Origin of the sequence: Pseudoruegeria sp. SK021 (assembly GCF_002119405.1) — a bacterium.
GTDB lineage: Bacteria > Pseudomonadota > Alphaproteobacteria > Rhodobacterales > Rhodobacteraceae > Meridianimarinicoccus.
Map to the genome: position 1 here is coordinate 1 of NZ_MTBG01000004.1, position 114,649 is coordinate 114,649.

101 protein-coding genes and 1 pseudogene (1 of these 102 cut by a window edge) are annotated in these 114,649 nt (G+C 61.2%); 51 read left to right on the forward strand and 51 right to left on the reverse strand.

Annotated elements, in window-relative coordinates; genetic code table 11:
• From BV911_RS04445 to BV911_RS04460, 4 genes and pseudogenes are all read right to left on the reverse strand, one after another.
• Positions 1 to 503, reverse strand: a pseudogene (locus BV911_RS04445) (hypothetical protein); the annotation flags it as partial.
• A gap of 180 nt (positions 504 to 683) precedes the next feature.
• On the reverse strand, positions 684 to 2,303 hold the full coding sequence (locus BV911_RS04450; RefSeq protein ID WP_086052391.1) for a DUF1254 domain-containing protein: 1,620 nt from the start codon (positions 2,301 to 2,303) through the stop codon (positions 684 to 686).
• Positions 2,304 to 2,365: 62 nt separating this feature from the next.
• The gene (locus tag BV911_RS04455; protein ID WP_205963792.1) at positions 2,366 to 2,929 is read right to left on the reverse strand and encodes a hypothetical protein; all 564 of its coding nucleotides are present in this window, start codon (positions 2,927 to 2,929) and stop codon (positions 2,366 to 2,368) included.
• A 54-nt stretch (positions 2,930 to 2,983) separates the two neighbouring features.
• Complete coding sequence (locus BV911_RS04460; protein ID WP_168183973.1) at positions 2,984 to 3,733, reverse strand: outer membrane protein; 750 nt, start codon at positions 3,731 to 3,733, stop codon at positions 2,984 to 2,986.
• 261 nt (positions 3,734 to 3,994) lie between these two features.
• On the opposite strand from BV911_RS04460, the gene BV911_RS04465 reads away from it, so the two are divergent.
• Entirely contained in the window at positions 3,995 to 5,008 is a 1,014-nt protein-coding gene (locus BV911_RS04465) for an AraC family transcriptional regulator (RefSeq protein WP_086052393.1), read from the forward strand.
• Positions 5,009 to 5,106: 98 nt separating this feature from the next.
• Positions 5,107 to 5,553, forward strand: coding sequence for a copper chaperone PCu(A)C (locus BV911_RS04470; RefSeq protein WP_168183974.1), 447 nt, complete (start codon positions 5,107 to 5,109; stop codon positions 5,551 to 5,553).
• Between the two features lie 406 nt (positions 5,554 to 5,959).
• On the opposite strand, the gene BV911_RS04475 is transcribed toward BV911_RS04470, so the two are convergent.
• From BV911_RS04475 to BV911_RS04510, 8 genes are all read right to left on the reverse strand, one after another.
• Positions 5,960 to 6,718, reverse strand: a complete 759-nt coding sequence (locus BV911_RS04475; RefSeq protein ID WP_086052395.1) for a FadR/GntR family transcriptional regulator — start codon at positions 6,716 to 6,718, stop codon at positions 5,960 to 5,962.
• Between the two features lie 458 nt (positions 6,719 to 7,176).
• The gene (locus BV911_RS04480; RefSeq protein ID WP_205963793.1) at positions 7,177 to 8,070 is read right to left on the reverse strand and encodes an SMP-30/gluconolactonase/LRE family protein; all 894 of its coding nucleotides are present in this window, start codon (positions 8,068 to 8,070) and stop codon (positions 7,177 to 7,179) included.
• Between the two features lie 171 nt (positions 8,071 to 8,241).
• The gene (locus BV911_RS04485) at positions 8,242 to 9,963 is read right to left on the reverse strand and encodes an ABC transporter substrate-binding protein (protein ID WP_086052397.1); all 1,722 of its coding nucleotides are present in this window, start codon (positions 9,961 to 9,963) and stop codon (positions 8,242 to 8,244) included.
• 84 nt (positions 9,964 to 10,047) lie between these two features.
• On the reverse strand, positions 10,048 to 10,320 hold the full coding sequence (locus tag BV911_RS04490; RefSeq protein ID WP_086052398.1) for a DUF2160 domain-containing protein: 273 nt from the start codon (positions 10,318 to 10,320) through the stop codon (positions 10,048 to 10,050).
• Positions 10,321 to 10,344: 24 nt separating this feature from the next.
• Complete coding sequence (locus BV911_RS04495) at positions 10,345 to 11,196, reverse strand: carbohydrate ABC transporter permease (protein WP_086052399.1); 852 nt, start codon at positions 11,194 to 11,196, stop codon at positions 10,345 to 10,347.
• Entirely contained in the window at positions 11,197 to 12,069 is an 873-nt protein-coding gene (locus BV911_RS04500; RefSeq protein ID WP_086052400.1) for a carbohydrate ABC transporter permease, read from the reverse strand.
• Complete coding sequence (locus BV911_RS04505; RefSeq protein ID WP_086052401.1) at positions 12,069 to 13,145, reverse strand: ABC transporter ATP-binding protein; 1,077 nt, start codon at positions 13,143 to 13,145, stop codon at positions 12,069 to 12,071. Before BV911_RS04505 ends, BV911_RS04500 begins: the two co-directional genes overlap by 1 nt.
• 12 nt (positions 13,146 to 13,157) lie before the next feature.
• Positions 13,158 to 14,246, reverse strand: a complete 1,089-nt coding sequence (locus BV911_RS04510; RefSeq protein ID WP_086052402.1) for an ABC transporter ATP-binding protein — start codon at positions 14,244 to 14,246, stop codon at positions 13,158 to 13,160.
• A gap of 443 nt (positions 14,247 to 14,689) precedes the next feature.
• On the opposite strand from BV911_RS04510, the gene BV911_RS04515 reads away from it, so the two are divergent.
• Positions 14,690 to 15,454, forward strand: coding sequence for a DeoR/GlpR family DNA-binding transcription regulator (locus BV911_RS04515; protein WP_086052504.1), 765 nt, complete (start codon positions 14,690 to 14,692; stop codon positions 15,452 to 15,454).
• Between the two features lie 12 nt (positions 15,455 to 15,466).
• On the opposite strand, the gene BV911_RS04520 is transcribed toward BV911_RS04515, so the two are convergent.
• Entirely contained in the window at positions 15,467 to 16,489 is a 1,023-nt protein-coding gene (locus tag BV911_RS04520) for a LacI family DNA-binding transcriptional regulator (protein WP_240512142.1), read from the reverse strand.
• A 312-nt stretch (positions 16,490 to 16,801) separates the two neighbouring features.
• On the opposite strand from BV911_RS04520, the gene araD reads away from it, so the two are divergent.
• The 4 genes from araD (at position 16,802) to BV911_RS04540 (ending at position 22,341) form a co-directional block, all read left to right on the forward strand.
• Complete coding sequence (gene araD, locus BV911_RS04525; RefSeq protein WP_086052403.1) at positions 16,802 to 18,541, forward strand: L-arabinonate dehydratase; 1,740 nt, start codon at positions 16,802 to 16,804, stop codon at positions 18,539 to 18,541.
• Between the two features lie 24 nt (positions 18,542 to 18,565).
• A complete protein-coding gene (locus BV911_RS04530; protein WP_086052404.1) occupies positions 18,566 to 19,465 on the forward strand; it encodes a dihydrodipicolinate synthase family protein in 900 nt (299 codons plus the stop codon).
• A 187-nt stretch (positions 19,466 to 19,652) separates the two neighbouring features.
• The gene (locus tag BV911_RS04535; RefSeq protein ID WP_086052405.1) at positions 19,653 to 21,179 is read left to right on the forward strand and encodes an aldehyde dehydrogenase (NADP(+)); all 1,527 of its coding nucleotides are present in this window, start codon (positions 19,653 to 19,655) and stop codon (positions 21,177 to 21,179) included.
• A gap of 187 nt (positions 21,180 to 21,366) precedes the next feature.
• Positions 21,367 to 22,341, forward strand: coding sequence for a 2-hydroxyacid dehydrogenase (locus BV911_RS04540; RefSeq protein ID WP_086052406.1), 975 nt, complete (start codon positions 21,367 to 21,369; stop codon positions 22,339 to 22,341).
• A gap of 40 nt (positions 22,342 to 22,381) precedes the next feature.
• On the opposite strand, the gene BV911_RS04545 is transcribed toward BV911_RS04540, so the two are convergent.
• The 6 genes from BV911_RS04545 to hemP all read right to left on the reverse strand — a co-directional run bounded on the left by BV911_RS04545 (position 22,382) and on the right by hemP (position 28,146).
• On the reverse strand, positions 22,382 to 23,458 hold the full coding sequence (locus tag BV911_RS04545; RefSeq protein ID WP_086052407.1) for a DUF1513 domain-containing protein: 1,077 nt from the start codon (positions 23,456 to 23,458) through the stop codon (positions 22,382 to 22,384).
• 3 nt (positions 23,459 to 23,461) lie between these two features.
• Positions 23,462 to 24,448 carry an imelysin family protein gene (locus BV911_RS04550; protein ID WP_086052408.1) on the reverse strand — a complete coding sequence of 329 codons (987 nt, stop codon included), beginning with the start codon at positions 24,446 to 24,448 and terminating at the stop codon, positions 23,462 to 23,464.
• The gene (locus tag BV911_RS04555) at positions 24,445 to 26,022 is read right to left on the reverse strand and encodes a di-heme oxidoredictase family protein (RefSeq protein ID WP_086052409.1); all 1,578 of its coding nucleotides are present in this window, start codon (positions 26,020 to 26,022) and stop codon (positions 24,445 to 24,447) included. Before BV911_RS04555 ends, BV911_RS04550 begins: the two co-directional genes overlap by 4 nt.
• 189 nt (positions 26,023 to 26,211) lie before the next feature.
• Entirely contained in the window at positions 26,212 to 27,483 is a 1,272-nt protein-coding gene (locus tag BV911_RS04560; protein WP_086052410.1) for an imelysin family protein, read from the reverse strand.
• Positions 27,484 to 27,500: 17 nt separating this feature from the next.
• Positions 27,501 to 27,968: a hypothetical protein gene (locus BV911_RS04565; RefSeq protein ID WP_086052411.1), complete on the reverse strand. Its 468-nt coding sequence runs from the start codon at positions 27,966 to 27,968 to the stop codon at positions 27,501 to 27,503.
• Between the two features lie 10 nt (positions 27,969 to 27,978).
• Positions 27,979 to 28,146, reverse strand: coding sequence for a hemin uptake protein HemP (gene hemP, locus BV911_RS04570; RefSeq protein ID WP_086052506.1), 168 nt, complete (start codon positions 28,144 to 28,146; stop codon positions 27,979 to 27,981).
• Between the two features lie 391 nt (positions 28,147 to 28,537).
• Here hemP and phnC point away from each other — a divergent pair, with 391 nt between their 5' ends.
• The 4 genes from phnC (at position 28,538) to phnE (BV911_RS04590) (ending at position 32,577) form a co-directional block, all read left to right on the forward strand.
• Positions 28,538 to 29,359, forward strand: a complete 822-nt coding sequence (phnC, locus tag BV911_RS04575; protein WP_086052412.1) for a phosphonate ABC transporter ATP-binding protein — start codon at positions 28,538 to 28,540, stop codon at positions 29,357 to 29,359.
• Between the two features lie 64 nt (positions 29,360 to 29,423).
• A complete protein-coding gene (phnD, locus tag BV911_RS04580) occupies positions 29,424 to 30,323 on the forward strand; it encodes a phosphonate ABC transporter substrate-binding protein (protein ID WP_086052413.1) in 900 nt (299 codons plus the stop codon).
• A gap of 74 nt (positions 30,324 to 30,397) precedes the next feature.
• Positions 30,398 to 31,270: a phosphonate ABC transporter, permease protein PhnE gene (phnE, locus tag BV911_RS04585; RefSeq protein WP_086052414.1), complete on the forward strand. Its 873-nt coding sequence runs from the start codon at positions 30,398 to 30,400 to the stop codon at positions 31,268 to 31,270.
• The gene (gene phnE, locus BV911_RS04590; protein ID WP_086052415.1) at positions 31,267 to 32,577 is read left to right on the forward strand and encodes a phosphonate ABC transporter, permease protein PhnE; all 1,311 of its coding nucleotides are present in this window, start codon (positions 31,267 to 31,269) and stop codon (positions 32,575 to 32,577) included. Before phnE (BV911_RS04585) ends, phnE (BV911_RS04590) begins: the two co-directional genes overlap by 4 nt.
• 96 nt (positions 32,578 to 32,673) lie before the next feature.
• On the opposite strand, the gene BV911_RS04595 is transcribed toward phnE (BV911_RS04590), so the two are convergent.
• Both BV911_RS04595 and phnF read right to left on the reverse strand, forming a co-directional pair.
• Positions 32,674 to 33,867 (reverse strand): alpha-D-ribose 1-methylphosphonate 5-triphosphate diphosphatase, encoded by a 1,194-nt coding sequence (locus BV911_RS04595; protein ID WP_086052416.1) that lies wholly within the window; start codon positions 33,865 to 33,867, stop codon positions 32,674 to 32,676.
• A 55-nt stretch (positions 33,868 to 33,922) separates the two neighbouring features.
• Positions 33,923 to 34,657: a phosphonate metabolism transcriptional regulator PhnF gene (gene phnF / locus BV911_RS04600; protein ID WP_086052417.1), complete on the reverse strand. Its 735-nt coding sequence runs from the start codon at positions 34,655 to 34,657 to the stop codon at positions 33,923 to 33,925.
• A 96-nt stretch (positions 34,658 to 34,753) separates the two neighbouring features.
• On the opposite strand from phnF, the gene phnG reads away from it, so the two are divergent.
• From phnG to BV911_RS04640, 8 genes are read left to right on the forward strand one after another with little or no spacing between them, the layout of a single operon-like run.
• Positions 34,754 to 35,209: a phosphonate C-P lyase system protein PhnG gene (gene phnG, locus BV911_RS04605; RefSeq protein ID WP_086052418.1), complete on the forward strand. Its 456-nt coding sequence runs from the start codon at positions 34,754 to 34,756 to the stop codon at positions 35,207 to 35,209.
• Positions 35,209 to 35,769, forward strand: coding sequence for a phosphonate C-P lyase system protein PhnH (gene phnH, locus BV911_RS04610; protein WP_086052419.1), 561 nt, complete (start codon positions 35,209 to 35,211; stop codon positions 35,767 to 35,769). The genes phnG and phnH overlap by 1 nt, the downstream gene beginning before the upstream one ends.
• The gene (locus BV911_RS04615) at positions 35,769 to 36,884 is read left to right on the forward strand and encodes a carbon-phosphorus lyase complex subunit PhnI (protein WP_086052420.1); all 1,116 of its coding nucleotides are present in this window, start codon (positions 35,769 to 35,771) and stop codon (positions 36,882 to 36,884) included. Before phnH ends, BV911_RS04615 begins: the two co-directional genes overlap by 1 nt.
• Positions 36,881 to 37,750: an alpha-D-ribose 1-methylphosphonate 5-phosphate C-P-lyase PhnJ gene (locus tag BV911_RS04620; protein ID WP_086052421.1), complete on the forward strand. Its 870-nt coding sequence runs from the start codon at positions 36,881 to 36,883 to the stop codon at positions 37,748 to 37,750. Before BV911_RS04615 ends, BV911_RS04620 begins: the two co-directional genes overlap by 4 nt.
• The gene (gene phnK, locus BV911_RS04625; protein WP_086052422.1) at positions 37,747 to 38,517 is read left to right on the forward strand and encodes a phosphonate C-P lyase system protein PhnK; all 771 of its coding nucleotides are present in this window, start codon (positions 37,747 to 37,749) and stop codon (positions 38,515 to 38,517) included. Before BV911_RS04620 ends, phnK begins: the two co-directional genes overlap by 4 nt.
• Before the next feature lie 4 nt (positions 38,518 to 38,521).
• The gene (gene phnL, locus BV911_RS04630; RefSeq protein ID WP_086052423.1) at positions 38,522 to 39,205 is read left to right on the forward strand and encodes a phosphonate C-P lyase system protein PhnL; all 684 of its coding nucleotides are present in this window, start codon (positions 38,522 to 38,524) and stop codon (positions 39,203 to 39,205) included.
• The gene (gene phnN, locus BV911_RS04635; RefSeq protein WP_086052424.1) at positions 39,202 to 39,744 is read left to right on the forward strand and encodes a phosphonate metabolism protein/1,5-bisphosphokinase (PRPP-forming) PhnN; all 543 of its coding nucleotides are present in this window, start codon (positions 39,202 to 39,204) and stop codon (positions 39,742 to 39,744) included. Before phnL ends, phnN begins: the two co-directional genes overlap by 4 nt.
• Before the next feature lie 50 nt (positions 39,745 to 39,794).
• Complete coding sequence (locus BV911_RS04640; protein WP_086052425.1) at positions 39,795 to 40,940, forward strand: alpha-D-ribose 1-methylphosphonate 5-triphosphate diphosphatase; 1,146 nt, start codon at positions 39,795 to 39,797, stop codon at positions 40,938 to 40,940.
• A 52-nt stretch (positions 40,941 to 40,992) separates the two neighbouring features.
• Here the strand turns inward: BV911_RS04640 and gghA are convergent, their stop codons facing one another.
• The 3 genes from gghA to BV911_RS04660 all read right to left on the reverse strand — a co-directional run bounded on the left by gghA (position 40,993) and on the right by BV911_RS04660 (position 47,154).
• Positions 40,993 to 43,362 carry a glucosylglycerol hydrolase gene (gghA, locus tag BV911_RS04645; protein ID WP_086052426.1) on the reverse strand — a complete coding sequence of 790 codons (2,370 nt, stop codon included), beginning with the start codon at positions 43,360 to 43,362 and terminating at the stop codon, positions 40,993 to 40,995.
• Positions 43,363 to 43,570: 208 nt separating this feature from the next.
• Positions 43,571 to 45,379 carry a glucans biosynthesis glucosyltransferase MdoH gene (gene mdoH, locus BV911_RS04650; protein WP_086052427.1) on the reverse strand — a complete coding sequence of 603 codons (1,809 nt, stop codon included), beginning with the start codon at positions 45,377 to 45,379 and terminating at the stop codon, positions 43,571 to 43,573.
• A 182-nt stretch (positions 45,380 to 45,561) separates the two neighbouring features.
• Positions 45,562 to 47,154: a glucan biosynthesis protein gene (locus BV911_RS04660; RefSeq protein ID WP_086052429.1), complete on the reverse strand. Its 1,593-nt coding sequence runs from the start codon at positions 47,152 to 47,154 to the stop codon at positions 45,562 to 45,564.
• A gap of 512 nt (positions 47,155 to 47,666) precedes the next feature.
• Between BV911_RS04660 and BV911_RS04665 the strand changes: the two genes are divergently transcribed.
• The 8 genes from BV911_RS04665 to BV911_RS04700 all read left to right on the forward strand — a co-directional run bounded on the left by BV911_RS04665 (position 47,667) and on the right by BV911_RS04700 (position 58,732).
• A complete protein-coding gene (locus tag BV911_RS04665) occupies positions 47,667 to 48,710 on the forward strand; it encodes a lysylphosphatidylglycerol synthase transmembrane domain-containing protein (RefSeq protein ID WP_240512145.1) in 1,044 nt (347 codons plus the stop codon).
• Positions 48,711 to 48,820: 110 nt separating this feature from the next.
• A complete protein-coding gene (locus BV911_RS04670) occupies positions 48,821 to 49,459 on the forward strand; it encodes a glutathione S-transferase family protein (RefSeq protein WP_086052430.1) in 639 nt (212 codons plus the stop codon).
• Positions 49,460 to 49,664: 205 nt separating this feature from the next.
• A complete protein-coding gene (locus BV911_RS04675; protein WP_240512146.1) occupies positions 49,665 to 50,048 on the forward strand; it encodes a DUF3302 domain-containing protein in 384 nt (127 codons plus the stop codon).
• Between the two features lie 59 nt (positions 50,049 to 50,107).
• On the forward strand, positions 50,108 to 51,253 hold the full coding sequence (locus BV911_RS04680; RefSeq protein ID WP_086052431.1) for an HlyD family secretion protein: 1,146 nt from the start codon (positions 50,108 to 50,110) through the stop codon (positions 51,251 to 51,253).
• 72 nt (positions 51,254 to 51,325) lie between these two features.
• Positions 51,326 to 52,858 (forward strand): efflux transporter outer membrane subunit, encoded by a 1,533-nt coding sequence (locus BV911_RS04685; protein ID WP_086052432.1) that lies wholly within the window; start codon positions 51,326 to 51,328, stop codon positions 52,856 to 52,858.
• Positions 52,859 to 53,289: 431 nt separating this feature from the next.
• The gene (locus BV911_RS04690) at positions 53,290 to 55,206 is read left to right on the forward strand and encodes an ABC transporter ATP-binding protein/permease (RefSeq protein ID WP_168183975.1); all 1,917 of its coding nucleotides are present in this window, start codon (positions 53,290 to 53,292) and stop codon (positions 55,204 to 55,206) included.
• Between the two features lie 32 nt (positions 55,207 to 55,238).
• Positions 55,239 to 57,482, forward strand: coding sequence for a glycoside hydrolase family 3 N-terminal domain-containing protein (locus BV911_RS04695; protein WP_086052434.1), 2,244 nt, complete (start codon positions 55,239 to 55,241; stop codon positions 57,480 to 57,482).
• The gene (locus BV911_RS04700) at positions 57,470 to 58,732 is read left to right on the forward strand and encodes a glucoamylase family protein (protein ID WP_086052435.1); all 1,263 of its coding nucleotides are present in this window, start codon (positions 57,470 to 57,472) and stop codon (positions 58,730 to 58,732) included. The genes BV911_RS04695 and BV911_RS04700 overlap by 13 nt, the downstream gene beginning before the upstream one ends.
• Here BV911_RS04700 and BV911_RS04705 read toward each other — a convergent pair.
• Positions 58,696 to 60,030: a glycoside hydrolase family 15 protein gene (locus BV911_RS04705; protein WP_168183976.1), complete on the reverse strand. Its 1,335-nt coding sequence runs from the start codon at positions 60,028 to 60,030 to the stop codon at positions 58,696 to 58,698. The two genes, BV911_RS04700 and BV911_RS04705, sit on opposite strands and share 37 nt — an antisense overlap.
• Before the next feature lie 259 nt (positions 60,031 to 60,289).
• Between BV911_RS04705 and BV911_RS04710 the strand changes: the two genes are divergently transcribed.
• From BV911_RS04710 to aroQ, 4 genes are all read left to right on the forward strand, one after another.
• On the forward strand, positions 60,290 to 60,724 hold the full coding sequence (locus BV911_RS04710; RefSeq protein ID WP_086052437.1) for a universal stress protein: 435 nt from the start codon (positions 60,290 to 60,292) through the stop codon (positions 60,722 to 60,724).
• 22 nt (positions 60,725 to 60,746) lie between these two features.
• Entirely contained in the window at positions 60,747 to 62,291 is a 1,545-nt protein-coding gene (locus BV911_RS04715; RefSeq protein WP_168183977.1) for a sodium:alanine symporter family protein, read from the forward strand.
• A 335-nt stretch (positions 62,292 to 62,626) separates the two neighbouring features.
• On the forward strand, positions 62,627 to 64,027 hold the full coding sequence (locus BV911_RS04720; RefSeq protein ID WP_086052439.1) for an amidase: 1,401 nt from the start codon (positions 62,627 to 62,629) through the stop codon (positions 64,025 to 64,027).
• A 51-nt stretch (positions 64,028 to 64,078) separates the two neighbouring features.
• The gene (gene aroQ, locus BV911_RS04725; protein ID WP_086052440.1) at positions 64,079 to 64,519 is read left to right on the forward strand and encodes a type II 3-dehydroquinate dehydratase; all 441 of its coding nucleotides are present in this window, start codon (positions 64,079 to 64,081) and stop codon (positions 64,517 to 64,519) included.
• A gap of 152 nt (positions 64,520 to 64,671) precedes the next feature.
• On the opposite strand, the gene BV911_RS04730 is transcribed toward aroQ, so the two are convergent.
• The 5 genes from BV911_RS04730 to BV911_RS19115 form a co-directional block, all read right to left on the reverse strand.
• Complete coding sequence (locus BV911_RS04730) at positions 64,672 to 66,048, reverse strand: TRAP transporter large permease (protein WP_086052441.1); 1,377 nt, start codon at positions 66,046 to 66,048, stop codon at positions 64,672 to 64,674.
• 3 nt (positions 66,049 to 66,051) lie between these two features.
• On the reverse strand, positions 66,052 to 66,675 hold the full coding sequence (locus BV911_RS04735; RefSeq protein ID WP_086052442.1) for a TRAP transporter small permease: 624 nt from the start codon (positions 66,673 to 66,675) through the stop codon (positions 66,052 to 66,054).
• A gap of 151 nt (positions 66,676 to 66,826) precedes the next feature.
• Positions 66,827 to 67,834, reverse strand: a complete 1,008-nt coding sequence (locus BV911_RS04740) for a DctP family TRAP transporter solute-binding subunit (RefSeq protein WP_086052443.1) — start codon at positions 67,832 to 67,834, stop codon at positions 66,827 to 66,829.
• Between the two features lie 221 nt (positions 67,835 to 68,055).
• On the reverse strand, positions 68,056 to 69,387 hold the full coding sequence (locus tag BV911_RS04745) for a sigma-54 dependent transcriptional regulator (RefSeq protein WP_086052444.1): 1,332 nt from the start codon (positions 69,385 to 69,387) through the stop codon (positions 68,056 to 68,058).
• Positions 69,384 to 71,264: an ATP-binding protein gene (locus BV911_RS19115; protein ID WP_168183978.1), complete on the reverse strand. Its 1,881-nt coding sequence runs from the start codon at positions 71,262 to 71,264 to the stop codon at positions 69,384 to 69,386. Before BV911_RS19115 ends, BV911_RS04745 begins: the two co-directional genes overlap by 4 nt.
• A gap of 318 nt (positions 71,265 to 71,582) precedes the next feature.
• On the opposite strand from BV911_RS19115, the gene BV911_RS19120 reads away from it, so the two are divergent.
• Together BV911_RS19120 and BV911_RS04755 are read left to right on the forward strand one after the other, a co-directional pair.
• Positions 71,583 to 73,007 (forward strand): FAD-binding oxidoreductase, encoded by a 1,425-nt coding sequence (locus BV911_RS19120; RefSeq protein ID WP_139840032.1) that lies wholly within the window; start codon positions 71,583 to 71,585, stop codon positions 73,005 to 73,007.
• A gap of 186 nt (positions 73,008 to 73,193) precedes the next feature.
• Positions 73,194 to 73,400, forward strand: coding sequence for a cold-shock protein (locus tag BV911_RS04755; protein ID WP_086052446.1), 207 nt, complete (start codon positions 73,194 to 73,196; stop codon positions 73,398 to 73,400).
• An 88-nt stretch (positions 73,401 to 73,488) separates the two neighbouring features.
• Here BV911_RS04755 and BV911_RS04760 read toward each other — a convergent pair whose 3' ends face one another.
• Positions 73,489 to 74,388 (reverse strand): SMP-30/gluconolactonase/LRE family protein, encoded by a 900-nt coding sequence (locus BV911_RS04760; protein WP_086052447.1) that lies wholly within the window; start codon positions 74,386 to 74,388, stop codon positions 73,489 to 73,491.
• A 223-nt stretch (positions 74,389 to 74,611) separates the two neighbouring features.
• On the opposite strand from BV911_RS04760, the gene BV911_RS04765 reads away from it, so the two are divergent.
• Complete coding sequence (locus tag BV911_RS04765; RefSeq protein ID WP_086052448.1) at positions 74,612 to 75,385, forward strand: SDR family oxidoreductase; 774 nt, start codon at positions 74,612 to 74,614, stop codon at positions 75,383 to 75,385.
• 7 nt (positions 75,386 to 75,392) lie between these two features.
• Here BV911_RS04765 and BV911_RS04770 read toward each other — a convergent pair whose 3' ends face one another.
• The 10 genes from BV911_RS04770 to BV911_RS04815 all read right to left on the reverse strand — a co-directional run bounded on the left by BV911_RS04770 (position 75,393) and on the right by BV911_RS04815 (position 85,683).
• On the reverse strand, positions 75,393 to 75,800 hold the full coding sequence (locus BV911_RS04770; protein ID WP_086052449.1) for an ACT domain-containing protein: 408 nt from the start codon (positions 75,798 to 75,800) through the stop codon (positions 75,393 to 75,395).
• Positions 75,797 to 76,147: a four-carbon acid sugar kinase family protein gene (locus tag BV911_RS04775; RefSeq protein WP_086052450.1), complete on the reverse strand. Its 351-nt coding sequence runs from the start codon at positions 76,145 to 76,147 to the stop codon at positions 75,797 to 75,799. The genes BV911_RS04770 and BV911_RS04775 overlap by 4 nt, the downstream gene beginning before the upstream one ends.
• A 203-nt stretch (positions 76,148 to 76,350) precedes the next feature.
• Positions 76,351 to 78,150, reverse strand: coding sequence for a BatD family protein (locus tag BV911_RS04780; protein WP_086052451.1), 1,800 nt, complete (start codon positions 78,148 to 78,150; stop codon positions 76,351 to 76,353).
• Between the two features lie 11 nt (positions 78,151 to 78,161).
• Positions 78,162 to 80,054 (reverse strand): VWA domain-containing protein, encoded by a 1,893-nt coding sequence (locus BV911_RS04785; protein ID WP_086052452.1) that lies wholly within the window; start codon positions 80,052 to 80,054, stop codon positions 78,162 to 78,164.
• Positions 80,051 to 81,064, reverse strand: coding sequence for a VWA domain-containing protein (locus BV911_RS04790; protein WP_086052453.1), 1,014 nt, complete (start codon positions 81,062 to 81,064; stop codon positions 80,051 to 80,053). Before BV911_RS04790 ends, BV911_RS04785 begins: the two co-directional genes overlap by 4 nt.
• On the reverse strand, positions 81,061 to 81,552 hold the full coding sequence (locus BV911_RS04795; protein WP_086052454.1) for a DUF4381 domain-containing protein: 492 nt from the start codon (positions 81,550 to 81,552) through the stop codon (positions 81,061 to 81,063). The genes BV911_RS04790 and BV911_RS04795 overlap by 4 nt, the downstream gene beginning before the upstream one ends.
• Positions 81,549 to 82,508, reverse strand: coding sequence for a DUF58 domain-containing protein (locus BV911_RS04800; protein ID WP_086052455.1), 960 nt, complete (start codon positions 82,506 to 82,508; stop codon positions 81,549 to 81,551). Before BV911_RS04800 ends, BV911_RS04795 begins: the two co-directional genes overlap by 4 nt.
• A 26-nt stretch (positions 82,509 to 82,534) precedes the next feature.
• On the reverse strand, positions 82,535 to 83,518 hold the full coding sequence (locus BV911_RS04805; RefSeq protein ID WP_086052509.1) for a MoxR family ATPase: 984 nt from the start codon (positions 83,516 to 83,518) through the stop codon (positions 82,535 to 82,537).
• A gap of 78 nt (positions 83,519 to 83,596) precedes the next feature.
• Complete coding sequence (locus BV911_RS04810) at positions 83,597 to 85,015, reverse strand: HAMP domain-containing sensor histidine kinase (protein WP_086052456.1); 1,419 nt, start codon at positions 85,013 to 85,015, stop codon at positions 83,597 to 83,599.
• Complete coding sequence (locus BV911_RS04815) at positions 85,012 to 85,683, reverse strand: response regulator transcription factor (protein WP_086052457.1); 672 nt, start codon at positions 85,681 to 85,683, stop codon at positions 85,012 to 85,014. The genes BV911_RS04810 and BV911_RS04815 overlap by 4 nt, the downstream gene beginning before the upstream one ends.
• A 242-nt stretch (positions 85,684 to 85,925) precedes the next feature.
• Between BV911_RS04815 and BV911_RS04820 the strand changes: the two genes are divergently transcribed.
• A complete protein-coding gene (locus tag BV911_RS04820; protein WP_086052458.1) occupies positions 85,926 to 86,582 on the forward strand; it encodes a YfdX family protein in 657 nt (218 codons plus the stop codon).
• Positions 86,583 to 86,737: 155 nt separating this feature from the next.
• Here BV911_RS04820 and BV911_RS04825 read toward each other — a convergent pair whose 3' ends face one another.
• A complete protein-coding gene (locus tag BV911_RS04825) occupies positions 86,738 to 87,883 on the reverse strand; it encodes an alpha-D-ribose 1-methylphosphonate 5-triphosphate diphosphatase (RefSeq protein WP_086052510.1) in 1,146 nt (381 codons plus the stop codon).
• Positions 87,884 to 87,935: 52 nt separating this feature from the next.
• Here BV911_RS04825 and BV911_RS04830 point away from each other — a divergent pair, with 52 nt between their 5' ends.
• The 3 genes from BV911_RS04830 to BV911_RS04840 all read left to right on the forward strand — a co-directional run bounded on the left by BV911_RS04830 (position 87,936) and on the right by BV911_RS04840 (position 90,943).
• Positions 87,936 to 88,619: a DUF1045 domain-containing protein gene (locus tag BV911_RS04830; RefSeq protein WP_086052459.1), complete on the forward strand. Its 684-nt coding sequence runs from the start codon at positions 87,936 to 87,938 to the stop codon at positions 88,617 to 88,619.
• 87 nt (positions 88,620 to 88,706) lie between these two features.
• Complete coding sequence (locus BV911_RS04835) at positions 88,707 to 89,666, forward strand: magnesium transporter CorA family protein (protein ID WP_086052460.1); 960 nt, start codon at positions 88,707 to 88,709, stop codon at positions 89,664 to 89,666.
• 113 nt (positions 89,667 to 89,779) lie between these two features.
• On the forward strand, positions 89,780 to 90,943 hold the full coding sequence (locus BV911_RS04840) for a pyridoxal phosphate-dependent aminotransferase (RefSeq protein WP_086052461.1): 1,164 nt from the start codon (positions 89,780 to 89,782) through the stop codon (positions 90,941 to 90,943).
• On the opposite strand, the gene BV911_RS04845 is transcribed toward BV911_RS04840, so the two are convergent.
• Entirely contained in the window at positions 90,927 to 91,670 is a 744-nt protein-coding gene (locus BV911_RS04845) for a GntR family transcriptional regulator (RefSeq protein WP_086052462.1), read from the reverse strand. The two genes, BV911_RS04840 and BV911_RS04845, sit on opposite strands and share 17 nt — an antisense overlap.
• Before the next feature lie 184 nt (positions 91,671 to 91,854).
• Here BV911_RS04845 and BV911_RS04850 point away from each other — a divergent pair, with 184 nt between their 5' ends.
• The 6 genes from BV911_RS04850 (at position 91,855) to BV911_RS04875 (ending at position 98,769) form a co-directional block, all read left to right on the forward strand.
• A complete protein-coding gene (locus BV911_RS04850) occupies positions 91,855 to 92,877 on the forward strand; it encodes a TRAP transporter substrate-binding protein (RefSeq protein ID WP_086052463.1) in 1,023 nt (340 codons plus the stop codon).
• Between the two features lie 73 nt (positions 92,878 to 92,950).
• Positions 92,951 to 93,730 (forward strand): TRAP transporter small permease subunit, encoded by a 780-nt coding sequence (locus tag BV911_RS04855; RefSeq protein WP_086052464.1) that lies wholly within the window; start codon positions 92,951 to 92,953, stop codon positions 93,728 to 93,730.
• A 4-nt stretch (positions 93,731 to 93,734) separates the two neighbouring features.
• The gene (locus tag BV911_RS04860; protein ID WP_086052465.1) at positions 93,735 to 95,330 is read left to right on the forward strand and encodes a TRAP transporter large permease subunit; all 1,596 of its coding nucleotides are present in this window, start codon (positions 93,735 to 93,737) and stop codon (positions 95,328 to 95,330) included.
• Between the two features lie 30 nt (positions 95,331 to 95,360).
• Entirely contained in the window at positions 95,361 to 96,851 is a 1,491-nt protein-coding gene (locus BV911_RS04865; RefSeq protein WP_086052466.1) for a UxaA family hydrolase, read from the forward strand.
• An 81-nt stretch (positions 96,852 to 96,932) separates the two neighbouring features.
• Positions 96,933 to 97,820, forward strand: a complete 888-nt coding sequence (locus BV911_RS04870) for an NAD(P)-dependent oxidoreductase (RefSeq protein WP_086052467.1) — start codon at positions 96,933 to 96,935, stop codon at positions 97,818 to 97,820.
• Positions 97,821 to 97,854: 34 nt separating this feature from the next.
• Positions 97,855 to 98,769, forward strand: a complete 915-nt coding sequence (locus BV911_RS04875) for a DMT family transporter (RefSeq protein WP_086052468.1) — start codon at positions 97,855 to 97,857, stop codon at positions 98,767 to 98,769.
• 44 nt (positions 98,770 to 98,813) lie between these two features.
• On the opposite strand, the gene BV911_RS04880 is transcribed toward BV911_RS04875, so the two are convergent.
• The 4 genes from BV911_RS04880 to BV911_RS04895 form a co-directional block, all read right to left on the reverse strand.
• Positions 98,814 to 99,560 (reverse strand): SDR family oxidoreductase, encoded by a 747-nt coding sequence (locus BV911_RS04880; RefSeq protein ID WP_086052469.1) that lies wholly within the window; start codon positions 99,558 to 99,560, stop codon positions 98,814 to 98,816.
• Between the two features lie 110 nt (positions 99,561 to 99,670).
• On the reverse strand, positions 99,671 to 101,452 hold the full coding sequence (locus tag BV911_RS04885; protein ID WP_086052470.1) for an IlvD/Edd family dehydratase: 1,782 nt from the start codon (positions 101,450 to 101,452) through the stop codon (positions 99,671 to 99,673).
• 114 nt (positions 101,453 to 101,566) lie between these two features.
• Positions 101,567 to 102,379 carry an SDR family oxidoreductase gene (locus BV911_RS04890; RefSeq protein WP_240512148.1) on the reverse strand — a complete coding sequence of 271 codons (813 nt, stop codon included), beginning with the start codon at positions 102,377 to 102,379 and terminating at the stop codon, positions 101,567 to 101,569.
• Between the two features lie 82 nt (positions 102,380 to 102,461).
• Positions 102,462 to 103,406 (reverse strand): NAD(P)-dependent oxidoreductase, encoded by a 945-nt coding sequence (locus BV911_RS04895; RefSeq protein ID WP_086052471.1) that lies wholly within the window; start codon positions 103,404 to 103,406, stop codon positions 102,462 to 102,464.
• Between the two features lie 157 nt (positions 103,407 to 103,563).
• Here BV911_RS04895 and BV911_RS04900 point away from each other — a divergent pair, with 157 nt between their 5' ends.
• Both BV911_RS04900 and BV911_RS04905 read left to right on the forward strand, forming a co-directional pair.
• The gene (locus BV911_RS04900; protein WP_086052472.1) at positions 103,564 to 104,472 is read left to right on the forward strand and encodes a sugar kinase; all 909 of its coding nucleotides are present in this window, start codon (positions 103,564 to 103,566) and stop codon (positions 104,470 to 104,472) included.
• Positions 104,473 to 104,596: 124 nt separating this feature from the next.
• Positions 104,597 to 105,637 (forward strand): substrate-binding domain-containing protein, encoded by a 1,041-nt coding sequence (locus BV911_RS04905; RefSeq protein ID WP_240512150.1) that lies wholly within the window; start codon positions 104,597 to 104,599, stop codon positions 105,635 to 105,637.
• Here the strand turns inward: BV911_RS04905 and BV911_RS04910 are convergent.
• Positions 105,616 to 106,194, reverse strand: coding sequence for an NTP transferase domain-containing protein (locus BV911_RS04910; RefSeq protein WP_168183979.1), 579 nt, complete (start codon positions 106,192 to 106,194; stop codon positions 105,616 to 105,618). The genes BV911_RS04905 and BV911_RS04910 overlap by 22 nt on opposite strands.
• Entirely contained in the window at positions 106,191 to 107,108 is a 918-nt protein-coding gene (locus BV911_RS04915) for an XdhC family protein (protein WP_168183980.1), read from the reverse strand. Before BV911_RS04915 ends, BV911_RS04910 begins: the two co-directional genes overlap by 4 nt.
• 214 nt (positions 107,109 to 107,322) lie before the next feature.
• Between BV911_RS04915 and BV911_RS04920 the strand changes: the two genes are divergently transcribed.
• Genes BV911_RS04920 through BV911_RS04940 form a run of 5 tightly spaced genes read left to right on the forward strand, consistent with a single transcriptional unit; the run spans position 107,323 to position 113,140 of the window.
• Positions 107,323 to 108,612 carry an amidohydrolase family protein gene (locus tag BV911_RS04920; RefSeq protein WP_086052476.1) on the forward strand — a complete coding sequence of 430 codons (1,290 nt, stop codon included), beginning with the start codon at positions 107,323 to 107,325 and terminating at the stop codon, positions 108,610 to 108,612.
• A 19-nt stretch (positions 108,613 to 108,631) separates the two neighbouring features.
• A complete protein-coding gene (locus BV911_RS04925) occupies positions 108,632 to 109,618 on the forward strand; it encodes a BMP family protein (protein ID WP_086052477.1) in 987 nt (328 codons plus the stop codon).
• Positions 109,619 to 109,639: 21 nt separating this feature from the next.
• Positions 109,640 to 111,160, forward strand: a complete 1,521-nt coding sequence (locus tag BV911_RS04930) for an ABC transporter ATP-binding protein (protein WP_086052478.1) — start codon at positions 109,640 to 109,642, stop codon at positions 111,158 to 111,160.
• Positions 111,150 to 112,199, forward strand: coding sequence for an ABC transporter permease (locus BV911_RS04935; protein ID WP_086052479.1), 1,050 nt, complete (start codon positions 111,150 to 111,152; stop codon positions 112,197 to 112,199). Before BV911_RS04930 ends, BV911_RS04935 begins: the two co-directional genes overlap by 11 nt.
• Complete coding sequence (locus BV911_RS04940; RefSeq protein WP_086052480.1) at positions 112,196 to 113,140, forward strand: ABC transporter permease; 945 nt, start codon at positions 112,196 to 112,198, stop codon at positions 113,138 to 113,140. The genes BV911_RS04935 and BV911_RS04940 overlap by 4 nt, the downstream gene beginning before the upstream one ends.
• Before the next feature lie 56 nt (positions 113,141 to 113,196).
• On the opposite strand, the gene glcF is transcribed toward BV911_RS04940, so the two are convergent.
• Complete coding sequence (gene glcF / locus BV911_RS04945) at positions 113,197 to 114,489, reverse strand: glycolate oxidase subunit GlcF (protein WP_086052481.1); 1,293 nt, start codon at positions 114,487 to 114,489, stop codon at positions 113,197 to 113,199.
• A gap of 13 nt (positions 114,490 to 114,502) precedes the next feature.
• Positions 114,503 to 114,649, reverse strand: partial view of a glycolate oxidase subunit GlcE gene (glcE, locus tag BV911_RS04950; protein ID WP_205963794.1) — the 3' portion only. The gene runs 1,014 nt beyond the window's last position; only the last 147 of its 1,161 coding nucleotides appear in the window; the start codon falls outside the window, past its right edge; it ends in the stop codon at positions 114,503 to 114,505.

Genomic DNA, 114,649 nt, shown 5'->3' on the forward strand with positions numbered 1-114,649 from the left:
GTGATCCCAGCGGCCCATTGCGGGTTGGTGATGTTATCGGTGGTGGTGGGCAACTGGATGACGGGGCCAACCCCCCAGATCAGGCCGGCACTGGTGGGTGCTTTGGGCGAGAAGAAAAAGCTTTGAACCGTGTTGCCGAAACCGAATTGATCGCCCTCGCCTGGGACGATGCCGTTTTGGCTGACCACAGGCAGGATGGTCCGCGAGATCACGTTCCAGTCTTCGCTGATCGAAAACGGAATGACGGGCTGGATGTTGACGTAGCTTTGTTCGCCGTCGCCATCGGCGCCGTACCCACTGTTGTAGTTGTACTGGAACGGGACCGAGATCAGGTTGGCAATCGGGTTGGACAGCTTTTTGGCCAACTCGACGCTGTCGTCGCCAGAACTTGCTTGAACTTCGGCGGCGTCGGCCGCTTGGGTCTCCCCCGATGTTGCCTGCGCCAGCGCACCTGAGGCGATCAGGCAGAGACCGGTGGCAAGGCTCAGGACTGGATTTTTCATAGGGGAACTCTTGTGGTTTTGGGATCGGATCAATGGAATGAGTATTGGGCCAAGCCGGAGAGAATCGAAAGTTGTTTTCTGGGATCGTGCCGCATTCGCAACCAACCGTTGCTGAGACACTGCGGTGGAAGGAGGCACGCGCGCGCCGAAGCCGCACGCGTGCCTTAGATGTTGCGACGTTTACTCGACGACGGCGATTTCGCTAGGCTGCCAGCTTTTGTCGAAGAATGACGGCATCGGGCTGTAGAGGCGCAGGATCGTCCACCAGCCCTTGGCCGGGTCGGTCTGGACCCAGTTGCCGCGCGCGACGCCCTCGGGTTGTTCTGGCGCGAAATAGACCGTGGTCGATCCATCCTCGGCGGCCTCTGCGGCCGGTGATGGGAAGCTTTGCGATCCGGCGCGGGGGTATTTCTGCGGCGTCTTCAACATCGACCGGGTCTGGTTGTCATAGACGGTGAAGGACCAGAACGCCTCGGCAGGGATGTCCTTGGGCAGGGTCACCTTATAGGTTTTCGCGCCGTCATAGGGGGTGCCGTCCGCGTCGAGGAAGTTCATCAGATACTGCGATCCGACGCCGGGGATGCGCATGATCATGCCCGGGCTATCCAGCGTATAGCCGTAGTAGAACGCGGTCCGCGAATCCAGCGTGCGGGCGCCGGTCGCCGGATAAGGCTTGAACGCGCCTTTTTCGAATGCGGGCGGCGGTGTTTCGAAGAACGCGCCGCCCTCGAACAACATGTTGCCCCAGTTGCTGCCCTCGTAATACGCCCATTCGGGGTGCTGTTGGGCAAAGCGCCAGTTTAGCGACCGTCCGGTGGCTTGACCCACGACTGCGGCATCGGTGAGGGTTTTCTTCATCTTCTCGTCGGGGGCGAACTCTTTGCCTTTGACGATGCCGATGGCGGCCAGTTGACCGGCCAATTCCACGTCATAGCTGGTGGCGGGCTCGGACTGGACGTTCTCGTTGATCAACTCGAAGAAGCCGTAATCGCTGGGCGGGATGGTGTTAAAGCTGGCATCGGTGCCTTCGATGAACTTCATCTCAGGGACCTTAGGCTCACCGGCCAGATCGACTTCGCCAGTCAGAGCGTGGGCAATGCTGGTCCCATAACTGCCCGGCACATAGGGGTAGATCTTCATGGTGTCTTTGATGTTCTGGACCGCTGGCTTGGGGTCCTTGCCATCGGAGAGATACGCGCGCGAGGCATAAAGTGCCGCGTTGGTCTTGGAATGCGCCACGAAGTAGCCACCCTCGGGCAGCGGGCCGTCATAGTCCGGGCCAACGATCAGGTACTTGCCACCCATGCCACGATCCGGGCCGGGTTTGCCGATGTCGATGATCCATGAAAACCACATGTCGTTGATCGTACCCACGGCGTCGGTCGGCTGCTCGATAACGATTGGGCCGTTCGACAGGTCGAGGGCCGCCAGATAATAGACGGTGTCGGCATTGCCGGTCAGGAAGACGCCTGCCGAGTCCATCAGCTCGGAAAAGATCACCACGTCGCCGGGGGCGGCACCGAGGCTTTCAAAGCCTTTCTTGATCGCAAGCGCCGAGGCCCCGCGGAAGCTGTTGTTATAGACGTTCAGCGCGCGGGTGAAGTCGAGCGCGTCATAGACGGTCTCGGCTGTCTCGGCGGTTGGAACGCCGTCCTTGAATTCTAGGGTGCCGATGCGGGTCTCGATGCGGTCGGGCGCGGCCAGCGCGTCCAACGTCGCTTGGGAAACATCGGCCTGCGCGCCGCTGGCCATCGCCATGCATAGGCTCAGAAATGCGGTTTGTTTAAGTGCTTGGCTCATAAGGAAGCCCTCCTGGTTTAGACGGGTGGACGGCAGGGGCCGCAGGGGCCCCTGTCATCAGCTTAGCGATAGACGGCGCGGCGGAATTCGCGACGGCGGACCCCTGCGATTGAGACCGGGGTCAGGGGCATGCCGATGATGTCGATAAAGATTGACACTTCTTCGCCCATGACCGGCATGTCACCGTCGATGATCTTGACGGTGTAATGTAGGTCGCCGTTGTCGAGAACGGGATCGGACAGCACCACAACCGTCTGGCGCAAGACGCCATCTTCCATGATTGACAGATCGGCATTTGGCGGGTCCATCAGGAAGCTGTTCTTGCCTTCGGACCAGAACGGAATGAACTTGGACGTCGACATATTGCCGGCGATGCGTTCCGGGCGATCCGAGAAGAACAATGTGACCGGGCTGATGTCATGCAGGGTCAGGCGGTTGGCATCGGCGGCATAGGCCATCGAGTCGGCGGTCTGCACGAACAGGAAATCAGCGGTTTCGCTGTCTTGCGCCGCAGCAAGGGGCCGGGCAAGGCTGGATGCAGCCGCGAAGGCCAAGGGGGCGGCCAGCAGGCTGCGGCGGCTGGGACGGTGCAGGCCCGACGGGGCGGAAGATTTTGGCTGGGTCATGAAGGCTTGGAAATCCTTGTGTGAGAGGGCGAAGCGATGTCGCCCCCGAGAAGTTCAGAACCGATAGGCGAGGCCGATGACGGGACCGTTCAATTCGACGGTGACGTCTTGGCCATCGATGGATTTCTCGATGTCGAGATAGCGCCAGCCGCCGCGTGCGGACCAGTGCTCGTTGATCTCGTAGCCTAAGGTGGCCAAGGCTTGCCACGTAAAGTTGCTGTCGCGATCGGTGCCACCGACATCAAACCCGGCCTCAACTGACCACCGATCATTGAAGGCATAGGCACCGCGCGCGCCAACCAATGGATCGACCCAGTTGTCAGTCAGGCTGGTTTTGCGTCCCGGACGTGTGCCCGGGCTCAGTGACAAGGTCATATCCAGATCATAGGCCCGGAACCCGCCCAGTAGGTCAATGGACCCTTGCGATGCTTCGAGAACGCGGTAGCCGACATAGCCGCTGAACGCCGACAGTTGGACTTCGACTTTGGCCTCTTCAAACAGGCGGCCAAACGGGGTGTCCTTGCTGGTCGACAGGTCGGCATAGATCAGGTCGGCCAGCACGCTCCAGCGGCCGTTCTGGGCGTTGATGGTGCCCATGAAGGCGAAGTCGAGGCTGTCCAGCGTGTCGCGGCTGCTGCTATCGGCGGTGATCTCGCCGACCGCGGTGCCGATATTGGTGTTCAACGACGGCACCCAGACATAGGGGGTGACGGTGTAGACCCAGTCAGAATCCTGCGCGCTGGCCGGGCCACAGATCAGGGCGCAGGCGCTGGCCGCCGCAACACCGACAGATCGACTAATCATTGATGAAATTCTCCGTAACAGGGCGCATCCGCTTGCGGAGTATAGTGTCAGAACGGCCATGATTGTAAAACGCCCAATTCTCTTTTCGTGCCAAAATCGGCGTGCATCTTGGCCGGCAGCTAAGGGGGCGCGGCCGGGTCTGTGCGGGCGCGTCGGGGCGGTCTCTGGGAATTTGGCCGCGATCATGCGAAAGAGAGAGATCGGGGGCGCTTTGGTCATGTTGCCAGAGCGGGACGAGGCTGAACCAGAGGTGCGACAGAGATGAGTTTTGCGTTTCCACTGGTGCGGGCGGCGGATATTTTTCCAGTCGTGAACTGGCTGCAAAGGTCGGGACGGCCGGTGTCAGAGATACTTGGACAGGCGCAGCTTCATGGTGCGATCTGCGAGACGCCCAACCGGCTGATCGCGCTGCAACATGCCTTGGATTTGCTGCGCATTCTGGGTGACCGGGAAGGTGCGGATATCGGTTGGCGCATGGTTTCTGGGTCCGGGGCGACTGAACTGGGGCCGGTCAGCGATATTCTGCTGGGCGCGCCGACGCTGCGGGCGGCGTTGACCCGGCTTTCGGTCGAGATGGCGCGCCACGTCACCCATGAACAATTCGCGCTGGTGCCGCGGCCGGGCGGGGCAGAGTTCACCGAGCAGATGCTGCTCAATATCGACCCCCGGGCGCGGCACCTGTGCCAGCAATATGTGCTGGCGCTGTTGCGGTCGCTGTGCCGGTTGACCGGCTATGCCGAGGATCCGTTTGGCCGGGTTGAGATTGCGCCGCACCCGGAATTGGGCGTTGCGCCCTTGGCGGGTTGGCTGGGGCCGGATGTGCGGGCCAGCGCAAGCCGGAAACTTCGGGTGTTTCTGCCCGATCACGTGTTGGACCGCAGGGTGCCGCCGCATTTGTCTGGGGCGGATACGTCAGAGCATGACCGGTTTCCCGCGCTGCGCGGTCCGGCCGGCTATGCCGGAACGGTCGAAACTTATCTTGAGCATTTGCTGGCCCAAGGCCGCGAGGTCCCCAGTGTGCAATGGGTCGCGGCGGCGGGGGGCACAAGTTTGCGCACCATGCAGCGGCGCTTGGCCGAAGAGGGCACCAACTTTTCCGATGTGCTGGACCGGGTGCGCCGGGATTTGGCCATGCAGGCCCTGGTTTCGGGCCAGCGGCCGATCGGGGCAATCGGGGCTGGCTTGGGCTATGCTAGGGCCCCGTCGTTTACCCGCGCGGTTCGGCGCTGGTCGGCGCAACCGCCTCGGACCCTGCGCGACAAGGCAGCCCGCTGAACTGACATCAGGATGACGGGTTGCCGCCGCGTCGCCGGTGTTGCTAGGACGGTCTGCACATCCCGTCCACGATGCGGGCGACAACAAGGCCTCGGATCATGAACCTTTTTCCAGCGTTTCGCCTCTTGTTGATTGCGGCGTTGACCGTTGGACTGCCGCGTCCTGCGGCGGCGCAGGTGTCTGTCACTGCGGCTTGGGTGCCGGTTGCGCCCCCGGTGGTGCGGGCGCATGCGGCCTATTTGACGTTGCACAATGCGGGCGCAGATGCCGTGGTGTTGACCGGTATCTCCGCCCCAGACTACGCCAAGGCGCAGGTGCATGACAGCGTCGACGTCGATGGTATTGCCTCGATGGTTGCGATTCCAGCGCTGGACATCCCGGCGGGCGGTACGGTCGCGCTGCGCCCCGGCGGCACCCATATCATGTTGATGGGCCCGGCAGCTTCCATCGCTGAAGGGGGCCGGGTTCCCCTTGTTCTAACCTTCTCAGATGGCACCGTGCTGGCGGTCGAGGCAGAGGTCGCCCGCCGTGGCCGTGGCAACTGATCGCCGGTTCCGGCGCTCCGCCCGGGCTTGCGGGGTGGGCGTCAGCGTTGGCGTGCCCCGCAGGTCACTCGGCGTGCAGTCGGCGGTTTTCTTGAATCCGCGGGTCCTATGAGCGCGCATCGCTTACCTCGAACACCTGTTGGGAATGCTAACTTGACCATATGTTCCTGTTGCTGCCGGCAACGGAACAAGTCGTCGATTTTCGCGTCACATTCGACGAATTCCCGCGCGCCAGACAACCGGCAGCTTCACCCTCGGTGATGCAGAGGACATGATCCCGCAAGGGGAATGTCGTGTCCGTGCGTTAAGCGACCACCTTAAAAACTGTCGCTCTCCGGCTTCGCACCAGAGAGCTGTTTGGTAGTGTGTGGGGGGGGCGGTGACTGCCCCCAGATGGGGCAGGGTCTCAGCGCAGGTCCGGCACATTTCCCATGCCTTTGAACATGCGGTTCTGCGCGGCCCGGATATGAGCATCCATCAACTTGAAGGCCGAATGATCGTCGCGGTTCCGGATCGCCCGAACGACGGCCACATGTTCGTCCTGCACCAGTTGCAACCACATCAGACTGTGCTCCAGCGTCAGCGCGCGGGTAATGTTCATCCCGGTCGACACGTGCGGCCGCATTTGGGCCTGAACACCGATGTGATAGGGGTTGTGCGTTGCGCGGGCGATAGCATCGTGCAGATCGGCGTCTTCGGTTGTCCCCAGCTTGCCTGCGAGGATCGACATTTCCAGTGTGGCAAGCGCGGTGTCGATCCGGTCGATATCCGCCGGGGTCCATTGGCGCGCTGCCAGCGCTGCGGCTGCGGGTTCGATCCCGATGCGGAATTCGAAGCAGCGTTGAACATCGGCAATGGACGACACCGGCGCAAGGGTGCTGACACCCGTCACGGGCGGTTGGGTGACATACGAGCCCGATCCCTTGCGGGACACGATCATGCCGTCGTTGCGCAATTGCGCCAAGGCTTGCCGCACCACCGGGCGCGACGCGCCGCAAAGCTCGGCCAGTCGGGCTTCCGAGGGTAGGCGCCGATTCACCACCAGATTGCTGTCCGTGATGATCTCACGAAGTTGGTCATAGACGGTGCTCGCAAGGCGGGGTGCCGACCCGTCGGCTAAGGTTGCCGATGGGTTGGCCTCTGGTCGGCCGATCTTCGAACTCATCTCGTGCCCATATTTTTGGCACGGGCAGGGGGTGTCATCTCTAGGCGGGGGGGGGACTGTGTTTCGTAACGACTAATACCAGAATCAAAATACATGTTATCCTGCCAGCAATGGTTGGGTCAGATTGAGTTGGTTATATTTAAATTTTGAAACAATTAGACAAGGGCGACCGCAATTAAATTCAAAAAAAGAAAAGTATTCGCATAAAATCTGTAAATAGCTGTATTTTAATTTGTCATATTCCTTCATTTGATTGGATTGAATTAAAAGGAATCTGGTCCTGCCTTATTATCAGGCAGACTGGTCCAGCGTAATTCGCGCGGCGCGCGCTGTTTTTGGGCGGGGTCCAATCGCCCTGTGGCCCTAATCTGGCCAGCCCCCACATCCCGTCTAGACTCGGTGTGGCGGGGGCGCGGGCGTTGCGAAAAGTCCGACGAACGTCCGATAGATGTCCGATGTTAGTCCGACGAGGGTTTTGCGCCAAACCGGTGGACCGGCACGCCTGCCACGCCGACACCGCCCTCAAGCCGGTAAAGCCCTCCCGGGACCACGACGCCGTCTTGCTCTGTGCGAAGGGATGTCAGGTAAAGCGTGCGCAGATCGTCGCCGGCAAAGCAGGGCATGGTCGGCGCAGGAATGCCCAGATCGACCCGGCGTAGAAGCGTGCCATTGGCTGCGATCCGGTTCAGGCGGCTGCCGAACACACCAGCGGACCAATAGCCGCCCTCAACATCGACAGCGCCGCCATCTGGCCGCCCGGACTCGCCGGAAAATTGCTTGATGGCCCGTCTGTTGGTTGCCGATCCGGTACTGATGTCGAAATCATAGGCCCACAGGATCGCGGCGCGGCTGTCGGAATGGTACATGGTTGTTCCGTCCGGAGACCACGCCAGCCCATTTGAGATGATCAAGCCATCGGTGATTTGGGTGACGGTTCCGTCCATCGTCACCCGGTACAGTGCCGCCGTTGCGGTCTTGTCCGCAGTATCATTCATGCTGCCGATCCAGAACGCGCCATCCGGACCAATTTTGCCATCATTCAGGCGGTTTTCTGGGCGGTCCGGTTCGGGCTGGGCCAGCAACTCCAAGACCTCGGTCTCTAGATCGAACAGGTAGACCCCGCTGCGCAAGGCCGCCACGATACGGCCATCGTCGCACAGCCCGAAACTGCCGATCGTTTCCGGCATATCCCAGCGCTGCACGTCTCCGCTGTCCGGATGGTATCGGTATAACGCAGGTGCCAGAATATCGACGAAAAACAGTGTGTTGGTTCGATCATCCCAGACCGGGGATTCCCCAAGGCCAAGGTCAAGATCGAGACAACGCTGCAGAGATGCTAAATTAGATGTCACGCGTAGGTTCCCTTCCCGTTCCGCGGAAACGGCTGTTTGAACCGTCGCTAATGCCAAGGATATCAGCCAAACTCGCGTCTGCCAATGCAGGGAAGGCAACGCCAAAAGGGGCGGTGCCAGCGGGACAAACGACATCGGCCGAGGCAGGGTGCCTCGGCCGAGATCAGTGGCTTACTGCCAGGATTTGATCAGCTCGTCATAGCTGATCGTGATCGGGTCTTCGTCTTCGTTCTCAAGCTTGGGCTTGGGGGCGCCGGGCTGGCTGAGCCAGTATTCCGGGTCTTCTTTTTCGTTCAGTTTCGGACCAATGTCCCCCTGAATCCCGGCCCGTTCCAGACGTTCCATCACCTTTTCCATGTCCGAGCACAGCGAATCCAGCGAGGCTTGCGTGGTTTTCGCACCGGACATGGCATCGCCAATGTTCTGCCACCAAAGCTGTGCCAGCTTCGGATAGTCAGGCACGTTGGTGCCGGTCGGCGACCATTGGACCCGGGCAGGCGAGCGATAGAATTCGACCAGTCCACCCAGTTTGGGGGCGCGGTCGGTGAAGTGCTGGCTGTCGATGGTCGATTGACGGATGAACGTCAGGCCGACATCAGCTTTCTTCACATCCACAGTCTTGGACGTGACGAACTGGGCATACAGCCACGCCGCATTGGCACGGTCGACGGGGGTGGATTTCATCAGCGTCCAAGACCCCACGTCCTGATAGCCAACTTTCATGCCCTCTTCCCAATAGGCGCCGTGCGGGCTGGGGGCCATCCGCCATTTTGGCGTGCCGTCTTCGTTCATCACCGGCAGGTCGGGCAACACAGAGGCGGCCGTGAATGCGGTGTACCAGAACATCTGCTGTGCGATATTGCCCTGTGCCGGGATGGGACCCGCCTCAGAGAACGTCATGCCCATTGCGGCAGGCGGCGTATAGTTTTGCAGCCAGTCGATGGATTTGTTGACAGCATAGACTGCCGCCGGTGCGTTGGTCGCGCCGCCCCGGTCCACACAAGCGCCGACAGGTTGGCTGGCGTCGTTGACGCGGATGCCCCATTCGTCAACCGGCAGGCCGTTCGGTTCGCCCTTGTCGCCCATTCCAGCCATGGACATCCACGCGTCGGTGTACCGCCAACCCAGAGAGGGGTCTTTCTTGCCGTAATCCATGTTGCCGAAGACTTCGCCTTCGACGCCGAGACGCGACAGGTCGCGACCAGTGAAGAATTCCGCGATGTCCTCATAGGCCGACCAATTGACCGGAACGCCAAGGTCATAGCCGTATTTGGCTTTGAAATCGGCTTGGTTCTGTTCGTCGTTGAACCAATCGTACCGGAACCAGTACAAGTTCGCGAATTGCTGGTCTGGCAATTGGTAGAGCTTGCCATCCGGCGCTGTGGTGAACGACGTGCCGATGAAATCGTCCAGATCGAGACCCGGGTTGGTGGCGTCCGCGCCTTCGCCGGCCATCCAGTCCGTCAGATTGCGCACCTGCTGATACCGCCAGTGGGTGCCGATCAGGTCGGAATCGTTGATATAGGCGTCATAGATGTTCTCGCCGGTCTGCATCTGGGTTTGCAGCTTTTCGACCACGTCCCCTTCACCGATCAGGTCATGGGTGACCTTGATGCCGGTAATGGCGCTGAACGCCGGCGCCAAGACTTGCGACTCGTAAATATGGGTGTCGATGGTTTCGGACACGACGTTGATGCTCATGCCTTCAAACGGCTTGGCGGCGTCGATGAACCATTGCAGTTCGGCTTCTTGGCCGGCGCGGTCCAGCACCGACAGATCGCCGATCTCGGTGTCGAGGAACGTCTTGGCCTCGTCCATCCCGGCCAGAACCGGCCCGGATGTCAGGCCGAGCGCAAGCGCCAGTGCCGTGGTTGATCTAAGTGACAAATTCATGGTTTCCTCCCAATAGTCGTCAGTTGGTCGTATCGTCGTCGGCTCGGAACTTAGCATGCGGGCCGGTGTAAAACTTGCTTTCGCTTAGACCCACCGGAACACCGCAGCGGCGTAAATCAGGCACACGATCAGGGCATAGGGTTGGTTTTGCCCGATCACGCCAAGCCAAGCCAGATTGATAAAGGCTGATCCCAGCAAGGAAATGAACAGCCGGTCGCCGCGCGTCGTTTCGATCTGAAGAACCCCCACCCGGGGCGTTTCGGGAAATTTGATCGCAAGGATCGTGAAGGTGACCAGCAACCCCGCGATCACTGCAAAGAAGGCGGCTGTGGGCCAAGTCCATGCCATCCAGGCCATAATGCGTCCTTTCCAGTCTGATGCTTACACACGGCCCAAGGCAAAGCCCTTGGCGATGTAGTTGCGCACGAAATAAATCACCAACGCGCCCGGCAGGATGGTCAGCACCCCGGCAGCGGCCAATACGCCCCAGTCAATGCCTGATGCGCCGACGGTCCGGGTCATTGTGGCCGCGATTGGTTTGGCATCCACCGAGGTCAAGGTCCGGCTGAGCAGCAATTCGACCCATGAGAACATGAAGCAGAAGAACGCCGCGACGCCGACACCGGATGCGATTAGCGGGATGAAAATCTTGATGAAGAACCGCCCGAAGCTATAGCCGTCGATATAGGCGGTTTCGTCGATTTCCTTGGGCACGCCGCGCATGAAGCCTTCCAAAATCCACACCGCCAGCGGTACGTTGAACAGGCAATGGGCCAGCGCCACGGCGATGTGAGTGTCGAACAGCCCGATTGAGCTGTAGAGTTGGAAGAACGGCAAGGCGAACACAGCGGGCGGGGCCATCCGATTGGTCAGCAGCCAGAAGAACAGGTGCTTGTCGCCCATGAAGCTGTACCGCGAAAAGGCATAGGCCGCCGGAAGCGCCACCGCGACCGAAATCGCCGTGTTCATCACCACGTAGATCATCGAATTGACATAGCCCATGTACCAGCTTGGGTCGGTCAGGATGGTGGCGTAGTTGGCGAAGGTCAGATTGCGCGGCCACAAGGTAAAGGTGTTCAGGATTTCGGTGTTGGTCTTCAGGCTCATGTTCAGCAGCCAATAGATCGGCAGCAACAAGAACAGCAGGTACAGCGTCATCACCACGACGCGGCCCTTGATGCGGGGCAGGGCGAAGGACCGGGGGGCGATCTGGCTTGGGCTTTGATCGGCCATTTACGCGCCCTCCCGCTTTTCTAGGTTGGTCATAATCGTATAGAAGACCCATGAAATCAGCATGATGACCAGGAAATACATTAGCGAAAATGCCGCCGCTGGTCCAAGGTCGAACTGTCCCAGTGCCATCTTCACCAAGTCGATCGACAAGAAGGTGGTGGAATTTCCGGGCCCGCCGCCTGTCACCACAAATGGTTCAGTGTAGATCATGAAGCTGTCCATAAAGCGCAGTAGGATCGCGATCATCATCACGCCCATGATCTTGGGCAGCTCAATGAAGCGGAACACTTTCCAGCGCGAGGCCTGATCGATCTTGGCGGCCTGATAATAGGCATCCGGGATCGATTGCAGCCCGGCATAGGCCAGCAACGCCACCAACGAGGTCCAGTGCCAGACATCCATGACAATCACGGTGGCCCAAGCGGCATAGAATTCTTGGGTGTAGTTATAGGGGATGCCAAGCTTGTCCAGCGTATAGCCCAGCAGGCCGATATCCACCCGTCCAAAGATCTGCCAGATCGTGCCGACGACATTCCAAGGGATCAGCAGGGGCAGCGACATGGTCACCAGACAAAACGACGCCCAGAAGCCTTTCTTGGGCATGTTCAGGGCGACAAAAATCCCCAAAGGCACCTCAATGGCCAGAATGATGATCGAAAAGACCATCTGACGGCCCAACGCGCTCCACATTCTGTCGCTGTGCAGAAGATCCGAGAACCAGCTGAGCCCGGCCCAAAAGAACTGGTTGTTGCCGAACGTGTCCTGAAACGCATAGTTGACCACTGTCATCAACGGCAGGACGGCGGAAAAGGCGACAAGGAACAGCACTGGCAGGACGAGAAACCATGCCTTTTGATTGACGGTCTTTTCCATTAGGCGGCCTCCCCCTGGACGCGCCAATCATTGGCGTACACGTTGATCTGCGCGGCGTCGAACGTCACCTTGGTCATATCGGCGCCGATGCTGGCGCCTTCTTCGGCGATGATGTTGATTTCGGTGCCTTGAAAGTCGGCGCGGACGATCTTGTGACGCCCGACATCCTCGATCCGGCGGATCCGGACCGGTAGGCCCTCGGTTGCCGATAACCGGGTGAATTCTGGTCGGACGCCGATTTCGAGTTTGCCAGACAGGGGGCCATAGCCGGATGCCATCGGGATATTGACGCCGTCGATCCGGGCCGTGGTGCCCGCGATCTCGGCGGGCAGCAGGTTCATCCCGGGCGAGCCAATGAAATAGCCGACAAAGGTATGGGCGGGCCGTTCGAACAATTCTTCCGGTGTGCCGATTTGCACCACCCGGCCATCATACATCACCACCACTTTGTCAGCGAAGGTCAGGGCTTCGGTCTGGTCATGGGTGACGTAGATCATCGTATGGCCAAAGCTGTGGTGTAGCGATTTCAACTGGGTGCGCAGTTCCCATTTCATATGCGGGTCGATCACGGTCAGCGGTTCGTCAAACAGCAGCGCGTTCACGTCTTCGCGCACCATGCCGCGACCCAGACTGATCTTTTGCTTCGCGTCGGCGGTCAGGCCCCTTGCCTTGCGGTCCAAGGTGGCTTCCATTCCGATCATTCCGGCAATTTCCTGAACGCGGGCGGCAACATAGGCGGCATCCGCGCCGCGGTTTTTCAGCGGAAAGGCCAGATTTTCGCGGACCGTCATGGTGTCGTAGACCACCGGGAACTGGAACACCTGCGCGATGTTGCGTTCGGTGGTGGGCGCATTGGTGACATCTTTGCCGTCAAACAAAATCCGGCCCTGCGAGGGATGCAGAAGTCCGGAAATGATGTTCAACAAGGTGGACTTGCCGCAACCGGATGATCCCAAAAGGGCATAGGCTTCGCCATCGGCCCAGTCGTGGTTCAGTTCCTTAAGCGCGAAGTCGTCTTCGCTTTTCGGATTGCGCAGATAGGAATGTGCGAGGTTATCAAGTGTGATCTTTGCCATGGTCCCTCCTCCTCAAGCCGCAAGCGCATAGGCGGCAGGGGCCAGCAATTTGCCGTCTTGAGCAAAGATGTAGATATGCGCCGGATCAAGCCAGACGGTCATTTCCCCCCCCAGATCAAGCTTATGAATGCCGTGGATCAATCCGACCCAGCGATCGCCCTGATGGGTCAGGTGGATAAATGTTTCTGATCCGGTCAACTCGGTGACGTTCAACTCGGCGGTGAAAGGCAGCGCATTCGCGGTGTGCTGTTTGATCTCCAGATGGTTGGGGCGGAAACCCGCGAGGTATTGGCCGTCGGCCAGATCGGCCAGCGGGCCGGTTGCCGGCGCGGTTTGGCCTTTGCCGAAGGTCAGGGTTGGCCCGGATTTGGTCACCGACAGGAAATTCATCGGTGGATCGCTGAAGACACGCGCCGTAGTGGCATCGACCGGTTGGCGATAGACCGACGGGGTTGGCCCGAACTGGGTGACGCGGCCTTCCCACAAGGTCGCGGTGTTGCCGCCGAGCAAAAGCGCTTCTTCGGGTTCGGTGGTAGCGTACACGAAAATGCTGCCCGCCTCTTCAAAGATTTTGGGGATCTCGACCCGCATTTCTTCGCGCAGCTTGTAATCCAGATTGGCCAAGGGCTCGTCCAGCAAGACAAGACCGGCATCCTTCACCAAGGCCCGGGCCAAGGCACAGCGTTGTTGCTGCCCGCCTGACAATTCCAAGGGTTTGCGCTGAAGCATCGGGGTCAACTTCATCAGATCGGCGGTTTTCTGAACCGCCGCATCGATCTCGTCCGCCGATTTGCCCAGCAGGCGCATGGGCGAGGCGATGTTGTCGTAGACGGTCATCGAGGGGTAGTTGATGAACTGCTGATAGACCATGGCGATCTTGCGATCCTGAACCCGAACGCCGGTGACGTCGGTGCCGTGCCACAAGACGCGGCCCGTGTTTGGCACATCAAGCCCAGCCATCAGCCGCATCAATGAGGTTTTGCCGGATTGCGTCGGGCCGAGCAGCACGTTCATCGTGCCATTGCGCAGCTCTAAACTGGTGGGATGAATGTGGGTGTCCGCGCCGACAACCTTGGAAACGCCGTCCAGGACCAACGTCATTGCGAACCGTCCTTCGCCGCGACGCGCGTCTGGCGTGCCGCTGGGACGGATGGGTCGGTGCATCTGCCCGCACGGCGCAAGCTGGTTGCGAGGCGCAGGAGCCCGGCTGTTCCGAGTGGTGTCACGCAATTCCTCCCCAAGTTTGCGGTCTCACAGGTGTTGTACTGATCTGCGGCGTAAAAGAAAACGAAATATATTCGCTTTTGTTCGTTTTAGTGCAGGGGTCCAAAATATCACAATAAAAACTGGTTCAAAAAATGTGTTTCCTCCAGCTTGAGGTGGAGACCGTCGTAAAATCACGCCGCTGCGGCGAATCGAGGCACCTCCGTTCCAACTTAGTGTGCCTGAAATTTGCGCCTGTGGAAAAATTTGAGTCGTGCGTTGCGTTTATGTTCGGATTCTTGCTATTTTTTGCGGATGTTCCCAACAGGCGGTTCGTTCCGATGTCGCAAGTGTTTCGCCATCCAGAGATCCTTGAGATCGCGCGCCGCGATGGCAAGGTCACCGTTGAAGGTCTGGCCGAACATTTTGGCGTGACCTTGCAGACCATCCGCCGGGATTTGACCGATCTGGCGGATTCGGGGCGTTTAGAGCGGGTGCATGGCGGCGCGGTCCTGCCGTCCGGTACAATCAATATCGGTTACGAAGAACGGCGCAGCCTGCACCAGCAAGCCAAGCTGCGGATCGCCAAAGCCTGTGCAGCAGAAATCCCCGAAGACGCATCGCTGTTTCTGAACATTGGCACCACGACGGAAGCGGTGGCGCATGAGCTGTTGGCGCATCGCAATTTGATGGTGGTCACCAACAACATGAATGTGGCGAACATTCTGGTGGTGAACCGGGATTGCGACATCATCGTGTCGGGCGGCACGTTGCGCCGGTCGGATGGCGGGCTGGTGGGCAATCTGACGGTGGAAACCATCAATCGCTTTAAGTTCGATCTGGCGGTGATCGGATGTTCTGCGCTGGATCTGGACGGGGATCTGTTGGATTTCGACATTCAAGAGGTCGGCGTCAGTCAGACAATCATCCGACAATCGCGCCAAACTTTTTTGGTGGCCGATCATTCCAAGTTCAGCCGCAGCGCACCGGCGCGCATTGCGTCGTTGGCCGATCTCGACGCCATCTTTACCGACCGGCCGCTGCCGGGGGATTTGGCCGAACGGTGCCGCGAATGGGGCGTCGCTGTCCGGGTCGTCAGCGAGTGAGCGCAGGCGGGGCTATGTGGTCCCGCGCGGTATGATCCGAAATCCAACGTCGAACGCATGGGTGTCGGGCGTGATCCCGGCAATTCGCGCCAGCAGCGCGTCAGCGGCTTTCCGGCCAAGGACGGACCGGTCGACCCGAACGCTGGTTAATGGCGGGACCAAATCGGCGGCATAGTCCTGATCGCCAAAGCCGATCACCCCAAAATCGCCGGGCACTGACAGGCCGCGAGACTGGGTTTCGATCAGCACGCCGTGTGCCAGCAGGTCGGAGCTGCAAAAGATTACCCCGTTCTGCATGCCTTGGTCCAGTAAGGCACGCAACGCGCGGCGTCCGCCGCCGATGCTGGCGGCGCCATCGACACAAACCTCGCGCGGGGAGTCGAAGCCAAGGTCTTGATAGGTCTTACAAAACGCGGCTTTTCGGCGGCGTGCGCGTTCATCATCTGCGGCGATCACTGCCGCGTTTGTATAGCGTAGGCTGCTGGCGAACCGGGCCACGTCTGATCCGGCATCGGCATGGGAAAACCCGACGCAAATATCGATCGGGCTTTGCGTCAGGTCCCAAATCTCAACCACGGGCAATCCCGCGCTGAGCAATAGGCTGCGGCATTGCGCGGTGTGATGAACGCCGGTCAGCAGGATCCCATCCGGGCGACGGGAAATCAGGGCGGTGACCAGCGCCTCTTCCTCGCTGGCGGAAAATCCGCTTTCCACAAGAATGGTCTGGTATCCGGCGTCGCGGACAAGGTCGATGAAATGGTGGATGAGGGCGGAATAGACGATATTGGTGATCGATGGGACGACGACGGCAACCATCCGGCTTTTCGATGAGGCCAGAGCGCCTGCCACCAAATTCGGTACATAGCCAGTGACCTGAATGGCCGCGCGGATCCGGTCCAGTGTGGCTGGCGACACCACTTCTGGGTGGTTCAAAGCGCGCGAAACCGTCGCTTGGGTGACGCCCGCCATAGTGGCGATGGTGGACATGGTCACACCGCCGGATTTTCGTGTCCGTGTATCGCCCTTGCGCGTCATGCGGTGCTCCAGCAGCTTCCAGAGTTAGGACCCGCATTCTACCTGCGCGACGGGCGGAAACCAAGGCGCGATGGGTCCGTGCGGCGATGCGCCAGCGCAGTGGGTTGTATGCGTATTCACCGGGATATTTTTCTGACCATGGCTTGGCCAAATCCGGACCATGTTCAACAGATTTTGGTAGTCAACACGGGCGTCTCACCGAAACTGGGGGAACAAGATTGACCTCTCAAAATGTATGCGAATACATTCAGGCAGATCCCCGCGCAGAACGCTTGGCGACTCGCGGCACTCAAACCCATGAAAGAGGGCGCTATGGCGAGCGAGAGAAAATCACCGGAAAGCTTGCGAAGTGCGCGGTGGTTCGCGCCCGACGATCTGCGCAGTTTTGGCCATCGGTCTCGGATGATGCAGATGGGCTATGCCCCCGAGGACTTCATGGGCAAGCCGATCATCGGCATCTTGAACACGTGGTCCGATCTCAGCCCATGTCACGCGCATTTCAAAACGCGGGTCGATGATGTGAAGCGCGGCGTCCTGCAGGCGGGTGGCTTTCCGGTCGAATTGCCGGCGCTGGCTGTGGATGAATCCTTCACTAAGCCGACCTCGATGCTCTATCGCAACATGCTGGCCATGGAGACGGAAGAGCATATCCGCTCGCATCCGATTGACGGGGTGGTGTTGATGGGCGGCTGTGACAAGACCACCCCGGGACTGGTGATGGGGGCGTTGACCGCAGGGGTGCCGATGATCTTCTTGCCCGCGGGGCCGATGCTGCGGGGCAATTATGCGGGCAAGATCCTTGGGTCCGGGTCGGATGCGTGGAAATTCTGGGACGAGCGCCGGGCCGGCAATATCTCCGATGAGCAATGGCTGGGGATTGAGGGCGGCATCGCGCGCTCGTACGGCACTTGTATGACAATGGGCACTGCCAGCACTATGACGTCGATCGTGGATGCCATGGGGCTGACCCTGCCCGGTGCGTCGTCGATTCCGGCCCCCGATGCGGGACATATCCGGATGTCGTCAGAATGTGGACGGCGCATCGTTGACATGGTTTGGGAAGACCTGACTCCGGACAAGATCGTCACCACTATGGCCATGCGCAATGCTGCCACTGTGGCCATGGCGACGGGATGTTCCACCAACGCCGTGGTGCATCTGTTGGCCATCGCAGGCCGCGCCGGGGTCGATCTGACCCTCGATGATCTGGACGCACTTGGCCGGACCAGCCCGTTGATCGCCAATGTGCGCCCCTCGGGCAAAGACTACCTGATGGAGGATTTCTTCTACGCGGGCGGCCTGCGTGCTTTGATGGTGCAACTGGGCGATAAGCTGGACCTGACGGCGCTGACCGTGTCTGGAAAATCTCTTGGGGAAACCTTGGCCGGGGCCGAGGTGTTCAACGACGATGTGATCCGCCCGCTGACCAATCCGGTCTATAAAGAGGGGTCTTTGGCGGTCCTGCGCGGCAATTTGTGCCCGGATGGGGCGGTGATCAAGCCTGCGGCGTGCGATCCGAAATTTTACAACCATGAGGGGCCCGCGCTGGTGTTTGACAGCTATCCCGAGTTGAAGGCCGCCATTGACGACGAGGATCTCGACGTCACGCCCGATACCGTGCTTGTGCTGCGCAATGCCGGGCCGAAGGGGGGGCCGGGGATGCCGGAATGGGGCATGTTGCCGATCCCGAAGGCCCTGATCAAACAGGGCCATCGCGATATGCTGCGACTGTCGGATTCGCGCATGTCCGGCACGTCCTATGGCGCTTGTGTCCTGCATGTGGCGCCGGAAAGCTATGTTGGCGGACCGCTTGCCTTGCTGAGGACCGGTGACATCATCCGCTTGGATTTGGCAAATCGCCGTCTGGATATGCTGGTGCCGGACGACGAACTTGCCCAACGCCGTGCCGACTGGGTCGCGCCCGCGCCGCGCTTTGGTCGGGGCTGGGGGTGGATGTTTTCCCAACATGTCAGTCAGGCTGATAAGGGCTGCGATTTCGACTATCTTGGGCATGACTTCGGGCCGGTCGCAGGTGAACCTGATATCTTTTAGACACATTCCACGGAGGCCACGTGCATGCCATTGACCCTTGATCAGGCGCTGACAGGAATTTCCGGAATTCTGGTGACGCCCTATGACGATGCGGGCGATATCGCGCCGGAAAAGCTGAATCCGATCCTTGATCGGGCGCTTGGGGCCGGGCTGCACATGCCGGTGGTGAACGGCAATACCGGTGAGTTCTACGCCCTGACCACGGCCGAAGCTTGCAGCATGGTCCGCGCGGTGGTGAGCCAAGTGGCCGGGCGCGCGCCGGTTCTTGCCGGGGTCGGGCGGGGCGTTCGGGATGCTTGTGTGCTGGCCAAGGCCTCGGCTGCGGCGGGGGCGACGGCGTTGATGGTGCACCAGCCGCCCGATCCGTTTGTCGCGCCCCGCGGTGTGGTGGCCTATCTCAGCGCGATCGCTGATGCCTCGGGCGGGCTGCCGATGATGCTGTACCTGCGCAATGATCAGGTCGGCACTGGGGCCATTGTGGATTTCTGCGCAGTACCGGGGGTCAAGGGCGTGAAGTGGGCGACGCCGAACCCAATGAAGCTGGCCGAGGCCAAGGCGGCGTGCGATCCGTCGATCATCTGGGTGGGCGGTTTGGCCGAGGTGTGGGCGCCGTCCTTTTATGCAGTGGGTGCCCGGGGCTTCACGTCGGGTTTGATCAATGTCTGGCCCGAGCGGTCCATCGCGATCCATGCTGCGCTTGAGGCCGGCAGCTATATGGCAGCGAACGCCCTGATCTCCGGGATGAAGGCGTTTGAGGATATCCGCGCGGAAGAAATGAACGGCACCAACGTGACCGGGGTCAAGGCGGCGCTTCAGGCGCTTGGCCGGGATTGTGGACCAACCCGGCCACCGTCGGCGTGGCCGCTTACGTCGGCGCAAAAAGCGCTGTTGGATGACTTCATCGCCGCGAACGGCCTCGTCTGACGCGCGGCGCGGGCCATTTTTTGCCCCGCGTCCCTGCCATTTGATTATCTTGGTTTTTATGCCGCTCTTGCGTTGGACAGTTCCAGTCATACATGGCAAGTCATGCGCCAGAGGACAGATCAATTCGCTGCGGCGATGACGTGCTCACGCCACCAATCCGGCTGGTGTACGGAAACAGGAGAAACAGATGCTCGATAACGTAAAATTCACCCCCCATGGGAAACATTTGATTGCAGGGGAATGGGTTGCATCCGACAAGACCTTTCCGTCCGAACCGGCAACCGGCCCGGTCCATCAATTTTCCGTCGGAACCGTCGATCTGGTAAACGCCGCCTGTGAAGCCGCCGAAGAGGCCTTTTGGACCTACGGTTACACGACCCGTGAAGAGCGCGCGGTGTTCCTTGATACCATTGCAGATGAAATCGACGCCCGCGCCGAAGCCATCACCGAAATCGGCTCGCAGGAAACCGGTCTGCCCGAGGGGCGTTTGCAGGGCGAACGTGGCCGGACCACCGGTCAGTTGCGTCTGTTCGCGTCCCATATCCGGGCCGGTGATTATCTGGATAAGCGCCATGATGCGGCCTTGCCCGACCGTGCGCCGCTGCCGCGCCCTGATCTGCGGATGATCCAACGGCCGATTGGCCCGATTGCTGTCTTCGGCGCGTCGAACTTCCCGCTGGCCTTCTCAACCGCGGGCGGCGACACCGCAGCGGCGCTGGCGGCTGGCTGTCCCGTCGTGGTCAAGGGCCACTCGGCGCATCCCGGAACGGGCGAGATCGTGGCCGAAGCGGTCCATGCTGCCATTGAGAAATGCGGTATGCCCAAGGGCGTGTTCAGCCTGATCCAAGGTGGCAACCGCCAAGTGGGTTCCTCGTTGGTGCAGCATCCGCTGATCAAAGCGGTGGGCTTTACCGGCTCGCTGGGCGGCGGACGCGCTTTGTTCGACCTCTGTGCACAACGCCCCGAGCCGATCCCGTTCTTCGGCGAACTTGGCTCTGTGAACCCGATGTTCGTACTGCCCGAAGCGACCGCAGCACGCGGCGAAGCCATCGGCAAGGGCTGGGCTGGGTCTCTGACCATGGGTGCGGGCCAGTTCTGTACCAACCCCGGAATTGCTGTTATTGAAACCGGCGCTGCCGGGGACGCGTTCGTTGCTGCCGCCAAAGCCGCTCTGGCCGAGGCCGGTGAGCAGGTCATGCTGACCAATGGCATCGCCAAGGCGTATCGCGATGGTCAGGAACGATTTGACAGCCGCAATTCGGTGACGCCGCTGCTGGCCAGCCAGAACGAGGGCCGCACGGCAAAGCCTGCGCTGTATGAAACCGACGCGGCAGCCTACCTGCAAGACCACGCGCTTGGGGAAGAAGTGTTCGGACCGCTGGGCTTGGTGGTCCGTGTCGACAGCGCCGAGGACATGGTCGCACTGGCTAAAGGGTTCGAAGGGCAGCTGACCGCGACGATTCACATGGATGACGGTGACGCCGCCTTGGCGCGCAAGTTGCTGCCAGTGCTGGAACGCAAAGCGGGTCGGGTGATGGCCAATGGCTTCCCGACCGGCGTTGAGGTGTCCGATAGCATGGTTCACGGCGGACCCTACCCGGCTTCGACCAACTTTGGCGCGACCTCGGTCGGGACCATGTCGATCCGCCGCTTCCTGCGTCCGGTTTGCTACCAAGGCATTCCCGAGGCGGTATTGCCTGAAGACCTGAAATAAGGTCGACACGGCAGATCGTTTGAACCCGTCCGCTGTTGCGGGCGGGTTTTTTTCTGGCGATGGCGGCTGGCTGAGAGCCGCCGTCGCAAACGTCCGGCATGCATCCGATCCTGCGGACCGCTTGCGCGCCCTGTGTTTTGCAACTGCCGCCGGATCGCCCCCCGGCTGACCCCGGAGGATCCGACCGATGACCAAGCCTGATGTAATGCTGCTGGCCAGCCAACGCCCCAATGCCATGGCGCAATTGGAGGCCAACTTTACCCTGCATCGCTGGGATTTGGCGGAAGACAAAGCTGCGATCCTTGCCGAGCATGGCGCGACATGCACCGCGATCGCCACGCATGGCCACGCGCCGGTGGATCGCGCAATGGTCGCGGCAATGCCAAATTTAAAATTGGTGTCCTGCTCGTCAGCGGGTTTTGACACATTTGATGTGACGGCGTTGGCCGAGCGCGGCGTGGCGTTGACGAATACCTCGTCGGCCCTTTGCGATGATGTGGCCGACACCGCGATCATGCTGCTATTGGGCGCGCGGCGCGGGTTGGTGCCGGGCGATGCCTATGTCCGCTCGGGAAGTTGGGGCCGGGAAGGTATGTTTCCGCTTCAGCGCAGCCTGAAGGGGCGCACGTTGGGCATTGTCGGCATGGGCACGATCGGACAGGCGATTGCGCATCGGGGCGCGGCCATGGGTCAGACGGTGCGCTACTGGAACCGACGCCCGAAAGACCTGCCATGGGCGTTTGAACCCGACCTGATCACCTTGGCCCGGGACAGCGATAACCTTGTGGTGATCGTCGCCGGGGGCGAGGGCACCCGGAACCTGATCGACGCTTCGGTCATGGACGCGCTTGGACCCGACGGATTGCTGATCAATGTAGCGCGGGGATCGGTGATTGATGAGCCCGCGATGATCGCGGCGTTAAGTGAAGGACGGCTTGGCGCGGCGGCGTTGGATGTGTTCGAGAACGAACCCAATCCCGACCCGCGCCTGACCGCTTTGCCCAATGTCACGTTGTACCCGCATCATGCCTCCGGCACCGTCGAGACCCGGGATGCGATGGCGCAATTGCTGGTCGACAACCTTGGCGCGTTCTTTGCTGGCCAGCCGTTGCTGTCCCCGGTGGATCTGTCGGCCTATGCTGTCCGGCCCAACGCCACATAATTCTTAGCGCTCACGTCTGACCGGTCCCCGCTGGAGCCGGTCAGGTGGTCAGGCTGACAAGATGATTGTCCCACGCCACATTGGCCCGGGACAGCAGGGTCGGAGTGCCGCCTTGAATGGCCAGCAGCCCGCCAAGACCATCGCTGGCCAAAACGCCGGTCCGGGTCGGAGCCAACCCGCAAATATCGCTGCGCGAGACCGGGCCGATAAAGGCCCCGTCATCGGCAAAGCGGTGAACCCGCCCGCCCTTGGGCGAGGTGATCGCCACCTCGGTGCCATCGCCGGCGAAGGCGACGCTTCCGGCATAGCCCTGCATCACCAGTTCATCGGCCAGCGGCGCGGCCGCCAACACGGGGGGGGCGCCGCGCCGGTGCAGGCCAAGCAGCGGTGTCGCGGCGTTCTCTGCACCTTCCCATTGCATCGCGAAGGCGACCAGCCCGTCGCGCCGAATGGCCAAATGCCGGATCGAGTTTTGCCACAAATCCGGTGACAGCTCGATCTGCTCTAGCAAAGTGCCGGTGGCATCCAGATAGCTGAGGTTCGACCGCATGGTCGGAACATTCAGCTTGGTCCGATCCGAGGGGTCGGTGGCGATGCCGCCATTCGCCACCACCAAGGTCTTGGCGTCCGGCATCAGGCGCAGATCGTGCGGGCCAATGCCGTGGGTCGAAACCTCGCCGATCCGGCGATAGCCCGACGCGACATCCCAGATTCCGATCACGCCGGCGCTGGTATCGCTGCGCTGCTCAGAGGTGAACAGCACCGCGCCGCCCTCGGCAAAGATGCCATGGCCGTTGAACTGGCGACCGTCGGGCGGGGTCAGGTGATGCAGCACCGATCCGGCGGCACAATCAATGACCAGCGCGAACGGACCGGGACGGCGCGCAAAAGCCACCGCTTCGGCCCGGCTTGGATGTGCCGCCCCGGCATGACCCCGCGCCGGAAGCGGCACCCGAAAGGTTTGCGCCCCGCCTTGATCCAGACCGAACAGGGCAAAGCGGCCATCCGGTTCACGGGCGGCGGCAATATAAGACGGGCTGCCCGCCGCGGCCCAGCCAAGACGCGGTGCGGCACTGGCCGCCAGCAGGGCCGCGAGAAACCTGCGACGCGAGGTCATGGCTCAGTCTCCGTCCTGCGAGTTGAAGCCCGGCGTGATGCCCAAAGGTGCCCCGATCTCGATCTCGATGGCGCCATAAAGGGCGCGTACGCGCTGCTGCAACACCTCGACCCGCAGCCGCGCCTGAGGATCGTCGAGATCCTGAAATGACGGGTCGGACACCCGGTCGGCTGCAAGCATGACCTGAGAGAACGCGGCATCGGTCTGCGGCAATTCCGGCCCGGCAAGCGCATGGGCCAGCCCTTGGGCAGCTTGCGCCGAAATCAGGACATTGCCCAGACTGCGGTCGCTGCGCCATGCTTCGGCCAGCTTTGGCCGTGGCCGCTCAAACGTGCCCATGGGACGGCCAAGGCGGGTGTCGGCAGTAAACTCAAGCCCGGACAGCAACTGGGTATAGAGCGCGCGAAACGCCTCGTCCGAACTGAGGTAGATGGTGTTGTCCGGCGCCCCGGCCCCGATCAGCACCTCGGCGTAATCCTCGGCCCAGCTTGTGCTTAGCGCATCTGCTTGCCGGTCCAGATCCGCAGTGATGGTTTGCACCAACCCGCAGGTATAGTCCCCGGCACCATAGGTGTTGAAGGCCGGATCGTAGAGCAGCATGTCCAGCGCAAAAAGGCCCCGGGCGGCAATCGACATCTCATGGTATTCGCTTGGGTCCAGACCGGTCGGGTCTTCCGTGTCGATCAGCCGTGCCAAGGTCCGTTGGGTAAAGCCCCGGTCGTCTGGCCAAAACGCGATGGACAGCGCCCCGGTTTCCGATGGCCCGATGCGCAGCCCGCTGACGCCCATCCACGTGTCGAACGCGGCCTGATAGGCGGGGGCGACGGCGTCACTGCGACAATCGGCAAGCGCGGTTTGGTGCAAGACCTGCGCCCCTTGCGCGAAATTTTCAAAGCTGGGCAGGATCAGGTCGTTGACTGCCCGCGCGGTATCGGCCGAGGCAGGCAGCGACAGCGGCGCAAGCGCGATCAGGACGGCAAGGTGTTTCATAGGCTCTCCAGATATCGGATCAGGGCATCCCGGTCGGTTTTGGGCATCTGTGCGACCGCATCCCGGGCGGGCTGCGCTTCGCCACCATGCCACAGGATCGCCTCCAGAAGACTGCGGGCGCGACCGTCGTGCAAGAAAGTGCTATGACCGCTGACTTGCTCCGTCAACCCGATGCCCCAAAGCGGGGCGGTCCGCCATTCGGTGCCGGTGGCGCGGGCTTCGGGCCGGTGATCGGCCAAGCCTTCGCCCATGTCATGCAGCAGCAGATCACTATAGGGCCAGATCAACTGAAAGCTTTGCTCCGGCTGGTCTTGCAGGCGGTTGGTGACAAATTTCGGGGTATGGCAGGCGGCGCAGCCGGCGGTGTAGAACACCTCTTTGCCGCGCAAAACCTGTGGGTCATCGGCATCGCGCCGGGCCGGCACCGCGAGGTTGCGGCTATAGAAGGTCACCAGATCAAGGGCATTGTCATCAACCTCGAAGCCGTTTTGGGCGCTGTCATCGCCATGGCGGGCCGACCGGCACGCGGCCTCTTGCGGGGTGCATTCGCCCCACGGGTCCGGAAAAAGCGGCGTCGAAATGCCGATATCGCCGGAAAAGGCGGCGGCGGATTGCTGCCTGACCGTCGGCGCACCGGCTTTCAGGCCGAACCGCCCCAGCATGGGCCGGTCGAATTCCACCGACCACACCCAATTTGCGCGCCCTGAAATGCCATCGCCATCGGCATCGTCGGGATCGGCAAGGGCCAGAATATCGGCTTCCGGGATCGCCTCCAGCAGGCCGAGGCCGATCATCTGCGGCGCGACACGCGGCGACAGCATGGCCTCGGGGTGCAGCGGGCCATAGCCGAGATCGGCGGCGCGATAGGTCGGGCTGCGCAGCACCACGGTCTCACCCTCTGACAGGGGAACCTCGATGTCCTCATAGGTGATGTCGAGGCGATATTCGGCCAGATGCCCGGGCGTTCCGAAATCTTGCAATTGCCCGCCATAGGTCGGGTCTGGAACGGTCGCGATGAAATCGGTGATCTCGGACATATTGGCCACGTCATGCGGGCTGCCCGGAATGGAAATCCGCAGAAACATCGACACAGCCGGGTCTGTCGGTCCCTCGGGCGGGTGGCCGCGTCCGTCCTTGATGTGGCAATTCTGGCAGCCGCGCGCATTATAGAGCGGGCCAAGCCCATCCGAGGCCAAGGTCGAGGACGGTGCCGCCACCCAGATTTTCCGGAACAAGCCGTTGCCGACTTTAAAATCCAGTTCCCGTTCAAAACTGATATTGGCTGACGGTTGCGAGAACGCGTCGGCATTGGTCCGCACCCGAACTGTGGCGGCCCCGCCGGGTAAGGTTTCAAACGCCTCGGGGGCCGAAAAGTCGGTGGTGGGTGCCGTCACTGCCGCGATCCGCGCGGTTTCTGCCGCTGTCCGTGGGACGACCGCCAGATGGGCGTCTGGTCCTGCCTGTGCGAGGGCTGTGCCGCAGGTCAGGCCAAGCAGGCCGACAAGGCACGTGATCCGGGGCCACAGGGCGGGCCGCGCAGCGGGTCTTGGGGGAAGCGTTCGAAGGGGGGGCATGGCGGGCATCTTCTAAGTTGGCATGGTCGCATGGCATCGACCGGCTAAAAATAGCGCAGCCATTCCCGACCAGAGTCAAGAATGACTGCATCCGCAGGAGGGGCTGCGGATGCATCTAGGCGATTGCCGCCTAGATGCTGTGGTCGGCGTGCGTCACGCGGTGGTGGGGAGGCCGCGTGCGCACACCGCTCACTCGAAGACAGCTTCGGGTTGGTCGAGGCTGTCCGAGCCTTCAAACGCGATTTGGTCCAGTCCCAGCGCGACGACGATCCGCTCAATTGTGCGGGTCTGGTCGATCAGACCATTCACTCCGCCCATGACCAACGCTTCGCCTTCGGCATTGCCCTGCTCAAGCATCATGTCATAGGAAAACCCGCCATCGGCAGCCGCTTTCAGATCGGACATGGCCGACATCGTGGCTTCCAGCTTGGACTGCATTTCAGCGTCCAATGCTGGGTCAACCTCGGCAGTCAGATCCGCCAGAGACGGGCCTTCGATCACAGAACCGTCCGGGCGCACATAGCGGCCAAGATAGGCGCTCTGAATGCCCAACGCATCGTAATAGTGGCTGTTGTGGGTGTTGTCGGAAAAGCAATCATGCTCTTCTTCGGGATCGTTCAGCATCAATCCCAGACGCATCCGCTCGCCGGCCTGCTCGCCATAGGACAGGCTGCCCATGCCGGTCAGGATGGCAACCAATCCGGCCCCTTCAGAGGTCAGGACGGTGTCGCGGGCTGCGCCATTCGGCGCCCATTGTGCGGCCATATATTCCAGATCGCTAACCAGAAGATCGGTGGCCGCGCGCAGGTAATCGGCGCGGCGGTCGCAATTGCCGTTGGTACAGTCATCGCCGGTTGCGAAGTCAGTATAAGGCCGCTCGCCCGCCCCGGGTCCGGTGCCGTTCAGATCCTGACCCCAAAGCAGGAATTCGATGGCGTGATAGCCGCGCGCCACGTTGGTTTCGATGCCGTCAGCTTCGTTCAGCGTGTCCGAGATCAACTCCGGTGTGATGCTGGTGGCGTCGATGCTTTTGCCCGCGATGCTGAGCGACGGGTTGGCGATGACGTTCAGCGCCGCCAGTTCATTGGCATCTGTAGGGCCACCATAGCTTGCGTCCACATAGTCGATCAGGCCTTCGTCCAGCGGCCACGCATTCACCATGCCTTCCCAGTCATCAACGATCGGGTTGCCGAAACGATAGACCTCGCTCTGCTGATACGGGACGCGGGCGTCCAGCCATGCACTTCGCGCGGCTGACAGCGTCTCTTCAGAGGGGGCATCGATCAGATTGTTGACGGCGGCCTGAAGGGTTTTGGCTGTGGTCAAGCTGTCGTCGTATTTCGCCGCGGCAATGTCGACATATGTGGTCAACACCTCTGTCTTGCTGACATCGGCTCCGGCTGCCGTTGCAAGGCCGAATGAAAGGGCCAGTGCGCTGGTGGCAAGGATGTGGTGGGTCATCAGAATATCGTCCTTTGTCAGTGATAGAGTGGTGAGGCCATGGGCCGGTCATAGGATCGCCCCGACAGGCGTTTGATCGATAGGCCCCAAAATTCGGCTAACGAGGCAAGGCTTGGGGCCATGTCGGCCCGAACCAGAAGGGTGGCAATCAGCACCGCATCTTCGCGGTCACCGTCGCTGGCGGCGGCGATGAACTGGGCGAAACAGGCCTCGTCCGCGCCCAGACATTTGCAGCAAAGATGGTGCCGCATCAGCGGGCGACGCCCAAGGCGGGCGCACAGCTCGCAGATCTGGTCCAGCGCTTGGGTGGCTTCGCGTCCGGCGTGGGGTCCCAGTGCCATCGTGAAGTCAGCGATCACCTGGGCCTGCGCCGCAGGACCGTCGTGCCACAGCCGAAAATACAGGACAGCCGCGGCTTCCACCGGGGGCAATTCGGCCAAATGGCCAACGGCGGCGACCCCACGCAAAGTGCGCTCTTGTGTCATGCTGCACCGGTCATTTGGTTAAGATCAACTTGCCCGCACGGGTGATGCGCAGGGTATAGGTGCTGGGACCGAGAATGATTTGTGCCAAAGTCCCGCCCGAGGTCAGGTCCTCTGCATGGTGGGTTGGCAGGGTATTTGCGTCGGCCGATCCGGAATGATTGCTGGCAGGAGCGGTCATGGGCGGCGCCCCACGCGACAGGGCTGTGGACCAAAAGCATTGAATGGGTTGAGCTGTTGTCGCGGTCTTTGCATGTCCCGTCTCCGTCCTGTGGCCATCCATACGCAATAACTGAGTTAATCAGTCGGGATTGTCAATCCGATACTTTTAGTCAGGTATGGCGAGGGCGATTGCGCGCTGTTCCCCGTCGCGTCGCGCGCCGGGATCGGTACGTCCTTCGGTACGTCCTATAGGCGTCGTTACGTCCGTGCGACGCGCAGAACACTGTCAACGTCCGCGCAGCATCGAAAGGTCCGGCAATCAGGCGCATTGTTACAATAACTTCGCCGTATCGATGCATAAATGACGAAAACCGCTGTCAGTGACCATCTCGACAAAGGACACGACAGACATGCTTCACATCACCCAACTGACCAAAACCTTCGGCGGCAAGACAGCCGTGGACAATGTGACGCTCGAGATCGATCGTCCGATGATGATCGGCATTATTGGTCGGTCTGGCGCGGGGAAATCGACCCTGCTGCGGATGCTGAATCGGCTGACGGATAGCACCTCGGGCGACATTCGCGTCGACGGCCAGGACGTGACCCATTTGCGCGGCAAAGCCAAGCGCCACTGGCAATCGCAATGCGCCATGATCTTTCAGCAGTTCAATCTGGTGCCGCGGATGGACGTGGTGTCGAACGTCTTGCATGGCACATTGAACCGGCACTCGACGCTGACGACGATGTTCAATCTCTATCCGAATTCGGACATCAAGCGCGCCATCGACATCTTGGATCGTCTGGGGATTGCCGAGCACGCCCCGAAGCGCGCTGAGGCCTTGTCCGGCGGTCAGCAACAGCGGGTGGCCATCGCCCGAGCCTTGATGCAGGATCCAAAGATTATTCTGGCCGATGAACCGATTGCCTCGCTCGATCCGATGAACGCGCAAGTGGTCATGGATAGCCTGCGGCGCATCCATGACGAAGACGGTCGGATGGTCATTGCCAATCTGCACACGTTGGACACCGCGCGGCGCTATTGCGACCGGGTCATCGGCATGTTGGCCGGGCGGGTGGTGTTTGACGGCCGGCCCGATCAACTGACCACTGGCGTTGCCCGCGATATTTATGGCGCGGATGCCTCGTTCTCAGAAGCGACGACATCCACCCAGATCGAAACCATCACCCGGGCCGAGGACCTGATCCGTCAGGCCGAAGCCACCCTGTAACCCCTCACCATTACCGTCTGTGTCCCGGTTGCGGGACATGGTTTGTTCAACAGGAGTAGATCCCTTGAAAACGCTTATTGCTGCCCTCGTCGCATCGACCGCTTTGGCCGGAACGGCCGTCGCTCAGGATACCATTTCCGAATTCCGGATCGGCCTGATGGGCGGAGAAAACGCGCAAGACCGTCTGGCCTCGAACGAGTGCTTGCGTGCCTATGCGGAAGACACATTGGGCGTGCCGACCAAGCTGTTTGCACCGGCCGACTATAACGGCGTGATCCAAGGCTTGATCGGCGGGACGCTGGACATGGCATGGCTGGGCGCGTCGGGTTATGCCGCCGTTTACCTGCAAGAGCCCGAGGCGGTCGACGTCGTTTTGGTTAAGACCAATCTGGACGGCACCTATAACTATCATTCGATCGGCTTTGCCCGCAAAGACAGCGGCGCGACCTCTCTTGAAGATGAAAAGGGCAAGGTCTTTGGCTTCGGCGATCCGAACTCCACCTCCGGCTACTTGATCCCGTCGGTCGAGATCCCGACCCTTCTGGGCATGCCGATGGAAGAGTATTTCGGTGAGGTCGTCTTTACCGGTGGCCATGAGCAGACCATCGTGGCGGTTGCCAATGGCGACATCGACGCTGGTGTCACTTGGGCCGATGGCCAAGGCGCATGGGAAGACGGGTATAACTCGGGCGCGCTGCGCAAGGCCGTGGATGCGGGCCTCGTCAACATGAATGACATGGTCGAGATCTGGAAGTCGAAGCCGATCCCGGAAGGCCCGATCGTTCTGCGTCAGGACCTGCCGGAAGACGTTAAGACGAAAATGGTTGAGCTGATGCAGGGCTTGCATTCGTCCGATGCCGAATGTGCCTACGGTGTTGCCGCTGGCGAGACCGCAGGTTTCGTGCCGATCAGCCATGACGCCTACGACTCGATCATCGCGGTGCGCAAAGCGTCGGCCAACTGATCGTACTCTTTTCGACCTGACTCATCGGGCCCCGGCAGTTGTCGGGGTCCGGTTCATTCAAGGATTCCGGTATAATGGCCGACGCAGTTTTTTCGGGGGTTCCCCCGATTCCCGCCTATGACAGTTATCTCAGCTTGATCCGCCGACGCAGGCTTTACAGCGGATTGCTGCTGATCCTGTTCGTCGCTGTGATGTCGGCGGGATTCTGGGTGGCGGATGATCGGAATGCCGGAGGGTTCATCAATGGATTCACCAGTATCCTGAACTTCCCCATGGATGTGGTGGAAGAGGCGTGGCGCAAGCGGGCGCTGATCCCCGGATTGTTGGTTGAGTATTTTCCGGCGCTGGTCGAGACCCTCAATATTGCTGCGGCGGGCACCATCATTGGTGCCGTGTCGGGCTTTGTGTTGTCGCTGCTGGCCAGCAGTGGCTTGGCACCGTGGCCGCGCATGATCGGGGTGTTCCGGCGCTTCATGGATATCTTGCGGGCGTTTCCCGATATCGTCATCGCACTGGTCCTGATCTATCTTCTGGGCGGTGGGCCGGTGCCCGCGCTGATTGCAATCGCGCTACATACCGCGGGCGCGCTTGGTAAGCTCTTCTCGGAAGTGAACGAAAACGTCGATCTGAAGCCGGTCGAAGGCTTGGCCTCGGTCGGGGCCAGCTGGGCTCAGCGGATGCTGTTCGGTGTGGTGCCGCAGGTCGCGCCGAACTACCTCAGCTACGCATTGCTGCGCTTCGAGGTCAACGTTCGGGCTTCGGCCATCTTGGGGTTCGTCGGCGCGGGCGGCATCGGCTATGAACTGAAAAATGCCATTACGTGGGGGCCGGGCAAATTTGATGCCGCCGCTGCGATCTTCCTGCTGCTGTTCCTGAGCATCGTCTTCTTCGATCAGATCTCCAGCTATTTCCGTGAACGTTTGACCCATGGCGGAGCCGCGCGATGACCGTTGCTGATATCTACACCCAGACCACCGGTCGTTTTTCGCGCCAGCGTCTGATGACCGCCGCGATCCCCCTCGGGGTTCTGGCGTATTTGGCCTATATCTTCGTGGCCTTCGACATTGGCGGGCTGATGGGCCGCCTTCGGGTCGATAATGTCATGACCCTGCTGTCAGACACCTACAGCTACAAAACCCACGTCACCCGCGACACCCGGACCGGGGACGTGACCGTCGCCATTGAAGGCGAGCGTCGTGGCACCTATGCGCCGGGGACCGAGCCAAGTTGGGTTTCAACCCTCGACGGTGTCACCACCGTCGGGCTGGACGCCGACAACATCGTCACCTTCGATGCCGACACGACCTCTTGGGACATCCCGGGCTATGGCTTGCTGACCGCCACACGGTCTGGTCGCGAGATCACCCTCAACCGCAATCCCGACACCTTGCCCGACTGGATCAGCTATTCCTCGGCCCGGGTGGATGTGAAAACCTCGGCCGGCCGCCTGTCCGTGACCCGAAACCGCACCGAGGTCTTTCGTTATGCCTTTGGCTGGGAATTATTCTGGTTCACATTGGATAGCCCCTATTACGGCCATAGCCTGTTTGCCTTGCTGTTCGGGCCGCAACTGGACCCGGCGCAGAGCAATCTGGTTGGAATGTGGGACGGGTTCTGGGGCAACGCCATGTGGCATCACGGCGAAGTGGCGTGGGCTTTGGGTGAAACCATTCTGATGGCCTTTCTCGGCACGTTCGGGGCCGCCATCATCGCGTTTCCGTTAGGGTTCTTGGCGGCGCGGAATTTTACGCCGCTGGCTGCCCTGCGCTTTTCGGTGCGCCGCGTCTTTGACTTCGTGCGCGGGGTCGACGGGCTGATTTGGACAATTCTGCTGTCGCGGGCCTTTGGTCCGGGGCCGTTGACCGGGACTTTGGCAATTCTGCTGACCGACACCGGGACCTTCGGCAAAATCTTCTCTGAGGCGCTAGAAAACGTCGACAACCGGCAGATCGAAGGGGTTCAGTCCACCGGGGCCAACGTGGTGCAGCGGTATTGCTTCGGGGTCATCCCGCAGGTGGTGCCGGTGTTGCTGAGCCAAGTGTTGTACTTGCTGGAAAGCAACACCCGCTCGGCCACGATTATCGGTGCGATCACCGGCGGCGGCATCGGTCTGCTGCTGACACAGGCCATCATCACCCATAAGGATTGGGAAGAGGTCAGCTATTACATCGTGTTGATCATCTTGATGGTGATGGCGATGGATTGGCTGTCTGGCGTCTTGCGGCGTCGGGTGATCTCGGGCCGGGCAGTTTGACCCGGCTTGGGGCCGATGGGGCGCAAGCGCGGCTACGCGCCTCTTGAAGATTTCCGGGGGCTTTCGGGGGCGGCGTTTCTGGAGATACACGCCTGATTACTCGGCTGCCAAGGTCGCGGCGGCGCTGCCGCCGGTCAGCCGGTCCGCCATGCTGCCGGACAGATAGGACCAGCGACCGCCCGCCATCGTGGCCTCGATCTCGCGGGTTTCACCGTTGATCACGACCAGATCGGCCCGTTTGCCGGGCTGCAACGTGCCCCGATCGGACAGGCCCATAATTGCAGCGGGCACGCGCGAGATCATCGCCCACGCCTGTTCCAACGGCATGAGCCCGTCATCCCGCAAGGCAAAGGCGGCGCGGGCCATTGCCGGATAGTGGCCATCCGATGCCAGTGCGTCGCACAGCCCTTCCATGATCAGCAGGCTGGCCGCCACATTGCCAGAGTGCGATCCGCCGCGCAGGACGTTCGGTGCGCCCATCAGCACGGGATGGCCAGAGGCCTTGGCTACCCGTGCCGCGGCGAAGGCGGTCGGGAATTCGCAGATGGCGGCCCCGATCATGGCAAAATATTCCCGGGTTTCGCCATCGCCGTCGTCATGGCTGCCATAGCGGACCCCCATGGCGTCGAACGCGGTGGCGAGGTCGCACAGATAGCGGGGAACCTCACAGGCGCGGTCTTTTGTGGCGCGTAGCATGGCCAGTTGCGCGTCGCCGCTTCGGCCTGCCCGGGCGGCCCATGCCTGAAACTGCTCCGGCGTCGTGCGGGCCATGGCCAGCGCCGCGTCCAGATGGTTGTTGAAGATCACGTAATCCACGCCATAGCGGCGGATGGCGGCCAAAAGTCTCGCCTTGGTGTCGACAGTGTAGGTTTCACAGCGCAACTGCACCCGCAGGTCGGTCAGGGCGCGGGGCTGATAGGCGTGATGTTCGGCCAGAACCGCTTCGGCAAACTCTGGCCCTCGGGGGCCGCCCTCCCAAGACCAGCTTTGCGCCAGCCACGCGGTAGTGATCCCGTGACGGGCCGCGTCCCGGTCGACAGCGGCCAGTCCTAGGGCGGCGGGCCGCGCGCCGTTTGGCCGGGCCGCAAGTTGATGTTCGAACGCATCGCCATGCAGGTCGATGATCCCGGGAAATACCCAATAGTCGGGTAAGTCGAGGACCGGTCCATAGAGCGAGGCGTTCAACGACGCCACGCGCCCGTTCTGGATACTGAGCATGCCGGGGCGAATGCGGCGATCCTGAAGAACCTGCGCGCCGGTCACGGTCAATGAAGTGATGGGCCGTTGCATACCTTGTGTCTCTGTCCTGGGTGTGCGGACAGGATGCCGGATCGTCGTGTCAGTCTTATGACGCCATGTCCTGTGGGGTGACAATCAAGGTCACGCGGTCGCCAGAAAACCACGAATGGCCGTATTCAATCGGTCGCCCCTCGGGATCGACATTGATGGCGACCGAGCGCAGGATCGGGGCCTGTTCTGGAATACGCAAGTGAAGGGCCTGCGTGGCGCTGGCGGCTTTTGCGGTGAGGCGGGTTTCGGCCCGAGTATAATCCGCGATGCCGTGGCGGGACAGGGCGGCGGTGACCGATTGGGTGTCGCGCAGCGAGTCCAGAAATCCGGGGAACCGTGCGGCGGGAAACACACTTCGAAACAGTGCGATGGGCTGGTTGTCGGCCAATGACAGGCCTTCATAGACATGTACGTCGGCCGGTTCTTCTGGCGCGGGGTTCAGGCCAAGGACCGTCCTTTCGCGGGCATCTGCAGACCGGGTTTCCAAGGTAAGAACGGTGATCGCCGGCACCCGCCCCGCAGCCGTCAGGTTCTGCGTGAACCGGGTCCTGCGGCCGATGGGATAATCGGTGGGGGTGGCGGCGACGAACACGCCGGACCCGCGGCGAGCGTGGACCAGCCCTTCGTCAGCCATGGCGCTGAGGGCTTGCCGGACCGTGTGGCGATTGACCCCAAAGCGCGCCGCCAAAGCCGCCTCGGTCGGAAGTTTGTCGCCCGAGCCATAGCGCCCGGCCGCAATGTCTTGTGTCAGGCTGATGCGGATGGCGGACCAGATCGGGGTGCGGGCCATGGGTTTATAAAACTTTCACATGAAGCGGGATTGCCAGAGGCGGGGCGTCTGCGTATGATTTGTCTAGTTGTATAGTTAAGATCACAAGGTGTCTAGATGAACCCTGCATCCGATCCAACTTCCGCCAGACAGGCCTGGATGAGCCTGCTGGCCAAGGCCCCCGAGGACGGGCTCGCCAGGCTTTGGTCGGCGGCCGGGCCGGAGCCGGCGCACCGGGTCTTGCGCGCCCCGGAAACCGGCGCCGTCATGGTGCGGGGGCGGGCCGGGGCCGTCGGGGCCGCGTTCAATCTGGGCGAGATGACGGTGACCCGTTGTTCGGTCCGGCTGGAGGATGGGACGGTCGGGCATGGCTATGTGCAGGGGCGCAGCAAGGCCAAAGCAATGACGGCTGCACTGGTCGATGCGCTGATGCAAACCGCTGCGGCGCCGGTGCTTGAGCAACAACTGTTGCAACCGCTCCGTGCGGCTTTGGCCGAGGCCGCGGCGGCCCGGTCTGCCCGTGCAGCGGCCACCAAGGTTGATTTCTTTACGATGGTGCGGGGCGAGGACTGATGCAAACCCAATCGCTGGATGGCGGCTTTCACAATGCTCCGATCGAGGCAGCATATGCCTTTCGCGCCGTGATGCGGGCCATGGCCTGCCCGGGAACAATCGTCACGCTGGCCGGCGCCGAGCCGCCCGCGCCGCTTTCCCGAGCGGCAGGGGTCGTGGTGCTGACCTTATGTGACCCAGAAACGCCGGTCTATCTGGCCCCAAGCCGGAACACGGCTGCGATCCGCGACTGGATTACCTTTCACACTGGTGCGCCCTTGGTTGCGGCGGATCGCGCCGCCTTTGGGCTCGGGCTGTGGTCTGAACTGGGGCAGGGCGGGTTCCCTCTTGGTACGGCTGAGTATCCTGACCGCTCGGCGACACTGATTGTCGAACTGCCCCAACTTGCTGCCGCAGGGGCGACCTTGCAGGGACCGGGAATCGAAACCAGCGCCGAATTATCGCTTCCCGAAATTGCCGCCTTTCAGGCCAATGCCCGGTTGTTTCCCCGCGGGCTCGACTATCTCTTTACATGCGGCGACCGCCTTGCTGGTCTGCCGCGAACCACAAAGGTGCGCTGATGTATGTCGCGGTTAAAGGCGGTGAACGCGCCATCGATAATGCCCATGCATGGTTGGCGGAAGACCGGCGCGGCGACCCGGAGGTTCCGGAATTGTCCGTGGCGCAGATCCGCGAACAGATGCGCCTTGCGGTCAACCGGGTCATGGCGGAAGGGTCGCTGTATGATCCAGACCTCGCAGCGCTGGCGATCAAGCAGTCCCGAGGCGATCTGATCGAGGCGATTTTCCTAATCCGGGCCTATCGCACCACGTTGCCGCGCTTTGGCGGGTCACGCCCGGTCGATACCGGCACCATGGCGTGCGACCGGCGAATTTCGGCGACGTTCAAGGATGCGCCGGGGGGGCAGGTTCTCGGGCCGACATTCGATTACACGCACCGGTTGCTGGATTTTAAATTGGCCGCCGAGGGCACGGTGCCGCCGGCGCCGACCGCCGATCCACTGCCGGAAACCGCCCCACATATCATGGGGTTTCTGGACCGAGAGGGGTTGATCCAATCCGAGCCAGAGGGGCCCGACACCCCGCCCGATCTGACCCGAAGCCCGCTGGAATTGCCGGCCGAACGGGCGTTGCGGTTGCAGGCATTGGCCCGCGGTGACGAAGGCTTCCTTCTGGGGCTCGCCTATTCGACGCAGCGCGGCTACGCCCGAAACCACGCTTTTGTCGCCGAATTGCGGATCGGCACGGTCGCGGTTGAGATGGATATCCCGGAACTGGGCTTCGCCATCGAGATCGGCGAGATGACCCTGACCGAATGCGAAACCGTCAACCAGTTCACCGGGTCGAAGACCGAACCGGCGCAGTTCACCCGTGGCTATGGCTTGGTGTTTGGAATGTCGGAACGCAAGGCGCTGTCCATGGCGCTGGTTGACCGGGCTTTGCGGTGGAAGGAACTGGGCGAGGATGACAGCGGCGCACCGGCGCAAAATGCCGAATTCGTGCTGTACCATTCGGACAACATCCAAGCGACGGGATTTCTAGAGCATATCAAACTGCCCCATTACGTCGATTTCCAGTCCGAACTGGAATTGGTGCGGAAATTGCGCGCGCAGACAGCCGCGGGGGGCGTCACAGCCACCGCGACAGCAGCGCAGGACTGTGAGACAGGATCATGAGCGATTACAATTTTGCCTATCTGGACGAGCAGACCAAACGCATGGTGCGGCGGGCCATTCTGAAAGGCTTGGCCATTCCGGGGTATCAGGTGCCCTTTGCCAGTCGGGAAATGCCGATGCCCTATGGTTGGGGGACGGGCGGGGTGCAGGTCACAGCCGGAATTCTGACACCTGACGATTGCTTGAAGGTCATTGATCAAGGTGCCGATGACACCACGAACGCGGTCTCGATCCGGCGGTTCTTTGAGAAGACCGCCCAAGTCGCCGTCACCGAAAAAACCAGCTTGGCCAGCGTGATCCAGACCCGACACCGCATTCCCGAAGAGCCGCTGCATGACGGGCAAATCCTTGTCTATCAGGTGCCAATCCCGGAGCCGCTGCGCTTTTTGGAACCCTCAGAGGTGGAAACCCGAAAGATGCATGCATTAGAGGAATACGGGCTGATGCAGGTTAAACTTTACGAAGATATCGCCCGGCACGGCGCCATCGCCACCGCCTATGCGTATCCGGTCAAGGTTGAAGGGCGCTATGTCATGGACCCGTCTCCGATCCCGAAATTCGACAATCCCAAGCTGTCCATGGCTGCGATCCAATTGTTCGGTGCCGGACGCGAGCAGCGCATCTATGCGATCCCGCCGTTCACCAACGTGGTCAGCCTCGATTTTGAAGACTTCCCGTTTGACCCCAGCAAGGCCGACCACGCCTGTGATTTGTGCGGTGCGAGCGACAGCTATCTGGATGAACTGATCATCGATGACGCGGGAGGGCGCATGTTCCTATGTTCTGACACCGATTATTGCGCCACCCGCTGCGCCGCCGGAGAGGTCGGGGCGCAACGCATGACTTTGACGGAGGGCGCGGCATGACCCCGTTGCTGCAAGTGGACGGGCTGGCAAAATCTTATGGCCCGCGCATTGGGTGTGCGAACGTGTCGTTTGATTTGTTCCCGGGTGAAGTGATGGGCATTGTCGGCGAAAGCGGGTCGGGAAAATCAACCTTGCTGTCCTGTCTGGCCGGGCATCTGACCCCGGATCGGGGGGCCATTCGGTTCGATACCCGCGAACACGGCCTGCGCGATACCGGCGCCATGTCCGAAGCCGAACGGCGGATGCTGGGCCGCACCGATTGGGCCTTCGTGCATCAACATGCGCGCGACGGCTTGCGGATGTCCGTCAGCGCGGGCGGCAATGTCGGTGAGCGGCTGATGGCCGTGGGTGCGCGGCATTACGGCGACATTCGCGCGGCGGCGACCGATTGGTTGGGCCGCGTCGAAATTGGCGCGGACCGGATTGACGATCGCCCAACGACGTTTTCAGGCGGGATGCAGCAGCGGTTGCAGATCGCGCGCAATCTGGTCACCGGCCCGCGGTTGGTCTTTATGGACGAACCCACTGGCGGCCTTGATGTCAGTGTGCAGGCCCGGCTTCTGGACTTGTTGCGGGGATTGGTCCGCGAAATGGGCCTCAGCGCCATCATCGTCACCCATGATCTGGCGGTGGTGCGGCTGTTGGCGGATCGTTTGATGGTGATGAAAGACGGTCACGTGGTGGAAGCCGGTCTGACCGATCAGGTGTTGGACGATCCCCAACACGCCTATACCCAGCTTTTGGTGTCCTCGGTCCTTCAGGTTTAAGCGCATGATTTCTGTTGAAAATGTCTCAAAGTCCTTCACGCTGCACAATCAGGGCAGTGCGGTTATTCCGGTGATGCGGGGCGCCAACTTGCAGGTGGCGTCGGGCGAATGCGTGGCCCTTGTCGGTGCCTCTGGTGCAGGAAAATCCACCCTGATGCGGATGATCTATGGCAATTACCTGACGGCGTCTGGCCGCATCCGGGTCGGCGATCTGGATGTGGCAAGCGCCGCCCCGCGCCAGATCATTGACCTGCGCCGGACCACCTTGGGCTATGTCAGCCAATTCTTGCGGGTCTTGCCCCGCGTGGCGACCCGCGACGTGGTGGCCGACCCGCTGCTTGCAACGGGGGTGCCCCGCGCCGAGGCCGTAGCACGGGCCGAAGACTTGCTGACATTGCTTAATATTCCCAGCCGGTTATGGGGGCTCAGCCCGACGACGTTCTCGGGTGGTGAACAGCAGCGCGTGAACATCGCCCGGGGCTTTGCCCATGCCTATCCGGCGTTGCTGCTGGATGAGCCGACGGCCAGTCTGGACCCGGCCAATCGGGAAATTGTGCTGGACCTGATCGCTGGTGCCAAGGCGCAGGGGGCGGCGATCATCGGCATTTTCCACGATCAGGACGCCCGCACCCGTCTGTGTGATCGTAGCGTCGATGTCCGGGCCTTCACGCCCGAGGTGGCGGCGTGACGGGGCGGTTCATCGCCATTGTTGGCCCGTCTGGCGTTGGCAAGGACAGTGTCATGGCCGGATTGGCGGCGCGCTGTGACCGATTGGTTCTGGCACGCCGGACCATCACGCGCCCGACCGACGCCGGGGGCGAGGCCTTCGACGGTGTGACCGACGCGGCCTTTGATGCGCAGCTAGCCGCGGGCGGGTTCGCGCTGCATTGGTCTGCGCACGGCCTGCGCTATGGCATTCCCGTTACGGTTGATGCCGATCTGGCCGCGGGCCGAGATGTCGTGGCCAATCTGTCCCGGTCGGTTTTGGTGCAAGCGCAGGCCCGGTTCGATGCCTGCGTGGTGATCGCGCTGACCGCCTCGCATGCGGCGCTGGATGCGCGCCTGCGCGCGCGGGGCCGGGAAACTGCGCCGGATATTGACCGCCGCCTTGCCCGGTCTGAATTTTCGCTTCCCGCCAGCGTGCACGCCCACGCTATTGCCAATGATGGTCCTTTGGACCGGACGATCGATGCAGTTGTCGATCTGCTTTACCCCGCCGGGCGCTGACCGATGCCGCCGGCCCTAGTTGTTTCCAGTTTATTCGTGCGAGCCCGTCCATGACCCAAGATACCATCCTGACCAATGCAAGGCTGATCCTGACCGATGGCGACCGCGCGGGCACCGTCTGTGTCCGAGACGGACAGATCGCAGAGATTGACGACGGCATCTCACGGGCGGCTGGGGCGCTGGACTGCGAGGGGGATTTCCTGTGCCCCGGCCTGATCGAAGTGCATACTGACAATCTGGAACGGCATTTGTCGCCGCGCCCCAAGGTCAACTGGCCGCACCGGGCCGCCATTCTGGCCCATGACCGGGAACTGGCGGGAACCGGGATCACCACCGTGTTCGACGCGATCCGGGTCGGCTTCGTGGTCGACGAAGCGTCCAGCGGTGTTGGAAAATATGCCCGCACCGTTGCCGATGAGATCGCGGCATTGCGCAAGGTGCAGGCGCTGAAGATCAGCCATCACCTGCATCTGCGGGCCGAGGTCTGTTCGACCTCTCTGTTAGAGGAACTGGCCGAATTTGGCCCGCAGGACCGGGTCGGAATCGTGTCCTTGATGGACCACACACCCGGACAACGGCAGTTCACCGATCTGTCGAAATACGAGGACTACTCCCGGGGGAAAAGCGGCATGTCCAAGGATAGCTTTCGCCGCCATGTGGACCGGCTCCATGCCTTGCGGGCGCGGGTGGGGACCCATCATGAAGCCGGGGTGGTCGCCGCCGCAGCACGGTATGGCGCGACACTTGCCAGTCATGACGACACCACCGAGGAACAGGTGCATGTCAGTAAGGCCCATGGCGTAACCTTGGCAGAATTTCCCACCACGGTTGCCGCCGCGAACACGTGTCACGACCTGGGCATCGCCACGATCATGGGGGCGCCGAACCTTGTGCGGGGCGGGTCACATTCCGGCAATGTCGCGGCGCGTGATCTGGCCGCGTTGGACCGGCTCGACATTCTGTCGTCGGATTACGTGCCAGCATCGTTGCTGATCGGCGCGATCCAGCTGGGCCAGCTTTGGGGCAATCTGGCAAAGGGGATCGCCACGGTGACAGCGACGCCGGCGCAATCGGTTCGGTTGGCCGACCGGGGCAAGATCGCCGTGGGACACCGCGCCGATCTTGTGCAGTTCCGGGTGGTGGATGACGCAGTGATGATCCGGGCGGTGTGGTCCGGCGGTCGGCGGGTCGCCTGAAACGCGCCCCCCGCCCATCGACGTCACGATGGGTGGGGAGCAGCCGTTTGCGTCAGACGGTCCGGGTATAGACCAGCCCCATGGAATCCCGAAGGACGATGGGGCCGCCAGTATAATCCTCACCAATTTCCGGGGTCTGAAGCGCCAAGCTCCAGCCCGGACCCGCCAGACCCGGAATATCCAGCGCGAAGGGGTCAAATTCCTCGGTGGCTTTGCCTTCCATGTGCAAGACGGAAAAGACCTGCTCGCCGTCCGGTCCATGGCGCAGCGATGCAAAGACCGTCCGCCCGTCAATTGGCCGCAAATAATCGAAGTGATCTTTCGGGCCATAGTTTTCGGACAGCCATGGCCGGGCGCGCCGGAAATTGCGCAAAGCCAAGGCATAGGCCGTGCGTTTTGGATCAAGCGAGGACAGCGACCATGCGACGTTGCAATAATCGTGCATGTCACACATCCAAGCCCGGGCAATTTCCTTAAGGTTCTCGACCGTGAATACCGCGGGACCGGCCAAATCGGGTTCGGCTTGATTTAGCAATCGGACGATCTCGTTCAGGTCGTATTCTGTCACTTCGACCAGCGCGGGCAGAAAGTCGAAAAACCGGGCCAGATCCTCGCGGGTTTCAAACCCCAAGGCCTTGAGGCGATGAAAGTTCGAAGCCACAGAATAGCTATAGCCATCGACCTGCCACTTCAGGCTGATCGCCTCTTCCGCCACCACTTTGACCCCATAAAGATCATCCTGATTGCGCATAAAGCCCCAACTGGTGCGTGATGTGGCGTTCAGGAAATCCATCGGCACGCCCGGCAGGGCAATATAGGTCAAGGTGTGGACCACCGGATTGTCATAAGCCTTGTCGAGGATCTCCATCTTCGACTGGCCCAGCCGGGTGTTGATGTTCATTTTCGGGCTGACTTGGGTGCCGCGCCGTAAGGTGTCATGGTTCGAGGTGCCAGAGATCCAGTGCGATCCGACCTCAAGAATTTCTTGAATGCGCCAGAATTTTGACAGCCAGAAGGTATAGAGAAAGGGTGTATTATGGGCGAAAGTCAGCGGTCCCCACTGGAACACATCGTCGTCGCGCTGATTTTCGATGACCGCCCGATAGGTCGAACTTAGCTCCCAATCCTCGTCTGGCCAGGGCCGACCATCCTCGAAGATGAACCATGGCCGATAGGCGGTGCCGGCCACGTCTTGCACAAGATCGGCCATGGATTGCAGAAATTCGTCGTCGTGCTTTAATTCTTGCTCGGCCGCATCCCACCATTTGAAATCCTGCGCGCCGTCGACCCGGACGCCATCGGCCCCGAAGTTGACCTTGCGGCGCTGCATTTCCAGCAGGATCGACCGCACCGTCGGGTTTTGATAATCGAGGTTCTGGCCGTACATGTTCGGCCCGGCAAAAAAGTGCCGATTCAGCGCCCTGATCCCCTGATTGTCGGCATGGCCAAACACCATATCCAGCACCAGCTTCTTCGGGCCCGTCGGGAAATTGTGCAATACCGCAGCGAAATCGACTAACTCGTCCGGGCGGCCCGTCTCTAGCAGAACGGGATTGACGGCAGCAGTGCCGGAAATCACGATGTCATAGCCCCAGTTCAGCGTATCGGGCCGCGACAAATGCACGGTCGCGGTGGTGTCGGACAGGGTGCCGTCCTGCCAGAAATCAGGGCCACTTTCATAGACTGTCGTGGGTTCGACCGGTAACAACTGCACCGCGTCGTAGCCTAGAAAGATCTGGTCTGCTGGCTCCAAGGCCAGATTATTGGCAACCCGGTCGCTTAAACGTTCGTAATAGCGGGTCAGGCTGGCCAACGTGCCACCCGCAGTGGCAGTGGGAATGTGAATTTGCAAGATGTTGCTGGGCGGGCCAAATTTGTGCGGTGCCTCGGCCTTGAGCTGTTGGAAATAGGCCGCATCGCCGCGCACCGCCTGCATCTGCGCGATGTCATACAGTTCAGCCGGAGCAAGCGCCCCGAACGGCAGTGACGCGGCCAGCGGATCCAAAATGCGATGCCAGACGTCATCTGCGTCCCGCCAAGTGAGGGCATAGAAGTCGCCAACTTGGGCGCGGGTGCCGGCGCGCATTCCGCGCACAACCGCGAAGCAATAGGCCTCATAGCGTTCGACGGGCACCAGTACCCGGTCGAAGGTGATCTCTTGATGAGTGCGGGTCAGGTCCAGCCCCCCATCTGCGGACAGAATTTCAAGGAAAACATCGCCGTCCGGCACATGGTAGTCGAGCAGTTCTGGCGTCCAGAAGCCAAAGATGGCGGCATCGTCTTTGACCTGACCTCCAAGATGGCGGGCAATTAGTTGCTCGGCGTCCAGCGCCGTACGGGCGGTGTGATGATGCCTGCGGCACTCTTCTGTCAACGTTAGCGCTGCGTCCAGATCGATGTTAATTCGCTCGCTCAGGGTCATGATGGTCCTTCTCACCGACGCAACTCGGGATCTGCGCCATTGCGATTTGCCGGTCAGGCCGTAGCCAGACCATGCTCAGTCTGCGCCGACGCCGGAACAGCGCTGGCCTGATCGGCAGTCTGCCACGATCCTAACGTGATTGTCCCAAGCGGTGCCACCCCGTGTGGTCAGGTTTTGCCGCTTAATCGCGACGCGGGGCCGTTGCGGATCAGGCGGGATTTCGGTTGGCCGCCAGCGGCAGCTCGTCAGTCCCCAGCAGGCTGGACAGTGAGTCTTCCGTCTGGCGCCATGCCTCCAGAATATCGGTTTGGGTTTTCAGGATCGGGCTCGGCGATTTTTCTGCCGGTGTCAGGAATAGCGAGGTCGCCAGTGGCCGTGAGGACCATACGATCAGGACGGGCGCAAGAATCATCGGCAGCGTCACCGGCAAAAGCCATGGCACAAGCGATGGGGCCATGAAATAGGCGGCGCCGAGTCCGGCAAGGCCGAAGCTGACGATCCAATAACTGGCGGCCCATCCGGTCGCATAGGTCAGGCTGCCATCGCCGCGGTTGTTGGTCGGCCAGCCGCCGTCGCTGCCCCGCAGCACTTGCAGGACCGACCGGGTCTGAAACACCAACAGAACCGGTGCGGTGACACTGGACAGCAACAGCTCGGCCAATGTCGATCTCAGTGTCTGGCGCCAGCAGCCAAAGCCGTCGGCCCGTCCACGCAGGATCGCATCGACGGCCACCAGCAGTTTTGGCAGGATCAGCAAACCAATAATGCCCACTAGCAAGGCGATCGCTGTCGAAGTTTCATAACTGGGGAAGATTGGAAACCGCCAGTCTTCAACCGGAAAGTAATCCGGGGGCGGGGTGAAGGCCGGGGCCGTGATGCTGGCGGCCAGAAAGCCAAGCCAAAACAGCGGCGCGATATAGGCGAAGATGCCCTGCACAAAGACGAACCTGCTCCAAGGTTTCAGTCCGGGCGCCAGCAGCAGTCGGGTGTGTTGCAAATTGCCTTGGCACCAACGGCGGTCCCGTTTGGCGTGATCGAGGATATTTTCCGGGCCTTCCTCATAAGAGCCTTCCAAATCCACATCGAGGCGCACCTGCCACCCTGCGCGGGCCAACAGTGCGGCTTCGACGTAATCATGGCTCATAATGTGACCGCCGAAAGGCGGGCGTCCGGACAGTTCAGGCAAACCGCAGCTTTCGACAAAGGCCCGAACCCGCACCATGGCGTTATGGCCCCAGAATGGCCCGGTGCGACCCTGCATCAGGCCTAGGCCGCGGGCGAACACCGGTGAGTTGAAGCTGGCGGCGAATTGCATGGCGCGTCCGAAAATGGTGCGGGCACGGATCACCTTTGGCAGCGACTGGAGCAATCCAAGTGTCGGATCGGCGTCCATTCTGCGAACCATCTCAAGGATGGTCTCACCTTCCATCAAGCTGTCGGCATCCAAGATCAAAGCGTAATCATAGGCGCCGCCAGAGCGCTTGAAGAAATCTTCGATATTGCCCGCCTTACGACCACTATTGTCGCTGCGGCGTCGGTAGAAGATTTTGCCTTCCCCATCACATTCCCGCAGCAGGCGCAGGAACCAGACCCGCTCTAGTTTGGCGATGTCTTCGTTCCGCGTGTCCGACAGGATTGCGAAATGCACCGCCTTGCCGTCAGGCCCGCATGCAGACAGCGATTTCTCCATCGCTGCGATGCGCGAAAAGGTGGTGACCGGTTCTTCATTATAGACCGGAACCAGCACGACCGTGCGGCCCTGAGTCCGCGCATCGCTATGCTGCGGCTCCACCGGGCCACCGACCAGTCCCAAAAGGGCCAGTGAGGCCCCCCAAGCCAGCCACCACGTCGAGACGAGGATCAACAGGCTGCGGACGATGTCAAAGGCATCAATGCCGTTGGCGGCATCGATCTGAACAAAAATCAGGCAGGCAGTGACGGCCGCACTGAAGCTGACCGCCAAAGCGACTTGCCGAGCGAGCGTTGCCACCCGCTCCTGCCTGTTTTGTGTCGCCATCAATCAGTGGCCGGCGGAGACTTGTTTCGGTCCAAAAAGATGGGCAATCCGCCGAAAGACGGTGCCGCGAAGGTCCGATTCAATCACTTGCTTGGGCATTGGAAGCGGCGCATCAGGCAGCGTTCCCATGCTGACAATCGTCAGGTCAATTGCGTCGTCGGAGGATAGATACAGTTCATGCTTCATTCGTTGACCCATTGGTATAGCCACGTTTCACTCAATTTCCTGCCATAACCTGCGAGATGGGCGCTTAGTTCCACAGTCGTGCCCGCCGGTGCTGCAATGTCCAGCACGAGGCGCCAAAGATCCGTTCCCGCAATCGGATCAAGTGTGGTTGTAACAACTTCGCCATTTGCGGCCGTGACGACCGCTTGGATTTCATCAGAGGCTGGCATCTCGCTCAGAATTCCGCCTTTGAAATCAATGACAAACTTTTGGTGGCCGGTGGTGTTGGCGACGCCAGATACCCCGCCCAGCCCCGACCGCGTCTCATCGACATAGGCCAAGGTGCCGTTCGCATCTGGGGACAGATCGCCCCAGATTAGCCGATAAGAAAATTCGCGCTCGTCCCCGGCTTTGACGGTGCCCTCGACCTGCCAAAAGGCGACAATGTTGTCGTTCACTTCCAGATCGGTCGGGATTTCGACCAGTCGGACCGAACCGGCACCCCAATCCCCGAGCGGTTCCACCGCAAGCGACGGACGCCGTTCAAAATTCGATTCCAGATCTTGGTATTTGTCGAATGTGCGATCACGCTGCATCAGACCGAATTCGCGCGGCGTTTGTTCCGTGAAGAAGGAATTGGCCAGATGGGTCGGATTGTTCAGCGGCCGCCACAATTCATCACCATTCGCGCGGACGATGCGCAAGCCTTCGCTGTCATGAACGCTAGGCCGATAATCGTCAAAGCGGTGGTGAACCCCGTCGGAAAACAAGAACATCGAGGTCAGCGGCGCAACCCCCAGCTGTTCCACATCCTTGCGGAAGAACAGGCGCGCCGTCACGTCCATGATGGTATTGGTCCCGGGAGTGATCACAAACCGATACGCGCCGGTCAACGAGGGGCTTTCCAGCGCGGCATAGACCAGCACGGTTTGGCTCCCGTCGGCGGGGCGTTCCAGATAGAACTCGGTGAACAGCGGGAATTCTTCGCCTGCGGGGCTGGCCGTGTTGATCGACAGGCCACGCGCACTCATGCCGTAGGCGCTGTCGCGACCCAAGGCGCGGAAATAGCTGGCGCCAACAAACGCGACCACTTCGTCAAAAATATCAGGACGGTTCAACGGCGTGTTCAGGCGGAAACCGGCCACACCGGGCAGGGCAAAATGCTCGGGCACCCGGTCGGCCAGCGTGTTGCGATATTCAAAATCGTCGGTCGAAAACAGCATTTCCTGCGCGGTGCCGTCGGTCACTTCGAAGAGGCGAACAGGGGCGCCAAAGAGCCAGCCCATGTGAAAGGCCTGCACGGTGAAAAATCCAGTGTCCCGCCACGGCGCGCTGTCTTCGCGGAACCGGATTTGGCGGTAATCGTCATAGTTCAATTCCGCCAAGAACCCGTCCGGCGGGGTCGCTTCTGTCCAAGGCGTGTCCCGGCGCAGGCGCATTTGGTCGGTCAGGGTGTCGAACGAGAAGGGGGCCACTTCGGGGGCGATGTCAGACGCATCTTGGGCCCCAAGGACAGAGGGGAAAGCTGCGGCGAACACCGCAGCAGACACGGCTGAGCCAAGCAATTGGCGGCGATGAATTAAGGAAGTGGCGGCGCGAGTAGTCGACATCAGGCAAGGCTCCAATCGAGGTCCGGGACAGTACCGGGCGGCGGGCAGGGATGAGATATGTGTGCAATGCGGGCATATGCAAGATCCTCATCATCTCTCGTCATGATATGAGCAAGATGTCGCTGTTTTGTAACGCTTTGCGTCTGTTATTCGTGCAGTTTTCGGTCGGGGTCGATGGTTTCGATCCGTTGGTTGCACCCCTTTGAGATCCGGCATGGGGTCCGGCGATTCGGCACTGCAGCATTTTGGCGAAAATGGAATCGAAACGCGCCGGGCGGCGTAGGGTCCGGGTCTTCGAATAACCGTCCCCAAATCCAGTCTCTTGATGCGGCGCGACGTCCACTCTAAAAGCTGCCAATGTCAGTCGCATTCCGCACAACGCCCCGACCATGGTCGCCAAACCTGCGTGCATGCGCTGGTCGCGCCGCCGTGGAAACCGGGACGCGCCGTTCCCCTAAGCCGAAGCAGCATCGCGCCACCGTGGGCGGCGTCATGTCCTGCGGGGGCAGATCATGACCCAGCGCGACACCCCGATGTCGGCGCTTTCCGCGGCTGACGCGGCCAGTATGGACGCCCCCAGTATGACTGTGGCGGCTCCGTCCTCACCATCATCCCCAACCCAGCCCGCGCCGAAGCGATGGGCGCGTCTTGGCTGGGTCTTGCGGGTGGCAGTTCCGGTGGTGATGTTGCTGCTGTTTTGGTATTTCCTTGATGGGCCGGGCGTGGTGGCGCGCCTGGCCAGAGCAAACCCCTATTGGCTGTTGGCCGCGGCTGTGGCGACCAATGTCCAGATTGTCTTGCTGGCGAAGCGGTGGCAGTTGACCGCGGCGCAATTGGGCCAGAGCCTGACCACCGGCGCCGCCATTGCCGAGTACTATCTGGCACAGCTTTTGAACCAAGTTTTGCCGGGCGGCATGATCGGAGATGCCGGGCGCGCAATCCGAGCGCGGCACAGTGCGGATCTGTTGCGCGCCAGTCAGGCCGTGGTGGCCGAACGGATGGCGGGCCAAGCTGCACTGTTCACGGTGATGTTTTCGGCGTTCGGCATTGCCTTTGTGCTGCCGGGCGGGGTGGCTTGGCCTTGGGTCATTGAAAAAAGCGCCCTCCTGCTGGCCGGGGGGTTGATCCTGATGGCTGGGATCTGGATTTGGTGCCGCGCGATGATCCGTACCCGGCTTCCATGGCTGTCGAATTTTGCCGAAGCGATCCGACTGGGCCTGCTGTCACCCCGGGTCTGGCCACGCCAAGTCGTTCTAGGTGTGGTCATCGTTGCCTGTAATCTGGCCTCATTTGCGTTTTGCGCATTGGCGACGGGGACTGACTTGTCTCTGGAAGCCATTCTGACATTGGGGCCGCTGATCATGACGGCAATGATCTTGCCTTTGTCCATTGGCGGCTGGGGTGTGCGCGAAGGGGCTGCTGCATTGGTGTTTCCGCTGGTTGGGGCATTGCCCGAGGCTGGCGTCGCGGCCAGTGTCGCCTTTGGTGTGGTCCTGCTGGTGTCCAGCCTTCCGGGAGTCTTGTGGCTGACCAAATCTGCCCATCCCGCCGCGTGACAGGACCGACCTTTGCGCCCTGCCGTTGCCGGATGGCTTGACAGTGGCGTCGCGGGCCGCTGTGGTGGCGCAAGACTGTTCTGTTCCTGACATTTGCGAGGCACTGCCCGATGATCGATCTTTACACGTGGACGACGCCCAATGGCCGTAAGGTCTCTATCCTGCTGGAAGAACTTGGCGTCGATTATACCGTGCATCCGATCGATATTGGCAAAGACGCGCAATTCGACCCGGCCTTCTTGAACATTTCTCCAAACAACAAGATCCCCGCCATCGTCGACCACGAGACCGGTGTCCAGATGATGGAATCCGGCGCGATCATGCTGTATCTCGCGAACAAATATGATCGGTTTCAATGCGCCGGATCGGAATATTGGCGCATGGTGGAATGGGTGATGTGGCAGATGGGCGGGCTTGGGCCGATGTTGGGGCAGGTCCATCATTTCGTAAAATACAATGCCGGCAAGTCAGAATACGCCGAAACACGGTACAGCAACGAGGCCAAGCGGCTGTATAAGGTGTTGGACACCCATCTGGCGACGCGGGATTTCATCGCTGGCGCGGATCGCGGCGAGTATAGCATTGCCGATATGGCGGCTTGGCCTTGGATTTCGCGGTTTGAGTGGCAGCAAATTGACCTGAATGCGTATCCCGCCGTCCGGGATTGGTATGTGCGCATCGCCGAACGCCCAGCGGTACAAGCGGGCTATCATGTGCCAAAATTCGTCTCGGATGTGCCAATGCCCTGACGAACCGGGCCAACCACCCGGTCGGCACCAAGAGGCCATCATCGCATTGAGGCGGCAAATCCTGCAAAATTGTTGCACAGAGGACCCATATTTCAGGCCGCCTTGCGCTTTATTGCACGCGCGGGGCGCTCAGGGTTGAGCGAGGCATTCCATCGGGTAACCTAAGGTCAAGTTGCATGCCTCCTTTAGCGAAAGGTTTTCGATTATGACTGACCCGCAAAACATGTCGCTGCTCGGTCGGTCGTTTGACCACTACGATTTTCTGACATTTGGCGCTCTGATCTTGATGCTGGCCGCGGGTATGGCGGTGATCATGTTCCTCATGGGGCTTCCCGGTCGGATCGCAAAAAAGCGCAACCATCCGCATGCGGAAGCTGTGAATATCATGGGCTGGATGGGGTTTCTGGCGGTGGTGCCGTGGGTCCACTCATTTATGTGGGCCTTCCATGACTCAATGACCGTTGATGTTCGCCGGTTTCCAAAGGAAGAGCGCGCCGCGATCCGCCGCGAAATGATCCGTCTCGGCAAGTCTCCGGCTGAACTTGAAGCCTTTGATCAGGAAGCTACGACCGCAACGAAACCGGTCTGATGCAGGTATCCATGTCCGCCCACGCTGCGATCGTCGAATAACGTCAGGAACCATTCGTCATGCTTTTCGCCCTCGGCATCACCCTCTTTTACCTCATCTTCGTCTGGGCGATTTTCTTTAAGTTCAAGCTGCTGAAATTCAGCATCGTCTGGGGGGTGGTGTCCTTCTGGGTTGGGGCCCATCTGCTGCTGATCTTTCTGGTGACTCTGCGGTTTTATCAGCCGTATTCCATCGACAGCCATGTTGTTCGCAATACCATCCAAATTCTGCCGAAACTGACGCAGCCGACCATCCTGACCGAAGTTCTGGTGACGCCGAATACTCCGGTCAAGAAAGGCGATCCGCTGTATCGCTTTGATGCGACGGTGTATCAAAATCAGGTGGATTCGGCCCAAGCCCAGCTGGTTGCGGCGCAGCAGAACGCCAAGATCCTTGATGAAAACGTCAAGGCGATGCAAGAGGCGGTGATCCGGGCCGAAGCCCAACTGGCCTATGCCCAGACCGAGCAAGTCCGCTATGCCACGCTGGTTCCGCAGGGCGGCGCGCCTCAGGATGACCTTGACCGCTGGAACGAGCAAGTGACCGAAGATCAGTCCTTGGTTCTTGAAAAGCAGGCAGAGTTGCAAAAAGCGCTGCTGGCGCAGCAGTCGACCATTGATGGCGTCAATACCGCGGTCGCGCAGGCGACATCCCAATTGGCCGAAGCCCAGTATTTTCTGGATAATACCACGCTATACGCGCCCGAAGACGGCATGATCGTCTCGCAACAGGCGCGTCCGGGCTTGGTGGTCGGCGATGTGCGTCTCGGGGCCATCGCGGCCTTTGTGACCGAGGATAACCCCTATATTCTGGCGACGTTCCGGCAGCAGAACCTGAAATTCGTCAAGCCGGGTCAAGAGGTCGAAGTGGCGCTGGATCTGTATCCGGGTGATATTCTGACCGGCACGGTGGAAACGGTGTGGTGGGGCACCGGGCAAGGGCAATATTTGCCCTCAGGGATGACCCCGTCCTTCATTCTGCCAAAGCCGCCCGGCAAGATCGCGGTGCAGATCAAGGTGAACGTGCCGGACGGCTATCTCTTCCCGGCCGGTGGCCATGCGACCGTCGCAATTTACACCGGCGGGGCGACAAGCTTTGATTTCCTCCGTCGGATTAACATTCGCCTCTATTCCTTCGGCAACTTCATCCGTCCGCTGGACATCTAATCCGCAACCCAAAAGGCGCGAACACCCATGAGGTACACGCAGACAGGTCCGGCACGCAGAGGATTGGGTCTGATGGCCCTGACATTGGCGGGTGCTTTGGCCGCCTGCACCCCGGTGGGGCCGAATTTCGCGCGGCCAAATTCGCCCGTTGTGCAGCAATGGATGGAATTAAACGCACCACAGCCCAGCGGCAGCGGCGGCTTGACCGCGCGAAGCGCGCCATCGGTTGCTTGGTGGCAGACGTTCAAGGATCCGACCCTGAACAAACTGGTGGCACAGGCCTATGCCCAGAACCTATCCTTGCAGGTCGCTGGGGCCCGGGTATTGCAGGCGCGGGCCCAACTCGGCATCGCCTATGGTGATATGTTCCCGCAATCACAGGCCGCGGGGGCGTCGTACAGCCGCCGCAAGATCAGCGATAACATTGGCAATCTGCCCGAACTTGAAAATTACGTGGATGTCGATACGACCTTCACCTCGGCGCAGGTGGGCTTTGACGCGCAGTGGGAATTGGACGTCTGGGGCGGCCAGCGGCGCGGGGTCGAGTCGGCCAGCGCCAATCTGGCCGCAAAAGTGGCAAGCTATGATGATGCGCTGGTCACTCTCACTGGCGACGTCGCCTCGGTCTATATCAACATCCGCGCGCTTCAGGAAACGCTGGCAGTGGCACGACAGAATATTGCGCTGCAACAAAAAGGGCTCGACCTGACGGACCTGCGGTTCAAAAACGGGGTGACGACCGAGTTGGATGTGCAGGAATCCACCGCGCTTTTGAACAACACCAAGGCGCTGATCCCGGCGCTTGAGAGCGATTTGCAACAGGCGAAAAATGCGCTGTCGGTGCTGCTGGGCCAACCGCCTTCGGCCATGTCAGACCTGCTGAAAGGGTCTGGACGCATTCCTTCGGCCAGTTCGCGCGTCGCAGTCGGCGTGCCTGCGGAATTGCTGCGCCGCCGTCCCGATATCCGGGCTGCAGAATTGACTGCAGCCGCCCAATCGGCCCAGATCGGGGTCGCGGTCAGTTATCTCTATCCGCAATTCATTCTGTCCGGGTCGATCGGGGTGCAGGCCAGCCCGGGAAATCCATTGTTCAGCACCGACAGTGTCACCGGATTGGCCAGCCCCGGCGTCGTCTGGAACATCTTCAATTATGGCCGGATCAAGGACAATGTCCGAGTTCAGGATGCGGCTTTTCAGGAACTTGTCGCGAACTATCAGAACACGGTCTTGTCGGCTTATGCCGAGGTCGAAAATGCCATGGTCGGATACCAAAAGGCCAACCAAGAGGTTGGCTTCTTACAGACCAGCGTTGGCGCCTCGCAACGGGCGGCCGAGATCGCGCTTGACCAGTATGGCGATGGGGTGGTGGATTACACCCGGGTCCTGAACACCCAGCAAGGGCTGTTGCGTGCGCAAGCCAACCTGATCACTGCCCGGGCTGCGGCATCGACCAACCTTGTCGCCCTGTACAAAGGTCTGGGCGGCGGCTGGCAAGTGCGGAAGAATCAGGAATTCTTGCCTGAAGCTGTGTTGGCGGAAATGGCTTATCGGACCGATTGGGGGGATCTTCTTCAGGCAACTCCGACGGGCATGAGTCTAAACTGACTCTGTTTGCGACGCAATTTTTGGCAAAAATCCCCTTCCGGCGCGCAAGAAAGAAATAATTTTCGTGTCAGCCGAGTTGAGATTATGCAACAGCCTCGATTGTCAGGGCTGATGAAGGCCGGCTGGAAAATTTTACCGCATTTCAGCATTTTGGCCGAAAGTTCCGCGCCCGAATCGGCCAGATTCCAAGGCTGACCCAGCGGAAGATTGCAATATCAATTAACGGCGTCAGGCGGAAATCCAGAGTTTTGGGATAATTTGGGTGGACTTTGAGCGGAGAACCGCCGATCAATGTGGGGCGCAGGGTCGAGACCCGCAATCGCCCGTCTCGGGACCTGCGCCGAAAACCATAAAAATGCGACGCCCCCGTCGTGGCGCACGGACCCCGTGCGCCCGATCAGAATGGTTGTCGCTTCTTGAGGAAGACGCGGGTGAACCGTTACCGGAGTTTCTGGGGCCTGTTATCGGCCTACTGGGTATCCGAACGCTGGCGCGAAGCCTGGTTCCTGACGGTTCTGGTGTTCGCGATTACCACCTTGTTGAGCAAGGCAAGCGTTTGGGCAGCCCTTGCCAGCGCCGATTTTATCGCGGCTCTTGCCGGGTTTCACGACGACGCGGTCGTCAACCCGTCGCGCCTGCTGCTGACCGCGGCGTTGATCTTGGTCGGGGTGCATGTTTGTCGCGCCGGGATCGTCGCCATTCGACATTTTCTGTCCACCACTTTACATCGGCGCGCGCGCGGATGGCTGGCGCAGCAGTTCAACCGTGAAATCCTGTCGGACCCTCGGATCGCTCTTGACCTGATGAGCGACCGGGCGACTGACGGCAGCCAGTCGCGCCTGCCAGACGCCATTGATCAGCGGATCGACGAATGTTCGGTTGGGCTTTACGGCGGGGTGATTGGGCTGGCGATGGGGCTGTGGGGGGCTGTGGCGTCAATCTGGTTCATCACGCAAGCCCTGTTGGAGCGCACGCAAACGGTGGCCTTCCTCGAGACATGGGCCGCGTCCCTGCAAACGGGACTTGCCTCCGTGGTCGGCCCCGACCTGGCGGCACGAATTGACCTTGCGCCGGGTCAGTACGGGACCCTCGTTTTGACGGTTGCTTTGGTCATTACCTATGTGCCGCTTGTTACCTATCTGGCGTGGATGATTGGCCGGGTGCTGGAGCGGCTCACCGTCGAGCGCCAGAAAAATAACGGCTCATGGCGCGGTGAACTGGCCGGGATGTTGACCCGGGTCTCGCAAATGGCCGCGTCGCGTGGCGAGCGGACCCAACGCCGGATCAATGGCCAGCTTTATGCGGATCTCGACAAGACCTGGGGTCGTCAGAATGTCTGGGATGCGGGCATGATGATGTTCACCGACGTCTATAATTTTCTGTCGCGGAGAATGCTGGCCTATCTTCCGGCCCTGCCGGCCTTCATGGCCGGACGGCTGAGCTTTCGTGATTTCGCGGCGTCGTCTGAACTGACGGCAGAACTGATCAACGATGTGTCTTGGTTCATCAATGTGATGCCCGCCATCGCCACCCTGCGCGCGAATGCCGACCGGTTGACGGAATTGGCCGCCGCGATTGAACGGGTCCGCGACCGGGATCGCTTTTATCAGGAAACCGGGGTCAGCCAATTTGATCGCGTCGCGGACGCGGGCGACTTCACGCTTCACGTTCAGGATCTGGCGCTGCACCACCGCGGCAAGCACACCGATCCGTTCGTGTCGGTGCCGCATCTAAGCGTTGTGCCCGGAGAATGGGTCTATTTGCGCGGCGATAATGGCTGCGGCAAAAGCTCTATTCTCAAGGCGGTTGCCGGGCTTTGGCCCTATGGCAGCGGCCGGGTGGGGCAAGCGGCGGGGACTCGGCTGTTTTTCGCGGGTCAGGACCCCGATGTGCCAGACCGGCTTACGCTGAAAGCGCTGGTCTGTTATCCAGAACCCGAGACGGCCTATCACGATCTGGAGGTGGCAGATGTGCTGGCACGGGTCGGCTTGGCGGCGTTTATCAGGGTGCTGAACGATGACCTTTATCAAGGCCAGAATTGGCGTAGCGTTCTGTCTGGCGGACAGAAACAGCGCCTCGTATTGGCCCGAATTCTGGTCCAGCAGCCCGATGTGGTGTTGCTGGACGAAGCCACCTCGGCGATGGACCCGCAAGGCGCCACCGACTTTCATCTGGCGTTGCGTGAGCGGGTGCCGAATGCGGCTGTCTTGGCGGTTCTGCATGGCAACAGCGTTCCTGCCGATCCCGGTGGCAACCCGTTCTACGATACGATCCTCGATATCCGGCATCAGGTCGGGCGCACGCGGCCGGTGGCCTTGCCCCGGATTGCGCGCTTCGCGGCGGAATGACCTGAGCAACTTCAACAGGCAGAGTTCTTTTTATGGTTGATCCCAAGGCGCTGTTGGCGCGCATGACGCTGTCCGAGAAAATCGGGCAGCTCAATCTTTTGGCGGCAGGTGAAGGCCTTGCGACCGGGGCAGGTGGCCCCACCACCCTCGGCACCCGGCTTGATACCGGGATGATTGGGGCCATCTTCGGGACCAAATCGCTGGCCTCGGCCCGGGCGATGCAGGAGCGGGCGCTGGACGGGTCGCGCCTGGCCATTCCGCTGTTTTTTGCCGAGGACGTGATTCATGGTCACCGCACGGTGTTTCCGCTGCCGGTGGCGTTGGCCTCTAGCTGGAACATGGGGCTGATCGAGGACACCGCAGCCTTTGCCGCTGCCGAAGCTGCCGCCGAAGGGTTGCACCAAGTGTATGCGCCGATGATTGACGTGACGCGGGATCCGCGCTGGGGCCGGGTTGCCGAAAGCCCGGGCGAGGATCCGTATCTGGCTGCGCGGGTGGCGGTGGCCATGACTGCGGGGTTGCAGGGCGACGATCCCGCCGGTCCCGGGCGGGTTGCGGCGTGCCTCAAGCATTTCGTGGCCTATGGCGCGCCGCTGAGCGGACGGGATTATGACAACGCGTCGCTGGCTTGGGAGGATCTGCTGGGTCTGTATTTGCCCCCGTTCGAGGCCGGTTTGGCGGCCGGTGCGGCGTCGGTCATGGCCGCCTTCAACGCAGTCAACAAAGTGCCGATGCATGCCAATGGTGATTTGATCGAGGGATGGCTGCGCGGGAAACAGGGTTTCGACGGGCTGGTCGTCTCGGATTATACTGGTGTGGCGGAACTGACCGCCCACGGCCTTGGCAGTGGCCCGGCCATCGTGGCGCGGGCGCTGCATGCCGGGATCGATATGGATATGGTGGGCGAAAGCTATCTGGCCGAACTGCCGGAACTGGCGGCTTCGGGGCTGGATGCGCCGGATTGCGGCCTTTGCCTATCTGCCGAATCCATCGTCACCTTGATTGATCGCGCCTGCCTGCGGGTGCTGACATTCAAGGCGCGCCTTGGGTTGCTCGACAATCCTTATCGCGGGCTGGATGGGGCAGTGCCCGCGCCGGACCGGATTAAAGGCCGGGCGTTGGCCCGTCGTGCGGCGGCGCAAAGCGCGGTTCTGCTGAAAAATGATGGGGTCCTGCCCTTGCCCGCCGAGGGTCGAATAGCTCTGATCGGGCCATTCTCGGACGATCGCACCAACATGCTGGGCACTTGGGCGGTTTCTGCTGATGCGCGCGAGGTGACGACCCTGCACGAGGCGATTGCCAGCCGGACTGGGGTGCAGGTCACGACGGCACGCGGTGCGAATGTTGTCGATGTCCCGTGGTTGGCCGACCGCTTGAACGTGCATGGACCCACCGTGGAGATTGATCCGCGTGATCCTGCCCAGATGATTGCCGAAGCAGTGACGGCCGCCCGTGCCGCCGATGTGGTGATCTTGGCAATTGGCGAGGCCAAGGAACATGCGGGCGAATCGTCGTCCCGGCTGATGCCCGACATTCCCGCGCCGCAGCGCCGGTTGTTGGCGGCGCTGGCCGAGACCGGCACGCCGTTGGTGGTGGTGGTCTTCGCCGGGCGTCCGCTGGCGCTTGGCAGTGCGACCGCCGCTGCCGACGCGTTGCTTTATGCGTGGCACGGGGGCACCGCCGGACCCGAAGGGGTGGCAGATGTGCTGTTTGGCGATGAGGCCCCCTCGGCGCGGTTGTCGGTCAGCCTGCCAGCTCATCCCGGTGAAGGCCCGCTGAGCTATGCCGCCGAAACCACCGGGCGACCCAATCGAGGCCGGTTTGAAAAGTTCCGCACCGGTTGGCTTGATCTTGATGACGCCGATGCCGCCGCCGCGTTTCCGTTCGGCTTTGGCTTGGGCTACGGTTCGGTCCGCTACGGTGCGCCGGTTCTGTCGGCCCCGACCGCCACCGGGCAGGAGGGTGAGGTTACCTTGACGGTCGCGGTCACCAATGACGGCGACCGGGCCACTGTCGAAACGGTCCAGCTCTATCTGTCCGATCCGGTGGCGCGGATCACCCGCCCGGCCCGGATGTTGATCGATTTCCGGCAGGTCGCGCTGGCGCCGGGCGAGACGGCCTCGGTTCCGTTCACGGTCACCTGCGATCAGATCAGCTATCCCTTGGCGCCATCAATGGATTTGGCGCAGCAGGTCTGGGACCCTGGGGTGATCCAGCTTCATGTGGGGCCCAATAGCCGCGACACCCAAATGGCAGAGCTGACATGGCTGGCGTGATCCGGGGCTTGGACGATGCGGCGCTGCGCGATCGGGTGGCCCAAGCCACGGCCAGCTACTTCACCGATTGGAGCCATCCCACCAGCGGCATGGCCCGCGAGCGGAGTGCCGGGGATTTCGGCTATGACATTGACGACACCGTCACCACCGGCGGCACCGGCTTTGGCCTGATGGCGCAGATCGTCGTCGCCGAGCGGGGTTGGCGGCCGCGTCGCGATTTGGCCGACCGGCTGTATCGCTTGGTGGACTATCTGGAAACCGCCGACCGCTTTCACGGGGTTTTTCCGCATTTTCTGTCCGGCAAGACCGGGCGCGTCATTGCGTTTTCTCCCGGTGATGTTGGCGGTGATCTGGTCGAAACCGCCTTTTTAATGACCGGCCTGCTGGCGGCCGCCCAGTACTTTTCGGAACTGTCCGATCTGGGCGTTCGGATCGAGGCGCTGTTCAACGCGGTGGAATGGACCGCCCATCTGCGCCAAGCCGATTGCGCGGTGATGTGGCATCGCCATCCGACCACCCCTTGGGCCGAGCACGCTCTGCCGATCCGCGGCTGGAACGAGGCGCTGCCGGTCTTTATCCTTGGCGCGGGATCGCCGACGCATCCGCTGCCGTCCCGGGCCTATCACGACAGTTGGGCCCGCGCGCCTGAATTTCTGAATGGCCAAAGCTATGACGGGATCGTCTTGCCGCTTGGACCGGACCGGGGCGGGCCGCTGTTTCTGTCGCAGTATCCGTTTCTCGGGATCGATCCACGCGGGCTGCGCGATGCCTATGCGGATTATGGTCAGCAGGCGCGGGCGCATGCGTTGGTCAATCGGGCGCATTGTTTGGCTAACCCGCATCACTGGACCGGCTATGGCCCGGACTGTTGGGGCCTGACCGCCAGTGATGACCCGGCCGGATATGCCGCCCATGCGCCGCATCATGACACCGGCACAATCACCCCGACCGCCGCGCTTGGCTCGTTCGCCTTTACTCCGGTCGAATCCATGCAGGCTTTGCGCCATTTCCATGACTGCCTTGGCGATCGGATCTGGGGCGAGGCGGGATTTGTCGATGCCTTCAATCTGGATCAGGACTGGATCGCCGAAAGCCGCCTTGCCATCGATCAGGCGCCGATTGTGATCGGCTTAGAAAATTACCGCTCGGGCCTGATCTGGCGCTTGGTCATGGCGCGGCCCGAAATTCGCAATGGTTTGGCGGCGCTGGGGTTTCAGGGCGATGGCCTGTCCAGTGCGGAGCTGTCCTGACATCGGGCGCAGGCCGCATCCCGCGCGGCGGCGGCGGCGATAAACGCGGCCGCGCTCCAGCTTAACTCAAGGCTTGAGGTCGGCGCGCCGCTTGACCGGTCGAATTGTTCGGGCAGGGCATCGCCGCTTGGTGCGACCTCGCGGATCAGGTCCATCCAGCCCTCGGCCTTGGCGAAGGCTGCGGTGTCCCCGGTTTGGGCCGCGATCCGGTAGTACAACTCGGCAAAGCCCAAGGTCACCGGATACCACGGATTGCCGCCGAAAAAGGCATCCTCGGCCCAACGCCCTATGGCAGGGACTGCCCGCCCCCGGTTGATCGGATAAAGCGACGCGCATTGCTGGGCCAGCGCCGCCGCTGTTCCCCTCGTGCGCGGCGCGGTTAGGGCAAAGGGCCCGTCGCCACGTCCGGCTTGCAAGATTGCCAGCACCGTGGCCGCATCCACCTGACCCGGCGCACCCTCAAGGCTTTCGATCCATGCGTCTTGGAGGGGGTCCGCCGCGCCCTCCATAAGGGTGATCAAACGCTTGGCAGCCGCAGTGCAGCGTGCGGCCAGTGCCGCGTCACCGTGTGCTGCCGACCACATCGCCCCACGGTCCAGCGCATCCCATTGCGCGATCAGGGTATAGCTGTGCCGCCGTGCGGGGGGCTCTTCCCATGGGCCAATGCAGGGTTGACCGGCATGGGCCAGAACATGCGCCAGATCGCGGGCAATCAGGCGGTCCGCATTCGGGCTGGATAGCGCGGGCAGGGCTGCTGTCACCGCCATGATCGCCGAGGCCCGCAAGGCCGGGCCGTCGAATTGCGGCGCGCTCCAGCGTTCGGAGTCGGGGCTGCCATCGGGGGCAAAGCGGGTCTCGTTCAGCCATGCCGCACCGGACAACAGACGCAATTCGGCCTCAGGGCGCAAAAATTGGCGGTGATCCGCGCGAGTGGTGGCAGCCAGAGGATTGGTTTTTGGCGCTGGCCGGGCCGGATCGGAAATGGCCAGAGAAAAGGTGACATGGTCGTGAAACGCTTGCACCCACCAGTCGTGCTCGGCCTCGGGGAGGTCCGCCAGAATGTCAGGCCAGACCCGGATGACGATTGCCGCATCGCGGATCCAGTGATGGAAATAATCCGGCTCGGGATCCCATGCGCTCATTCGCGGCGAGGCGAGGATTGACCCCGGAACCGGCCGGACCGTCCAGCCAAAACCTTGGCGGTGGCGTTCCAGATGTGTCGCGGAGACGGCGCCGCGCAGGGACCGGATCGCGCCGTCCCGCCGCGCCGTGATCCAAGGGGCCAGTCCTGCCGCCATATCTAACGCTCCGTTTCTATGTGGTCTGCGGGCTGTCCGCCCGCCGATCATGTCCTGTGATGATCGCGGCTGCAATCGCTGTGACCCGGCATCGGACGGCGGCGGGACCGCTGTGAATTTGGCGGGGCGAACACGATGGATGCCTTATTTTTGGACAAAAAAACCGCTTTCGGGCAGTTTTCTCTATTAATTTGCCAGCATTACGTCACAGTTCTGTTACCCAAAGTAATATTGGGGCCACAACAAGGGAATTGAATTTATGCCAAATACGATTGTCGCGGCCTATGATGGCAGCGCAGCAGCCGGGCGCGCTGTGGAGGTCGCCATCACCCGTGCCAGCGCGGCGGATGCCAAGTTGGTGATCGTCCACGTGTTGGAATGGTCGCCCTACAGCTTTCTCACACCCGAAGAAATTGAAGAGCGGCATGGCCGCCGGAAAGAAGAAATTAGCCGCGCCGAGGACACGATCCTGAAACCTCTGATTGCGGATCTGGCCAGAAAAGGCGTCACGGTCGAGGCCATGACCCGGTTCGGACATGTCGTGGAGACCTTGGTCAAAGTTGCCAGAGACGTCGGGGCGTCAGAAATCATTGTCGGCCGCACCGGGCAAACCGGATTTGCGGCCCGGATTTTCGGGTCCGTCGCAGGCTCGCTGGCGCAGATCGCACCGGTGCCATGCACCATTGTGCCCTGAACTCAACAGACAGGTAGATAGAATGATTCAACGTATGGACGCGCGCGCCCTGTCGATTGCAGCACTCTTGACGCTGCTTGCCGGCAGCGCCAGTGCGCAAACGATGGACGAAACCATCAATGGCATTTTTGCGGCCTCCACCGGGTGGTTCGTCAGTTTCATCTTCGCGCCGATTCCCGGCACAAATTTTGCTTGGATTGTGGCGTGGCTGGTGATCGCCGCCAGCATTTTCACCCTTTATTTCGGCTTCATTCAGTTCCGTGTGATCCGGCATTCGCTGCAACTGGTGCGGGGCGATTACTCCGATCCCGATGACGCCGGCGAAGTCAGCCATTTCCAAGCCTTGACCACGGCCCTGTCTGGCACTGTCGGCCTTGGGAATATCGCGGGCGTTGCGGTTGCGATCGGCATCGGCGGACCCGGAGCCACCTTCTGGATGATCCTTGCCGGTCTTCTGGGGATGGCGTCGAAATTTACCGAATGTACCCTCGGCGTTAAGTATCGCAACGAGTATCCCAATGGCATGGTGTCGGGTGGTCCGATGTATTACATGACCAAGGGTTTCGCGGAAAAGGGTGTCCCCGGCGGGCGGTTCTTGGCGATCTTGTTCTCGATCTTCTGTATCTTGGGCGCACTTGGCGGCGGCAATATGTTCCAAGCCAATCAGGCCCACCAGCAGTTGACCGGCGTCTTTGGTGACTATCCCGGCTGGATCACGGGCATCATCTTTGCGGCCATTGTCTTCATCGTAATCATCGGCGGGGTGAAATCCATCGCGCAGGTCACCGAGAAGATCGTGCCGTTTATGGGCATCCTCTATGTCGGCACGGCGTTGGTCATCATCTTGATGAACATCGGCAGCATCGGCTGGGCCTTCACCCAGATCTTTGAAGGCGCGTTCACCGATATGGGCATCACGGGCGGTGCGATAGGCGCATTGATCCAAGGCTTCCGCCGGGCGGCGTTCTCGAACGAAGCCGGGGTTGGCTCTGCAGCGATTGCCCACTCGGCCGTCCGCACCAAAGAGCCGATCACCGAAGGCTTTGTGTCGCTGCTGGAGCCGTTCATCGACACGGTCGTGATTTGTACCATGACGGCGCTGGTGATCATCTTTACCCAGCAGTTGATGATCGATCCTGAAACTGGTCTCTACATCATGAACGAGTCCGGAACCATTGCCACCATCGGCGATACCTCGGGCGTTGGTCTGACGTCGGCGGCATTTGGATCGGCGCTCAGCTGGTTCCCGTTCGTTCTGGTCATCGCGGTGGTGCTGTTCGCCTTTTCGACCATGATCTCGTGGTCTTATTACGGCATAAAAGCGTGGACCTATCTCTTCGGTGAAGGGGCGACGCAGGAACTGATCTTCAAGTTGATCTTTTGCTTCTTCGTGATTGTCGGTGCGTCGGCCAGTCTTGGTCCGGTTATCGACTTCTCGGATGCCGCGATCTTCGCTATGGCAGTGGTCAACATCGTTGCCCTTTATGTGCTGATGCCGGTGGTCAAGCGTGAGGTCAATTCCTACTTGAGACGCCTGAAATCCGGCGAAATCAAGAAGTACAGATAAATCCGGCCTTCGGGTCTCACCATAACCGGGCGGTCATCCGCCCGGTTTTTTTTATGCGCGACCGGTGCGGTAGGCGCCGCATCAACAGACAGAAATTTGCATCCCCACGCGATGCAAATCTGTGGCGCAATTTGGTCTCATCCGCTTAAAAGCGCTCAGAACACATGGATATGGCATTGAAACTGTCCCATAATCTTGCATGATGACGTAAGAACGGCCGCTGGTTTACAGATCGGATAGATGTTGTCCGTCGTAAGAGCGATATCTCAAGACGGATATCGCTTGGTCTACATAACGGTCGAAGAAGCTTTATGATCGCCCCGGAGTGACGCGGAATGAAACTTTCCCAATTCGATGCTACAGGCCTAGCGGCGCTGTTTTCTCAAGGCACCGCGACCCCGACCGAAGCGTTGGAGCAAGTTGAACAAGACATTGCGCGTCTGGACCCCAAGCTTGGCTGCTATAGTGCGAGAAATCCCATGGCGAAGGCCGAGGCGGCTGCGGCGACCGAACGCTGGCGCAACGGCGTAACACGCGGCCCGCTGGACGGGGTGCCGATTATTTTAAAGGATAATCTGGTGGCTGCGGGGATGCCTGCCGCGTGGGGAAATCGGACATTAGCGTCGCGCCGGTGTCACGTGGATGAAGGTCCTGTGGGCCGGCTGCGCGCAGCAGGTCTGGTGGTATTGGGCAAAGGAAATACGCCGGAATTTGCGGTCGAAGGCTATACGGACAATCTGACATTCGGGCCTACCCGGAACCCATTTGATGCTCGTTTGACACCGGGCGGGTCGTCGGGCGGAGTGGTGGCTGCGGTCGCCTCGGGGCTGGCTTGGGCCGGTCTGGGGACCGACGGCGGCGGGTCGATTCGGCGCCCTGCGGGCTATTGCGGACTGGTGGGGTTGAAGCCGGGCAAGGGGCGTGTGCCGCGCAGTGGCGGCTTGGCGCAAGTTCTGCTGGATTTTGAAGATGTCGGACCGATTGCCCGGTCTATGCGGGATGTGGCTTCGCTGGACAGCATCCTTTCTGGGCACCCCGTCCGGTCTGGGGCAGGTGGGCCGTTGCGGGTTCTGCTGGTGCCGCGGATGGGCGATGCGCCGTGCGATCCAGAGATCCTGACAGCGCTCAAGGCGGCAGCAGATGCGTTGGTCGATCTGGGTCATGACGTGACCGAAGCGGCATTTCCGCTGAACCTGACAGAGCTGAACCGTGCATGGCCGCGGATCGCCGAGATCGGCCTCGCCCGGTATTTCGCCGACGAGCCTGACGTGGCCGCCACAGCCGCCCCGAAATATCAAGAGATGGCCGCGCGTGGGGCGTCGGCACCGGCGACCGAGCTTTATCGCATTCTTGACCAGATCGCAGAACTGAGGGCCGCGGCCCCGCATCTGTTTGCAACTTGTGACGTCATCATGACCCCCACCGCCGCAGCCATGCCTTGGAATGCGACTGAAAGCTATCCCAGACAGATCAATGGTCTGGCTGTCGGTCCCCGCGGCTCGGCGGTTTATACCGGTTGGGTGAATGCGGCCGGGCTGCCGGCGCTGGCCATCCCTGCGCCCAGTGACGGCCTGCCGATCGGCGTGCAATTGGTGGGTCCGATGGACAGTGAAGCGCGGCTGATGACCTTGGGGGCCTCGCTGGAACGGCGCTTTGGCGGCTTTCGCTGGCCGGACCTGACCGGTGCCGACGCGCCGTTGGCATTGTCATCCGCATCGCAATGCGTAGGGTCTTAGAGCCCGGTGCCACCGGTCCTCGACCCTGACTTGTAACGGAACCCCGTCGCCATGACTAAGCTGATCACCATATTGAACGGACCCAATCTCAACTTGTTGGGGCAACGCCAGCCCGAGGTCTATGGCCACGCCACCCTCGACGATGTCGCCACAACCTGCGCTGCGGTCGCGGCAGAGGTCGGATTGACCTCACAGCTGCTGCAATCGAACCATGAAGGTCAAATCATCGATTGGATTCATGAGGCGCGTCTTAAGGCGGCTGGGATCATCATCAATCCGGCGGCGTTCACCCATACCTCGGTGGCGATCTTGGATGCCCTGAATGCCTATGATGGCCCCGTGCTTGAGGTCCACATCTCAAACGTCCACAAGCGGGAGGCTTTTCGCCATAAATCCTACGTATCGCTGCGGGCTGACGGGGTGATTGCCGGATTTGGGGTGGACGGCTATGCGCTGGCCATGCGCCGCATGGGCAGTTTGCTGGCCGACTAAACGCACAAAGGGCCATGCTGCCGCCTGATCATCCGGGGGCTGGCACCGCCGCTAAGACAAACAAAAACGGCGACGCAGGGGGACCTGTCGTCGCCGTTTCGTCGTATCAGTCCGTCCCGATGTGAGGGAGTATCGGGACGGACTGTACTGCGCTATCTGATGATCGTTTCCGGGCCCATGAAGGTCGTCGGCAACCATGTGGAGATGATCGGCACATAGGTGACGATGATCAGGAACAGGAACAGGATGCCGAGCCAAGGCAGGGCGGCGCGGACCACATGCATCATCGGCATGTTGGCCACGCTGGAGGTCACGAACAAGTTCAGACCGACCGGGGGCGTGATCATCCCGATCTCCATGTTCACGACCATGACGATGCCCAGATGGATCGGATCGATCCCCAGTTCGATGGCAATCGGAAAGACCAGCGGTGCCACGATGACCACAAGGCCCGAAGGTTCCATGAACTGACCGCCGATCAGCAGGATCACATTGACGATGATCAAGAACATGATGGGGCCGAAGCCCGCATCCAGCAGGGCGTTGGTGATCATCTGCGGGATCTGCTCATCCGTCAGCACGTGCTTCAGGATCAAGGCGTTGGCGATGATGAACATCAGCATCACCGTTACTTTGCCGGATTCGAACAGGGCCTTGCGGACGTCAGGATGCACGAATGCGGTCAGCAGGGCCCAAGGGCGGCGGTAGAGGGCGTGGTTTGGCTGCCCGTCAACCGTCGCCAGCGGCCCCATATCCCGATAGACGAAGTTGGCAATCAGGAAGGCATAGATCGCGGCCACGGCTGCGGCTTCGGTCGGGGTGAAAATCCCGCCATAGATTCCGCCCAGAATGATCACGATCAGGAACAGGCCCCAACCGGCATCCCGTGCCGAAGCGAACACCTCGCCCCAACCGGCCCAAGGTTGTGCAGGCAGATTTTTCCACCGGGCGGCGATATAGATCCCGATCATCAGCATCAGCCCGGCCAGAAGGCCCGGGATCACGCCCGCCAGGAACATCCGGCCAACCGACACATCGACCGAGGCCGCGTAGACCACCATGACGATGGAGGGCGGGATCAGGATGCCCAAGGTGCCGGCGTTACAGATCACACCTGCGGCAAAGTCTTTGGTATAGCCGACTTTGACCATGCCGGTGATGCAAATCGACCCGATGGCGACCACGGTTGCGGGCGAGGACCCGGACAGCGCCGCGAACAACATGCAGGCAAACACCGCCGCCATCGCCAGACCGCCGCGGAAATGCCCGACCATCGCCACGGCAAACCGGATGATCCGCGTCGCGACGCCGCCCGTCGACATAAAGGTCGAGGCCAGAATGAAGAACGGGATCGCAAGCAGGGTGTAATGGCCGGAAAACGCGTTGAACATCTGCTGGGCAACCGAGCCCAGTGACGTGTCGGAAAAGGCCAGCAGAAAGACGATAGAGGACAGCCCAAGGCTGACTGCAATCGGCACACCGATCAGCATCAGGCCAATGACCATCGCGAACAGAAGAACGACATCCATGACTTAGACCTCTTTCGCTTTGGCGGCCGCGTCTTCGACCAGATCTTCGGCTTCATGGCTGGCGATCAGCAATTCGGCGCGTCCGGTCCAGACATTCCAGCCCGCTTCGATAAAGCGGAAGGTCAGAAGGGCCATGCCGATGGGCAGAGCGGCGTAGGGGATGAACCGGGGCAGTTTTTCGTAGGCTTCGCCTTCGTTCATGATCGGCTCAATGAAGCGGAGCCAATCAAACATCAGAATATCGTTGACCTCGTACCACGCCTGTTTGCCGACGAACGGCGACCAATATTGCCACGACCCGATCAGCATCAGCCCCGCATAAATGATGCAGAATGCTGCGGCCACCAGCGTCACCCAACGGCGGGGGCCGGCCGGCAGAAGATTGACCACCGCATCGACACCCAACTGCCCGGTGATTTTCACCAGATACGAGGCCCCCAGCAAGACCAGCCAAGCAAACAGGAACACGGTGGCTTCCAAGGCCCAGAGGATGTTGGAGTTAAAGACGTAGCGGGCGATCACATTGGCGAAGGTGATGATGGTCATCATCCCGAGGATGACCGCGATCAGCGTTTCCTCAATGGTGTTGATGACCCGCCCCAGCGCCGTTTGCGGCGTGGCAGACATGGTAGGCTCCTCCCGGAAAAAACGGTGATGAGCTGCCCCTCGGGACTCCGGTGGCGGCTTCATGGGTCGATGGACTATCGGTTTTGGTTTAAATCAGGCGTTTACGCCCAAAGCGGGATGCGGGGGCTGTAACCGCCCCCGCATCCGCATTTTAGTTGGTCAGCTCGTTATAGGACACGGCGTTGTCGATCACGTCCTGACCAATGTCGCCGGCGAACTGCGCCCAGACCGGCTGCATCGCCTCGACCCACAGCGCGCGCTGTTCTGGGGTCAATTCGCGGACTTCCGCACCGGTGGCGATGATCGCCTGCTTGGAGGCCTCTTCCACCTCGGTGACAGCCGCATTCCGCTCAACCGTGACTTCCATCATGATAGTCGCCAGTTGATCGCGGACATCGTCGGGCAGACCATCCCACCATTCGGCGCCAACAACGACGAGGTAATCAAGAACCCCGTGATCGGTATTGGTGATGCCGTCCTGAACTTCGAAGTATTTCTGGCCATAGGTGTTGGACCATGTGTTCTCTTGGCCATCCACAACCCCGGTTTGCAGGGCGCCGTACACTTCCGAGAACGCCATCTTTTGCGGGTTCGCGCCGATGGCTTCGAACTGCGCCTGCAGCACGTCAGAGGCTTGGATGCGGAATTTCAGGCCTTCAGCATCGGCTGGGACCAAAAGCGGCGTGTTGGCGGACATCTGCTTCATGCCGGAATGCCAATAGGCCAACCCCTGAAGGCCTTTGCGCTGCATCGAGTCCAGCAGCGCCTGGCCATCGTCGGACATCTGATACGCGTCGACAACATTGATGTCACGGAACACGAAGGGTAGGTCGTACAGGCGGAATTTTTTGGTGAACGTCTCGAACTTGGACAAGGACGGCGCGGCCATCTGAACGTCGCCCAGCAGCATTGCTTCTAGAACCTTGTCGTCGTCGTAAAGGGTCGAGTTCGGAAAGACTTCGACGCAGGCCACGCCGTTCATTTCTTCGTTGACCCGGTCTGCGAACAGTTGCGCCGCGATCCCTTTGGGGTGCTTGTCGGTGTTGGTGACATGCGCAAATTTGATCAGGATCTCGCCATCTTCGCAGGCGGCGAACAGCGGTGCGGAAGTCAGGGCCAGCACACTTGCAGCGGCGGCCAGAGTGGTGCGAAACGTCATAAATTCCTCCAAAAGCAGTTTGTTGTCCAGACTCTTCGATCTGGTGTACGGCCTTTAAAAACGACCATGCACAACAAAGTCCCATCCCGTGCTCACTTGCAAGCAGTGCAGGGCAGTTATGCGAAAATTAGGGGGGCAGCCAAGGCCGGGTGTGTCAGCTTGCACCCAAAACCGGACAACAGATGGGTGAAGTTCGGATCATTCGGTGCCGCTGCCGGGGATTAGTCCCCAAAATCGTCCCGGCGCAGGCCGTGCTTTTGCATTTTTTCGTACAGCGTCTTGCGCGACAGACCGAGAGATTCGTAGGTCGCTTTCAAATTCCCGTCATTGGCCGACAGCGAAGCACATAGGACCTGTTTTTCAAACCGGTCGATTTGATCAGCAAGGCTCTGCCCGATTGTGTCGCTGCCGGGAAGGTCACTGTCGATGCCCAACACGTGGCGGTCGGCCGCGCTTTTCAACTCGCGCAGATTGCCGGGCCAATCCAGCCCAGACACTTGCATCAACCGCTCGGGCGCGACGGTGATCGGGTCACGGCGATAGCGTCGCGCCGCCAGCGAGACGAAATGCTGGAACAGCCGCGGCACGTCTTCGGGCCGTTCCCGCAAGGCCGGCAGGCGCAGTGTCACCGGGTTCAGACGATATAACAGATCGTCGCGGAATTGGCCGGTTTGGACCAGCCCTTCCAAAGCATCACGGGTTGACGCGATGAAGCGCACATTCAGATCGACCCGGTCACTGCTGCCCAAAGGTTCAATGGCGCGGTCTTTCAGGGTGCGCAACAGCTTGACCTGAACGGATAGGGGGGTCGATCCGATCTCATCCAGATACACCGTACCGCCACGCGCATGTTCCAGCCGACCGGTTCGGGCGCGGATTGCACCGGGAAAGGCCCCGGCGGTGTGGCCGAACAGTTCGGCCTCAAGGCTTGCGGCGGGCAGGGCGGCCAGATTGATGGCGACAAACGGTTTGTCACGGCGATCTGACAGGCCATGAATGGACCGCGCCACCAATTCCTTGCCTGTGCCGGTCTGGCCGACGATCAGCACATCAAGGTCAGTCTCTGCAGTGGCCCGCACCTTGCGGCGCAATTCTACAACTGCCGGAGCGCGCCCCAGCAGTTGACCATCCAGCGGATCGTCCGGCGGGCTGTCCGAGGTCATTGCCCGCAATTCTAGGGTCATCCGCCGCTTTTCGGCCGCGCGCAGGATCGACTGCCCGAGATGATCCATAGAGAAGGGCTTTTCGATGAAATCATAGGCCCCCTTGTTCAAGGCCTCGACTGCAAGCGGCACGTCGCCATGCCCGGTGATCAAGATTACCGGCTGGTCCGGATCAAGGGCAAGGGCGGCCTCTAAAAATTGCAGCCCGTCCATGCGCGGCATGCGAATGTCGCTGACGACCACACCGGGAAACTGCGGGCCGAGCCGGTCCAGCGCCCGATCCGCCCGGGCAAAGGCGGTGACCGTGTGGCCGCGCAGTTCCAGCGCCTGTTGCGCCGAAAGCCGGATATCTTCGTCGTCGTCGATCAGCAGAATAGGGCAGGCGGTCATTCGGCGGCGTCCTGTGTCAGGGCAGGGGCGGTCTGCAATGAGACCGTGAAGCGGGCACCGCCCTCGGGTCGGTTCTCGGCCCGCAATGCACCCTCAAAATCCTTAACGATGTTAAAACTGATCGACAGTCCCAAACCCAACCCCTTGCCAACGTCCTTGGTGGTGAAAAAGGGATCGAATATCCGCGGCAACACCTCGGGGGCAATCCCGTCGCCGTTGTCCTGAACCACAAGCATGATTTGATCGCGATCTTGCGTGATGTCGATGTCGATTTCAGGGCGACGCCCCTCTGGTACGGCGTCGAGGGCATTGCCCACCAAATTCATCATCACGTGCTGCAATCGGACCTGCCCCCCCAGAACCCAGAGGTCCTGATTGCCGGTGATCGTCACTTTGGCATCGGCCCGTTCCAGCCGCCCTTGTAGCAAGGCCAGCGTTTCGTTCAGGGTGTCCCGCAACGACACCCGTTCGACGGTGTCCTGAGACCGTCGGGCAAAGCGAGTCAGGTGCCGCGACAGCTGCGCCATCCGTTCGGTCAGCCGCTGGATGCGGGTCAGATTTTCGCGGGCTTTTTCTGTGGCCCCGGCATCGACAAAGGCCGCGGCGTTTTCGGCATAAGTGCGGATCGCCGTCAGCGGTTGATTGAATTCATGGGTCAGTGCCGCCGACATCTGCCCCAGAGCCGCCAGTTTCCCGGCTTGGATCAGTTCGGATTGCGATTGACGCAAACTGGCTTCGGCCGCGCGCCGCTCGCCCACTTCTGAGCGCAGTTTTTGATTGACGGCGCTCAGGTCGTGGGTGCGTTCAAGGACCCGTTGTTCCAGCACTGCTTGCATCCGCTCGCGCACGCGCAAATGCTCTAGCAACCGCTGCCGCCTCTGCCAGATCACGGTTGCCGTGGCGCAAATCGCCAAACCGCATGCCAGAAGCAGCAGTACCATGTACCACAGGCGATGATGCACCTCTGTCGTGTCCATCAACAGATGCAGCGTCCAACCTTCGGCCATCATCGGTTCGGTCAGATGGAGGAAAGCGCCGGTTTGCACTTCCGAGCGATCGGTCGGGGCGCGAACGACGGGCAGTTGATTGTCCAGCCAGCTTCCGATCTGGGTAATCGGCGCAGGTGTGATGACAGACAGGTCAAACTGCCGGGCCGTGGCAATTCGCAGTGCATCCTCCGGGTCGATCGGGGCCAGCGTGGTGAGGCGAAAGATCGGATTGCCCGACAGGATCACGACGCCGGACCCGTCGGACAGAAAGACCTGATAGGGGCTGAGGCGCAGGTCGCGTTCCAGCGCGTCGACCTCAATCTTGACCGTCATGACCCCAAGGGTGCGGTCGCCATCACGCACCGGGGCCGCGAAATAATAACCCCGTTGCCGGGTGCGCGTGCCCAGCCCGAAAAACCGTCCAAGTCGGCCTTCGGCGGCCTCGCGGAAATAGGGCCGAAAGCCGTAATTCATGCCTTTGAAACTGTCGCTGTCGGATTCGTTTGACGCGGCGACGGTCATCCCCGTCATATTCATCAGATAGGTCACCGAGGTTCCCGACGCGACATTCCAGATTTCCATCTCGGCTTGCAGGTCATCACGGGCCGCAGCATCCGACGGATCGCGCAACACCGCAAGAACCCGGGGGTCTCGGGCATAGATCGGGGCAAGCATGCGATATCGGTTCAGCCAGCCCCGGGTCATTTCGCCGTATAGATCAAGCGCCTCATAGCCATCTCGGGCCAATTCCAGGTGAAATGTCCGGGCCATCGCGCGGTACCCGACGACCGAGGACGCGGCCAGAAGCGCCGCCAAAAGGCCGATGACAAGCGCTGTGCGCGGCAGCGCTCTGGCGGTTACGCTGTCGGTTTTGGCAGTTTTGGGCATGTGAGGCGCCTTTCCGCCCCTATCTGACAGCGCCGGGCTGGTGCTGTCAAAGACCGGTATCGGGGTGGCGCAACTTTCACGCAAGAAAACCGCTTGCTTCCTGATCGCGTGCGGCTTGTTCTGTCCCGAGGGCCCCGATCTGCGGCTACACCGCCCTTCGATGCCCCGGCTGTGATGCCCGCGTTGTTCAGGACAGTCTTGCGATGGACGCCCGCGATAGGCCGCTGATTTTGTTAGGCGTTTTTGTGACTGTGGGTATACTTGGGACGCAAACCCGCCACAGACGCCTCGTCTCAAACCGAAAGTCGATTGCCTCAAATGACCGCTCTTGATGACCTTTCGCGCATTCTGGGCGCGGCCCATGTTCTGTCCGACCCTAAGGATGTCGCGCCCTATCTCACCGATTGGACGGGCGATTATCGGTCTGAGAGTTGCCTCGTTCTGCGACCCGGTTCGACAGACGAGGTCGCCGCAGTCATGGTATATTGCCACCGGGCGGGCCTGCAGGTCATCCCGCAAGGCGGCAATACCGGGTTGGTGGGCGGGGCTGTGGCCAGCGATGCGGTCCGCTGCGTGATCCTCAACCTTGGCAGGATGACCCGGATCCGGCAGATCGATGCGGCCAACCATACGTTGGCGGCAGATGCCGGGTGCATTGTGCAAACCCTCTGTGATGCCGCCGCCGCGCAGGACCGGCTGTTTCCGCTGTCGTTCGGGGCCATGGGGTCGGCGCAGATCGGGGGCGCGGTCTCGACCAATGCGGGTGGGCTGAACGTGCTGCGCTTTGGCATGGTGCGGGATTTGGTGCTGGGGTTGGAAGTGGTGCTGGTGGATGGCCAAGTGCTGAATCTGATGTCGGGTTTGCGCAAAGACAATCGCGGCATCGACCTGAAGCAAATGTTTATCGCGGCAGAAGGAACCTTGGGCATCATCACCGGGGTGACGGTGAAGCTGTTCCCCCAGCATACCTCCGAAGAGACGGCCTTTGTGGCCCTGCGGGATCTGGACGCCGCGATCGCCTTGTTCGGGCAGGCGCGTGCCCATTGCGCCGATCTGTTGACCGCGTTCGAACTGATCCCGCAGGCCTGTATTGATCTTGGACTGGCTTATCAGTCCGATCTCCGCGCGCCTCTGGCCGAACGTCATGACTATTATGTCTTGTTGAAACTCAGCTGTTCCGGACCGATCGATCTGCGCGAGCTGACTGAACAGTTCATCGCCTCTGCCATGGAGGAGGGGCTTGTCGTCGACGGCACCCTTGCCAGCAACGGCCAGCAATCTGCCGCGATGTGGGCCATCCGCGAGGCGTTGGTGCTGGCGCAGGCCCCGGTGGAACGGCATCTGCGCACCGATGTCTCGGTCCGGGTGGCCGACATCCCGGCCTTCATTCGCGCCGCGGATGCGGCAATGGCAGACGCGGCGCCAGAATGGAAACGACTGGCCTATGGCCACATCGGCGACGGCAATGTGCACTACAATATGTTGCCGCCAGAGACGCTGGCGATTGACGGCCGATGCAGGATGATTCCGGTGTTGCTGAACCGGCTTTACGACGTGCTTGACGGGTTCGATGGCAGCTTGAGCGCCGAGCATGGGATTGGCAGAACGCGGCGCCAAGCCTATAGAGACCATGCCGATCCTGCGGTCCTTGCGCTTTCGGCGGCGATCAAGGCGCTGATGGATCCGGACGGCACCCTGAACCCCGGTTCCCTGTTTTTATCGGCCCAAGATGCGCCCCGGTGATTAAGAGGCTGAAGGCAATGTCACGAGACGCTTGCAAATCTCGTGCTGGCGCTTTATAGACGTCGAGTGGAGTTGTCTTTCACCGAATCTTCCGACGCTTCGTGCAGGTAGAATGTTTCAGAATTAGACCGCACTGCAAGACGTTCACAGGCATATTGCCTGTGTCAATTATTCGGAGATACACGGATGGCCAACGGCACCGTAAAATGGTTCAACTCTACTAAAGGCTTCGGCTTTATCGCACCCGACAATGGCGGCAACGATGTGTTTGTACACATTTCCGCAGTTGAGCGCGCTGGTCTGACCGGCCTCAAGGACAACCAAAAGGTGTCCTATGAGCTGGAAACCGGTCGTGACGGCAAGCAGTCGGCTGGCGATCTGGCCCTCCTCTGAGGACATCTGACGGTTTTCCGTCAGAAGAATGAATTTGGGAATGGCGGCCGGATCACCGAGCCGCCATTTTTGTTATGTCAGGCCAAGATTATGGCCACTGCACGCCTCTGCGATTCAGCGCGACCGCGTAAAGGCTGGTGGTGCCGGTAATGAAAAGCTGGTGCTTGCCCCGTCCGCCGAAACACACATTCGAGACGATTTCTGGAGTCAAGATTTTGCCCATCAGGTGACCGTCTGGGGCGATGCAGTGCACGCCATCCCCAGCCGAGGTCCAGATGTTTCCGTCGGTATCCACCCGGAACCCGTCCGACGCGCCGGTGTCGACCACATGAAACACCGCGCCGCCACTTAAATCGCCATCATCCGAGCAATCGAAGACCCGCATGTGTTTGGGATCGTCGGTGAACATCCGGCCAGTATCGGCGACGTAAAGCTTGGCCTCGTCCGGCGAAAAGGCAAGGCCGTTGGGACAGTTCGCGTCATCCACCTTGACCTCGATCGCCCCTGTTGCGGGATCCACACGATAGAGGTTGCAGGGCAATTCTTGTTCGGATTTATGGCCTTCGTAATCAGAGCCGATGCCATAATGTGGGTCTGTAAACCAGATCGACCCGTCGGATTTCACCACCACATCATTGGGCGAATTCAGGCGCTTGCCTTGGAAACTATCGGCGATCACCGTGATGGAGCCGTCAAGTTCTGTCCGGGTAACCCGGCGTGTGCCATGCTCGCAGGAAATGAGACGGCCCTGACGGTCGCGGGTGTGGCCATTGGTGAAATTAGATGGCTCGCGGTAGGTGCTAAGCCCCGAGCCGGGTGTCCAGCGCAGGATCCGGTTGTTGGGGATGTCGGAAAATAACAGGCAATTTGCGTCTCCGAACCAAACCGGGCCTTCGGTCCAGTCGAACCCGGTCGCCAGTTGCTTGACCGGTGCATTGAACAGCACATAGGATTGAAAAATGGGGTCAATAATCTGGAAAAATGACATAAACGTCTCCCTTGTCGCTGACCTGCCGGTCTATGGTGGGTCACAGGTGGCGCCGGCTTCGATCGCGGGCAATCTCGGCGTTGTGTTCGTTGGCGTCAACCGTCTTGATCGGGCGCAGCAGGGGGCCTGCTGGATCAAGGAATGATCCTTGACGCCGAATGATACCGATAACATAACGACCGGAAGCCGGAATTGCCGGGCGACGCAAACGGGAGGACACAACATGGCTGAGTCTCAGGAATTGTTCAATCTGACCGGACGGCGGGCTCTGATCACGGGGTCGTCGCAAGGGATCGGCTTCGCGCTTGCCCGTGGGTTGATGCAGGCCGGGGCCGAGATTGTCCTGAATGGCCGCGATTCCGACAAGCTGTCGACCGCAGCTGCCACGCTGCGATCCGAAGGCGGTGTGATCCATGAGTTGCCGTTCGACGCCACCGATCATGCCGCTGTGCGGGCTGCCGTCGACGGTTTCGAAGCGGCCTCCGGCGCCATCGATATTCTGGTGAACAATGCCGGAATGCAGCACCGGGCCGAATTGCAGGATTTTCCACCCGAGGCGTTCGAGAAACTGCTTCAGACCAACATTGCGTCGGTCTTTCACGTCGGGCAGGCGGTGTCGCGCCACATGATTGCCCGGGGCGCGGGTAAGATCATCAATATCGCATCGGTGCAAACTGCACTCGCGCGGCCCGGGATCGCGCCCTATACCGCCACCAAAGGCGCGGTCGGCAATCTGACCAAAGGCATGGCGACCGATTGGGCGAAATATGGACTTCAGTGCAATGCCATTGCGCCGGGCTATTTTGACACGCCACTCAACGCTGCGCTGGTTGCCGATCCGACCTTCAGTGCTTGGCTGGAAAAACGCACCCCTGCGGGTCGTTGGGGCAATGTCGATGAATTGGTCGGTGCGTGTGTGTTCCTGAGCGCGCCAGCCTCAAGCTTTGTGAACGGTCATATCTTGTATGTCGACGGTGGCATCACGGCCTCGCTTTAGGCAGTTCCTAGGCTGGGCCGGTCGATTGGGCGAGATCGCGTAGGATTTCCAGTGCCTCGTCCTGACGTCCATCCGGCACGAATAGGTGGTCATGGAAATAACCTGAGACCGGGTTCACGCCGATGCCGCCTTGCGCCAGCGCCTGTGTGATCCGGGCCAGAAATCCAACGGCGGCAAGCGAGGAATGCACCTGCAAGGTGATCATCCGGCAAGGAAAGTCCCAGGTCATCCCCTGCGCCTCTGCGGTGTCTTTCGGGACAATGACCGTGGTTCCCTCGGCCTCTCGGCAGGTCATCACAGGGTCCAGACCCGCAGGAACGATCCCGTCCGCTACGGTCGCAAAAACAAAGAGACCGCCCACCAAGTCGGCGGACATGGTACGCAACAATTTGGTGAGGTCTGTTTCTCCGGTCATGGCCGTCCTTCCATCAGGGCAAATGTTTTATCGAAACATACTAGTGTTCCGAAATTGCCAGCACGCGTCGAATCGAAGGTCGAGCAATACTTGAATTCGATCTGGCGGCAACCTTGCGCCAACAACCAGTCCAAGGCCGCACAAGCATCGTCTATGGCTTGTTGCCCCGCGACCGAACGACCTTTCAGCGAAACTCCACCCGCGTCTATTTCTGAAGGCGCGTCGGTTCTCGGAACCTCCGGACATTGCGCCGTCCGCAGCCCGCCGTCAGGCGTTACGCCCCTGACCAGCATGTTGGCGTTGTCGCGCGATTTTATATAGTCGTCCGCACTCACACCCATCAGCATCTCAGACCTCCGCGAACGATCCCGCGTCACTGGCCGCCACCGCTGCGCTGCTTTCTCTGGTCAAGATAGGGTAGTCGGGACAGAGGCCGCGATCAAGGCATCGCGCCGATGTCGATTCTGATCGCGCCAAAGACATGACTAATCGATATTATGACAAATAACTGCGCTTTTATGCTGGTCCCAAGCCGTCGCCCGGGTCTGGTTTAACCTGCCATGGTTGTGCTGTCCGTGCGATAAAGCGGTCCCAGTTTTGGGCCCGAACGTTTCCGGCCTCGCACGATCTTGGCGGCCTGTTTGTCGGCCCGGCGCAGACAGGTCACGAAGGTGTCCGGGCTCCAGCCTGCGGTTGGGGCCGCGTCATCGGCAAAGGCATTGCGTTCAAGCACGGCCCAAGATTTGGCAAGGTCGGGATACCGAGCTTGCAAATCGTTGCTCTGTCCGGTTGCTGTGGTGCCTTCGGCCATCAGCCAAGCTTGTGCCGCCGCATAAAGCGCCTGCACGTTGCCCGATCTCGCGGCCATGTCGGCTTGGCGCAAGGCTTGGGCGCGGCGCTCTGGATTGCTTGGGCGGCGGTCACTTGACGGTGCCTGCCGTGCCCGCAACGCCTTGATCCCAAACAGTGCCCCGATTGCCGCCGCAAGGACCCCGGCGGCAATCAGCCGCTTGTGCAGCAGTGACATGGCTGGCGGAAGCGTCTCAACCGTGGTGGGTTCCACCGCCGTCATCTCGGGCGTCGGCGCAAGTGGTGCAGCGGGACCAAGAACTTCAATGCGTTGGGCGGGCAGTACTGCGGTTTGTTGGGTTTCCGTGTCCGTATTGAACCAATTCAACCGAATTTCTGGCAGGGTAACGCTGCCGCCTTGGGTCGGGACGACGGAATAGCGGAACTCTCGAATTGCGGCATTGCTGTCGCCAGCGCGGACAGTCCGGGCATCGCTGTCGTCCAGATAGATGCGCACCCCGTCGACGGCACCGATGTCCAGATCAGGAAGCTGCACACCGGTGGCCCCGATGGCAAGAACCTGAATGACCCGTGTGACGGCTTCGCCTGCCGTGAAGGTCGGCGATTGCGGCTCCCACTGCGCGCTGATCTGGACGGCTTTGGCCGGCAGAAACCAGCCCGGCTCTGTCGAGGGATCGGCTTTGATCTTCAGCGTCAATGGCTCCGAGCGGACCGTCACCTCGGTGCCGCGCCCCATGATTGCGGCAAGCGGGTCGGCCATCATCCCGGCAAACGGCGAATTTGCAAACGGGGAACCGCCCGGCATCGCTTGGAACGGGCCGCCCGTGAACCGCCCGCGCCCAGCCGGATCGTCAATAACCGCATTCAAACGGATGGGCGGCAGGGTCAAGGTGCCGCTGGTTTGCGCCCGCAACAGGTAGTCACGCTCCACAGTAACAATGGGCGCGCCATTTTCGCTGCCATGCTCGATCCGATCTGGGCCGTTGGGACTGAGCAGGAAGTCACGGCTGTCCGGCACGACAATTTCGGCGCTCTGCAAGCTGGTCTTGCTGGTGACCCGCAAGGTGATCGGAATTTCCTGCTGGACATAGTAGTTCCCCGGTGCAGCCGTGACCGAGATCTCGGGCGCTCCAGCTACAACGCTTTCCGGCATGTCGGCAGGATCGCGCACGTCGATCTCAATAGCAGCACTGCTGGCGGACCCGGCATAGAGTTCCGGGATGGTCAGGGTGCCGCGCGATTTGGGCCGCAGGGTGATCAGCCAGACCAAGCGCTCTGAGCGGTCGCCATTGACGATCCGGGTCTGCCGGGATTGCCCGGTCGCCACCACCTCGAAGTCCGCACGCAAGGGTGCCAGATCAGGTGCGGCGGTCAATTCAGCCGCATCACCGCCCAGCATCAACTGAAGGGTGTCGCCGTCTGCAACCTGCTGCGTCGTGACGCTGGCGTCGAGACCGGCAGCCCCGACCAGACCGGGCGCCGCCAAGGCGACCGCGAAGACAAGGCCGATCAGGCCAGACGCTGGCATCCATCGGGTCATTTGTACGCTCCTCACTGGCGTGTCCCGCGCAGGCGGGAGTAGTGGTCCCGGATACGGGCGCGCAGCAATCCGCTCGGATCGTCCGGCACCCGGCGCAACTGTTGTTCTGCGGCCTGATCAAGAACAGCCGCGCCGGACGTGTTCCCTTGCGATGCTTCGGCGGGATTTGCGGGGTCGCCGACGTCAAGCTGCGCGTCCATCTGGTCTGAAAAGGTGTCTTCCATCGGTTGCTCGTCCCCGGCCTCGTCGGTGTCTGTCTCTTCGGGTTGGCCGGGCGGATCAGCAGGCTCGGACTCGGCGCCGTCTTGATCTGGCTCGGCGTCGGGGTCTTGTTGGTCGCCATCGTCGTTGTCGTCTTGTTCGGATGCCGGTTGCCCGTCCGCGTCCTGAGGCTGACCTTCTGATGGCTCGCCGCCGCCGCTGTTTTCGTCACTGGGTTGGCCATCCTGACCCTGCTGCGGATCCTGTTTGCCGTCGTTTTGCTGCGATGGATCGTCTTGGTCCGATTGCTGCTGGTCTTGTTGCTGCTGCTGTTGCTCCAACAGCGCCGCCACGATGTCGCGATTGAACTGGGCATCGGCATCGTCGGGCGCCGCAGCAAGATAAGCGTCATAGGCTGCCAGCGCGTCTTCCAAGGCCCCCGATTTGGCAAGGGCCGTGGCCTGATTATAGCTCTCTGCGGCAAAGGCTTCGGCTGCCGGGCCAAATTGACCGGCCCGATAATAGGCACCGCCCGCCCGCTCTGGGGATGTAAACAGGTCCACCGCCGCGTCGAAGTCTCCGTGGTCGAAGGCCTGTTGGGCCTGTTGATCGCGGGTCTGCCAAAAATCGGCCCAGATCCCGGCCTGCGCCCCTGTGGGCTGCAACCCGGCCCACAGGCCGCCCGCTAACAGCACCATCAGCAGCCCGCGCCGAAACGCCAGCGGCGCAAGCAGCACCGGAATAAGCAGCCCCAAGAACCCAAGATCAAGCCACGTGTCACTGGTCCGATCGGACCGGTCCCCGGCGGTGTTCATGCGGTCGCCAAGATCTGGAAAGACGGTGTCCAGATCGCGATCTGTGGCCGAGATCGGAGCATAGGTGCCGCCACCGGCCTCAGCCAGCGCGACCAAGGCGTCGGTGTCCAACTCGACCCGGACGTCCTGCCCGGTCTCGGTCTGAATCGCCCGACCTTCGGCGGTTTGCAGCCGCGCACCGGCCTCTGTTCCCACGCCCAACACATTGACGGAATATCCCGCCGCGCGCGCCCGGCGGACGGCAGCAAGACTGGCGCCCTCGTCTTGTCCGGCATCGTCAGCCAGCACCACGATCCGGCCCGACGGCGCCCCGGCACGCTGCAACAGCGCGGTGGCCTCGTCGATCGCCAGATCAAGACGATTGCCCAGCACGGGCATCAAGCTGGTCGATAGCTCTGGCAGCATCTGATGGATCACCGCGCTGTCATCGGTCAGCGGCGCCGCGACGAAGGGCCGGTCGGAATAAATGACCAATCCAGTATCGTCGCCATGGCTGCGGTCCAAGATGTCGCGCAGCTTGTGACCGGCGCGGCTCAGGCGGCTGGGCACCAAATCGGTGCCGTTCATCGATTGCGCCAAACTGAGCACGATCACAGAGGGTGTGCCGCCTTGCCAGGTGGGGGTCGGCACCTTCAGCCATGTTGGTCCGGCCATGCCCAGAACCGCAGATAGCAGACCGACCGCAAAGGCCCGGCTCATCCACCGCGCGCGCTGTGCGCCCTGCCCCGAAATCGCCAGAGACGACAGCAGATGGGCGTCGACCAATCCGGCCCATTCCGAGCGGCCGCTCTGCTGGGTGCGCCGGAACGCGGCCGCGATCAGCACCGCCGCAGGGATCAACGCCAACAGCCATTCCGGCCGCAAGAAGTGAAAAGACCCCATGATCATGAGATGGTCTCCGGTTTGCGGGCCAACCGGACGAGGCCCAGTTGTGCAACCGCCATCAGCGCGGTCAAACCAAGCGCCAGTCCCAATGGCCAGTGAAACAGCGACACCGCTGGCCGGGTGAATTGCGGCAGGTCGGCCACCGGTTCGATCTGATCGATCTGGCGATAAATGCTGGCCAGTCCGCGAACATCCGTGGCGCGGAAATACTGCCCCCCGGTCTGCTCGGCGATCCCGGTCAGCGTCTCTTCATCCAAGCCCTGTGACGGGTTGACGATTTGGCGGCCAAAGCGGCCATTGACCTGCATGTGCTCGGCCCCGACCCCGATGGTATAAATTCGCACCCCCAGATTGCTGGCCAAGGTCGCCGCTTCAAGCGGCTGCATCACGCCCGCATTGTTTGCGCCATCGGTCAACAGGATCAGCACCCGGTCCTCAGAGGGCCGATCCTTGAGACGCTTGATCGCAATGGCAATCGCGTCCCCAATGGCGGTTTCGGTGCCGGTCAAACCGACCTGAGCGTCATCCAGCAGATCGCGCACCACGTCGCGGTCCGGGGTGAGCGGCGCCTGAACATAGGCGCGGTCGCTGAACAGGATCAGACCGATGCGGTCACCGACGCGGCGCGAGATAAAGTCGTCGGCGGCCTCTTTCACCACATCCAGACGATTGGCGATCCGACCATTCGAGGCAAAATCCTCGCGCCCCATACTGCCGGACAGGTCGATCGCAATCATGATATCACGGCCTTCGGCAGGCAGCGCCACTTGTGGGCCGACCAGCGCTGGCCGGGCAAGGGCCGCGACCAGCAGCACCCAGATAACTGTGGCGGTCGCCAGCCGCAGCCAACTTGCGGCGCTGCGCGTTGCCAAACGCTGGCGATCGCCGGAAAGCTGCGCGAAAAACGGCACCCGAAGCGCCCCGTCCGGGGTCGGTGCCAGCGGTTTCGTGCCAAAGCGCACCAGCAGTGGCAGAAGTAGCGCGGCAAAGGCCCAAGGCCAAAGAAAGGTCATCGGCTGTTCCTTCGGATCCAGCGGGCGCTGTCGGATAGCGCCGTGTTCAAAAGCGCGGCGTCTGCCGGGGTGCGGTCCGCGGTTTCGGGGGCATAAGGGGCCTGCGCCAGAAATTCTGCGACCTCTTCCGGCAACCCGGCCTCGCCGCGGGTCAATTCGCGGGCCCAAGCTTCACTGGTCAATCCGGGGACGGCGGACCTGCGGGTGGTATGAAGCCCGACGCGGCGCAGCAGCACGGCCAGATCGATGGCAATGCCATGGGCCGGTGCGCCAGCGGCCAGTCGGCGTTTTAGGTCGGCCAATTCAATCAGCGCAAGCCGGCGAAGACTGCGGCGATACTGCCAATAGGCATAGATCAGCCCGCCCATTGCCAAGACACCTAGAGCCAACACAACCCACCAGCCGATGGCAAGCGGCCACCACCCCACCGGATCGGGCAGCCGGATGTCGCGAAGCTTGTCCAGTTCTGCGATCATGTCCGGGGTCATGCCGCGCCTCGTGCCTGACTGTGGCCCGGTCTTGCCGTGCCACGGGGGCGCAGGATGGAGGTCGGCTCATCCAAGGTCGACACCGGCACAAAGGCCAGACCGCGTTTGCGGGTCAGCGTCTCGAGCATCTCGCGCCGGGCTTGAAACGCAGCGGTGTGGCCCATCCGACCCGCTTTCCCGATCCGGTCCACAGCCAAAAGGCGGCTGCCGTCGCTCAGGCGCCCGCCCTTGTCCGGCAACCGGGTTTCCATTGGATCGCTGACAAACAGCAAGGTCACATGCGCCCGCCGCGCCAACCGTTGAATTTCGGTCTGCATCTGGGCCTCGCGGTCCGAAAAGTCACTGATGACAAAGGCCAGTGTGCCGGGGCGGCAGACATGGCGCATCTTGCGCAGGGCCAGATGTAGCGCCGGTTCGTCCGTCGTCGGCGCGTCTTCGGGACCGGGCATCCGGCTGGCATCGCTGATCGCATGCAGAAAGGTCAGCAGCGCGGTGCGGGTCCGCGCCGCCGGGAACTCGGTCACGCCGGAGGCGGTCAGAACAAAGCCGCCCACCCGGTCGCCGCCATCATGGCCAACCCAAGCCAGCAGCGCGGCCAGTTCTCCGGCCAAACAGGACTTGAACCGCTTGCGGGTGCCGAACCGCATCATGGTGCGCAGGTCGAGCAGGATAAAGACCGGGCGTTCCCGCTCTTCATGGAACATCTTGGTATGCACATCGGTTGACCGCGCCGTCAGCCGCCAGTCGATGGTCTTTAGATCGTCACCCGGTTGATAGGTCCGGCTTTCGGCATATTCCATCCCGCGCCCGAAAAACACCGACCGGTTCGCGCCCCACAAATGCGTGCGCACCCGGCCACCGGGGGCAAAGCCGGTAACCGCGCGGTCGGGCCGCAGACGGATCAAGGCGGACGGGCTCAGTTCGATCCCGGGCAAGAAGTCGGAAGCGTGCGTCATCTGGGGTCTTTCTCGGATGGATTGGATCAGCTGACCGGCACGCGTTGCAGCAATTCGGTGATCAAGCTGTCCTTGGTGATGCCGTCGGCTTCGGCCTCGAAGGTCAGGATCAACCGGTGCCGCAGAACGTCATGCACGACCGCCTGCACATCCATCGGCGTGGCAAAGGTCGCCCCCCGCATCCAGGCATGGACCCGGGTACAGCGATCCAGCGCGATGGTGCCACGCGGGCTGGCCCCAAAGGCAATCATCTCGGCCAGATCCTCGCCATATTGCGCCGGGGCGCGGGTGGCGAAAATCAAATGCAGCATGTAGCTTTCCAAGGCTTCCGAGACATGAACATTCAATGCTTCGCGCCGTGCTGCAAAAATCATCTCGGGCGTGACCGGGTTATGCGCCACTTTCGGCTGGCCAAGGGCTTCGCCGCGCACAATCGCCAGAATCTCGCGTTCGGCGGCCATATCGGGATAGCCGATTTTGACATGCAGCAAGAACCGGTCAAGCTGCGCTTCGGGCAGCGGATAGGTCCCCTCTTGTTCGATCGGGTTTTGGGTTGCCATCACCATGAACAGCTCTGGCAGCGGATAGGTTGTGCCGCCAACGGTGATCTGACGCTCGGCCATCGCCTCCAGAAGCGCTGATTGCACTTTCGCCGGGGCGCGGTTGATTTCATCCGCGAGGATCAGGTGATGAAACAACGGGCCGGGCTGAAATGAGAAGGTGCCATGTTCGGGACGGTAGACCTCGGTGCCAGTCAAATCGCCCGGCAACAGATCCGGGGTGAACTGGATCCGCTTTTCGTCACATTCGATGGCCTGCGACAGGGTCACAATCGCCTTGGTCTTGGCCAGACCCGGCGCGCCCTCGACCAGAATATGGCCGTCGGCAAACAGCGCCAGCAACAGGCGGTCCACAAAGCCGGGTTGCCCCACGATCGCGTCGTTGATCTGGGCCCGCAGGCTGTCGGCAATGGCATGGGCCGCAAAAGCGGCGGGCTTATTTTCTAGCATCAGAACGGCCTCGTCAGGATGGAATGGCAGCATCATGGGGTTTACATAGGGTGAGTTTACCCAGACCTGCGATCAAGGTTACAAATCTTCAATTTTTGCGGAAATCGGCGCGGACGCGGTTGGGACACTGGCAGGGTCCGGCTGAACCTCTGCGAAGGTGATCTCGACCCGCAGGCCTGGCCCGTTGTCCAGCAGTACCGCTTTGGTCTGGTGCAGGGCCGCGATACTGGCCACAAGGCTCAGCCCCAAGCCATTGCCCGGCGTGGTGCGACTGCGATCCAAACGATAGAGCCGCCGCAGAACCCGGTCCCGTTCAACCGCGGGGATGCCCGGGCCGTCATCGGCCACCCAAAGGCAAATGCTCTGGCCGTGGTGGCGCAAGCCGACCTCAATCCGCGCCCCGGCATCGGTATGGCGCAGGGCGTTTTCGATCAGATTGGCCAGCACCTGTCCTAGTAGATTGCGATCACCCCAAACCCGCAATGACGGGGCGTCGGGCGCTATGAACACCAGATGCTGGCCCTTGTCGCTGGCCGAGGGCTCATAGATCTCGCAAAAGGTTCGGGCTAATTCCACCAGATCGACGGCGCGAAACTGATTGCGCGGCGATCCGGTCTCAATCTGGGCGATCTGCAACAGCGAATGGAACACGGACACGACCCCGTCCAACTGGTCGGTCGCCTTTTCAAGAAGCACGACGGCTCGGTCCGGCAAATCGTCTTGCCGCAACAGATCATCCAGATGCACCGCCACCCGCTGGATCGGGGTTTTCAGATCATGGGCAATATCCGACGACACTTGCCGGATCGCCGCAACCGAGGTTTCCTGCGCCTCGGCCATCTGGTCCAGCTTCTCGCCGATCCGCGCCAGATCATCCGACCAGCCCCGGGTGGGCCCGACCCGGGCCGCAAGATTGCCGCTGGTCAACTGGTCCAGCGTCTTGCCGATGATCCGAACCTGCCGTGCACTGCGCCGCGCCAGATACAGCCCCCCCGACAGCGCGATCAGGATGGTGGGGACCAAGCTGAGTGCCAAAATATTGAGAAACACATCGCGCAGCGCATCAATTTCGCCGCGGCTGCGCGCCACCGTCAACTGTCCGCCCCATAGCGACGCGGTTAGCGACAAGAACCGGCCATCGATCTCGGCATTGCCTTGGGTGACCGAGACAATACGATACCCGTCATCATCGCGGGCAATCATGGCATTGCCAAAATGCCCAAGGCCCGGCGCACTATAACTCAGCACCATGCGGGCGGGGTCGGTTTCGCGGGCTTCGGCTTCGACCAGCGCGGCAAGGGCGGCCGCCGTCGGGGCGGCGCGAAACCCGGCCATGTCCTGCATCAGATCGGCGCGCATCGCCTGATCAAACGACCGCTGGGTGACCACATAACTGGCCGCCAGACTGATCAGACTGACCACCGAAAACAGCGCCACCAACCCCATCGCAAGGCGGAATGGCATGGAGCGCAGCAACGCCATCAACCGATCACTCACGCATCAATGCGGTATCCCGCCCCCCGGATGGTGCGGATCAGTTCCGTGTCGAACGGCTTGTCGATCTTGGCCCGCAAGCGGCTGATATGGGTTTCCACCACATTGGTCATCGGATCAAAGCTGATGTCCCAGATCGCTTCCAGCAGCATGGTGCGGGTCTGCACCCGGCCTTTGCGGCGCAGCAGATGTTCCAGCAAGGCAAATTCCCGGGGCAGCAGATCGATCTTCTGCCCTGCCCGTGTCACCTCGCGGGCGATCAGATCCATGGACAGATCACCGGCGCTGAGGATCGTCTCTTGCTCCAACGCCTGCGGGCGCCGGGCCAGTGCGGCCACCCGGGCCGACAGTTCCCCGAACGCAAATGGCTTGACCAGATAATCGTCGCCACCCGAATTTAAGCCCAGAATGCGGTCCTCGACACTGCCGAGCGAGGTCAGGAACAGCACCGGTGTCTTGTTGCCCGCGCCGCGCAGGGTCTTCACCAAGGTGATCCCGTCAATCTCCGGCAGCATCCGGTCCACAACCATCACGTCATAGGTTGTCGACGTCGCTTGGATCAGCGCGTCCCGTCCACTTGTGACCAGATCAACGGTCTGTCCTTCTTCACGCAAGCCCCGCGCGATGTAGGATCCGGTTGTCTCGTCGTCTTCCACCACTAAAAGCTTCATGTGTCCTCGGTCTATGTCGGTCCGAACCCGATGGGCCAGTCCAACGCCATGCAGATTACAGAGTATCCTCTGGAACATTACAGTTCTGCAAGCTGGGCGTCGACGTGGTGTTCCGCCCCGCAGGCACCCGAAAAGCGGGCCCCATTTTGCGGCTAACAAATATGTAATCCGACCGACAGGCATGCGTCAGGCTGGCCCCTCAAATGGTTGATTGTGATTTACCAGACCCAAGGAGCTGACCCATGAAGCCGATTTCGACCCTGCGCCGCGTGGCCTTTGCAACCCTGATCGCCTCGTCCGCCGCTGCGCCCATGGCCCTGTTTGCCGCCGAGCCGGCCACGACCCAAGCTGCGGCCAGCACCTATTCGACCCAGACCGGAATGTTGAAAACCGCCGAAGAGGCGCTTGTTGCTATCTCCAGCATCCATTCTGCCCGTCTGGCCCTGTTTAACAATGAACTGGACACCGCCAAGACTGACCTGAGCGCTGCGAAGACCGCCCTTGAGGCCGCCAAAGCAGATGCCGCTGATAAAATGATGCGCGACTTTCAGGCTGCGGATAACACCGGCTTCTACCTGCCGTTCGATCTGAATATGGCCCTGTCGGAAACCTTCGTGCCAACGCCTGACGATCAGGTGGCCCTGCAAAAGGCAGCGGAACTGTTCCAGACCGAAGCGGCAGATGAAGCCATTGAGGTCCTGCGCGTGGCCTCCATCGATCTGCAGGTTTCGGCGGCGCTGCTGCCCTATGACAGCACCGTGCAAAACCTCGAGGCCGCCATCGGCAACATTGAGGCCGGAAAGTATTTCGAGGCCAACATCGATCTCAAAGCGGTCGAGGACTCGGTGATCGTGCGCGACTTCTCCATCGACGCCGTCCCGGCCCAAGGCAACACCTGATCCATCTGAGGGTGCGGCGGACGTCCGGCTGCCGCAGTGTCTGGACCCGCGCCTTGCGCCCGGGTCCGTAGGTCACCCGGATCAGTGCCGCGGCGGGGCTGATCCGGCGCAAGAGTGGGGCCCAGAACCGGGCGCCACTCTTGCTGTATTGATCGTCAGGCCACCTGACGTCCGTCGCACCACACGCCGCGCAAGGCCGGGGTGGTTCCGCTGGTCCGAAAGCGGATCAGATCCGCCCGCAGCCCCGGGGCCAGACGTCCGCGATCGGTCAGCCCGACCCGGTCTGCCGGGGTTGCGGTGACCGTGGCGATCCCCCGCGCCATGTTGCCCCAAATGGCACCAAGGATCACCCCGCCCATCAGCAACGACGCGGGGACATAATCTGACGACAGAATATCCACCAACCCCTGCTCGGCCAACGACTTGGCCGCGATATTGCCAGAATGCGATCCGCCCCGAACAAGGTTGGGACCGCCCATGATGACGGCAATGCCCGCCGCGCGGCACGCCTCGGCCGCCTCTTGCGTGGTTGGGAATTCTGCCACCCTGACCCCGTGGACCTTTGATGTTGCAACCTGCGCCGCCGTCGTGTCGTCATGACTGGCCAACGTGGCGCCAAACCGGGATGCAGCCGCCACGGCAGCCGCTTCATGGCGCGCCCCCAGCCGCTGCTGCAACCCTTCCAGATAGCGCACGTACTCTTCAAATTTGGCTTGGGTCATGCCATTCTTGCCAAGGACATAGGCGGCGAACTTCGACACATCCCGGTATTGGCGCTGGCCCGGTGTATGATCCATCAAACTGACGATCCCGACCCGGTCGCTTGGGCCGAACTCATCCAGTTCCTCAATCAGGGTTTCCGAGCAAATCTCGGCCCGCAGATGCAAATGATGGCGGATTTTTAAGATGCCGGTCTCGCGGATCGCCAAAATCTCATCGGCAATGCCCCGGGCATATTTGCCATAGCCGGCCGACGGGTTCGACAGGACCGATCCGACCCGGATCGCATCGAAGACGGTGGTGATGCCGGTGCTGGCCAATTCGGCATCATGGGCGACAATCGCGGCCTGATGCGGCCAGTCCACACCCGGACGCGGCGCGATATGGCGTTCCAGATTGTCGGTATGCAACTCAATCAGCCCCGGCGCCAGAAAGTCGCCGTCGCAATCTACCGCGCCGCGCGGCACCGTCGTCCCGGTGGTGATGTCGTGAATTGCCCCGTCCCGGACCAGCACTTGGCCGCGCAAGGTTTCATCGCCAAGAACCAGCGTCGCATTGGCGAGAAGCAGATCCTGTGTCATGTCAGGCGTACCTTGTTCCAAAGCTTTGTGTCTGTCGCCGGAGACTTCCAACATGTTCAGCCGATATGCAATCTATGTCACGCCTCCACCGGGGATTTTTGCCGATTTGGGGGCGCAATGGCTGGGCTGGGATGCGGCAACGGCCCAGACCTGCCCGCATCCCGAAATGCCCGGCGCATTGGACCAGATCACCGCGCAGCCGCGCCGTTACGGACTGCATGGCACGATGAAACCGCCGTTTCGGCTGGCGCCGGGGTTTGACCTTGCCGATCTGATCCGCGCCACGGATGCGTTTTGCGCCAGCCAGTCGGCACTGACCCTTGGCCCGCTGGTGCCGCGCGAGATCGGCCAGTTTCTGGCGTTGGTCCCGAGCGGCGATACCGCGGCGCTGGACGCGCTTGCTGCGGCGACGGTGGCCGCGCTGGACCCGTTCCGCGCCCCGGCCACCGCGGCGGATCTGGCCCGCCGCCGCGCCAACGCGACCCTGACCCCGGCGCAGGATCAATTGCTGATCCAATGGGGCTATCCCTATGTGATGGAGGAATTCCGCTTCCACCTTACCCTAACCGGGTCATGCGATGCCGCAAAACGCGCCGCGCTGGTGCCGCAGATTCATCACCATTTTGCCCCGGTCCTTGACGTGCCGTTCCGGGTTGGCGACCTGACGATCCTTGGCGAGGATGCCGAGGGCCGGTTCCGTCATCTGCATCGCGCGGTGCTGGCTGGTCCGGCGTGACGCGCCCCTCGTAGAACGAGGGGTGGACCCCAGATGCAAGCGGTATAGACAGCCGCAAGTCTAGTTGTTTCCCGGGGGCCGAACATTATGCTCTATTCCTATCTCACTGTGGACGGTCACCTAGAGGTTCAACCGCCGGAGGCACCGCTTGCGGACGCGATCTGGATTGATCTTCTGTCGCCCCTGCCGCAACAGGTTGCGCGCGTCGATGCCTTGGGGGTCGATGTGCCCTCCCGGCAAGAGATGGAAGAGATCGAACTGTCCAATCGGCTCTATCATGACGACAATGCCATCTACATGACCGTGATGCTGCCCGGCATGTCCCATGACAAAAAGCCGACCTCTGGCCCGGTGACGCTGATTCTGACCGCCCAGACCCTTGTGACGGTGCGCCATCATTCCCCGACACCGTTTGACACCTTCGCGCAGCATTCGGGGCGGTCGGCGGCGGGATGCACCACATCCGGCCGGGTATTGCTGGGATTAACCGAAGAAATCATTGGCCGCCTCGCCGATTTGATGGAAGGCATCGGCAAGACCCTTGATGATGTCGGTCATCACACTTTCGATCTGGATGTCACCCAGCGCCCGGATGATCTGCGCGCCTGCCTGACCGATATCGGACGGCAGGGCGAACGCTTGAACAACGTCCGCCTTGGCCTGCTGACCATGGAACGCGCCCTCAGCCATTTCAGCCAGTTGCCCCATGTGAAGGCCGAGGGCAAATCCCTGCCCAAGCTGGTGGCCGCCCAATTGCGCGATATTGAGGCGCTGGGGGTCCATGCCGATTTCCTGTCCCAGCGGATCGGTTTATCCACTGACACCACCCTCGGGATGATCAATCTTGCACAGAACAGCACCGCACGGATCCTCTCGGTCGTGGCGACGCTGTTCATGCCGCCGACGTTGCTATCGTCGATCTATGGGATGAATTTCGTCAACATGCCGGAGCTGCAATCAGAATGGGGCTACCCGGTGATGCTGTTGACCATGCTGATCTCGGCGCTTGGAACGTACCGATTTTTCAAGTGGAAAGGCTGGCTCTGACGCCGGACCAGCCGCGCTCCACGCGGTGCCGCGCCGATTGTCGCCTTGACCTTGCCGCCTCTGCACCGCCATGACAGGCACAGGAACAGATATTGCCGGGAGGGCAAAAGACCATGGTGCGACTGGCACAAAACCTTGACCGTCTGGGAACAGAATCCGCCTTCGAGGTTCTGGCCCGGGCGCAGAAGCTGGCCGCCTCAGGCCGCGACATCATCAATCTCGGGATTGGCCAGCCGGATTTCCGCACCCCTGAGCATATTGTCGAGGCCGGGATCAAAGCGCTGCGCGACGGCCATCACGGCTATACCCCTGCCAACGGCCTGCCGGTTCTGCGCGAAGCCGTTGCCGCCGATTTGGAACGGCGCCACGGTGCGGCCGTCAATCCCGACAATGTGGTGGTGGTGCCGGGCGGCAAACCCACCATGTTCTTCGCGATCCTGATGCTGGGCGAGCCCGGTGCCGAGATCATGTATCCCAATCCGGGCTTTCCGATCTATGAATCGGTCATTCGCTACAGCGGCGCGACCCCGGTGCCGATCCGGCTGTCCGAGGATCGCGGCTTTGCCTTTAATGCGGATGAGGTGCTGGCTCAGATCACCCCGGCCACCCGCCTGATCATCATCAACAGCCCGGCCAACCCGACCGGCGGCGTCACCCCCAAGGCTGAAATCGACAAGCTGGTGGCGGGGCTGATGGATCATCCCGACGTCGTGCTAATGTCGGACGAGATTTATAGCCAGATGCTCTATGGGGATCGGGTCCATACCAGCCTGTTGCAATACCCCGAAATCCGCGATCGCCTGATCCTGCTGGATGGCTGGTCCAAGACCTATGCCATGACCGGCTGGCGCCTTGGCTATGCGGTTTGGCCTGATGCGATGGTGGCGCATGTCACCCGTCTGTGTATCAACGACCACTCCTGCGTCAACGCGGCGGCGCAATATGCTGGTCTGGCCGCCTTGACCGGGCCGCAAGACGAAGCCCGCGCCATGGTCGCCGAGTTTGACATCCGCCGCAGCGCCATCGTCTCTGCCCTGAATGACCTGCCGGGGGTGCGCTGTGCGGATGCGGCGGGGGCCTTCTATGCGTTTCCGAATATCGAAGGCACCGGCATGACCTCGCGTGAGGCGCAAGACCGCTTCTTGAATGAGGTCGGGGTTGCCACCGTCGCGGGCACCAGCTTTGGTGCCTATGGTGAAGGCTATCTGCGGTTTTCCTATGCCAACAGCCTAGAGAACATCCAGACCGCCATCGCGCGGATCAAGACCTGTCTGTAACCGGACGGGCCAGGGCGGCGGGCTGTTTGACCGCCGCCATATCGTCTCGGAGGGAATAGAACTCTCGGGTCTTTGGCATCAGATTTTCAAGGTGGACCCGAATGGCGGTGCCTGTCGCCTCGGGGTGCCGGGCCAGCAACCCATCCAGAATGGCGCCATGTTGCAAGATCACCCGCTGGCGATTGCGCCGCCGTCGACCGTTCAGAAACCGAGTGCGCCACAACCGGCCCAGATAGGCCGCGTGGGTCCGCGCCAGCGCAGGATTATGGGCTGCAAGGGCAATGGCCCGGTGAAAATCCATGTCGATCTCGAACAGAACCAACGGGTCCGCCTGATCATAGGCCGCAACCAAGCGCTTGTTGATCGCCACCAGCGCCGCCAGATCCGCGTCCGAGGCATTGCGACACGCCAATTCGCCCGACAGCACTTCCAGCGCGATGATCACCTCCAGATCGTCCGAGGTTTCCTGAAGCGACGGATTGGCGATGATCGGGCTGCGCGATGGCCGCAGAATGATCAGCCCCTCTTGGGCAAGAATGCGGATCGCTTCCCGCATCGGGGTGCGGCTAACCCCCATCTCTTCGGCATTGTCCCGTTCCTTGACAGCGGAACCCGGTTCCAAAACCCCTAGCAGGATGTTGCGGCGCAGGTCGTTCGCAATCTTCCGCGCCAACGTACCCGCCGGCGGGTCAGTGGAGGTCAGACCAGTGTCAAGATCATGGGCCATGCGCGCCGGTGCGCCTCTAAAGTTTCTGTGCCTTTGAAGTTTCGGGATTTGGTATACCAAAACTGTTTGCTTGTCGATACAGAGTTGGTTAGCGTCCCAACACGAGCGGGAGGAAGCTGCTCTAAAAACAGCGCGAACCGCGCCATGATAAAACGACGTTTCGGCGTCGATAGGGAGGAAATAAATGCAACTCACTCGCGTGATGACGTCGGTGGCCGCCTTGGCGACAACCGCATTTTTGGGGTCTGCGGCACTGGCGCAGGAATTCACCCTGCGCTTGCAATCCCATTATGCACCGGAAACCACCTCGGGCAAATTGGCCCAGCAATTCATCGACGACGTTCAGGTAATGTCGCAAGACCGCGTGAAGATCGAAATGTTCTGGTCGTCCTCGGTTGTGAAATCGGTCGAAGGCTTTGATGCCGCCGCCTCGGGCATTTTGGACGGCGAAATGCATGGCGGCGCCTATCAGACTGGCAAAAATCCGGCCTTTCAGTTCGTCGGCGACATCATGGGCGGCTATGACACGCCGTGGCAGCAATATGCTTGGCTCTATAATGGCGGCAAAGAAGTCGCGAACGAGCTGTACAATCAATACGGCATGGAGCTGATCGGTTGGTGGATCTACGGTCAGGAATCACTGGCCTCGACCAAGCCGCTTGCAGGCCCGGAAGACCTGAAAGATTGGAAGTTCCGCTCGCCCCCCGGTCTTGAGACCGAGATTTTTGCAAATCTGGGCGCCAAGCCGATCGTGATGGATTTCACCGAAATCTTTACGGCGCTGGAAACCGGCATTATCGACGGGGCCGATGCCTCGGGTCTGGCCAACAATGTGGGTCTGGGTCTGTATGACATCGCCACCGCGGCGACCTATCCCGGCTTCCACTCGATGCCGTCCGACCACCTGACCATCAACAAGAACGTCTGGGACGGCCTGCCGGAAGACATTCAGCGCATCATCGATGTGGCGATGCAAAAGCTGGCCTTCCAGACCGCTTTGACCTTTGAGGTTGCCAATAACGAAGCCGCCGCCATGCTGCGCGAACAGGGCGTCACCCTGTACGAATGGTCGGCCGAAGACCGCGCCATCTTCCGCAAGGCCGCACAGGATTCCTGGCAGGTTTGGGCTGACAAAACACCCGAAGCCCGGGCCTTGGTGGACAGCCACGTGGCCTTCCTCAACAAGCTTGGCCTGATCTCTAATTGATCACCAGCACGTCGTGGGCCGGCATCCAGACCGGGTGCCGGCCCCTTTCCTCAGCTCGGACGAGGCTTCTGTCATGCAAAGCTCCAGCAGACCCGATGGTATTCTCTGGCCATTGGCCTTCATTCTGTGTCTCGGCTACACAGTCTGGTACTTTCCAAGGCTGATCATCGTCGCGGGACTGGCCAACGATAATCTTACCTCGCAATACACCGCCGCCGGACCCATCGACTATCTGGTCTTGGCCGGTGTGCTGATCGCGCTGTTTTTCGGGGTCAAGACCGCCCATGCCACATCCGGCGAACTGGAGGCTGTCAATCTGGTCGACCGGATCAGCCTGTTTCTGGGCCGGGTCACCATGGTGCTGATCGTCATTCTGGTGTCGATCATGTTCTACGAGGTGATGTTGCGCTATGTCTTCGAAGAGCCGACGCTCTGGGCGAACGAGCTGTCGCTCTGGCTGGCCGGGTTCATCTTTCTGCTGTCGGGCCTCTATGCCATGCAGCAACGCAACCATATCCGCATTTACCTGCTCTATGATGTCCTGCCCCGGTCGCTGCAACGGGTCTGTGACACGGTTTCCACCCTGTTGATCGCCATCTTCGCCATCTGTCTGATCTGGGGCGGCTACAACGAAGCGCTGGCCAAATTCCTGCGCTGGGAGACCTTCGGCACCGCCTTCGACCCACCCATCCCGGCAACCATGAAACCAATGATCCTGATCGGAATGCTGATCGTCGCGCTTCAGGCGATCGCCAATCTGATTGCGGACTGGTCCAAGGAAGCTGTCGTTCACGCCGTTGTCGATGAAGATGAAATCGACGACATCATCCACTCTGTCGGGGGGGAAAAGTAGACCCATGTTCGATACCGGAACAATCTCTCTCGTTCTTTTGCTGGGCATGCTGTTGCTGCTCGCCATCGGGATGCCCCTTGCCTTCGCTTCCGCCGCCCTCGCGGTTGGCGTGTTGTTCATGAAATTCGGCCCGGACTTCCTGTTCGGCAATTTCGGCACCGGCCCCCTCAACATCCTCGCGCAGCGGGTCTATGGCCTGATGACCGACTACGTGTTGATCTCAATCCCGTTATTTATCTTCATGGCTAATTTACTCGAACGATCGGGCATCGCCAAAGAGATGTACAACTCGCTGAACATCTGGCTCAGCGGCACCCGTGGCGGCATCGCCATCGTCACCTCGATCATGGCCGTGATCATGGCGGCCATGTCTGGGATCATCGGCGGCGAGGTGGTCCTGCTGGGGCTGATCGCCCTGCCCCAGATGTTGCGGCTTGGCTATAACCAAAACCTCGCCATCGGGACGATCTGCGCCTCAGGCTCGCTTGGCACCATGATCCCGCCCTCCATCGTGCTGATCATCTATGGCCTGATCACCGAAACCTCGATCAAGGCCCTGTTCACCGCCAGCTTCCTGCCCGGCTTCATCCTCGCCAGCTTCTTCATCATCTATATCGTGGTGCGGACCCAGCTGAACCCCTCACTCGCGCCACTGCCCGAGCCGATCCCGGGCGAACCGCGCGGTGGTCAGAAAGGCATCCTGTTTGCCGCCTTCATGACCGTCATCGCCAGCGGCTTCTGTGCAGCCCTGTTCCTGCGGGCGCTGTTCTTCACCGTCACCGGCCAAAACGCCGAGGCCGTCGGCGTCGACCGCATCGCCCTTGGCACCCCCGACGACGCGATGACCTTCGGCATCGCCTTGGCGGTGATGATCGCGGCGCTGTTGTTCCTCTTCGGACGGGCCCGTACCGCAAAAGCCTGGAGCATGGGGAAAGGCCTCGTGGCCCCCATGGTCGTGATCGGCGTTGTGCTTGGCTCAATCTATGGCGGCATTACCGGCATCACCGAAGCGGCCGGCATGGGCGTGATCGCGGTGGCTGTGATCGCCCTGATGCGCGGGGAAATGTCCGTCACCCTGATGTGGGACAGCCTGAAACGGACCCTGAAATCCACCGGCACGATCATCTGGGTCACCATTGGCGCCACCGCGCTGGCCGGAGCCTATACCATTGCTGGCGGTCCAACCTATATCGCCAACCTGATCATCGGGGCTGAATTGCCGACCATGGGCATCATCCTGATCATGATGCTGATCTTCCTGTTCATGGGCGCGCTGATGGATTGGGTCGGCATCGTCCTGTTGATCATGCCGGTGTTCCTGCCGATCGTGCTGCGCCTGCCGGTGGAAGAACTAGGCCTGTTCGGTACGTTGGAAAAATCGCATGTGGCGATTTGGTTCGGCGTGGTGTTCTGTATGAACATGCAAGTCAGCTTCCTATCACCGCCATTCGGGCCCGCCGCCTTCTATTTGAAATCCGTGGCCCCGGCGCATATCTCTCTGACAGACATCTTCAAAGGCTTCCTGCCCTTCATCGGCATTCAGCTTTTGGCCCTGTCGCTTCTGCTGATTTGGCCGCCACTGATCGCTGTCTTCCTGTAACCTGTCCTAAACTTAGAACCGAGAATGCCCATGACTACGCTTCGCCTGTCCCCGGATGACAATGTCGTCACAGCCATCCGCCCTTTGGAGGTCGGTGACGGCGGAGCGCTGGCCCTGATCCCCCGCGGCCATAAGATGGCGGCAGAGGCCATCGCCAAAGGCGCACCGGTGGTCAAATATGCGCAGGTGATCGGCTATGCCGCCGCCGACATCGCCGCGGGTGAGCATGTGCATTCGCATAATCTTGAGTTTAGGAACGTCACGCAATCCTATGATTTTTCAACAAATCTTAGACCTGCCGCGGTGCCTGCGACCCAAGACACGTTCCAAGGCTACCGCCGGGCGGATGGCCGCATCGGCACCCGGAATACCATCGCGGTTCTGACCAGCGTCAACTGCTCGGCCACCGCGGCGCGGATGATCGCGGCGCATTTCACCGCCGAACGGTTGGCCGACTATCCCAATGTGGACGGGGTCACTGCCTTCGTTCACGGCACCGGCTGCGGCATGGCCGATGATGGCGACGGGTTCGCGGCGCTGCAACGCACCATGTGGGGCTATGCCCGTAATCCCAATGTCGGCGGCGTGTTGATGGCCGGTCTTGGCTGCGAGGTGAACCAGATCGACTGGCTGGTCGAGGCCTATGGCCTGACCCCGGGGCCGCTGTTTCAATCCATGAACATTCAGGATGTGGGCGGTCTGGCCAAGACCGTTGCCCTTGGCATCAAAAAGATCGAGGCCATGCTGCCCCTCGTCAACGCCACAACCCGCAGCACCTGTCCGGCCTCGGCCCTGATGGTCGGCCTGCAATGCGGCGGCTCGGACGCCATGTCCGGGATCACCGCCAATCCGGCGCTTGGCTATGCCTGCGATCTTCTGGTGGCTCAAGGCGGCACCGGGGTTTTGGCTGAAACCCCGGAAATCTATGGTGCCGAACATCTGCTGACCCGCCGCGCCGTGTCGCCGGAAGTGGGGGAAAAACTGGTCGCGCTGATCCGATGGTGGGAAGATTACACCAAGCGCAACAAAGGCTCGATGGACAACAACCCAAGCCCCGGCAACAAAAAAGGCGGGCTGACCACCATCTTGGAAAAGTCGCTCGGGGCCGCAGCCAAAGGCGGCACCACGCCGTTGACCGGTGTCTACAAATATGCCGAACCGGTCACCACCCCCGGCTTCGTGTTCATGGACAGCCCCGGCTACGATCCGGCCTCTGTGACCGGTCAGATCGCTTCGGGGTGCAACCTGATCGCCTTCACCACCGGTCGCGGTTCGGCCTTCGGCGCAAAGCCTGCGCCGTCGCTGAAGATCGCGACCAACACGGACATGTATACGCGGATGACCGACGACATGGACATCAACGCGGGCCGCATCCTGACCGACGGTGCCACCGTCGAAGAGGTCGGGCGCGAGATCTATCAGACGCTGCTGCGGGTGGCCTCGGGCGAGCAGACAAAATCCGAAGCCCAAGGTCTGGGCGACTACGAATTCGTCCCTTGGCAGATCGGCGCCGTAATGTGACACTGGCCAAGACCTATGGGCCGAGGCTAGATAGGCTTTGGCCCGTGCCCACCGCACACGAGTAATTTTTGAGGTACACCTATGACGAAACCTACCATTGGCTTCATTGGCCTCGGCCTGATGGGCGCGGCTATGGTCGGGCGACTTCAGGACAAGGGCTATTCCCTGACCGTCCTTGGCAACCGGTCGCGCACGGCCGTAGATGCCGCCGTGGCGCGGGGCGCGGGCGAAGCCCAGACCGCAGCCGCACTGGCCGCTGTGTCGGACATTGTGATGATCTGTGTCGACACCACGGCCAGCGTCGAATCCCGCATCTATGGCAAAGACGGCGTTTTGGATGGCCTGAAGCCAGACACAATCGTGATCGACTTTGGCACCTCGCTGCCCGCGTCAAGCCTTAAGATCGGCGAAGAAGTCGCTAAGAAACAAGGGTTTTTCCTGGACGCTCCGCTGGGCCGCACGCCGTCCCACGCCAAAGACGGCAAGCTGAACATCATGTGCGGCGGCGCGCCGGAAGCCTATGAGCGGATCAAGCCGGTCCTGGATGATCTGGGCGAGAATATCTTTCACGTCGGTCCGCTTGGCTCTGGTCACAAGCTGAAGCTGATCAACAACTTCTTCGCCATGACCACAGCCTGCGCCATGTCCGAGGCCTTCGCTATGGCCGACAAGGCGGGTCTGCCGCGTCAAGGGCTCTATGACGTGATGTCCGCTGGCCCGCTACGGTCCGGCATGATGGATTTCGTCAAGAACTATGCCACGGACGGTCAGATTGACTTGGCCTTCTCGGTGCGCAACGCCAACAAAGATGTGGGCTATTACCGCCAGATGGCCGAGGAATTGGGCGTGATGTCCCGGATGGCGGGCAGCGCCAGCGCCACCCTCGCCGAGGCTGTCGATCAGGATTTCGGCGATCACATGGTGCCGGAAATGGTTGATTTCCTGTCGCGGAAGTTCTCGGACGCATGACCACTCGACCTCTGTCTGGCCTGCGGCGTCACTGATGCGCAGCGCACGTCCGCGCGAAGATCGCCTAACCCTTGGTGTGCTGATGATGGTCGGTGCAGCCCTGTGCTTCACCGCCATCGACACATCGGCCAAGTGGTTGATATTGGCAGGCTTGCCCGCGCTGCAAGTGGCCTTCGCCCGTTATGCGGGGCACTTTCTGATCTCTTTGGTGGTGTTCTTGCCGAACGAAGGCTTGCGGGCCTTCCATTCGAACCGGCCAGTCCTGCAATTTCTGCGCGGGCTGTTTCTGCTGTTCAGCACCCTGCTGAATTTCGTGGCGCTGACCTATCTGCCGATCACCTTGACGACGACCATCATGTTCGCCGTGCCTTTGGTGGTGTCGCTGCTATCCGTGCCGATGTTGGGCGAAAAAGTCGGGCCACGGCGGCTGTCTGCCGTGGGGATCGGGTTTGTCGGCGTCATCGTGGCAGTACAGCCTTGGGGGGCCGAATTTCACCCCGCCATGATCTTCTCCCTCGGCGCGTTGTGCTGTGCAGCGCTGTATTTCCTGCTGACCCGTATGTTGGCCGGGATCGAAAGCAACGATACCAGCCAATTATGGACCAGCGGCATTGCGACCCTCGCCCTGTTTCCGTTTGTCATTCTGCACTGGGAATGGCCCGACACCTTGACCGGCTATGTCGTGATGACGGTGATTGGCCTGTTTGGCATCGTTGGCCATTCCGTGGCCAATATCGCGCATCGCTTTGCCGATGCCTCGATCCTGTCACCGGTGGTATATGTGCAACTGGTCTATGCAACGCTGGCCGGTCTGCTGATCTTTGGCACGCCGCCAACGATGTGGACCGTGGTCGGTGCGCTGATCATCGTCGGTTCAGGCATCTATATCTGGATGCGGGAACGGACCTTGGCCCGCGATAGGACCGCCGCCAATATATCGACGGATTAACGTGAAGAGCGGCGCTTAAGCCGCTCTTCCGTCTCTATTATGTATCAGCCACGTCCCATCAACGGCATTGCCGACGCCATGACGGTCATGAATTGCACATTCGCGTCCAGCGGCAATTCTGCCATATGCAGCACGGAATGGGCCACATGGGCCACATCCATCACCGGCTCAATCTTATTGCTGCCATCGGCCTGCGGCACACCCTTGGTCATGGCCACCGCCATGTCGGTCAGGGCGTTGCCGATATCGATTTGTCCGCAGGCAATGTTGAAGGGGCGGCCGTCCAGCGACAGGGTTTTGGTCAACCCGCTCACCGCGTGTTTCGACATCGTATAGGGCACTGAACCGGGGCGCGGCACCGAAGCCGAGATTGAGCCGTTGTTAATGATCCGTCCGCCCATCGGGTCTTGGCGGCGCATCATCGCAAAGGCAGCCCGGGCCGTCAGGAACATGCCGGTGATGTTGACGCTCGACACCTTGTGCCAATCGGCAACCGAGATTTCGTCAATCAGGGTGCTGGGCAGGCCAGCGCCGGCATTATTGAACAGCACATCCAAGTGCCCCCAGTCTTTTCCCAACGTGACGAAAGCATTCATCACTTGTGTCTCGTCAGTCACGTCACATGGCAGGATCAGCGCATCGTTATGGCCGTCTGCGGTCTCTTCCAATGCGCTGGCGCGGCGTCCCACCAATGCCACCCGATAGCCCGCATCAAGGAAGCGTCGGGCGGTTGCCCGGCCAATTCCGCTGCCGGCACCGGTGATCAAGATGGTTTTCTGCGTGTCAGTCATGAACAATTCCTCTTAGGGGCACTAACGTCGAACCGCTGTGACGGTCCGATAAAAGTCCGACAAAAGTCCGACGTCAGTCCGATGCTGTATTTTGGTCCAAGCTCAAAGGCTTAGTGGTTGTCGCGCGGTAAATCCTTGGCGGTCTTCTGATAGGCCGTGGCCAGTTCCAGACAGCCACCTTCGGACAATTGCCCCACATGGCTGCGATAGATTTCTTCCCACGGGGTTTGGTTGACAATGGTCGGCGGCGTCCAAGCGGCTTTGCGCGCCGCCCATTCCTCGTCCGGCACCAAGGCATTCAACGTGCTGGCATTCAGATCCAGCAGCACCCGGTCGCCGGTTTTCAAATAGGCAAGGCCACCGCCCACCACCGATTCCGGCGAAGCATTCAGGATCGACGGGCTTTCCGATGTGCCCGACTGGCGGCCATCCCCAACGGTTGGGAGATGGTTAATGCCTTGTTTTACAACGGAATCTGGCGGCAGCATATTGACCACTTCAGCCGAACCCGGATAGCCGACGCAGCCGACGCCCCGAATGAACAGGATGGTGTCGGCGTCGATCCCGAGGTTCGGATCGTTGATCCGGTCATGGTAATCCTCGGGGCCTTCAAACACCACGGCGCGGGCTTCGTGGATGTTTTCCTTGCCCGGGCGCGACAGGAACCGCTTCTGGAAATCTTCAGAGATGACGGAGGTTTTCATCAAGGCGCTGTCGAACAGATTGCCCGAAATCACCAAAAAACCAGCGTTTTTGCGCAATGGCGCATCGTAGGTTTTGATCACATCGGTATCGCGGCTTTCCCATTTGCCAAGCGCCTCGCCCATGGATTTACCACTGACCGTCACCACATCCTCGTGCAAGCGGCCCGCCTTGCGCAATTCGCCCATCACCGCCGGAACACCGCCCGCGCGATAGAAGCTTTCGCCAAGGTATTTTCCCGCAGGTTGCATGTTGACCAACAGCGGCACGTCAAACCCGATCTTCTGCCAATCCGTGACATGCAAATCGACACCAATATGGCGGGCAATCGCCTGAAGGTGCGGCGGCGCGTTGGTCGATCCACCAATCGCCGAGTTTGTTACGATCGCATTTTCAAAGGCTTGCCGGGTCATGATGTCCGACGGCTTCAGGTCTTCATGCACCATGCCAACCGCACGGCGACCGGTCTGATAGGCCATCGCCATCCGTTCGCGGAACGGGGCCGGAATGGCCGAACAGCCGGTCAGGCTCATGCCCAATGCCTCGGCCAGCGCGTTCATCGTACTGGCGGTGCCCATGGTGTTGCAGTGGCCCAAACTGGGGGCAGAGGCACAGACCCGGCTGATGAATTCGTCATATTCGATCTCACCTTCGGCCAAAAGGCGGCGGCTTTCCCAGACGATGGTTCCCGATCCGGCCAAATTACCGTTCCACCACCCGTCCAACATCGGTCCGCCACTTAGCACGATGGCCGGAAGGTCCACCGTTGCGGCCCCCATCAGCATGGCCGGCGTTGTCTTATCGCAGCCGGTGGTCAAAACCACCCCGTCGATCGGATAGCCGTGCAGCACTTCCACAAGGCTCAGATAGGCCAGATTGCGGTCCAGTGCGGCGGTTGGTCGTTTGCCGGTCTCTTGAATCGGATGGACGGGAAATTCCATGGGAATTCCGCCCGCATCGCGGATGCCTGCCTTGACCCGATCCATCAAAAAGACGTGGATCTTGTTGCAGGGCGCGATGTCAGACCCGGTCTGGGCGATGCCAATCACCGGCCGTTCGCCCTGCAATTCTTCGCGGGTGTATTCTTGGTTGAGATAGCGTTCCAGATAGAGGGCAGTCATCCCGGGATTGTTGGGATTGTCGAACCACTCCTGCGAGCGGAATTTCTTGTGGGCGCGGGTGTCGCTCATGAGTGGATCCAATCTGGTCACAGCGGGTCAGGTTTTGCCGGCATCTTCCCGGTCTGGTATACCAAATGCAAGGGCTATGATTAGGCGAAGACCCGGCAAAGGTTGGGAAATGCCCTAAAGCCCGCCGGTGACCGGCAGGATCGCACCCGTCGCAAAGCTGGCCTTGTCAGAGGCCAACCACAGGATCGCCTCAGCAATGTCCTCAGGCGTTGCAGCCCGGCGCAACGGCGCGTTGCGGGCGACCATTCCCGGACGGTCCGGGTTGCCTGCATGGGCATGAATGTCGGTCAACGTGGTCCCGGCGCGAACCGCATTGACCCGGATGCCTTGCGGCCCGACTTCTTTGGCAAGACCAATCGTCAGGGTTTCGATCGCGCCCTTTGTGGCGGCATAGTGGACGTATTCACCGGGACTGCCCTGCACCGCTGCCACCGAAGACAGGTTGATGATGACACCGCCGCGCCCGCCGAACTCCGTCGACATGCAGCGCACCGCGGCTTGGGAGCAATAGATGCTGCCAAAGACGTTGGTGGCAAAGGTGGCTTGCAGCGTCTCGGGCGCCAGATTGACCAGACGCGTGGCCCCGCCGATGACCCCGGCATTGTTGACCAGCAAGGTCGGGGCGCCCAATGTCGCTGCGCAATGGGCGAACAGGGCGTCGACCTGCACCGGGTCGCTGACATTGGCCTGAAACAGGGTGCCAACCGCGCCTTGTGCAAGACAAGCGTCCAGACTGCTTTGGGCTGCCAGATGATCGCGGCGATAGGCAATGCAAACATCATAACCGGCCTGCGCCGCAAGCCGGGCTGTCGCCCGTCCGATCCCACGCCCGCCGCCGGTGATGAGGGCCACTCGGCGCATCAGCCGTCCACCCAGCGTATCATGGCCGCGCTTGATGCCGCCGAACGATCCGCAGGCAGGAGGCATCCGGTCTGTTCAAAGGCGATCACGTGGTTCTTCATCAGCATCTGTCCCTCCCCGGCCAGTTACGTCTGGAATCCGTCCGCAGTCATTCGTCGTCAGCGCGTGCGCCCTTCTTGACCGCCTCGGCCAGATCGACGCCACTGAGCCGGGCAATGTGATCCGACATGGTCGGCAGATAGGCCGCGCCGTGACCGGTTGCCTCAGCATGAGTGAAGTACTGCTTCATCGCCGCGCCCATCAAGTTTACCACATCGCCGTCGCTGGCCATGTTCGCGGCATAGCGCACATCTTTGGAGGCGTTTTGAATGCTGAACTTATGCGCATCCGGGTCGCGGTCTACCGCATAGCGCATGAAGGTCTCGAAAAACCCGTTCGACATCCGGCTGCTTCCAATCACATTGCGCACGATCTGTGGCGACAGGCCGGATTTCACCCCCAAGGTCAAAGCCTCGCTGAACAAAGACGCATAGCCCAGCGAAATGAAGTTCATGATCAATTTCATGGTATGGGCCGAACCGACCGGACCGGTATGGGTGACATTGCCAGCCCAGCAGTCGATGATGGGGCGCAGACGATCAAACATCTCAGGCGCGGCACCGACCATGGCATCCAGCGTGCCGGCCTCGGCCTCGACTGGTGTGCGACCCAGCGGAGCATCCACCAGGGTCATGCCTGCTGCGGACAATTCCGTCGCCAACCCCCGTGTGGATCCGGGATCAGAGGTGGTGGAATCGACCACGATCAGGCCGCGCTTGCCCGAGGCCAGAATGCCATCCGGCCCGCGCATGACCGCGTCGACCTGTTGCGAATTGCTCAGGCAAAGGTGGATGATCGCGCATGCCGATGCCAATGCGCGCGGGCTGTCTGCCTCTTGCGCGCCCTTGCCCAAAAGATCATCGACCGGCGCCCGGTTGCGGTGGCCCACGACCCATAATGGATAGCCGCTTTTCAGGATATTTGCGGCCATGCCATGACCCATCAATCCGACGCCGATAAACCCGATGACCGGCTTGTGTTGCGTGCTCGTCATTTGCCCTCCTTGGGACGGATCGGGGCGATCTAAAGTCTCGTGGCCCATTTCCCCACTTTCGTCCGCTCGGGATGTGGGTATACCATTCCCGGATAATGGCAAAGGGTTCGTGGCGCAGCCACAGCCCATGCCACAGGACACCCACGGCGAGGTCGTTATGAAAGTTGCAAGAAAATCCCTTTTGACCCTAGGGGAGTGCATGGTCGAACTGGCGCCGCAACAGGACGGGGCCTTTCGCATGGGCTTTGCCGGCGACACGTTCAACACGGCATGGTACGCTCGCCGGCAGTTGGGCGCCGATTGGGCCGTAGCATTTGGCACCTGCGTCGGCACCGACCCGCTGTCGGATCAGTTGGTGGCCTATGTCGACGCACAGGGCATTGATAGCCAGTACATCCAACGGGTCTCTGACCGGACCTTGGGTCTTTATATGATCCAACTTGACCGGGGGGAACGCAGCTTTTCCTATTGGCGCGGGCAATCCGCCGCCAAGTTGTTGGCCGACGATCCGGCCCGGCTAGAGACAATGCTGACATCAGCGGGCTTGGTTCTGTTGTCGGGGATTACGGTGGCAATCCTTGCGCCAGACGCCCGGAACCGGTTGATTTCGGCCTTGGCAGCCGCCCGGAAAGCCGGAACCGTGGTGGCGTTTGACACCAATTTGCGCCAACGCCTTTGGACCAGCAACGAAGAAATGTGCGCCAGCATCATGGATGTTGCAGCAGTTTCTGACATCATGTTTCCCTCGTTCGACGAAGAGACCGCAGCCTTCGGGGACCGGTCGCCCGAAAAGACCGCCAAACGCTATGAAGACGCCGGGGCAAGCTTGGTGGTGGTTAAGAACGGTATTGATCCCCTCACCATTTGGTCAAAAGACGATGGGCTGAACTATTTCAAACCGACCCCGGCCCCGGCGGTGATCGACACCACCGCAGCAGGCGACAGCTTTAACGCCGGTTTCTTGTCCGCTTGGCTGCAAGGGGGCACGTTGGCTGACGCCGCCGAAGCCGGAATGGCCCTGTCTGCAAAAGTGGTGCAGGGACAAGGCGCATTGGTTGACGTTTGACCGATAGCGCTTGGTCAGACCATAACACAATCTAAGACAGGTGCGCACCCGAGCGATTGGGCGCGGCCTGCCCGCAGAAGGGACCACTTGCCGATTGAGTAACGGGCACCGGGAATAGGACATCATGGCCAAAGCTCCGAGAATGATCGACGTGGCGCAGGCGGCCGGGGTCTCTCCCATGACTGTGTCCCGGGCATTTCGCCGGGACGCGTCGGTCAATGAGACGACGCGGCAACGCATTCTCGCAGCGGCGGACGCGTTGGGCTATGTCTTCGACACCACGGCGTCCAACCTCAGATCACAACGCACCGGTTTTGTCGCCGTCACCATCCCGTCTCTCAACAACGCCAACTTTGCCGATACCGTCCGGGCGCTGTCCACGGGCCTTGCCCAGCACGATTTGCAAATCCTGTTGGGCTATACCAATTACGACATGCTGGAAGAAGAGCATCTGATCGGCCAGTTTCTGCGCCGCCGCCCCGAAGCCATCGTGGTCAGTGGCGGCAAGCACACCGACCAGACCCGGCGCATGCTGGCCAATGCCCGGGTGCCCGTGGTCGAAATCTGGGATCTGCCCGACAATCCCATCGGCCATGTGGTCGGGTTTTCCAACGCAGCCGCGATGGCCCCACTGGTCGCCCATCTGTTCAACCAAGGCTATCGCCGCATCGGCTTTATCGGCGGCGATGAAGACCGGGACACCCGCGGCCTTGATCGGCGACGCGGGTATGTCAACGCCATGACCGCACAGGGGCTGGATCCCCGGCGTCTGGTTGCCAGCGGCCCGCCGCCGATTTCGATGCGCGAAGGTGCCCGCGCAATGAGCACGCTGCTAGCCCGGTATCCGGATATTCAGGCGGTGATCTGCGTGTCCGATCTGTCGGCCTTCGGGGCGCTGACCGAATGCCAACGGCGCGGGATCTCTGTGCCCAACGACATCGCGATCGCCGGTTTCGGTGACTATGAGATTGCCGATATTGCCGTGCCGCCCCTGACCACCATCGACGCCCATGCCAGCGAGATCGGACAACAGACCGCCGCCATGATCGTCGACCTTTTGCAAAATAAGGCATCGCCGTCCGAGCCACGGTTCCTCGACATCACGCCAACGCTTTTGGTGCGTGAATCCACGTCTGGGTCGGGTCAGGTCTTCGAGCCCGGCTGATCCAGCCCCGCCAGATCTGCCGGGGTATCCACATCGCGCAGTCGGTCCGGCGGCACCAGCACCTGCGCCGCCACCGGTATATCCCGTAATAGCGCCCCGGCACCCCGGTCGCCCTTCAGCGTCATCAAATCAGACAACATGGCTGTGGGAAAACAGGCTGGCGGCATGGGGCCAGCGACACCCCGCGCACAAGACGCGGTCGTGTCTGTGCACCCTGTCAGGATTTGCGTCAGGGTCCCCGCATCCACCAGCGGCATATCTGCCAACCCGATCAGCAACCGCTCCGCCCCTCGGTGAACCGCGTGCCGCACCCCGTGGCGCAGACTGCGCGACTGTTCACTGGTGCCGTCGTCAAGGTGAACCACATCAAACCCATCGAACAGCGCGGCCACCTGCGGATCTGACACGACCACAATCCGATGGTCCAACGGCACCGCCCGAAAGGTGTCAGCCACATGATCTGCAAGCGGCAAGCCATTATAAAGTTGTAAGAGTTTATTCTCTGAACCAAAGCGCCACGACTGCCCTGCCGCCAGAACCAACCCGACCCGGATCACAGCCCCTCTGCCATTGCGACGGCCAAAACCTCGGCCAAGACCGAGACGGCCAAAGTTCGTGCATCCCGCGCTGATGGCACCAACCCAATCGGACCGCGCAGGCGGGTCAGCTCTGCCGGAGTTGCGCCCTCGGCCTGCAACATCAGGTTTCGCGCGTCTCGGGCCCGCTGACTTCCCTGCGCGCCGATATAGAACGCAGGACTGCTCAGCGCGGCGGTTAGGATCGGCGGCTCCCATTCATGATCATGGAAGAACAACACAATCGCGGTCCACGGGTCGACCGCCAGATCGCCGGGAAAGACCGCCTGAACCAGATGGCGCGTCGCACAGTCCGCTTGCGCACCATGCGCGAGGGTCTCCGTATCCGGGGATAACAGCAGTGCGGGAAAACCAGACACATGAACAAGCGACGCAAAGCTGTTGGATTCCGGACCTTTTCCAAAAATGAGAAACCTCAGCTCCGGACAGAACTGCAGCCGGAACCCGTGCTCATCCCAGCCGGTCGGCCCATCCTCACAGAGGCTCAGTCCCCCGGTCTTTGGATCAATGCGCAGGCTGGCCACATGTCGCGCTGCCTGTGCTGCACTCAGCTTAGACAGGATCGCACGGTCAGGATTTGGCAGCAGAAGAATGTCCAGGCCTCCGCCACACGGAAGGCTGATGTCCCGATAGACCGACCCGCGACCATAGCGAATTTGCATAGGCGTGCCTTCCTCAAGGCAGCGGGCGGCGTGAAGCGCGATATCCGCCTCAATACATCCAGAGCTTAAGGTGCCACTGCGATCGCCGTTTGGGAACACCGCCATCATGGCCCCAACCGGGCGATAGGACGGGCCTTCGACCCCGACGATCACCGCCAATACGCCCGGGCCGTCATGTTGGATCAAGGATGCGATCGGGGAATCCGGGATCATGGCCTGCCTCTGCGATGCTATTGCAGTGGTAGGACGGGCCATTTGAGGCGTCAAGGCCACCACATACCCGACGCTCTGCCCTTTTTTTGCGCGTCTGGCGCAGAAATTCCGGGCGACAATTCCCGATCCGCGGCGATTTCGCTTGTCCCTGCCGCAGTTTACCGGTGAAATACGCAAGATAACTGTCGTGTGAACAAGAGCGGGGACCTGTGACGTGTTCGATTTGATCGTGTCTGGCGCCACTCTGACGGATGGGCGGCGCGGCATGGATATTGCCGTTCTGGATGGCAAGATTGCCGCCGTAGAGCCCGGCATCACCGCCCCAGCAACCCGCCGCATCGATGCGGCTGGTCATCTTGTCAGCCCGCCCTTTGTGGATTGTCACTTCCATATGGATGCAACGCTGTCTCTGGGCATGCCGCGCATGAACCAGTCCGGCACCCTGCTGGAAGGCATCGCGCTTTGGGGCGAGTTGAAGCCGCAATTGACCCATGATGGTCTGGTCGAGCGCGCCCTGCGCTATTGCGACCTTGCGGTCAGTCAAGGGTTGTTGGCGATCCGCAGCCATGTCGATATCAGCGACCCCCGACTTTTGACCGTAGAAGCCATGCTGGACGTGCGCGAACGGGTCAAACCCTATCTCGACCTGCAACTGGTGGCGTTTCCGCAAGACGGCTATTTCCGCAGTGACGGCGCGATTGCGGCCCTGACCCGGGCGCTGGACATGGGCGTCGACGTGGTTGGCGGCATCCCCCATTTCGAACGGACCATGGCGGATGGAGCCGCCTCTGTCGCGGCGCTGTGCCGGATCGCGGCAGAACGCGGACTGCCGGTAGACATGCATTGCGACGAAAGTGACGATCCGCTGTCGCGCCATGTGGAAACACTGGCCGCCGAGACGGTGCGCCACGGGCTGCAGGGCCGGGTCGCGGGCTCGCACCTGACCTCCATGCATTCGATGGACACCTACTATGTCTCGAAACTGATCCCCTTGATGCACGAAGCCGATCTACAGGTGATCGCCAACCCCTTGATCAACATCACGCTTCAGGGACGCCACGACGGTTATCCCAAGCGCCGTGGCCAGACCCGGGTGCCGGAACTGATGGCTGCGGGCCTGAACGTGGCCTTCGGCCATGATTGCGTGATGGACCCGTGGTATTCACTGGGCTCGGGTGACATGCTTGAGGTGGCCAGCATGGGCTTGCATGTGGGTCAAATGACCTCACGCGACGGGATCCGGGCGTGTTTTGATGCGGTGACGGTCAATGCTGCCCGCGCCATGGGCCTGACTGAGTACGGCATCGCGCCGGGCCATCGCGCCGATATGGTGATCCTGCAAGCCACTGACCCAATCGAGGCGATCCGCCTGCGTGCCACCCGATTGGCCGTGGTTCGGGGCGGAACGGTGATCTCTGAAACCCCCGCGCGGCGCAGTGCCCTATCCTTACCCGGCCGTCCGGCCACCGTTGACCCCGCAGAATATGCTCCGAAATCCGACTGACTTCGCAAAGGAACGCCCTATGACCTCACGCCTTACCCTGCCGCGCCGTACGCTGTTGAAAGGGGCCGCCGCTGTGGGCCTGACCCTCAGCGCCCCGCGCCTGATGGCGCAAGAGAAGATCACCGTTGCCGGTCTGCATTCCTCGCCAGTTGAGAACGCTTGGAATTCGCGCATGCACGAAGCTTTGGTCGCGGCCGACAAGGCCGGTGCGATCAATTACGTGTTCTCCGAAGGTGTCAGCGCCACGGATTACGGCCGGGCGGCTCGGGAATATGCGCTGCAAGGCGTGCAGTTGATCGTCGGCGAAGCCTATGCCGTTGAAGCCGAAATGCGTGAGATCGCGGCGCAATACCCCCAGACCATGTTCTTGATGGGATCCTCTGGCGGGCCACAGTCCCCGAATTTTGGCACCTTCGGCACTTGGACTCACGAGGCGGCCTATCTGTGCGGCATGCTGTCGGCCAGCATCAGCCAGACCAATGTCTATGGGGCAGTCGGCGCCATTCCGATCCCAGAAGTTAACATGCTGATCAATGGCTTCCGCGAAGGTGTGAATGCAGTCGATCCCAACGCAACCCACTTGGTCGGGTTCATCGGCACCTTCTTTGATCCGCCCAAGGCCCGCGAAGCCGGCTTGGCGCAGATCGATGCCGGCGCGGATATCCTGTTCGGGGAACGGATCGGCACCGCCGATGCCGCGAAAGAGCGTGGGGTCAAAGCCATCGGATCTCTGATCGATTACACGCCGCGTTACCCTGAGACCGTGTTCTCGAATGCCATGTGGTACTTCACGCCGATGCTGATGGCGGCTGTTGCCGACACCGAAAGCGGCAATGGAACCGGACGGAACTACACCGAGTACTGCCTGATGAAAGACGGCGGCAACGACATCCTGTTCGTGCCTGAAATGGTTCCAGCCGAAGCCATTGGCCCGATGGAGGAAGTCCGCGCGGCGATCAAGGCCGGTACATTCGAAGTGCCGATCGATCTGTCCGAGCCGTCCTGATCCACGCGGTAGCGGCGCACCATGTCCTCTGACCCAATCCTCCGTCTCGACGGCATCACCAAGCGGTTTGGCGCGATTGTGGCGAATGAGGACGTGACCATTCAGTTGGGCCGGGGTGAAATCCTGGCCCTGCTTGGCGAAAACGGGGCTGGCAAGACCACCTTGATGAACATCCTGTTTGGCCATTACCTTCCCGACGCAGGTCGGGTGGCGGTGGACGGGCGGGAGTTGACACTTGGCAAGCCGCGCGATGCGATTGCCGCCGGGGTCGGCATGGTTCACCAGCATTTCACTTTGGCACCCAATCTGACGGTGCTGGAAAATGTCATGACCGGGACCGAACGCCTGTGGCATCCGGCCTCGGCAACCACGGCGGCACGGGCGAAACTGGCGGATTTGGCCGACCGGTTTGGGCTGGCCATTGATCCCGACGCGCGGGTGCATGATCTGTCGGTCGGCGAGCAGCAGCGTGTCGAAATCCTGAAGGCACTCTACAATCAGGCGCGCATCCTGATCCTTGATGAGCCAACGGCTGTTTTGACCCGCCCCGAGGCGGACCGGCTCTTTCAAACCCTGCGGGTGATGGCGAAGGACGGCTTGTCGATCATTTTCATCTCGCACAAACTTTACGAGGTAATGACTGCCGACCGGGTGGTGGTCTTGCGTGCCGGGCGGGTGACGGCCGAGCGGCGCACCGAGGCCACCAGTCGCGAAGAGCTGGCCGAGCTGATGGTGGGACGCCGGGTGACCCGTCCGGTGCGCGACGCCACGGCCCCAGGCCCGGTTCTGATCAAGGCCAGCGGGCTGTGCGCAACGGCCGGGCGGACGGCGCTGCGTGACATCGACTTCACCTTGCACAAGGGCGAAATTCTGGGGATCATCGGCGTTTCCGGCAATGGTCAAACCTTGCTGGCGCAGATCTTAAGTGGGCTGGCCCGGCCGCACTCCGGGGATCTGCAACTGAACGGGGCAGACATCACAGGTCTCACCGCGCCCGAGTTGCTGCGCCGGGGTGTTGCCCGCATCCCCGAGGATCGCAATCGTGAAGGGGTGGTCGCCCGCTTTCCCCTGTGGCAAAACACGGTGCTGGAGCGTTTGGGAGATCCGCGATTTGCGTCGTGGGGGCTGGTCAAACGCAGCGCCGCCCGGGCCTTTTGTCGTGATGTGATTTCCCGGTTTGACGTCCGCGGTGGTGGTCCGGAAACCGAGACAGCAACGCTGTCCGGCGGCAATATTCAGAAATTGATTTTTGGACGGAACATGATTGATGGCCCTGCAGTCCTGATTGCGGCGCAACCGACCCGAGGCTTGGACGAAGGCGCGATTTCAGCCGTTCACAAGGAAATTCTGAACGCAAGATCAGATGGTTGTGGTGTGATCTTAATCTCAGAGGATCTGGATGAGGTCTTGGCACTGGCCGACCGGGTGCAAGCCATCGTCAAGGGTCGCCTCAGTCCGGCAGTCGGAACCGACGGGTTGGATGCACAGCAGGTCGGCCTGATGATGGCTGGTGAATGGTCGGGACACGCGCATGCGCATTGAACGGCGCGAAACGCGGCCGGCTTGGCTGGTTATCGGGGCTCCGGTCAGCGCGGTGCTGGTCGCCCTGATGGCGGCGGGCCTTTTGGTCGGCCTCTCTGGCGCACCGGTGTTTGAGGCGTTTGGGCGAATGGCGGTGGGGGCCTTTGGCAGCAAACTGGCGATCACCGAAACCTTGACCCGGGCTGTGCCGCTAATCCTGACCGGGTTGGCCGCCGCCGTGGCCTTTCGGGCGCAGGTCTGGAACATCGGCGCCGAGGGCCAGCTTTACGCGGGCGCACTTGCGGTTGCGGCATTGGGGGCCGCGAACCCCTTTGGGGCCCCAGCCTATCTTTTGATCCCTATGCTGCTGGTCGCGGGGGCCGTGGCAGGCATGATCCTTCTGATCGTGCCGGTGGCGCTTCGTTTGCGGTTTGGCGTCGATGAGGTGGTCACGACGCTGTTGATGAATTTCATTGTGCTGCTTTTTGTGTCCTTGGCGATTGAAGGGTTCCTGCGGGATCCCTTGGCCTTTGGCTGGCCGCAATCGGTCCCCGTTCCGCCTGAGGCTCGGCTGGAGAAATTGGTCACGCAGTCGCGTCTCCATACCGGGTTGATCGTGGCGGTCGGGGCCGCGTTGGTCGTCTTCGCCATCAACCGCTTCACGGTGTTTGGCCTGCAATCTCGGGCGGCTGGCCTGCAAGCCGACGCCGCCCGCTTTGCCGGGGCACCGATCTCGCTGACCCTACTGAAAGTCGCGTGCCTGTCCGGCGGCTTGGCCGGGCTGGCGGGTGCGGTTGAGGTGCTTGGGGTCAAGGGCCATGTCTCAACCGCGTTGTCGCCGGGCTTTGGCTATACCGGGATCGTGGTGGCGATGCTGGCCGCGCTCAGCCCGATCGGCGTGATTTTTGCCGGCCTCTTCGTGGCGGCCATGTTCGTTGGCGCGGATGGAATGAGCCGCGCTATGGGGGTTCCCAGCTTTATTGCCGACGTCACCGTGTCCCTTGCGCTGTTGACCATGTTGATCGCCTTGTTCCTGACACAATTCAGGATCCGCAGATGAGTGATCTTTGGGATATCCTGATGACCGTGGGGCTTTGGTCATCGGTGCTGCGCATTGCGACCCCGCTGATTTTTGGCACGCTGGGGGCCTTGCTGTGTGAACGCGCCGGGGTGCTGAATTTGGGGATCGAAGGCATCATGACCTTCGGCGCCATGGCCGGTTGGCTGACCGTGTTCAACGGCGGCGATCTGTGGACTGGAATGGCGATGGCGGCCCTGTCTGGCGCGATCTTCGGGCTGCTACACGCCGGGATGACCGTCACCCTTGGGCTGTCGCAGCATGTCACCGGGCTTGGCATCACGCTGTTCGGTTCCTCGCTCAGTTACTATCTGTTTCGGCTGGCAGTTCCGGTGCAAGGCACGCCGCCTACCATTGAGCCGTTTGCGCCCTACCCGATCCCGTGGCTGTCAGACCTGCCGTTTCTGGGGCCCACGCTGTTTTCTCAAACGCCGCCAACCTATCTGGCAATCGGCCTGGCGCTGACGTTGGCCTATCTTCTGGCGCGGACGCCGCTGGGGTTGGCCGTACGGATGACGGGCGAGAACCCCCACGCCGCCGAGGCGCAGGGCCTCGACCCAATCCGCATTCGGATTGCGGCTGTGGTGGTCGGATCGGCGCTGATGGGCATGGGCGGCGCCTATCTGACGCTGGCCGCGTTCAACAGTTTCTTTCCGACCATGGTGCAAGGCCGGGGCTGGGTCTGCATCGCACTGGTGGTGTTCTCGGCATGGCGGCCCAGTCGGGCGCTATTGGGGGCGATCTTGTTCGCCTTGTTCGACGCCTACCAACTGCGCCTGCAAACAATCTTCGGAAAAGCAGTGCCTTACCAGCTTTTCCTCATGTTGCCTTATGTTTTATCCATCGTGGCACTGGTGGCGATGTCACGGCGGGTTCGGGTGCCACAGGCCTTGATGAAGCCCTACAGACGCGGCGAACGGTGACCCCCAACGCCGCATGAGCAATGCGGCGCAAATTATTGATTTACGATAATAATTAACTACAGTTCATTCAAGGACCCGGGCTTCGGCCCACCCGTCGCCCAATCCAGCAACTGCACGGTGTGAACCACCGGCAAGCCAGTGCCGCTGCCGATCTGCATCATGCATCCGATATTTCCGGCGGCGATCACATCCGGGGTGGTCGCTTCCAGTGTCGCTGTCTTGAGGGCTTTCAACTCGGACGAGATTTTGGGCTGCAACAGGTTATAGGTTCCGGCCGACCCACAACACAGGTGACTGTCCTTGGGCTCTACGACGGTGAAACCCGCCGCTTTCAACAAGGTCTTCGGGTGGCTCTTGATCTGTTGGCCGTGCTGCAACGAACAGGCCGCATGATACGCAACTTTAAGCGGCGTGGCACGGGTGGCATCACTCAGGCCGACCTCCACCATCACCTCTGAGATGTCCCGCGCGATTGCCGAAACCCGCGCCGCATCTTCGGCCAAATCGGTATCGCGGAACATATGGCCGTAATCCTTGACCGTGGTGCCGCATCCAGAGGTGTTAATGACGATGGCATCCAGCCCGGGGCCGTCGATCTCGGCCACCCACGCCTTGATGTTCTTCGCCGCGCTGGCGTGGCTTTCGTCGGTTTTGCCCATGTGATGCGTCAACGCCCCGCAGCATCCGGCGCCGGGGCTGATCACCACCTCGCAGCCATGGCGGGCCAGCACCCGGATGGTGGCGTCGTTGATATCGGTGTTCAGGGCTTTCTGGGCACAGCCCGTCATCAGCGCCACCCGCTTCAGCTTTGGCGTTGTTGGCGCGAACACTTGCGGATCATCATTGCGGCTGACCGACGGCAGTCGTTTTGGCGCCATTTCAAGCATCGCCCGTAGCCGGGCATCCGGCACCCATTTGCGCAGCGGTCGGGCAAGACCCGCCGCCGCCAGCGCCAGACGGAACCGGGTTGGATGCGGCAACAGCCGGGCGAGCACCCAGCGCAGCGCCCGATCATCCCAAGGCCGCGTGTAATTTTTGTTAATGTAGTCGCGGGCATGGTCGACCAGATGCATGTAATGCACCCCGGACGGACAGGTGGTCATACAGGCGAGGCAGGACAGGCACCGGTCGATATGCAGCACCGTCTTGGCATCCGGCTTGCGCCCTTGCTCCAACATATCCTTGATCAGATAGATGCGGCCACGCGGGCTGTCCAACTCGTCGCCCAGCACCTGATAGGTCGGGCACGTCGCCGTACAAAAGCCACAATGCACGCAGCTGCGCAGCACTTCGTTGGATCGCGCAATCGCGGGATCTTGCAATTGTTCAGGCGTGAATGTCGTTTGCATCGGAAAAGGCCTTTCAGACCGCCATCAGGCCGGGATTAAGAATATTCTGGGGATCGAACCGGGCGCGCAATCCGGCGGACAGGCCCGCAAGCGGCGCCGGTTCAGGCTGAAACACATCGGTCTCGGCCCGCAAGTCTGCGCCCGCGCGGATAAGGGTCGC

Excerpts from the sequence above, each read along its gene's own strand:
- BV911_RS04450 (WP_086052391.1), bottom strand. The coding sequence starts at position 2,303 with ATGAGCCAAGCACTTAAACAAACCGCATTTCTGAGCCTATGCATGGCG.
- BV911_RS04455 (WP_205963792.1), bottom strand. The coding sequence starts at position 2,929 with ATGACCCAGCCAAAATCTTCCGCCCCGTCGGGCCTGCACCGTCCCAGC.
- BV911_RS04460 (WP_168183973.1), bottom strand. The coding sequence starts at position 3,733 with ATGATTAGTCGATCTGTCGGTGTTGCGGCGGCCAGCGCCTGCGCCCTG.
- BV911_RS04465 (WP_086052393.1), top strand. The coding sequence starts at position 3,995 with ATGAGTTTTGCGTTTCCACTGGTGCGGGCGGCGGATATTTTTCCAGTC.
- BV911_RS04470 (WP_168183974.1), top strand. The coding sequence starts at position 5,107 with ATGAACCTTTTTCCAGCGTTTCGCCTCTTGTTGATTGCGGCGTTGACC.
- BV911_RS04475 (WP_086052395.1), bottom strand. The coding sequence starts at position 6,718 with ATGAGTTCGAAGATCGGCCGACCAGAGGCCAACCCATCGGCAACCTTA.
- BV911_RS04485 (WP_086052397.1), bottom strand. The coding sequence starts at position 9,963 with ATGAATTTGTCACTTAGATCAACCACGGCACTGGCGCTTGCGCTCGGC.
- BV911_RS04490 (WP_086052398.1), bottom strand. The coding sequence starts at position 10,320 with ATGGCCTGGATGGCATGGACTTGGCCCACAGCCGCCTTCTTTGCAGTG.
- BV911_RS04495 (WP_086052399.1), bottom strand. The coding sequence starts at position 11,196 with ATGGCCGATCAAAGCCCAAGCCAGATCGCCCCCCGGTCCTTCGCCCTG.
- BV911_RS04500 (WP_086052400.1), bottom strand. The coding sequence starts at position 12,069 with ATGGAAAAGACCGTCAATCAAAAGGCATGGTTTCTCGTCCTGCCAGTG.
- BV911_RS04505 (WP_086052401.1), bottom strand. The coding sequence starts at position 13,145 with ATGGCAAAGATCACACTTGATAACCTCGCACATTCCTATCTGCGCAAT.
- BV911_RS04510 (WP_086052402.1), bottom strand. The coding sequence starts at position 14,246 with ATGACGTTGGTCCTGGACGGCGTTTCCAAGGTTGTCGGCGCGGACACC.
- BV911_RS04515 (WP_086052504.1), top strand. The coding sequence starts at position 14,690 with ATGTCGCAAGTGTTTCGCCATCCAGAGATCCTTGAGATCGCGCGCCGC.
- BV911_RS04520 (WP_240512142.1), bottom strand. The coding sequence starts at position 16,489 with ATGACGCGCAAGGGCGATACACGGACACGAAAATCCGGCGGTGTGACC.
- araD (WP_086052403.1), top strand. The coding sequence starts at position 16,802 with ATGGCGAGCGAGAGAAAATCACCGGAAAGCTTGCGAAGTGCGCGGTGG.
- BV911_RS04530 (WP_086052404.1), top strand. The coding sequence starts at position 18,566 with ATGCCATTGACCCTTGATCAGGCGCTGACAGGAATTTCCGGAATTCTG.
- BV911_RS04535 (WP_086052405.1), top strand. The coding sequence starts at position 19,653 with ATGCTCGATAACGTAAAATTCACCCCCCATGGGAAACATTTGATTGCA.
- BV911_RS04540 (WP_086052406.1), top strand. The coding sequence starts at position 21,367 with ATGACCAAGCCTGATGTAATGCTGCTGGCCAGCCAACGCCCCAATGCC.
- BV911_RS04545 (WP_086052407.1), bottom strand. The coding sequence starts at position 23,458 with ATGACCTCGCGTCGCAGGTTTCTCGCGGCCCTGCTGGCGGCCAGTGCC.
- BV911_RS04550 (WP_086052408.1), bottom strand. The coding sequence starts at position 24,448 with ATGAAACACCTTGCCGTCCTGATCGCGCTTGCGCCGCTGTCGCTGCCT.
- BV911_RS04555 (WP_086052409.1), bottom strand. The coding sequence starts at position 26,022 with ATGCCCCCCCTTCGAACGCTTCCCCCAAGACCCGCTGCGCGGCCCGCC.
- BV911_RS04560 (WP_086052410.1), bottom strand. The coding sequence starts at position 27,483 with ATGACCCACCACATCCTTGCCACCAGCGCACTGGCCCTTTCATTCGGC.
- BV911_RS04565 (WP_086052411.1), bottom strand. The coding sequence starts at position 27,968 with ATGACACAAGAGCGCACTTTGCGTGGGGTCGCCGCCGTTGGCCATTTG.
- hemP (WP_086052506.1), bottom strand. The coding sequence starts at position 28,146 with ATGACCGCTCCTGCCAGCAATCATTCCGGATCGGCCGACGCAAATACC.
- phnC (WP_086052412.1), top strand. The coding sequence starts at position 28,538 with ATGCTTCACATCACCCAACTGACCAAAACCTTCGGCGGCAAGACAGCC.
- phnE (WP_086052414.1), top strand. The coding sequence starts at position 30,398 with ATGGCCGACGCAGTTTTTTCGGGGGTTCCCCCGATTCCCGCCTATGAC.
- phnE (WP_086052415.1), top strand. The coding sequence starts at position 31,267 with ATGACCGTTGCTGATATCTACACCCAGACCACCGGTCGTTTTTCGCGC.
- BV911_RS04595 (WP_086052416.1), bottom strand. The coding sequence starts at position 33,867 with ATGCAACGGCCCATCACTTCATTGACCGTGACCGGCGCGCAGGTTCTT.
- phnF (WP_086052417.1), bottom strand. The coding sequence starts at position 34,657 with ATGGCCCGCACCCCGATCTGGTCCGCCATCCGCATCAGCCTGACACAA.
- phnG (WP_086052418.1), top strand. The coding sequence starts at position 34,754 with ATGAACCCTGCATCCGATCCAACTTCCGCCAGACAGGCCTGGATGAGC.
- phnH (WP_086052419.1), top strand. The coding sequence starts at position 35,209 with ATGCAAACCCAATCGCTGGATGGCGGCTTTCACAATGCTCCGATCGAG.
- BV911_RS04615 (WP_086052420.1), top strand. The coding sequence starts at position 35,769 with ATGTATGTCGCGGTTAAAGGCGGTGAACGCGCCATCGATAATGCCCAT.
- BV911_RS04620 (WP_086052421.1), top strand. The coding sequence starts at position 36,881 with ATGAGCGATTACAATTTTGCCTATCTGGACGAGCAGACCAAACGCATG.
- phnK (WP_086052422.1), top strand. The coding sequence starts at position 37,747 with ATGACCCCGTTGCTGCAAGTGGACGGGCTGGCAAAATCTTATGGCCCG.
- phnL (WP_086052423.1), top strand. The coding sequence starts at position 38,522 with ATGATTTCTGTTGAAAATGTCTCAAAGTCCTTCACGCTGCACAATCAG.
- BV911_RS04640 (WP_086052425.1), top strand. The coding sequence starts at position 39,795 with ATGACCCAAGATACCATCCTGACCAATGCAAGGCTGATCCTGACCGAT.
- gghA (WP_086052426.1), bottom strand. The coding sequence starts at position 43,362 with ATGACCCTGAGCGAGCGAATTAACATCGATCTGGACGCAGCGCTAACG.
- mdoH (WP_086052427.1), bottom strand. The coding sequence starts at position 45,379 with ATGGCGACACAAAACAGGCAGGAGCGGGTGGCAACGCTCGCTCGGCAA.
- BV911_RS04660 (WP_086052429.1), bottom strand. The coding sequence starts at position 47,154 with ATGTCGACTACTCGCGCCGCCACTTCCTTAATTCATCGCCGCCAATTG.
- BV911_RS04665 (WP_240512145.1), top strand. The coding sequence starts at position 47,667 with ATGACCCAGCGCGACACCCCGATGTCGGCGCTTTCCGCGGCTGACGCG.
- BV911_RS04670 (WP_086052430.1), top strand. The coding sequence starts at position 48,821 with ATGATCGATCTTTACACGTGGACGACGCCCAATGGCCGTAAGGTCTCT.
- BV911_RS04675 (WP_240512146.1), top strand. The coding sequence starts at position 49,665 with ATGACTGACCCGCAAAACATGTCGCTGCTCGGTCGGTCGTTTGACCAC.
- BV911_RS04680 (WP_086052431.1), top strand. The coding sequence starts at position 50,108 with ATGCTTTTCGCCCTCGGCATCACCCTCTTTTACCTCATCTTCGTCTGG.
- BV911_RS04685 (WP_086052432.1), top strand. The coding sequence starts at position 51,326 with ATGGCCCTGACATTGGCGGGTGCTTTGGCCGCCTGCACCCCGGTGGGG.
- BV911_RS04695 (WP_086052434.1), top strand. The coding sequence starts at position 55,239 with ATGGTTGATCCCAAGGCGCTGTTGGCGCGCATGACGCTGTCCGAGAAA.
- BV911_RS04700 (WP_086052435.1), top strand. The coding sequence starts at position 57,470 with ATGGCTGGCGTGATCCGGGGCTTGGACGATGCGGCGCTGCGCGATCGG.
- BV911_RS04705 (WP_168183976.1), bottom strand. The coding sequence starts at position 60,030 with ATGGCGGCAGGACTGGCCCCTTGGATCACGGCGCGGCGGGACGGCGCG.
- BV911_RS04710 (WP_086052437.1), top strand. The coding sequence starts at position 60,290 with ATGCCAAATACGATTGTCGCGGCCTATGATGGCAGCGCAGCAGCCGGG.
- BV911_RS04715 (WP_168183977.1), top strand. The coding sequence starts at position 60,747 with ATGATTCAACGTATGGACGCGCGCGCCCTGTCGATTGCAGCACTCTTG.
- BV911_RS04720 (WP_086052439.1), top strand. The coding sequence starts at position 62,627 with ATGAAACTTTCCCAATTCGATGCTACAGGCCTAGCGGCGCTGTTTTCT.
- aroQ (WP_086052440.1), top strand. The coding sequence starts at position 64,079 with ATGACTAAGCTGATCACCATATTGAACGGACCCAATCTCAACTTGTTG.
- BV911_RS04730 (WP_086052441.1), bottom strand. The coding sequence starts at position 66,048 with ATGGATGTCGTTCTTCTGTTCGCGATGGTCATTGGCCTGATGCTGATC.
- BV911_RS04735 (WP_086052442.1), bottom strand. The coding sequence starts at position 66,675 with ATGTCTGCCACGCCGCAAACGGCGCTGGGGCGGGTCATCAACACCATT.
- BV911_RS04740 (WP_086052443.1), bottom strand. The coding sequence starts at position 67,834 with ATGACGTTTCGCACCACTCTGGCCGCCGCTGCAAGTGTGCTGGCCCTG.
- BV911_RS04745 (WP_086052444.1), bottom strand. The coding sequence starts at position 69,387 with ATGACCGCCTGCCCTATTCTGCTGATCGACGACGACGAAGATATCCGG.
- BV911_RS19115 (WP_168183978.1), bottom strand. The coding sequence starts at position 71,264 with ATGCCCAAAACTGCCAAAACCGACAGCGTAACCGCCAGAGCGCTGCCG.
- BV911_RS19120 (WP_139840032.1), top strand. The coding sequence starts at position 71,583 with ATGACCGCTCTTGATGACCTTTCGCGCATTCTGGGCGCGGCCCATGTT.
- BV911_RS04755 (WP_086052446.1), top strand. The coding sequence starts at position 73,194 with ATGGCCAACGGCACCGTAAAATGGTTCAACTCTACTAAAGGCTTCGGC.
- BV911_RS04760 (WP_086052447.1), bottom strand. The coding sequence starts at position 74,388 with ATGTCATTTTTCCAGATTATTGACCCCATTTTTCAATCCTATGTGCTG.
- BV911_RS04765 (WP_086052448.1), top strand. The coding sequence starts at position 74,612 with ATGGCTGAGTCTCAGGAATTGTTCAATCTGACCGGACGGCGGGCTCTG.
- BV911_RS04770 (WP_086052449.1), bottom strand. The coding sequence starts at position 75,800 with ATGACCGGAGAAACAGACCTCACCAAATTGTTGCGTACCATGTCCGCC.
- BV911_RS04775 (WP_086052450.1), bottom strand. The coding sequence starts at position 76,147 with ATGCTGATGGGTGTGAGTGCGGACGACTATATAAAATCGCGCGACAAC.
- BV911_RS04780 (WP_086052451.1), bottom strand. The coding sequence starts at position 78,150 with ATGACCCGATGGATGCCAGCGTCTGGCCTGATCGGCCTTGTCTTCGCG.
- BV911_RS04785 (WP_086052452.1), bottom strand. The coding sequence starts at position 80,054 with ATGATCATGGGGTCTTTTCACTTCTTGCGGCCGGAATGGCTGTTGGCG.
- BV911_RS04790 (WP_086052453.1), bottom strand. The coding sequence starts at position 81,064 with ATGACCTTTCTTTGGCCTTGGGCCTTTGCCGCGCTACTTCTGCCACTG.
- BV911_RS04795 (WP_086052454.1), bottom strand. The coding sequence starts at position 81,552 with ATGACCCCGGACATGATCGCAGAACTGGACAAGCTTCGCGACATCCGG.
- BV911_RS04800 (WP_086052455.1), bottom strand. The coding sequence starts at position 82,508 with ATGACGCACGCTTCCGACTTCTTGCCCGGGATCGAACTGAGCCCGTCC.
- BV911_RS04805 (WP_086052509.1), bottom strand. The coding sequence starts at position 83,518 with ATGCTAGAAAATAAGCCCGCCGCTTTTGCGGCCCATGCCATTGCCGAC.
- BV911_RS04815 (WP_086052457.1), bottom strand. The coding sequence starts at position 85,683 with ATGAAGCTTTTAGTGGTGGAAGACGACGAGACAACCGGATCCTACATC.
- BV911_RS04820 (WP_086052458.1), top strand. The coding sequence starts at position 85,926 with ATGAAGCCGATTTCGACCCTGCGCCGCGTGGCCTTTGCAACCCTGATC.
- BV911_RS04825 (WP_086052510.1), bottom strand. The coding sequence starts at position 87,883 with ATGACACAGGATCTGCTTCTCGCCAATGCGACGCTGGTTCTTGGCGAT.
- BV911_RS04830 (WP_086052459.1), top strand. The coding sequence starts at position 87,936 with ATGTTCAGCCGATATGCAATCTATGTCACGCCTCCACCGGGGATTTTT.
- BV911_RS04835 (WP_086052460.1), top strand. The coding sequence starts at position 88,707 with ATGCTCTATTCCTATCTCACTGTGGACGGTCACCTAGAGGTTCAACCG.
- BV911_RS04840 (WP_086052461.1), top strand. The coding sequence starts at position 89,780 with ATGGTGCGACTGGCACAAAACCTTGACCGTCTGGGAACAGAATCCGCC.
- BV911_RS04845 (WP_086052462.1), bottom strand. The coding sequence starts at position 91,670 with ATGGCCCATGATCTTGACACTGGTCTGACCTCCACTGACCCGCCGGCG.
- BV911_RS04850 (WP_086052463.1), top strand. The coding sequence starts at position 91,855 with ATGCAACTCACTCGCGTGATGACGTCGGTGGCCGCCTTGGCGACAACC.
- BV911_RS04855 (WP_086052464.1), top strand. The coding sequence starts at position 92,951 with ATGCAAAGCTCCAGCAGACCCGATGGTATTCTCTGGCCATTGGCCTTC.
- BV911_RS04860 (WP_086052465.1), top strand. The coding sequence starts at position 93,735 with ATGTTCGATACCGGAACAATCTCTCTCGTTCTTTTGCTGGGCATGCTG.
- BV911_RS04865 (WP_086052466.1), top strand. The coding sequence starts at position 95,361 with ATGACTACGCTTCGCCTGTCCCCGGATGACAATGTCGTCACAGCCATC.
- BV911_RS04870 (WP_086052467.1), top strand. The coding sequence starts at position 96,933 with ATGACGAAACCTACCATTGGCTTCATTGGCCTCGGCCTGATGGGCGCG.
- BV911_RS04875 (WP_086052468.1), top strand. The coding sequence starts at position 97,855 with ATGCGCAGCGCACGTCCGCGCGAAGATCGCCTAACCCTTGGTGTGCTG.
- BV911_RS04880 (WP_086052469.1), bottom strand. The coding sequence starts at position 99,560 with ATGACTGACACGCAGAAAACCATCTTGATCACCGGTGCCGGCAGCGGA.
- BV911_RS04885 (WP_086052470.1), bottom strand. The coding sequence starts at position 101,452 with ATGAGCGACACCCGCGCCCACAAGAAATTCCGCTCGCAGGAGTGGTTC.
- BV911_RS04890 (WP_240512148.1), bottom strand. The coding sequence starts at position 102,379 with ATGCCTCCTGCCTGCGGATCGTTCGGCGGCATCAAGCGCGGCCATGAT.
- BV911_RS04895 (WP_086052471.1), bottom strand. The coding sequence starts at position 103,406 with ATGACGAGCACGCAACACAAGCCGGTCATCGGGTTTATCGGCGTCGGA.
- BV911_RS04900 (WP_086052472.1), top strand. The coding sequence starts at position 103,564 with ATGAAAGTTGCAAGAAAATCCCTTTTGACCCTAGGGGAGTGCATGGTC.
- BV911_RS04905 (WP_240512150.1), top strand. The coding sequence starts at position 104,597 with ATGGCCAAAGCTCCGAGAATGATCGACGTGGCGCAGGCGGCCGGGGTC.
- BV911_RS04915 (WP_168183980.1), bottom strand. The coding sequence starts at position 107,108 with ATGATCCCGGATTCCCCGATCGCATCCTTGATCCAACATGACGGCCCG.
- BV911_RS04925 (WP_086052477.1), top strand. The coding sequence starts at position 108,632 with ATGACCTCACGCCTTACCCTGCCGCGCCGTACGCTGTTGAAAGGGGCC.
- BV911_RS04930 (WP_086052478.1), top strand. The coding sequence starts at position 109,640 with ATGTCCTCTGACCCAATCCTCCGTCTCGACGGCATCACCAAGCGGTTT.
- BV911_RS04935 (WP_086052479.1), top strand. The coding sequence starts at position 111,150 with ATGCGCATTGAACGGCGCGAAACGCGGCCGGCTTGGCTGGTTATCGGG.
- BV911_RS04940 (WP_086052480.1), top strand. The coding sequence starts at position 112,196 with ATGAGTGATCTTTGGGATATCCTGATGACCGTGGGGCTTTGGTCATCG.
- glcF (WP_086052481.1), bottom strand. The coding sequence starts at position 114,489 with ATGCAAACGACATTCACGCCTGAACAATTGCAAGATCCCGCGATTGCG.